At 72.4% G+C, this 114165-nt stretch carries 98 protein-coding genes, 1 tRNA gene and 1 riboswitch (2 of these 100 cut by a window edge); of the genes, 46 read left to right on the top strand and 53 right to left on the bottom strand.

Annotated elements, in window-relative coordinates:
• A protein-coding gene (locus ACYVK5_RS05205) for a molybdopterin molybdotransferase MoeA (RefSeq protein WP_460702483.1) crosses the window boundary here: on the bottom strand, positions 1-1103 show its 5' portion. Its footprint begins 280 nt before the window's first position; 1103 of the gene's 1383 nt are visible here — the first part of the coding sequence; the start codon lies at positions 1101-1103; the stop codon falls past the left edge of the window.
• A 132-nt stretch (positions 1104-1235) separates the two neighbouring features.
• Here ACYVK5_RS05205 and ACYVK5_RS05200 point away from each other — a divergent pair, with 132 nt between their 5' ends.
• On the top strand, positions 1236-2297 hold the full coding sequence (locus ACYVK5_RS05200; RefSeq protein WP_460702980.1) for a glycosyltransferase family 4 protein: 1062 nt from the start codon (positions 1236-1238) through the stop codon (positions 2295-2297).
• 16 nt (positions 2298-2313) lie between these two features.
• Here the strand turns inward: ACYVK5_RS05200 and ACYVK5_RS05195 are convergent, their stop codons facing one another.
• The 3 genes from ACYVK5_RS05195 to ACYVK5_RS05185 all read right to left on the bottom strand — a co-directional run bounded on the left by ACYVK5_RS05195 (position 2314) and on the right by ACYVK5_RS05185 (position 5211).
• The gene (locus ACYVK5_RS05195; RefSeq protein WP_460702481.1) at positions 2314-2811 is read right to left on the bottom strand and encodes a dsRBD fold-containing protein; all 498 of its coding nucleotides are present in this window, start codon (positions 2809-2811) and stop codon (positions 2314-2316) included.
• 134 nt (positions 2812-2945) lie between these two features.
• Positions 2946-4142 (bottom strand): glycosyltransferase, encoded by a 1197-nt coding sequence (locus tag ACYVK5_RS05190; protein ID WP_460702978.1) that lies wholly within the window; start codon positions 4140-4142, stop codon positions 2946-2948.
• Positions 4143-4251: 109 nt separating this feature from the next.
• Positions 4252-5211 (bottom strand): hypothetical protein, encoded by a 960-nt coding sequence (locus ACYVK5_RS05185; protein WP_460702479.1) that lies wholly within the window; start codon positions 5209-5211, stop codon positions 4252-4254.
• A 138-nt stretch (positions 5212-5349) separates the two neighbouring features.
• Here ACYVK5_RS05185 and ACYVK5_RS05180 point away from each other — a divergent pair, with 138 nt between their 5' ends.
• A complete protein-coding gene (locus ACYVK5_RS05180) occupies positions 5350-6447 on the top strand; it encodes an alpha/beta fold hydrolase (RefSeq protein ID WP_460702477.1) in 1098 nt (365 codons plus the stop codon).
• Between the two features lie 95 nt (positions 6448-6542).
• Here the strand turns inward: ACYVK5_RS05180 and ACYVK5_RS05175 are convergent, their stop codons facing one another.
• Genes ACYVK5_RS05175 through ACYVK5_RS05165 form a run of 3 tightly spaced genes read right to left on the bottom strand, consistent with a single transcriptional unit; the run spans position 6543 to position 10260 of the window.
• Positions 6543-7988, bottom strand: coding sequence for a dihydrolipoamide acetyltransferase family protein (locus tag ACYVK5_RS05175; RefSeq protein WP_460702475.1), 1446 nt, complete (start codon positions 7986-7988; stop codon positions 6543-6545).
• Complete coding sequence (locus ACYVK5_RS05170; protein WP_460702472.1) at positions 7985-9043, bottom strand: alpha-ketoacid dehydrogenase subunit beta; 1059 nt, start codon at positions 9041-9043, stop codon at positions 7985-7987. Before ACYVK5_RS05170 ends, ACYVK5_RS05175 begins: the two co-directional genes overlap by 4 nt.
• Positions 9040-10260, bottom strand: a complete 1221-nt coding sequence (locus ACYVK5_RS05165; RefSeq protein WP_460702470.1) for a thiamine pyrophosphate-dependent enzyme — start codon at positions 10258-10260, stop codon at positions 9040-9042. Before ACYVK5_RS05165 ends, ACYVK5_RS05170 begins: the two co-directional genes overlap by 4 nt.
• A 132-nt stretch (positions 10261-10392) precedes the next feature.
• Between ACYVK5_RS05165 and ACYVK5_RS05160 the strand changes: the two genes are divergently transcribed.
• Positions 10393-10851: an Lrp/AsnC family transcriptional regulator gene (locus ACYVK5_RS05160; protein ID WP_460702468.1), complete on the top strand. Its 459-nt coding sequence runs from the start codon at positions 10393-10395 to the stop codon at positions 10849-10851.
• A 142-nt stretch (positions 10852-10993) separates the two neighbouring features.
• Positions 10994-11869 (top strand): alpha/beta fold hydrolase, encoded by an 876-nt coding sequence (locus ACYVK5_RS05155; protein WP_460702466.1) that lies wholly within the window; start codon positions 10994-10996, stop codon positions 11867-11869.
• 7 nt (positions 11870-11876) lie between these two features.
• On the opposite strand, the gene ACYVK5_RS05150 is transcribed toward ACYVK5_RS05155, so the two are convergent.
• Positions 11877-12773 (bottom strand): phosphotransferase, encoded by an 897-nt coding sequence (locus ACYVK5_RS05150; protein ID WP_460702464.1) that lies wholly within the window; start codon positions 12771-12773, stop codon positions 11877-11879.
• Between the two features lie 119 nt (positions 12774-12892).
• Between ACYVK5_RS05150 and ACYVK5_RS05145 the strand changes: the two genes are divergently transcribed.
• The 3 genes from ACYVK5_RS05145 (at position 12893) to ACYVK5_RS05135 (ending at position 15225) form a co-directional block, all read left to right on the top strand.
• On the top strand, positions 12893-13222 hold the full coding sequence (locus ACYVK5_RS05145; RefSeq protein ID WP_460702462.1) for a helix-turn-helix domain-containing protein: 330 nt from the start codon (positions 12893-12895) through the stop codon (positions 13220-13222).
• A 73-nt stretch (positions 13223-13295) separates the two neighbouring features.
• Positions 13296-13472, top strand: coding sequence for a hypothetical protein (locus ACYVK5_RS05140; protein WP_460702460.1), 177 nt, complete (start codon positions 13296-13298; stop codon positions 13470-13472).
• A 154-nt stretch (positions 13473-13626) separates the two neighbouring features.
• Entirely contained in the window at positions 13627-15225 is a 1599-nt protein-coding gene (locus ACYVK5_RS05135; protein ID WP_460702458.1) for a hypothetical protein, read from the top strand.
• 145 nt (positions 15226-15370) lie between these two features.
• Here ACYVK5_RS05135 and ACYVK5_RS05130 read toward each other — a convergent pair whose 3' ends face one another.
• The 3 genes from ACYVK5_RS05130 to ACYVK5_RS05120 form a co-directional block, all read right to left on the bottom strand.
• Complete coding sequence (locus tag ACYVK5_RS05130; protein ID WP_460702456.1) at positions 15371-16660, bottom strand: MFS transporter; 1290 nt, start codon at positions 16658-16660, stop codon at positions 15371-15373.
• Between the two features lie 194 nt (positions 16661-16854).
• Positions 16855-18510 (bottom strand): peptide chain release factor 3, encoded by a 1656-nt coding sequence (locus tag ACYVK5_RS05125; RefSeq protein ID WP_460702454.1) that lies wholly within the window; start codon positions 18508-18510, stop codon positions 16855-16857.
• Positions 18507-18974, bottom strand: coding sequence for a MerR family transcriptional regulator (locus ACYVK5_RS05120; RefSeq protein WP_460702452.1), 468 nt, complete (start codon positions 18972-18974; stop codon positions 18507-18509). The genes ACYVK5_RS05125 and ACYVK5_RS05120 overlap by 4 nt, the downstream gene beginning before the upstream one ends.
• Positions 18975-19127: 153 nt before the next feature.
• Between ACYVK5_RS05120 and ACYVK5_RS05115 the strand changes: the two genes are divergently transcribed.
• The gene (locus tag ACYVK5_RS05115) at positions 19128-19766 is read left to right on the top strand and encodes a LysE family translocator (RefSeq protein WP_460702450.1); all 639 of its coding nucleotides are present in this window, start codon (positions 19128-19130) and stop codon (positions 19764-19766) included.
• A 26-nt stretch (positions 19767-19792) separates the two neighbouring features.
• Here the strand turns inward: ACYVK5_RS05115 and ACYVK5_RS05110 are convergent, their stop codons facing one another.
• Entirely contained in the window at positions 19793-19921 is a 129-nt protein-coding gene (locus ACYVK5_RS05110) for a hypothetical protein (protein WP_460702448.1), read from the bottom strand.
• Positions 19922-19981: 60 nt separating this feature from the next.
• Between ACYVK5_RS05110 and ACYVK5_RS05105 the strand changes: the two genes are divergently transcribed.
• On the top strand, positions 19982-21403 hold the full coding sequence (locus ACYVK5_RS05105; RefSeq protein WP_460702446.1) for a vWA domain-containing protein: 1422 nt from the start codon (positions 19982-19984) through the stop codon (positions 21401-21403).
• Between the two features lie 125 nt (positions 21404-21528).
• Positions 21529-22053, top strand: a complete 525-nt coding sequence (locus tag ACYVK5_RS05100) for a P-loop NTPase family protein (protein ID WP_460702444.1) — start codon at positions 21529-21531, stop codon at positions 22051-22053.
• A gap of 38 nt (positions 22054-22091) precedes the next feature.
• Here ACYVK5_RS05100 and ACYVK5_RS05095 read toward each other — a convergent pair whose 3' ends face one another.
• Positions 22092-22649 (bottom strand): TetR/AcrR family transcriptional regulator, encoded by a 558-nt coding sequence (locus ACYVK5_RS05095; RefSeq protein WP_460702442.1) that lies wholly within the window; start codon positions 22647-22649, stop codon positions 22092-22094.
• A gap of 134 nt (positions 22650-22783) precedes the next feature.
• On the opposite strand from ACYVK5_RS05095, the gene ACYVK5_RS05090 reads away from it, so the two are divergent.
• Positions 22784-23626 (top strand): alpha/beta fold hydrolase, encoded by an 843-nt coding sequence (locus tag ACYVK5_RS05090; protein WP_460702440.1) that lies wholly within the window; start codon positions 22784-22786, stop codon positions 23624-23626.
• A 145-nt stretch (positions 23627-23771) separates the two neighbouring features.
• Here the strand turns inward: ACYVK5_RS05090 and ACYVK5_RS05085 are convergent, their stop codons facing one another.
• On the bottom strand, positions 23772-24821 hold the full coding sequence (locus ACYVK5_RS05085) for a DMT family transporter (RefSeq protein WP_460702438.1): 1050 nt from the start codon (positions 24819-24821) through the stop codon (positions 23772-23774).
• 110 nt (positions 24822-24931) lie between these two features.
• On the opposite strand from ACYVK5_RS05085, the gene ACYVK5_RS05080 reads away from it, so the two are divergent.
• A complete protein-coding gene (locus tag ACYVK5_RS05080; RefSeq protein ID WP_460702436.1) occupies positions 24932-25546 on the top strand; it encodes a TetR/AcrR family transcriptional regulator in 615 nt (204 codons plus the stop codon).
• Between the two features lie 202 nt (positions 25547-25748).
• Here ACYVK5_RS05080 and ACYVK5_RS05075 read toward each other — a convergent pair whose 3' ends face one another.
• Positions 25749-26507 (bottom strand): hypothetical protein, encoded by a 759-nt coding sequence (locus ACYVK5_RS05075; RefSeq protein WP_460702434.1) that lies wholly within the window; start codon positions 26505-26507, stop codon positions 25749-25751.
• The gene (locus ACYVK5_RS05070; protein WP_460702432.1) at positions 26504-27091 is read right to left on the bottom strand and encodes a SigE family RNA polymerase sigma factor; all 588 of its coding nucleotides are present in this window, start codon (positions 27089-27091) and stop codon (positions 26504-26506) included. The genes ACYVK5_RS05075 and ACYVK5_RS05070 overlap by 4 nt, the downstream gene beginning before the upstream one ends.
• Positions 27092-27195: 104 nt before the next feature.
• Between ACYVK5_RS05070 and ACYVK5_RS05065 the strand changes: the two genes are divergently transcribed.
• The 4 genes from ACYVK5_RS05065 to ACYVK5_RS05050 all read left to right on the top strand — a co-directional run bounded on the left by ACYVK5_RS05065 (position 27196) and on the right by ACYVK5_RS05050 (position 32696).
• The gene (locus ACYVK5_RS05065; RefSeq protein WP_460702431.1) at positions 27196-27633 is read left to right on the top strand and encodes a CoA-binding protein; all 438 of its coding nucleotides are present in this window, start codon (positions 27196-27198) and stop codon (positions 27631-27633) included.
• 143 nt (positions 27634-27776) lie between these two features.
• Positions 27777-29252, top strand: coding sequence for a plasmid pRiA4b ORF-3 family protein (locus ACYVK5_RS05060; protein WP_460702428.1), 1476 nt, complete (start codon positions 27777-27779; stop codon positions 29250-29252).
• A gap of 155 nt (positions 29253-29407) precedes the next feature.
• Complete coding sequence (locus tag ACYVK5_RS05055; RefSeq protein WP_460702426.1) at positions 29408-29827, top strand: RbsD/FucU family protein; 420 nt, start codon at positions 29408-29410, stop codon at positions 29825-29827.
• Positions 29828-30023: 196 nt separating this feature from the next.
• Positions 30024-32696 (top strand): sigma-70 family RNA polymerase sigma factor, encoded by a 2673-nt coding sequence (locus tag ACYVK5_RS05050; protein ID WP_460702424.1) that lies wholly within the window; start codon positions 30024-30026, stop codon positions 32694-32696.
• Between the two features lie 62 nt (positions 32697-32758).
• Here ACYVK5_RS05050 and ACYVK5_RS05045 read toward each other — a convergent pair whose 3' ends face one another.
• The 6 genes from ACYVK5_RS05045 to ACYVK5_RS05020 all read right to left on the bottom strand — a co-directional run bounded on the left by ACYVK5_RS05045 (position 32759) and on the right by ACYVK5_RS05020 (position 39816).
• Positions 32759-34084, bottom strand: a complete 1326-nt coding sequence (locus ACYVK5_RS05045; RefSeq protein WP_460702422.1) for a glycoside hydrolase domain-containing protein — start codon at positions 34082-34084, stop codon at positions 32759-32761.
• 106 nt (positions 34085-34190) lie between these two features.
• Positions 34191-35129, bottom strand: coding sequence for a carbohydrate ABC transporter permease (locus tag ACYVK5_RS05040; RefSeq protein ID WP_460702420.1), 939 nt, complete (start codon positions 35127-35129; stop codon positions 34191-34193).
• Positions 35116-36078, bottom strand: coding sequence for a carbohydrate ABC transporter permease (locus ACYVK5_RS05035; RefSeq protein ID WP_460702418.1), 963 nt, complete (start codon positions 36076-36078; stop codon positions 35116-35118). The genes ACYVK5_RS05040 and ACYVK5_RS05035 overlap by 14 nt, the downstream gene beginning before the upstream one ends.
• Positions 36078-37451 (bottom strand): ABC transporter substrate-binding protein, encoded by a 1374-nt coding sequence (locus ACYVK5_RS05030; RefSeq protein ID WP_460702416.1) that lies wholly within the window; start codon positions 37449-37451, stop codon positions 36078-36080. Before ACYVK5_RS05030 ends, ACYVK5_RS05035 begins: the two co-directional genes overlap by 1 nt.
• A gap of 282 nt (positions 37452-37733) precedes the next feature.
• Entirely contained in the window at positions 37734-38909 is a 1176-nt protein-coding gene (locus ACYVK5_RS05025; RefSeq protein ID WP_460702414.1) for a mandelate racemase/muconate lactonizing enzyme family protein, read from the bottom strand.
• Positions 38910-39075: 166 nt separating this feature from the next.
• Entirely contained in the window at positions 39076-39816 is a 741-nt protein-coding gene (locus ACYVK5_RS05020; protein WP_460702412.1) for a FadR/GntR family transcriptional regulator, read from the bottom strand.
• 219 nt (positions 39817-40035) lie between these two features.
• Between ACYVK5_RS05020 and ACYVK5_RS05015 the strand changes: the two genes are divergently transcribed.
• The 3 genes from ACYVK5_RS05015 to ACYVK5_RS05005 all read left to right on the top strand — a co-directional run bounded on the left by ACYVK5_RS05015 (position 40036) and on the right by ACYVK5_RS05005 (position 44905).
• Positions 40036-42666: a right-handed parallel beta-helix repeat-containing protein gene (locus tag ACYVK5_RS05015; RefSeq protein WP_460702410.1), complete on the top strand. Its 2631-nt coding sequence runs from the start codon at positions 40036-40038 to the stop codon at positions 42664-42666.
• A gap of 273 nt (positions 42667-42939) precedes the next feature.
• Entirely contained in the window at positions 42940-43752 is an 813-nt protein-coding gene (locus ACYVK5_RS05010) for a hypothetical protein (protein WP_460702408.1), read from the top strand.
• A 217-nt stretch (positions 43753-43969) separates the two neighbouring features.
• Entirely contained in the window at positions 43970-44905 is a 936-nt protein-coding gene (locus tag ACYVK5_RS05005) for a hypothetical protein (RefSeq protein WP_460702406.1), read from the top strand.
• Between the two features lie 135 nt (positions 44906-45040).
• On the opposite strand, the gene ACYVK5_RS05000 is transcribed toward ACYVK5_RS05005, so the two are convergent.
• Positions 45041-45117: transfer RNA gene (locus ACYVK5_RS05000), tRNA-Met, on the bottom strand.
• Positions 45118-45224: 107 nt separating this feature from the next.
• Between ACYVK5_RS05000 and ACYVK5_RS04995 the strand changes: the two genes are divergently transcribed.
• The gene (locus ACYVK5_RS04995; protein ID WP_460702403.1) at positions 45225-46181 is read left to right on the top strand and encodes a nicotianamine synthase family protein; all 957 of its coding nucleotides are present in this window, start codon (positions 45225-45227) and stop codon (positions 46179-46181) included.
• A gap of 22 nt (positions 46182-46203) precedes the next feature.
• On the opposite strand, the gene ACYVK5_RS04990 is transcribed toward ACYVK5_RS04995, so the two are convergent.
• A complete protein-coding gene (locus tag ACYVK5_RS04990; RefSeq protein ID WP_460702401.1) occupies positions 46204-49215 on the bottom strand; it encodes a UPF0182 family membrane protein in 3012 nt (1003 codons plus the stop codon).
• Between the two features lie 82 nt (positions 49216-49297).
• Positions 49298-50494 (bottom strand): YlbL family protein, encoded by a 1197-nt coding sequence (locus ACYVK5_RS04985; protein ID WP_460702399.1) that lies wholly within the window; start codon positions 50492-50494, stop codon positions 49298-49300.
• Positions 50495-50702: 208 nt separating this feature from the next.
• Between ACYVK5_RS04985 and ACYVK5_RS04980 the strand changes: the two genes are divergently transcribed.
• Positions 50703-52091: a zinc-dependent metalloprotease gene (locus ACYVK5_RS04980; protein WP_460702397.1), complete on the top strand. Its 1389-nt coding sequence runs from the start codon at positions 50703-50705 to the stop codon at positions 52089-52091.
• A gap of 31 nt (positions 52092-52122) precedes the next feature.
• Here the strand turns inward: ACYVK5_RS04980 and ACYVK5_RS04975 are convergent, their stop codons facing one another.
• Both ACYVK5_RS04975 and ACYVK5_RS04970 read right to left on the bottom strand, forming a co-directional pair.
• Positions 52123-52545 (bottom strand): pyridoxamine 5'-phosphate oxidase family protein, encoded by a 423-nt coding sequence (locus ACYVK5_RS04975; protein ID WP_460702396.1) that lies wholly within the window; start codon positions 52543-52545, stop codon positions 52123-52125.
• A gap of 164 nt (positions 52546-52709) precedes the next feature.
• Positions 52710-53249 (bottom strand): YgjP-like metallopeptidase domain-containing protein, encoded by a 540-nt coding sequence (locus ACYVK5_RS04970; RefSeq protein ID WP_460702394.1) that lies wholly within the window; start codon positions 53247-53249, stop codon positions 52710-52712.
• Between the two features lie 170 nt (positions 53250-53419).
• Between ACYVK5_RS04970 and ACYVK5_RS04965 the strand changes: the two genes are divergently transcribed.
• The gene (locus ACYVK5_RS04965) at positions 53420-54484 is read left to right on the top strand and encodes a ThiF family adenylyltransferase (RefSeq protein ID WP_460702392.1); all 1065 of its coding nucleotides are present in this window, start codon (positions 53420-53422) and stop codon (positions 54482-54484) included.
• Positions 54485-54494: 10 nt separating this feature from the next.
• On the opposite strand, the gene ACYVK5_RS04960 is transcribed toward ACYVK5_RS04965, so the two are convergent.
• The 3 genes from ACYVK5_RS04960 to ACYVK5_RS04950 form a co-directional block, all read right to left on the bottom strand.
• Positions 54495-54884 (bottom strand): WhiB family transcriptional regulator, encoded by a 390-nt coding sequence (locus ACYVK5_RS04960; RefSeq protein WP_460702390.1) that lies wholly within the window; start codon positions 54882-54884, stop codon positions 54495-54497.
• A gap of 167 nt (positions 54885-55051) precedes the next feature.
• Complete coding sequence (locus ACYVK5_RS04955) at positions 55052-55243, bottom strand: hypothetical protein (protein ID WP_460702388.1); 192 nt, start codon at positions 55241-55243, stop codon at positions 55052-55054.
• Between the two features lie 190 nt (positions 55244-55433).
• Positions 55434-57491 (bottom strand): ATP-dependent helicase, encoded by a 2058-nt coding sequence (locus ACYVK5_RS04950; RefSeq protein ID WP_460702386.1) that lies wholly within the window; start codon positions 57489-57491, stop codon positions 55434-55436.
• A 128-nt stretch (positions 57492-57619) separates the two neighbouring features.
• On the opposite strand from ACYVK5_RS04950, the gene ACYVK5_RS04945 reads away from it, so the two are divergent.
• A complete protein-coding gene (locus ACYVK5_RS04945; RefSeq protein ID WP_460702384.1) occupies positions 57620-57889 on the top strand; it encodes a mycoredoxin in 270 nt (89 codons plus the stop codon).
• A gap of 85 nt (positions 57890-57974) precedes the next feature.
• Here the strand turns inward: ACYVK5_RS04945 and ACYVK5_RS04940 are convergent, their stop codons facing one another.
• Positions 57975-58355 (bottom strand): DUF6463 family protein, encoded by a 381-nt coding sequence (locus tag ACYVK5_RS04940; RefSeq protein WP_460702382.1) that lies wholly within the window; start codon positions 58353-58355, stop codon positions 57975-57977.
• Positions 58356-58414: 59 nt separating this feature from the next.
• On the opposite strand from ACYVK5_RS04940, the gene ACYVK5_RS04935 reads away from it, so the two are divergent.
• The gene (locus ACYVK5_RS04935; protein ID WP_460702380.1) at positions 58415-58978 is read left to right on the top strand and encodes a TetR/AcrR family transcriptional regulator; all 564 of its coding nucleotides are present in this window, start codon (positions 58415-58417) and stop codon (positions 58976-58978) included.
• Between the two features lie 55 nt (positions 58979-59033).
• Here the strand turns inward: ACYVK5_RS04935 and nudC are convergent, their stop codons facing one another.
• Positions 59034-59984, bottom strand: coding sequence for an NAD(+) diphosphatase (gene nudC / locus ACYVK5_RS04930; protein ID WP_460702378.1), 951 nt, complete (start codon positions 59982-59984; stop codon positions 59034-59036).
• A 663-nt stretch (positions 59985-60647) separates the two neighbouring features.
• Here nudC and ACYVK5_RS04925 point away from each other — a divergent pair.
• Entirely contained in the window at positions 60648-61565 is a 918-nt protein-coding gene (locus ACYVK5_RS04925) for a phosphotransferase (protein WP_460702376.1), read from the top strand.
• Positions 61566-61569: 4 nt separating this feature from the next.
• On the opposite strand, the gene ACYVK5_RS04920 is transcribed toward ACYVK5_RS04925, so the two are convergent.
• The 3 genes from ACYVK5_RS04920 to ACYVK5_RS04910 all read right to left on the bottom strand — a co-directional run bounded on the left by ACYVK5_RS04920 (position 61570) and on the right by ACYVK5_RS04910 (position 69628).
• Positions 61570-65286 (bottom strand): UvrD-helicase domain-containing protein, encoded by a 3717-nt coding sequence (locus ACYVK5_RS04920; protein ID WP_460702374.1) that lies wholly within the window; start codon positions 65284-65286, stop codon positions 61570-61572.
• On the bottom strand, positions 65283-68639 hold the full coding sequence (locus ACYVK5_RS04915; protein ID WP_460702372.1) for an ATP-dependent helicase: 3357 nt from the start codon (positions 68637-68639) through the stop codon (positions 65283-65285). The genes ACYVK5_RS04920 and ACYVK5_RS04915 overlap by 4 nt, the downstream gene beginning before the upstream one ends.
• 83 nt (positions 68640-68722) lie before the next feature.
• Entirely contained in the window at positions 68723-69628 is a 906-nt protein-coding gene (locus tag ACYVK5_RS04910) for a DUF3152 domain-containing protein (protein ID WP_460702370.1), read from the bottom strand.
• A gap of 189 nt (positions 69629-69817) precedes the next feature.
• On the opposite strand from ACYVK5_RS04910, the gene ACYVK5_RS04905 reads away from it, so the two are divergent.
• The 3 genes from ACYVK5_RS04905 to ACYVK5_RS04895 all read left to right on the top strand — a co-directional run bounded on the left by ACYVK5_RS04905 (position 69818) and on the right by ACYVK5_RS04895 (position 72671).
• The gene (locus tag ACYVK5_RS04905) at positions 69818-70039 is read left to right on the top strand and encodes a DUF3107 domain-containing protein (RefSeq protein ID WP_460702368.1); all 222 of its coding nucleotides are present in this window, start codon (positions 69818-69820) and stop codon (positions 70037-70039) included.
• A 549-nt stretch (positions 70040-70588) separates the two neighbouring features.
• Positions 70589-72247 carry a DEAD/DEAH box helicase gene (locus ACYVK5_RS04900; RefSeq protein ID WP_460702366.1) on the top strand — a complete coding sequence of 553 codons (1659 nt, stop codon included), beginning with the start codon at positions 70589-70591 and terminating at the stop codon, positions 72245-72247.
• Between the two features lie 127 nt (positions 72248-72374).
• Positions 72375-72671 (top strand): DUF1905 domain-containing protein, encoded by a 297-nt coding sequence (locus ACYVK5_RS04895; protein WP_460702364.1) that lies wholly within the window; start codon positions 72375-72377, stop codon positions 72669-72671.
• 36 nt (positions 72672-72707) lie between these two features.
• Here ACYVK5_RS04895 and ACYVK5_RS04890 read toward each other — a convergent pair whose 3' ends face one another.
• Both ACYVK5_RS04890 and ACYVK5_RS04885 read right to left on the bottom strand, forming a co-directional pair.
• Complete coding sequence (locus tag ACYVK5_RS04890) at positions 72708-73334, bottom strand: MarC family protein (RefSeq protein ID WP_460702362.1); 627 nt, start codon at positions 73332-73334, stop codon at positions 72708-72710.
• On the bottom strand, positions 73331-74266 hold the full coding sequence (locus ACYVK5_RS04885; protein WP_460702360.1) for a PHP domain-containing protein: 936 nt from the start codon (positions 74264-74266) through the stop codon (positions 73331-73333). The genes ACYVK5_RS04890 and ACYVK5_RS04885 overlap by 4 nt, the downstream gene beginning before the upstream one ends.
• A 149-nt stretch (positions 74267-74415) precedes the next feature.
• Here ACYVK5_RS04885 and ACYVK5_RS04880 point away from each other — a divergent pair, with 149 nt between their 5' ends.
• Positions 74416-76014 (top strand): aminopeptidase P family protein, encoded by a 1599-nt coding sequence (locus tag ACYVK5_RS04880; protein ID WP_460702358.1) that lies wholly within the window; start codon positions 74416-74418, stop codon positions 76012-76014.
• A 191-nt stretch (positions 76015-76205) separates the two neighbouring features.
• On the opposite strand, the gene ACYVK5_RS04875 is transcribed toward ACYVK5_RS04880, so the two are convergent.
• Both ACYVK5_RS04875 and ACYVK5_RS04870 read right to left on the bottom strand, forming a co-directional pair.
• Positions 76206-77054: a hypothetical protein gene (locus tag ACYVK5_RS04875; RefSeq protein WP_460702356.1), complete on the bottom strand. Its 849-nt coding sequence runs from the start codon at positions 77052-77054 to the stop codon at positions 76206-76208.
• 384 nt (positions 77055-77438) lie between these two features.
• Positions 77439-78233 carry a YflT domain-containing protein gene (locus ACYVK5_RS04870; RefSeq protein ID WP_460702354.1) on the bottom strand — a complete coding sequence of 265 codons (795 nt, stop codon included), beginning with the start codon at positions 78231-78233 and terminating at the stop codon, positions 77439-77441.
• Between the two features lie 198 nt (positions 78234-78431).
• Here ACYVK5_RS04870 and ACYVK5_RS04865 point away from each other — a divergent pair, with 198 nt between their 5' ends.
• The 3 genes from ACYVK5_RS04865 to ACYVK5_RS04855 all read left to right on the top strand — a co-directional run bounded on the left by ACYVK5_RS04865 (position 78432) and on the right by ACYVK5_RS04855 (position 80833).
• Complete coding sequence (locus ACYVK5_RS04865) at positions 78432-79805, top strand: magnesium transporter MgtE N-terminal domain-containing protein (RefSeq protein ID WP_460702352.1); 1374 nt, start codon at positions 78432-78434, stop codon at positions 79803-79805.
• On the top strand, positions 79798-80286 hold the full coding sequence (locus ACYVK5_RS04860) for a DUF1003 domain-containing protein (protein WP_460702350.1): 489 nt from the start codon (positions 79798-79800) through the stop codon (positions 80284-80286). Before ACYVK5_RS04865 ends, ACYVK5_RS04860 begins: the two co-directional genes overlap by 8 nt.
• Positions 80287-80395: 109 nt before the next feature.
• Positions 80396-80833 (top strand): hypothetical protein, encoded by a 438-nt coding sequence (locus ACYVK5_RS04855; RefSeq protein WP_460702348.1) that lies wholly within the window; start codon positions 80396-80398, stop codon positions 80831-80833.
• Between the two features lie 101 nt (positions 80834-80934).
• Here the strand turns inward: ACYVK5_RS04855 and ACYVK5_RS04850 are convergent, their stop codons facing one another.
• Genes ACYVK5_RS04850 through ACYVK5_RS04840 form a run of 3 tightly spaced genes read right to left on the bottom strand, consistent with a single transcriptional unit; the run spans position 80935 to position 84008 of the window.
• The gene (locus ACYVK5_RS04850) at positions 80935-82026 is read right to left on the bottom strand and encodes an LOG family protein (RefSeq protein WP_460702347.1); all 1092 of its coding nucleotides are present in this window, start codon (positions 82024-82026) and stop codon (positions 80935-80937) included.
• Between the two features lie 18 nt (positions 82027-82044).
• Positions 82045-82728, bottom strand: a complete 684-nt coding sequence (locus tag ACYVK5_RS04845; protein WP_460702345.1) for a response regulator — start codon at positions 82726-82728, stop codon at positions 82045-82047.
• Positions 82704-84008 (bottom strand): sensor histidine kinase, encoded by a 1305-nt coding sequence (locus ACYVK5_RS04840; protein WP_460702343.1) that lies wholly within the window; start codon positions 84006-84008, stop codon positions 82704-82706. The genes ACYVK5_RS04845 and ACYVK5_RS04840 overlap by 25 nt, the downstream gene beginning before the upstream one ends.
• 251 nt (positions 84009-84259) lie before the next feature.
• Here ACYVK5_RS04840 and ACYVK5_RS04835 point away from each other — a divergent pair, with 251 nt between their 5' ends.
• The gene (locus ACYVK5_RS04835; protein ID WP_460702341.1) at positions 84260-85039 is read left to right on the top strand and encodes an ABC transporter ATP-binding protein; all 780 of its coding nucleotides are present in this window, start codon (positions 84260-84262) and stop codon (positions 85037-85039) included.
• Positions 85036-85791: an ABC transporter permease gene (locus ACYVK5_RS04830; protein WP_460702340.1), complete on the top strand. Its 756-nt coding sequence runs from the start codon at positions 85036-85038 to the stop codon at positions 85789-85791. Before ACYVK5_RS04835 ends, ACYVK5_RS04830 begins: the two co-directional genes overlap by 4 nt.
• Positions 85792-85832: 41 nt before the next feature.
• On the opposite strand, the gene ACYVK5_RS04825 is transcribed toward ACYVK5_RS04830, so the two are convergent.
• Positions 85833-87776: a hypothetical protein gene (locus ACYVK5_RS04825; RefSeq protein ID WP_460702339.1), complete on the bottom strand. Its 1944-nt coding sequence runs from the start codon at positions 87774-87776 to the stop codon at positions 85833-85835.
• 149 nt (positions 87777-87925) lie between these two features.
• Here ACYVK5_RS04825 and ACYVK5_RS04820 point away from each other — a divergent pair, with 149 nt between their 5' ends.
• The 6 genes from ACYVK5_RS04820 to ACYVK5_RS04795 all read left to right on the top strand — a co-directional run bounded on the left by ACYVK5_RS04820 (position 87926) and on the right by ACYVK5_RS04795 (position 96224).
• On the top strand, positions 87926-89077 hold the full coding sequence (locus ACYVK5_RS04820; RefSeq protein ID WP_460702338.1) for an Mrp/NBP35 family ATP-binding protein: 1152 nt from the start codon (positions 87926-87928) through the stop codon (positions 89075-89077).
• A gap of 66 nt (positions 89078-89143) precedes the next feature.
• Positions 89144-91261: a choline BCCT transporter BetT gene (gene betT, locus ACYVK5_RS04815; protein ID WP_460702337.1), complete on the top strand. Its 2118-nt coding sequence runs from the start codon at positions 89144-89146 to the stop codon at positions 91259-91261.
• 11 nt (positions 91262-91272) lie between these two features.
• Positions 91273-92763, top strand: coding sequence for an aldehyde dehydrogenase family protein (locus tag ACYVK5_RS04810; RefSeq protein ID WP_460702336.1), 1491 nt, complete (start codon positions 91273-91275; stop codon positions 92761-92763).
• Positions 92764-92774: 11 nt separating this feature from the next.
• Entirely contained in the window at positions 92775-94358 is a 1584-nt protein-coding gene (locus tag ACYVK5_RS04805; protein ID WP_460702335.1) for a GMC family oxidoreductase, read from the top strand.
• Positions 94359-94389: 31 nt separating this feature from the next.
• Positions 94390-95625, top strand: a complete 1236-nt coding sequence (galK, locus tag ACYVK5_RS04800) for a galactokinase (protein WP_460702334.1) — start codon at positions 94390-94392, stop codon at positions 95623-95625.
• 137 nt (positions 95626-95762) lie between these two features.
• Complete coding sequence (locus tag ACYVK5_RS04795; protein ID WP_460702333.1) at positions 95763-96224, top strand: hypothetical protein; 462 nt, start codon at positions 95763-95765, stop codon at positions 96222-96224.
• Between the two features lie 62 nt (positions 96225-96286).
• Here the strand turns inward: ACYVK5_RS04795 and ACYVK5_RS04790 are convergent, their stop codons facing one another.
• The gene (locus ACYVK5_RS04790) at positions 96287-97108 is read right to left on the bottom strand and encodes an exodeoxyribonuclease III (protein ID WP_460702332.1); all 822 of its coding nucleotides are present in this window, start codon (positions 97106-97108) and stop codon (positions 96287-96289) included.
• A 241-nt stretch (positions 97109-97349) separates the two neighbouring features.
• On the opposite strand from ACYVK5_RS04790, the gene ACYVK5_RS04785 reads away from it, so the two are divergent.
• Both ACYVK5_RS04785 and ACYVK5_RS04780 read left to right on the top strand, forming a co-directional pair.
• On the top strand, positions 97350-97553 hold the full coding sequence (locus ACYVK5_RS04785; RefSeq protein WP_460702331.1) for a hypothetical protein: 204 nt from the start codon (positions 97350-97352) through the stop codon (positions 97551-97553).
• Positions 97550-100681: a helix-turn-helix transcriptional regulator gene (locus ACYVK5_RS04780; RefSeq protein WP_460702329.1), complete on the top strand. Its 3132-nt coding sequence runs from the start codon at positions 97550-97552 to the stop codon at positions 100679-100681. Before ACYVK5_RS04785 ends, ACYVK5_RS04780 begins: the two co-directional genes overlap by 4 nt.
• A 64-nt stretch (positions 100682-100745) precedes the next feature.
• Here ACYVK5_RS04780 and ACYVK5_RS04775 read toward each other — a convergent pair whose 3' ends face one another.
• The gene (locus ACYVK5_RS04775) at positions 100746-101252 is read right to left on the bottom strand and encodes a VOC family protein (protein ID WP_460702327.1); all 507 of its coding nucleotides are present in this window, start codon (positions 101250-101252) and stop codon (positions 100746-100748) included.
• 113 nt (positions 101253-101365) lie between these two features.
• Entirely contained in the window at positions 101366-102217 is an 852-nt protein-coding gene (locus ACYVK5_RS04770; RefSeq protein WP_460702325.1) for a helix-turn-helix transcriptional regulator, read from the bottom strand.
• A gap of 101 nt (positions 102218-102318) precedes the next feature.
• Between ACYVK5_RS04770 and ACYVK5_RS04765 the strand changes: the two genes are divergently transcribed.
• The gene (locus ACYVK5_RS04765; RefSeq protein WP_460702323.1) at positions 102319-103098 is read left to right on the top strand and encodes an SDR family oxidoreductase; all 780 of its coding nucleotides are present in this window, start codon (positions 102319-102321) and stop codon (positions 103096-103098) included.
• A 36-nt stretch (positions 103099-103134) separates the two neighbouring features.
• Here the strand turns inward: ACYVK5_RS04765 and ACYVK5_RS04760 are convergent, their stop codons facing one another.
• Positions 103135-104124 (bottom strand): NAD-dependent epimerase/dehydratase family protein, encoded by a 990-nt coding sequence (locus tag ACYVK5_RS04760; RefSeq protein WP_460702321.1) that lies wholly within the window; start codon positions 104122-104124, stop codon positions 103135-103137.
• 122 nt (positions 104125-104246) lie between these two features.
• Positions 104247-104369: riboswitch (ZMP/ZTP riboswitch) on the top strand.
• A 103-nt stretch (positions 104370-104472) separates the two neighbouring features.
• Here ACYVK5_RS04760 and glyA point away from each other — a divergent pair.
• Positions 104473-105765, top strand: a complete 1293-nt coding sequence (gene glyA, locus ACYVK5_RS04755; RefSeq protein WP_460702319.1) for a serine hydroxymethyltransferase — start codon at positions 104473-104475, stop codon at positions 105763-105765.
• 79 nt (positions 105766-105844) lie between these two features.
• Complete coding sequence (locus tag ACYVK5_RS04750; protein WP_460702317.1) at positions 105845-106738, top strand: bifunctional methylenetetrahydrofolate dehydrogenase/methenyltetrahydrofolate cyclohydrolase; 894 nt, start codon at positions 105845-105847, stop codon at positions 106736-106738.
• Between the two features lie 115 nt (positions 106739-106853).
• Here ACYVK5_RS04750 and ACYVK5_RS04745 read toward each other — a convergent pair whose 3' ends face one another.
• The 6 genes from ACYVK5_RS04745 to ACYVK5_RS04720 form a co-directional block, all read right to left on the bottom strand.
• Positions 106854-107552 (bottom strand): YesL family protein, encoded by a 699-nt coding sequence (locus ACYVK5_RS04745; protein ID WP_460702315.1) that lies wholly within the window; start codon positions 107550-107552, stop codon positions 106854-106856.
• A gap of 5 nt (positions 107553-107557) precedes the next feature.
• Positions 107558-108397 carry a carbohydrate ABC transporter permease gene (locus tag ACYVK5_RS04740; RefSeq protein WP_460702313.1) on the bottom strand — a complete coding sequence of 280 codons (840 nt, stop codon included), beginning with the start codon at positions 108395-108397 and terminating at the stop codon, positions 107558-107560.
• A complete protein-coding gene (locus tag ACYVK5_RS04735; RefSeq protein WP_460702311.1) occupies positions 108397-109347 on the bottom strand; it encodes a carbohydrate ABC transporter permease in 951 nt (316 codons plus the stop codon). The genes ACYVK5_RS04740 and ACYVK5_RS04735 overlap by 1 nt, the downstream gene beginning before the upstream one ends.
• An 89-nt stretch (positions 109348-109436) precedes the next feature.
• Entirely contained in the window at positions 109437-110744 is a 1308-nt protein-coding gene (locus tag ACYVK5_RS04730) for an extracellular solute-binding protein (RefSeq protein WP_460702309.1), read from the bottom strand.
• A 55-nt stretch (positions 110745-110799) separates the two neighbouring features.
• Positions 110800-112836, bottom strand: coding sequence for a DUF2264 domain-containing protein (locus tag ACYVK5_RS04725; protein WP_460702306.1), 2037 nt, complete (start codon positions 112834-112836; stop codon positions 110800-110802).
• Positions 112833-113840, bottom strand: a complete 1008-nt coding sequence (locus ACYVK5_RS04720; RefSeq protein WP_460702304.1) for a hydroxyacid dehydrogenase — start codon at positions 113838-113840, stop codon at positions 112833-112835. Before ACYVK5_RS04720 ends, ACYVK5_RS04725 begins: the two co-directional genes overlap by 4 nt.
• Positions 113841-114050: 210 nt before the next feature.
• Between ACYVK5_RS04720 and ACYVK5_RS04715 the strand changes: the two genes are divergently transcribed.
• A protein-coding gene (locus tag ACYVK5_RS04715) for a LacI family DNA-binding transcriptional regulator (RefSeq protein WP_460702302.1) crosses the window boundary here: on the top strand, positions 114051-114165 show its start. It continues 1073 nt past the right edge of the window; 115 of the gene's 1188 nt are visible here — the first part of the coding sequence; the start codon lies at positions 114051-114053; its stop codon lies beyond the right edge, outside the window.

Raw genomic sequence — 114165 nt, 5'->3', positions numbered from 1 at the left:
GACGCGAGACCGCCGTCGGGCAGCCCCTCCGGTGCGAGGACCGCGCGCAGTTCCCCGATCGGCGGAAGTCCGCCGGCGCGGCGCAGCAGGTCGCGCAGGAACACGACGAACGACACCTGCGTGCTCACCGGGTTCCCCGGGAACGTCAGCACGGGCGTCCCGTCCAGCCGCCCGAATCCCTGCGGCCCGCCCGGCTGCATCGCGACCGGCCGGAAGACGACGTCGGCCAGCACGTCCTTGATCACCTCGTGCGCCCCCTGGCTCACGCCGCCCGAGGTGATCACCACGTCCGCCGACGACGCCGCCCGGCGCAGCGTCTCGCGCGCGGCGTCCTCGTCGTCACCCACCCGGTCGGTGCGCGCGACCACGCCGCCCGCCGCCCGCACCGCCGCCGCGAGCGCCACGGCGTTCGCGTCCCAGATCTGCCCGGGTCCCGCGGGCTCGCCGGGCGCGACGAGCTCGCTCCCTGTCGACACGATCGCCACGCTGACCCGCCGTCGTACGGGGAGCTGCCCGATCCCGCAGGCCGCCGCGGCGGCGAGGTGATGCGGCGCGAGGACGGTGCCGGCGGGCAGCACGAGGTCGCCCGCGCGAACGTCGGACCCGGCCTCCCGCACGAAGTCGTCGGCCACGCGCGGGACGCGAACCTGCACGGTGTCCGACGACGGCCGGGGTGCCTCGCGGTTGAAGGTGCCGACGTCGGTGTCCTCCACGGGCACGATGGCGTCCGCCCCGTCCGGTACGGGGGCGCCGGTCATGATCCGCACCGCGGAGCCGGGCGCGAGCGGTTCGGGCTGTCCCGGCCGGGCGGCGATCTCGCCGGCCACGGGCAGCACGACGGGAGCATCGGCCGACGCTCCCGCGACGTCCGAGGCCCGCACGGCGAACCCGTCCATCTGGGAGTTCCGGAACCGGGGCAGGGGCTCGGGTGCGACGACGTCCGCGGCAAGGACACGGCCGAGCGCGTCGCCGACGTGCAGTCGCTCCACGGACCGCTCGCGTAGGGGACCACCGCCCGCGATGTTCCCCGGTCCTGCTGCCGGCTCCGCCAGAAGCGCCTCGACGTCGGCCCGATGCTGCTGAACACTCACGCGGCTGCCCACCCGATGAACCTACCTGACCGGGGTTCTCCCCTGAACTTCACCAGGGGTTCCCCGGGGATGCCGCCGTACTCGGCCGTTCACCGCCGGGGAATCGCTAGGCTCGCGGCAATGGCTAGCCAACAGGAAGACCGGATGCGGGTGTTCGTCGACTGCCGCTACGTGCGGATCGGGAGGCACGACGGCATCAGCCGGTACACCGTGGGGATCGTGCGCGAGCTGGCGCGCCTCATGCCGCTGGAGCTGCTCGTCCACGACGAGCGGCAGCTCGCCCACCTGCCCGACCTGCCGTGGCACCGCATCAGCGCGCCGACGAGCTGGCGCGAGCCGTTCGTCGCGCTGCAGGTGCGGCGGCTGCGGCCCGACGTCGTGTTCAGCCCCATGCAGACCATGGGGTCCTGGGGGCGGAACTACCGGCTGGTGCTCACCCTGCACGACCTCATCTACTACCGGCACCCGACCCCGCCCCACGACCTGCCCCTGCCGGTGCGGGTCCTGTGGCGGCTGTTCCACCTGGCGTGGTGGCCGCAGCGGATGCTGCTGAACGGGGCGGACGCCGTCGTCACGGTGTCGGGGACGACGGCGGGGCTCATCGCCGGGAGGCGCCTCACGCGACGGCCGGTCACGGTGGTGCCGAACGCCGCGGAGCCGGTGCCCGAGCGCGAGGCGGACCTGGCGCGCGAGCCGCGGACGGGCGCGCTCGTGTACATGGGCTCGTTCATGCCCTACAAGAACGTGGAGACGCTGGCGCGGGCGACGGCCCTGCTGCCCGGCTACGAGCTGCACCTGCTGTCCCGGGCCCCGGACGACGCCCGTGAGCGACTGACCGCCCTGGCGGGTGCCGGGCGGCTCGTGTTCCATGACGGCGTGTCCGACGAGGAGTACCGGCGGCTGCTGCGGGGCGCGACGGCGCTCGTGTCGGCGTCGCGGGACGAGGGTTTCGGGATCCCGCTGGTCGAGGCGATGCTGCTCGGCACTCCCGTGGTGGTGAGCGACATCCCGGTGTTCCGGGAGGTCGGCGGGGAGGCCGGCGAGTTCGTCGCGCCGGACGACGCCGAGGGGTTCGCCGCCGCGGTCCGGGCGCTGGAGGAGCCGGGCGTCTGGGACAAGCGCTCGGACGCGGCCCGCGAGCGGGCGGCCCACTTCGGCTGGCCACTCTCGGCCGCCACGCTCGCGGCGCTTCTCCGCAGTCTGTAGTCCGGCCCGTCGTCGGTCAGGCGTGCACGTGCGCCTTGTGGCCCACCGCCGCCGAGACGTCCTGCTCCGCCACCGCGAGCATGCGGTCCGCGAGTCGCCGTAGCGCGCGGGCCGCCGCGATCTCGTCACCGATCTGGGGTACCTCGGGGTCCTCCGGCGCCTTGCGGGCGTGCCCGACGGCGCGTACCTCCGGCAGGCCGCGGACGGTCGCCTCCGCGGTCGTGCTCCCGGAGGACTCGCTGAGCGTGATCTCCACCTGCCACGTGAGCGTGCGGGTGCTGACGCCGCCGCCGGTCCCGCCGGCTTCGTCGTCGGCCACGAACACCGGCTCGGAATGATCGACGAACGTGTCGGGGCCGGGGAAGACGAGCGTCTCCTCGCCGTTGTCGGACCAGCGCACGCGGTACGGGGGCGATCCGTCACCATGCGGGCATTCGACGACGATGCCGTCCCGCGTGGGGCCCCCGACCACGCCCGAGGCCGTCACGATCCGGTCTCCCACTGCTGCCTTCATGGTTGCCTCCTCGTCGAGCGGTCCTCGTCTCCATCATGCGCCCGACGGGGCGGTCCTCGCACCCCCTCCGTGCCGTCGTGACGTCTCGTGGGGAGCCGTTTCCGGGTGGGAGCCGTGCGCGCCCTGCGCCGATGTCAGGCCGCGACCGGGACCGCGCCCATGACCTTCTCGTAGAGGGCCTCGAAGACGCCGAGGGTGGCGCCCATCGTGTGCGCCTGGATCAGCTCGCGGCTCGCGTCGCCGTAGCGCTCGCGCAGGGCCGTGTCGGTGAGCAGCGTCCGCAGGTGGCCGGCCAGCTCGTCGATGTTCCCCGGCCGGAACAGCTCGCCGTTGGAACCGGGGCGGACCAGGTGCGGGAGCGCCATGGCGTCGGCGGCGACGACTGGCAGCCGGGCCGCCATGGCCTCCATCGTGACGATGCTCTGCAGCTCGGCCACGCCCGGCATGCAGAACACGTCTGCCGAGGCGTAGGCGGCCAGCAGCTCGTCGTCGGACAGGAAGCCGCGGAACCGCACGCGACCGGCCACGCCGAGCTCGTCGGCGAGCGCCTCCCAGGTGGCGCGGCGTTCGCCCTCGCCCACCACGTCGAGGCGCCCGGGCACGTCGGACGCGATGCGCGCGAACGCGCGGATCAGCTCGTCGACCCGCTTCTCCTGGTCGAGCCGGCCGACGAACAGCACGGTGGGCTCGTACATCGCGGTGGGGCCGGTGGGCGCTCCGCGTCGCGCGGCGACGGCGTCGCGCGCCCGCTCGTAGGCGTCGGCGTCGATGCCGTTGGACACCGGGAACGCGCTGGTCAGGCCCGCGCGGCGGGTGATGAGGTCGACGGCGCTCGGGGTGGGCGCGGTGACGACGTCGGCCCGCGAGTAGACGCGGCCGAGGTCGCGGTACATCCACCCGGCGAACGCCTCGTGCATCGAGGCCGGGATGGGCAGGTAGCCCACGATGTTCTCGGGCATGAGGTGGTTGGTCGCCACCAGAGGGACGCCGGTGCGCTTCGCGTGGTGCACGACGGCGCGGCCGAGCGACAGGTGCCCGTTGGTGTGGACGACGTCGGGCCGCACGCGCTCGTACACGTCACGCACCTCCGTCGTCGCCTCCCACGGCGCGCAGACCCGCATCGCCTCGAACCCCGGCAACCGCCGGGACGTCACCCGGTGCACGACGACGCCGTCGCGCATCTCGGTGCCGGGCGCGCCTTCCGGCGACGGGGCGACGACGTGGACTTCGTGACCACGTGCCGCGAGCCCGGCGGAGAGTCGGTCGGCGAAGCGGGCGGCACCGTTGACGTCGGGGGCGAACGTCTCGGCACCGACGAGGATCCGGAGCATGTTCACTGTAGGTTCTCCTGTGGTACAGCCCCGTGCGGGGCGTTGACCTGCTGTCACCTGCACCCGTCTAAGACGGACAGGACTGGCATTTGGTTGTGGACGATTCGTTTCAAAGTCTGGCCGCCACCACCGGCTCCTGCTCGGCGCGAGCCGCGACGGCGTCAGGATGGTGATGAGCGAGGGTGAAGACGCCGGCGGCCGCGGTCAGCGCCGCGGCGCCGAGCAGCACCCAGGCGCCGATCGGCGTCGTCGACCCTTCACCGAGCAGGACCCCGCCCAGGACGACGGCGACCAGCGGGTCGCCGACGGTCAGGCAGGCGATCACGATCTCCGGCGCCCCGGCGTGGAAGGCATGCTGCACGAGCCAGGCGCCGACGACGAACGCGACGAACGCCCCGGCCACGCAGCCGAGCACGAACGGGGACAGGAGCCCTTCGCTCGCGGCCGCCTGGGCGGCGACCCGGACGAGGGCGGACACCAGGCCGTAGGCCGCCGCCACCGCGCCGGCGAGGGCGAGGCAGCGCAGCGGGCCGCGGCCCCGCCGCGCCATCCCGGCGAAGCCGAGCAGCGCGACGATCCCGCCGATCACGATTCCCGCCGTGAGCGTCGCCGTGGACGACGGCGTGCCGGTGGTCGCCGATCCCGCGGACGCGACGACGAACACCACGACGCCGCCGACGGTCAGCGCCGTACCGCCGAGCACGCCCCAGGAGGGCGCGCTGCGCGACTTCCACGCCGACATCAGCACCGCCAGGGGCACGGCGAGAACGCCGATCGGCTGCACCACCCGCAGCGGGGCGAGCAGCAGCGCCACCGCGTGCACGAGCGAACCGGCCGCCGCGAGGCCCGCGCCCTGGAGCCAGCGCCGGCGTCGGACGATGGCCAGCAGGTGGCGGACGTTCATGTGCTGGGCCGGACCACCCGCCGGAATCGAGGCCGGTTCCGAGGCGTCGTCGCTCTCCGGTGCGTCCGGGTGCTCGGTGGTGGTCACCGCGTGGTGCTGGAGCACCGACGCCGCGGCGAAGCACACGGCGCCGAGCAGCGTCAGGCCGACGGCGATCAATGTCATGCGCCCATACTGTATGCCCCCTGGGTGTCCCAACCATGGGGGTCTCCCCCTATTCATCGGGGGTTCACCCCCAACTTGGTCTGGGGTTTCCCGCAGGTCCCACAGAACCCGCCCGTGCAGTGGCTAGGCTTCGGCACGATGGCACACGAACCGCTCCCCTCCCCCTACGCGGCGCTGATCGCCGGGACGCCCGTCGCGCGTTCCGCTCTCACGGTCCGCGGCGGCAGGACGCACCTGTGGCGCTACGGGCCCGACGACGCGCGCGAGCACCTGGTGCTGCTGCACGGCTTCCGGGGCGACCACCACGGACTCGAGCCGATCGTGGCTCATCTCCTCCGGGTTTGCCCTGATCTCCGGGTAACCGTCCCCGACCTGCCGGGCTTCGGTGCCTCGCCACCCCTACCGGGCGCGCGGCACGACGTCGTCGGCTACGCCTCCTGGGCCCGCGCCCTGCTGCGGAAGCTCGCACCCGAGGGCGACATCGTGCTGGCGGGCCATTCCTTCGGCTCGGTGATCGCGGCGGCGACGATGGCGACGTCTTCCGCCGCGCCCGCGTCCGCGTCGCCAGGTCCGCGGACGGACGCGGGCCCGGCGGGGGCCGGCGAGCCGGACGCCGGGCAGGCGGGAGCCGGCGAGCCGGACGTAGAGCCGGTGAGGAACGCCGTGACGGACGCGGGGCATACCGGCTCCGACGGCCCGGCGGCTTCGTTGGCCCGGCAGCTCGTGCTGATCAACCCGATCCCGCGGCGGCCGCTGAGCGGGCGGGACACGTTCTCCGTGGGCGCCACCGCCGTGCTGCACGCGGTGGCCGGGATCCTCCCGGAGGAGACCGGGACCTCGCTCCTGCGCCATCGGCTGCTCACGCGGGTGGCGAGCATCGCCATGGTACGGACGCCGGACCGGGCGCTGCGCCGCTGGATCCACGAGGAGCACGACCGGTACTTCGCCCGGTTCGCGACGCGGGCGTCCCTCCTGGAGTCGTTCCGCGCGTCGATCACGGCGAGCGTCCGGGACTCCGCGGCCGCCGTCGACGTCCCGACGCTGCTGGTCGGAGGCGCGAAGGACGACCTGGCGCGCGTCCCGGACCAGCAGGCCCTGGCGGCAGGGTTCCGGGACGCCCGCCTGACCCTGATCCCGGGTGTGGGCCACCTGACCCACTACGAGACCCCGGCCGAGGTCGCCACGGAGATCGCGGTGTTCCTCGCGGAGAAGCGCACCCCGGCTGCGGCGGTCTGAGGACTGCCGGTCGGCTGGATGTCGGGACCGGTCGGTCGGATGTCGGATGGTCGGCAGCCCGGGCTGCCGACCATCCGACATCCGACCGACCGCGCTCAGAGGCGTTCGATGACCGACAGCGGGTCCTCCACCGCGCTCGTCACCGCCCGGAGGAACGCCGCCGCCTCGACGCCGTCGCAGACCCGGTGGTCGAAGACGAAGGTCACCTGCGCGATCTTGCGCGGATCCACCATCCCCTCCACCACCCACGGCCGGTCGATGATCCGCCCGACACCCAGCATCGCCACCTGGGGATGGTTGATGATCGGCGCGCTGCCGTCGACCCCCAGGCCGCCGTAGTTGTTCAGCGTGAACGTGCCCGCCGCGAGCTCCTCGTTCGTGGCCCTGCCCGCGCGGGTCCGCGCGACGAGGTCCCGGATCGCGGCGTCGAGGCGTGCGGTCGTCATCCGCTCCGCGCCGAGCACCGCCGGGGCGACCAGCCCGCGACTGCCCTGCACCGCCAGGCCGAGGTTCACCCGGTCGAGCTGCACGATCTCGTCCCGCTCCGCGTCGACGCGCGCGTTCAGCACCGGATGCTCGGCGAGCGCCGCGGTGACGAAGCGGGCCAGGTACGCGAGCAGTCCGGGCCCGTCGGGCCGCGCGGCGCGCAGTTCGGTGAGGGCGGTGAAGTCGACGTCGACCCAGATCGTCGCCTCGGGGATCTCGGTCCGGCTGCGCGACATCGCCGTCGCCGCCGCCTTCTGGAACCCGGTCAGCGGGACCCGGACCTCCCCGTCCGTCCGCGTCGCGCCGGGGCCGGCCACTTCGGCCGGGGACGCACCCGTTTCGGCGACACCGGTTCCGATCACACCGGTTCTGGGCGCCCCGAAACCGGGGTCGCCGGACCCGGACACCGCGGAGTCGGACCCTCGAGGGCTGAACACCCCGGAACCGGACGCCCCGGAACGGGAACCCTCGGAGCTGAACGCCTCGGAGTCAGACCCCTCGGAACCCGACATCCCAGACACCTGCGGCTGCGACCGGCCACGTCCCGATCCGCGCACGTCGTGGGCGAGCCGGCCGGGATCCCGGGGACGACGGCGGCGCCGCGGTCCCGTCTGCTCCGGCGCACCGCCCCGCGTCCCGTATCCGACCAGGACGTTGCCGGACCCGGCACGTTCCTCCTCCCGGTAGGCCTCGTCCCCGGCCTCGGGCCCGGGGTTCACGGCACTCGCGGGTTCCCCCGCAGCCGCCGTCGTCGGCCGGGGATCCTGCGCCGACGTGCCGTCCGGCGTCGCCGGGTTCGCGCCGGCCGGGGCCGGGGCCGGCTCGCCGACCTCCAGGAGCGGCAGCCCGACCTCGAGCATCTCGCCCTCGCCCGCGCACAGCCGCTCCACCACGCCCGCGTACGGCGTCGGCACCTCCACGACGGACTTCGCGGTCTCCACCTCGGCGACCGCCTGGTCGACGACGACGATGTCCCCCTCCGCGACCAGCCAGGTCACGATCTCGGCCTCGGTCAGTCCCTCACCCAGGTCGGGCAGGGGGAACGTCCTGGTCATGCGGTCTCCTCCGGCTTTCGGGACGTCCCCGCGCGATGGGCCGCCAGGATCGGGTGTCCGCCGTCGCCGTGTCCGCCGTCCTCCCAGCGGAGGTCGTCGACGGCGTCGAGGACCCGGTCCACGTCGGGCAGGTGCAGGTGTTCGAGCTTGGGCGGCGGGTACGGGATGTCGAGCCCGGTCACGCGCCCGACCGGCGCGGCGAGCGCGTCCCAGCAGCGTTCGGTCACGCGCGCCGCGATCTCGGAGGCCACGCTGACGAATCCCGGCGCCTCCGCCACCACGACGGCCCGCCCGGTGGAGCGCACGGCCCGGCACACCGTCTCGTCGTCGAACGGCTGGAGCGAGCGCACGTCCACCACCTGCAGGCTCCGTCCCTCGGCGGCCGCCGCGGCGGCCGCGTCCAGTGCGACGGGCACGCTCGGCCCGTACGCGATCAGCGTCGCATCGGTCCCGGGGCGGCGCACCACCGCCCGCCCGACGGGGGCGACCGGCAGGTCGAGGTCCACCTCGTCGGCGCCGAAGTACAGTTTCTTCGGCTCCAGGAACACGACCGGGTCGTCGGACGCGATCGCCGCCCGCAGCAGCCCGTAGGCGTCGGCCGGGTCCGACGGCGTCACCACGTGCAGCCCTGGCGTGTGCGCGAAGTACGCCTCCGACGAGTCGCTGTGGTGCTCCACCCCGCCGATCCCGCCGGCGTACGGCACGCGGATCACCATCGGCAGCGCCACCTGCCCGCGCGTGCGGTTGCGCATCTTCGCGACGTGGCTCGTGATCTGCTCGAACGCCGGGTAGGCGAACGCGTCGAACTGCATCTCGACCACCGGCCGCATGCCGTTCATCGCCATACCGACCGCGACGCCGACGATCCCCGCCTCGGCCAGCGGCGTGTCGAAGCAGCGCTCCTCGCCGAACTCGGCGGTGAGGCCGTCGGTGACACGGAAGACGCCGCCCAGCCGGCCGACGTCCTCCCCGAACACGCACACGCTCTCGTCCGCGGCCATCGCGTCGCGCAGCGCGCGGTTCAGCGCCTGGGCCATCGTGAGCTTCTCATTCATCGGGCACCTCCGGTGGCGGGCGCGCGTCCGGTGGCGGGCGCGGTCGGCACATCGCGCGCGGCCTCGTCCGCGAGCATGGCTCGTTGCTCGTCCAGCTGCGGCGTCGGGGTCGTGTAGACGTGCTCGAACAGCTCGGACGGGTCGTGGCCGACGTCGGTCCCGAGTTCCTCGCGCAGGCGGGCGGCCATGCGCTCGGCGTCGTCGGCGAACGCGGCCAGGCGCGCCTCGTCGACGTCGCCGCGGTCGGTGAGGAAGGTCCGCAGCCGGTCGATGGGATCCCGGCGGGACCAGGCGGCGACCTCGTCGGCGTCCCGGTAGCGGGTGGCGTCGTCGGCGTTGGTGTGGGCCTGCATGCGGTAGGTGTGCGCCTCGACGAGCTGGGGTCCGCCGCCCGCGCGGGCGGCGTCGACCGCGGCCCGGAGCACGGCGAGCAGCGCGGCGACGTCGTTCCCGTCGACGCGCTCGCCGGGGATGCCGTACCCGGCGCCCTTGTGCGCGAGGGACGGCGCGGCGGTCTGCCGGGACAGCGGCACGGAGATGGCGAACGTGTTGTTCTGCACCAGGAACACGACGGGCGCGTGCAGCACGGCCGCGAAGTTGAGCGCCTCGTGGAAGTCACCCTCGCTGGTGCCGCCGTCGCCGCACAGAGCGAGCACGACGGTGTCCTCACCGCGCAGCCGGGCGGCGTGCGCGACGCCGACCGCGTGCGGGAGCTGGGTGGCCAGCGGCGTCGTCAGCGGCGCGACGTGGTGTGCGGCCACGTCCCAGCCGTGGTGCCATTCGCCGGACAGCAGGGTCAGGGTCTGGCCCGGATCGACCCCGCGGGCCACCACGGCGGCGGTGTCACGGTAGGTGGGGAAGAGCCAGTCGCCGTCGGACAGTACCTGCGCGGCCGCGACCTGGCACGCCTCCTGCCCGTGGGAGGACGGGTAGACGGCGAGCCGGCCCTGGCGGACCAGGGCGTAGGCCTGGTCGTTGAACCGGCGGGCGCTGATCATCGCGCCGAGGGCGGCGACCAGGTCCTCTCCGGGCGGGAGCTGCCAGCGCCCGGGACGGTCGGACGCGTCGAGCGCCTGGGTCTCAGGGCCGACGACGGTGGGCGGGGAAGCTGCTTCTGCTGACGCGGCGGCGCGCGCGGGGGTGACCGGAGCGCCGTCGCTGTCGATCAGGGTCACCGGCTCCGTCGCCGGCAGCAGACCCTCAGGATCAGGTCTCATGGTCCGATTGTCGGACTGAGGGCCATCTGGTTGCCATGACCTGGCAAAGGTCGAGAAGATGTGTCGTAACGCGGGCCTTTTCGAAGCCGATCGTCCGGCCCGCGCCCACGCAACGAGGCGGAGGCAAGACAGGTGGCACTCGACAGCACGGACGAACGCATCCTGGACGCCCTGCGCCACGACGGGCGCATGTCGATGCGCGCGCTGGCCGAGACGCTCCACATCTCCCGGGCGAACGCCTACGCCCGCACCCGGAGGCTGCGCAGCGAGGGCGTGATCCGCGGGTTCCACGCCGACATCGACCCGGTCGCCGCCGGGCTGGCGACGTCGGCCTACGTGACCCTCAACCTGGTGCAGACCAAGTGGCGCAGCATCCGGGCCCGGCTCGAGGAGATGCCCGGCGTGGCGCACTTCGCGCTGGTGGGCGGGGAGTTCGACGTCGTCATGCTCGTGCGGGCACGCGACAACGCGGACCTGCGGCGCATCGTGCTGGACGAGATCCAGGGCATGGACGGCGTGCTCAGCACAAGAACCCTCCTGGTCTTCGAGGAAACGGAACCCCAGTACGGGGAGCCGGGGACGCTGGGGTGAGGGTGAGGTGTTCGGCCTGCCTCGGCAGCAGACCCACCACAGGACACCCAATCTCGACATCACTCACGAGGTCGAGGAAAGCCGGGCAGATCGGTCAGGCCCCCGACCGATGAGCCGACCGGCCCGCCGTCGTCCACCCTGCATGGACGACGAACGGATGCTCCCCCTGCCCGACGGCGCCGCGCTGTGCGCACAGACCTTCGGCGATCCCGCCGACCCGGCGATCTTGCTGGTCAGCGGGCTGGCCGCGAGCATGGACTGGTGGGACGAACGGTTCTGCGCGGCCCTCGCCCGGGGCGACGCGCGCGGCCGGTACGTGATCCGGTACGACCACCGCGACACCGGACGGTCGACGACGGACCCGCCCGGGGCGCCGTCGTACACGAGCCGCAACCTGACCGACGACGCCGTGCACCTGCTCGACGCCCTCGGCATCGCGCGGGCTCACCTGGCTGGAGTCTCGGCCGGCGGGGCGATCGCGCAGGAGGTGGCGCTCGTGTGGCCGGAGCGGGTGAGCGCGCTGACGCTGATGTCGACGACGTTCGCGGTCGACAGGCCCGACGGGCTGCCCGGGATGACGCCGGACCTGAGTGCGGTCTTCGAGAACCCGGCGCCCGACCCGGACTGGTCCGACGCCGACGCCGTGGCGGAGTACCTGGTCGAGGCCGAGCGGCCGTTCGCAGGTCCGGGTTTCGACGAGGAGTGGGCGCGGTCGGTGGCGCGGCGTGTGGTCGCGCGGTCGTCGAATCCGGCCAGCGCGGCCAATCACTGGGCGCTGCCCGAGGGCGAGCCCGTCGTCCCGGCGGGCCGGACCGCGGGCGACATCGCAGCCCCGGCACTCGTGCTGCACGGCGAGGCGGACCCGCTGTTCCCGCCGGAGCACGGGCGGGCGCTGGCGGCGGCGATCCCGGGGGCACGGCTGCTGGTGGTGGAACGGATGGGGCACCAGTTCCCGGGGCCGGGGCCGGGGTTGTGGGATCGGGTCGTGGCCGAGATCCTGCGACTCGGTGCCCCGTGAGCCTCGCTCAGAGGGTCTCGACGAGCCCGGCCACCCGCTGCTGGCTCGCCCGCGCGAACTCCGGAAACCTCTCCCAGTAGTACGGCACCGCCTCGACACCCATGACGAGCACCCAGCCACGGGAGCGGCGCCATGCCTGGTCCGGGTCGGGCAGCCCCGCGGTCGCGACATCGCGGAAGGCGGACCGCGCCGCGTCGCCCCAGCCGTGGGTCCATGCGGGCCACAGGTCGACCGCCGGGTCGCCCACGCCGACCGCGCCCCAGTCGATCACCCCCGTAAGCTTCCCGTCGGCGACCAGCATGTTGCCGGGCAGGAGGTCGCCGTGGATCCAGGTGGTCGTGGCAGGCGGCGCAGCGGCGACCGCGTCCGCCCAGACGCGCAGCGCCCCCGCCTGGTCGATCCGGTCACCGCACTCGGCGATCGCCCGCACGACGTCGTCGTCGCGCACCCCGAGGAGACCGCCGCGCGCTCCCGGCGCCTTCTCCGGGCCGCCCGCCGGATCGACGTCGCGCAGCGCGGTCACGAAGGCACCGAGCTGCGCGGCGACCGACACCGGGTCGGCGTTCGACGCCGTCGGCGGCTCGCCGGGCAGCCACGGCACCACCGACCAGCGGTACGGGTAGCCGAGGCCCGGCTCTCCGAGCGCGACCGGCACCGGTAGCGGGACGGGCACGTGCGGCGCGAGGTGCGGAAGCCAGCGGGCATCGGTCAGGGCGTGTTCCGCCGCCCAGGCGGCCTTCGGCATGCGCACCAGGAGGTCGTCGCCGAGTCGGTAGAGCAGATGGTCCGTCCCTCCGGGCGGGCCGTCCGTGACCGGCAGGTGCGCGAGGTGCGGAAGCTGCCGCACCACGAGCTCACGGACGAGCGCGACGTCGGAGGAGGCTTCGTCGTCGTGCATCGGCATCCCGTCACGGTAGCGAGGCCTGAGGCGACACCGCCATCGCATTTCCGCGGGGCGGCGAACCTGGTCGCCGACCCGGCAGTGCGGGGTGCGACGTGATCACAACTCGATATCACGAGTCCGTGAGCAGCAACGGCGATGATGTCCGGGAACGGCGGCGGCGCGCGGGTATGACCCAGCGCGATCTCGCCGCGCGATCCGGCGTCTCCCAGCCGGCGATCGCGGCGATCGAGTCGGGCATCCTGATCCTGCCCGACGGTCGCTGGGCCGCGATCGAGGTCAAGCTGTCCGACTCCCCCGAGGCTGTCAGCTCCGCGATCAAGACCCTGAACGCCATGACGGACCAGGTCGCCGACAGCCGCTGCGCCTTCAAGGCCGTCATCACCAACGGCGGCACCATCCGCACCAAGGGGGACATCCACATCATCCCCATCACCCACCTCGGCCCCTGATCGGGGAAGTGATCGCGATCACTCCCGGAGTGCCTGTCCCCCACGGAAGTCGCCGGGGCGCGGGCCGGAGGCGATGGCTTCGAGGATGGTGGCCGCGCCGTGCTGCTCCGGCGTACGGAACCGGCTCGGCGTGCCGTACGACCGCGCGCTGGCCGCGCCGGGGGCGCTGCAGGACGACCGGGCCTCGGACGAGGTGCGGGCCGTGGTCCAGCAGGCCGCTCACGAGGTGCTGCGCCGGGCCGAGCACTGAGAACCCGTTCCCTTCCGGGGATACTCAATCTCGACATTTCAACCGAGGTTCGGGAAACCCGGTCACATCCGCACAGGACTACGGCTTCAGGATTCATGGACAACCGTCCAACTCCGGTACTCTCGCCCGCAGCAGCCTGCGGAGGAGTGAAGTCTTGCCGAACGAAAACAATGGGCCCAGAGGCTCCGAGCCGTCCGGTCGCTCGCTCACGGAGCGGCTCGCCGGCGCGCTGGCGGAGCTGTCCGACGACGAGTACTACGTGCTGCGCGGCCGTGCCCTCGCCCGGAGACCGACGTCGTACACGAACCTCGCCGGCGAGCTCGGTGTCGGCGACGACGTCGTCGCCGACCTCGAACGACGCGCCATCACGTGTATCGCGCGCGCGTCCCACGGATCGGACCACGACGCCCTCGCGGACGCGATGAGCCAGCAGAACAGCGCCGTCGCGCTCGCCACGCTCCTGCCGCGGCACCCCGTGCTCACCGAGACCGTGCCGCGCACGAACCTACCCGTGTGGGCGTTCCTGGTGCAGACCCTCGGCCTCGACGGCGCGGCGGGCGGAGCGGCAGCAGGCGGAGCGGCAGCAGGCGGAGCGACGGCGGACGGAACGGCGCAGGACGGGCCGGTACAGGGTGGGGGGACGCAAGGCGGAGCGACGACGCGCGGACCTGCGCACGGCGGCCCCGCGCAGGGCGGGTCGGCGCAGGGCGGGTCGGCGCAGGGCGGGTCGGCGCAGGGCGGACCGACGACGGGCCGGTCGGCACGGAACGGCGACGCGCGCGCGGCCGCCGCCACGAGCACTCGCCCCCCGGCGAGGGCCCCCGGCCGCATGACGATCCCCCGCCCGGCGTCCTCGGTGGCGGCTCGGGGATCGGCCGGCGTCGTCCGGCCCGCGTGGACCGCCTGGTTCCCGTGGCTGATCACGCTCGGCCTCGCGGGCGACGGGCGCAAGACCTCCTCGTGGGACTTCGAGCCGCAGGTCCGCGGCCGGCTGCGGCACCAGGTCCACGCGCTGACCTCGATCGTCATCGAGCAGCTGCCCGCGGCGCCGGTCGGCGTCATGTTCCCGGCGATCGCGCCCACGGACACCATGGCGGACCTCGACATCCCCACCAGCCACGCGGACCGCTTCCACGAGAAGGGCATCGCCACCTTCGGGGACCTCACCGACCGCACGATCGCCGAGCTCCGCTTCCTCCCGCACTACGGCGCCAAGACGCTCAGCGCACTCGTGCAGCGGATGGTGTACCGCTCGCTCCAGCATCCCGCGCCCGCGGGCTCGCCCGCGCCGCCCGGCCTCGACGAGCTCGAGCGCCCGCTCGACGAGCGCATCAGCTCCACGATCAGCTACCTCGACGAGCGGGCCCGGACGATCCTCGTCGCACGCAGGTTCGCCGAGCCGCAGGTCAAGCTGCCCGAGCTCGCGGAACGGTTCGAGATCTCGAACATGCACGCGCAGCAGATCGACAGCCGCTCCGCGTCGCTGGTGCGCAGCACGCTGATCAGCCCGTCGCTCCTGGCCACCGTCGACGAGCACCTTCCGGCCCCGGACGGGGAGATGCGCATCGACGACCTCGTCGCGCGGATCCCCGTCCTCGGCACCGTGGTCCCGGCCGCGGCGAACCAGCCGGCGTGGCGCGTGCTCGACGGCCTGGGCGGCCTCTTCGAGGTCACCGACGGCGAGGCTCGCCGCGCCTCCTCGAACCGCAAGCGCTCGGCCAACCCGCCGATCCCGGGCCGCCGGACGGCGTAGCAGAGCACGCGGCCGGGCCTGCCCGTGCGTGTGTGGTCGGGGGATTCGCGTGTGGTCGGTCAATCACTTGACCGACCACACGCGAATCCCCCGACCACGCGGAGAACCCCCGACCACACGCGGCGCGGTACGGTCCCGCCGCCGCTCACTCGCGGGCGAGTGACGCTTCCTGTCCGACGTCGTCCACCCTCACCGGACCCCGCGGCTCGCGGGCGATCGCCGCCCACACGCCGATGGCCACCGGGATCGCGGCGCTGCCCAGCAGCACGGGTCCGTAGCCGCCCGTCGTGTCGTAGACGGCGGCGAACAGCAGCGGCCCGACGGCGGACGCGGCCACGATCACCGACGCGACCACGCCGCGGATCGCACCGACGTGCCGGATCCCGAACCAGTTCGGCAGGCCCGTGTTCTCCGCCGCGCGCGAGATGTTCATCCCGAGTCCCAGCGCCGCACCGAACCCGACCGCCGACCAGCCGGGCGTCACCACCGCGCCCCACACCATCGCCCCGGCGAGCGCCGCCATCGAGGTCACGAGCAGCGCCCGTCCGCCGACGCGGTCCATGAGCCAGCCACCGGCCAGTGTGGCCAGGAGGCCCGCGACGGTCTGTGGCAGGAAGTTCGCGGCCGCCTCCGTGGCGGTGAGGCCGCGTGCGGTCAGCAGGCTGATCTGGTGGAACCCGACGGCCGTGCCGAGCATCGCGTTGGCCGCGAGCACGCTCGCGACCAGCCAGAAGTACGGCTGCCGCAACGCCTGCGCCCGGGTCAGACCGTGCGCGGCGTGGTGGGCGGAATCGGCGGCGGGCGGTGCGCCGTCCGGCAACTGGCCGAGGTCCGCGGGCCGGTTCCGGATCGCGAACAACGCGAGCGGCAGGACGATCAGCCACACGGCCGCGCCCTCGATGAGCCAGGCGTTGCGCCAGCCCACCCCCGCGATGAGCCGTTCCACACCGAGCGGCGCCAGCGAGATCCCCATGGCGCCGAACGCGGCGGCGATTCCGCCGGCCAGCCCGCGCCGCTTGGCGAACCAGTGCGCCACCACCGTCGTCGCGGTGAGGCCGAGCGCGCCCTGGCCGGCCATCCGGACGCCCACGAATCCCGCGGTCAGTCCCACGATTCCGCTGACGAGGGACATCAGCATGAGGATCGCGCCGAAGGCGAGGCCGATGCACGCCATGGTCCGCCGCGTGCCGTACCTGTCGAGCGCACGCCCGATCCAGGGCAGCGCGAACGCGCCCGCCACGGTACCGATGAGGTAGCCCGTGGAGATCACGGAGCGGCTGACGTCGAGGTCCTCGATGAAGTGGTCGATGAACAGCGAGATCCCGGCCGTCTGGCCGGGCGCGGACATCGCCAGCGCGATCGCGGCGTAGACGACGATGTGCCAGCCGTAGAAGCCGTCGGGGGTCAGGGCGCGGGGACGGCGGGGAAGCGGCACGCAAACGATTCAACCGCACCTGACGGACGCGGCGCGCCCGCCCCCGACGTGAGATCACCAACACCGGGCCGGGTCGTGGCTGTGGTCGGGGGTTTTCCGTGTGGTCGGTCAATCACTCGACCGACCACACGGAAAACCCCCGACCACGCGAGGCGGCTCCCGTGGGCTCCCGGCGACTCCCGCCTGCTCCCCGCTTACTCCCCGCCGGCGACCAGCGGGGCGAGCTCGAGCGAGTACTCGCGCTGGAGGGAGCGCAGGCGCCAGATGTCGCGGAACAGGGCCAGCAGCGTGCCGTCGGCGCGGCGCACGACCTCCGTGCCCGCGGCTCGGGTCACGAGTGGCACGTCCTCGGCCTTGACGATCCGCGCGACCGAGAGCTCGAGGTGGTCGAGCACCACCGGCGCGGAGAACTCGTGCTCCATCCGGTAGGTGGCCACCTCGAACTGCAGCGGGCCCACCGCCGCGAGGATCGGGTTCCCGTCGCCGCGCGCGTCGCTCACCAGGATCTGCACCACGCCCTCCTGCTGGAGCTGGGCGATGCCCCTGCGGAACTGCTTCGACCTGCCGGGGTCCTTCACGCGCGCCGCCCGGAAGTGCTCCGGTGCGAACGCGGGCATCGGCGGGTAGCGCACGGGCTTGCCGCCCGGCTCGTACAGCGAGTCGCCGACGGCGAGGGTGCTCGCGTTCACCAGCCCGACGACGTCGCCCGGGAACGCCTCCTCGACGGTCTCCCGCTCCCGCCCGAACACCTGCAGCGCGTACTTCGTGGCGAACGGGCGCCCGGTGCGTTCGTGCGTGACGACCATGCCGCGCTCGAACTTCCCCGAGCACACCCGCACGAACGCGACGTGGTCGCGGTGCTTGGGGTCCATGCCGGCCTGCATCTTGAACACGAACCCGCTGAACGGGGTGTCGACGGCACGGGTCGGCAGGTCCGCGGCTCCGTCGTCGTCGGCAATGATGTCCGACGACGCCTCCGCGCGGGCCCCGCGCACGTCCGGCCGGGCCGGCGGGGCCGGGGCGAGCTCCACGATCGTGTCGAGCAGCTGCCGCACGCCGATGTTGGCGAGCGCCGCGCCGAACAGCAGCGGCGTGGTGCGTCCCGCGAGGAACGAGTCGCGGTCCACGCCGTCCAGCAGGGCCGCCGCCTCGACGGCGTCGTCGTAGTCCGCGCCGAGCCGTTCGCGGGCGGTGTCCGGGTCCAGCCGCGTCTCGGTGGAGAGCTTCGCCCCGCCGGGGGCGCGCTCGTAGGTGCGCACATCGCCGGCGGCGACGTCGAGCAGCCCCTGGAAGCGGCCGGCCTCGCCGAGCGGCCAGGTCAGCGGGGTGGGCTTGAGGTCGATGCGCTGCTCCAGCTCGTCGCACAGCTCGAGCGGCTCGAGGCCGGGCCGGTCCCACTTGTTGATCAGGGTGATGACGGGCACGCCCCTGCGGCGGCACACCTCGAACAGCTTGAGGGTCTGCGGCTCGAGGCCCTTGGCGGCGTCGAGCAGCATGACGGCGGCGTCGACCGCGGTGAGCACGCGGTACGTGTCCTCGGAGAAGTCGGCGTGGCCGGGTGTGTCCAGCAGGTTGATCACGGTGTCGCCGTAGGCGAGCTGGAGCGCCGCGGACGTGATGGAGATCCCGCGCTTCTGCTCCATCTCCATCCAGTCGGAGACGACGCCGGACCGGTCCCCCTTGCCGTGCACGGCGCCCGCCGTCGTGATCGCCCGGGTGTGCAGGGCGAGCGCCTCGGTGAGGGTCGACTTCCCGGCGTCAGGGTGGGAGATGACGGCGATGCTCCGGCGCCGCGCGGCCTCCGCGCGGACGTCACCGGTGGTGCGGTAGTGGTGGTCGGTCACGGTCACGCGTTGTTCGCCTCCCGGTCGGTGTCGCGGCCGTGGTCCCGGCTCGCGGTGCGTCGCTGGCGGCGGGCCTCGCGGCGCAGGTTCGCCGCGAACTCCTCGGCCATCTCGAGCTGGTCGCGCAGGGCCGCGCAGCGTTCGTCCGCCGCGGCCTGGTACATGGTCAGCCTCTCCAGGAGCTCGTCGCGCTCCCGGGCGTCCGGGGCATCGGCGCCGGGCTCCTGCGCGGCGTCGAGCGCGTCCACGACGCCCAGCAGGTCCCGCGTCTCCTCCAGCGAGAAGCCGAGCGGCTTCATCCGCTTGATCAGCATCAGCCGCGCGATGTCGGACTCGGTGTACAGCCGGAACCCGCCCCGCGACCTCGCCGACGGGATGACGAGCCCGACCTCCTCGTAGTACCGGATACTGCGCAACGACAGATCGGTGCGGTCGGCGACCTCGCCGATCTGCTTGTGGTTCAGGGCCATGCTCCTCCTCGGACGACCACCACTCTAACGCGGCGGGAGGGTGAAACCCGCAGGAGGTCGCGCCGACCGCCGTCGTACACTCACGTGACGGAAGAGATCTCGGCGGCGGGAAATCGCTGTTCACACCCGGCCGGCGGCGGGCACACTGTGGCCATGCCGACGCTCGCCCAGTTCGCCGCGTTCACGATCGCCTCGATCGTGCTGATCGAGATCCCCGGCCCGAGCCTGCTGTTCGCTCTCGGGCGCGCCCTGACCGTGGGACGCCGCGACGCGGTCCTGTCGGTGATCGGCAACGCCGCCGGGGTACTGGTGCAGGGCGTGGCCGCGGCGGTCGGCCTGGGCGCGCTCGTCGCGACGTCGACGACGGCGTTCACGGTGCTCAAGCTGGTCGGCGCTGCCTACGTGGTCTACCTCGGCGTGCAGGCGATCCGGCACCGCGCCGACGCGCGGGCCGCGTTGGAGCAGGACGCCGGGGCGCGGCGGACCAGCGGGCTCGCCGCCGTCCGGACGGGATTCGTGGTCGGCGTGACCAACCCCAAGACGATCGTGTTCCTCATGGCGTTCCTGCCGCAGTTCATCGCGGCCGACGCGCCGGCCGTGCCGCAGCTCCTGCTGCTCGGCGCGCTCTTCACGGTGCTCGCCTGCGTGTCGGACGTCATCTGGGTGCTGGCCGCGAGCCACGCGAGGACGTGGTTCACCCGCCGCCCCGAACGGCTCGACGGGCTGGGCGTGACCGGGGGCGTGATGATGATCGGCGTCGGCGGGTTCCTGGCCACGAGCCACAACGCCTGACGGCACCGCGTCCGGGCCTTCCGCGTTCAGCGCCCGGCGTAGTCCGGCGTAGTCCGGCGTAGTCCGGCGTACGCCGTCCGGCGTCCGGCAGCCGGCACCAGGTCCTCCGCGGCCGGCGTTCCGCACCCGGCGTCCGAGCTGTTGCGGCGTGGCACGTCCTCCCGGCATCCTGGGGCCTCCGCAGCCGCCGACACCGGCACCACGAGGAGCCTCCGATGCCTTCACTCCCCCGGTTCGCCTGCTCCACGCCGGTCCACCGGCCGCACGGCACGGCCCGCGGGCGCCGTCGGGCCGGGCCGCTCGCCGTCGTCCTGGCCGTCGCCCTCGCCGGCTGCACCGCCGGGCCGGCCGCCTCCGGGGATGAGGCCGACGACGCGGCCGCGGCGCCGACGGCATCTCCCCCGGGGATCCCCGAACTGGTCCCCGTCGACTACGACGCCCCGCGGGACCTCACCGGGACCGAGGAACTGATGCTGTACGAGCCGGGCCCCTTCGCGGGTGACGCGTTCGACGAGGACGCCGTCGTCGACGCCGTGCTGGCGATGGAGCCGGAGACCACCGACGAGTGGCAGCGCGCGATCCTCGGCCAGGTCCACGGCGACTATGCCGAGGCGCTGTCGGGGACGGTCGAGTTCCGGTACGCGATCGACGGCCCGGAGGCCGGCCCCGACGAGGAACCGGCCGAGGACTCCGCCGTCGGCGTCAACCACTTCGCGCTCGTCCTGGACGCGAGCGGCTCGATGGCCGAGCCGTCCGGCGACGGCACCCGCATGGACGAGGCGAAGGCCGCGCTGCGGCGGTTCGTGGCGCGGCTCCCGGAGGACTCCACGGTCTCCCTGCGCGTGTACGGCGACGCGGGGGACGCCACCGCGGGCGGCAGGCGTGAGTCGTGCGCGTCCAGCGAGGTCGTGTACGACGGCGAGGCGGACGAGACCGGGTTCGCGGACGCGCTCGACGACGTCGGACCCGCCGGCTGGACCCCGCTGGCCCGCGCCGTCCGGGCGTCCGCGGACGACGTGCCCGACGACGCGACGGACGCCCTCGTCTACGTGGTCACCGACGGCCTGGAGACCTGCGGCGGCGACCCGGTCGCCGCGGCACGCGACCTCGCGGACGGCAGGGTGGAGCCGATCGTGAACGTGATCGGGTTCCAGGTGGCGGGCGCGGACCACGAGGGCCTGCGGGCGATCGCCGACGCCGGCGGCGGCTCCTACACGGACGCGAGCACCGGCACCGACCTGGAGCGCTACCTCGACGAGGAGTACTCCCGGATGATGGACGCCTGGGACGCCTGGAAGCGCGCCGAGCTGGACCGGATCGACGCGGCCGGGCGGGCCCACATGGCCGAGGCGGAGGAGAACGGCCGCGCCCTGATGGACGCGGCCGAGGCCGAGGGCCGCGCCGGCATGAACGTCGCGCGCGAGCTCGGGAACCGCGGCACCCTGGATCCCGGCACCGAGGACGCCGTCTGGCAGTACTTCTACGACCGGAAGAACGAGCTCTGGACCTACGGCTACGACACCAAGGTCGCCAACTGGGGCGACGCCTACCGCGAGAAGGTGCGCAACTGGGGCGAGGCGTACCGCACCGCCACCTCGAAGTGGAGCGAGTTCTACCGCAAGAAGTACGAGAACTGACGGCCGCGCAGGTGGGCCGATTCCGCGGCGCCGCCCCTCCACCGGCCGGTCCCGCGTCACCGTCCGGACCACGCGACAGCCCTCGCCTGCACCAGAAGCGCTCGATGCGGGTAACGTTCCGGGCTGTGGAAAGGATCGCGATCATCGGCTGCGGGGGGTCCGGCAAGACCTACCTGGCCAACCAGCTCGCAGGCGCCCTCGACCTCCCCCTCACCCACCTGGACAGCGTCTACTACGACGCCGACTGGAATCCGCTGCCGCGGGAGGAGTTCGCCGAGGTCCAGCGCACGCTGGTGGCGCGGCCACGGTGGCTGGTGGAGGGCAACTACACGGACACCCTCCTGATCCGGCTGGCCGCCGCCGACACCGTGATCTTTCTCGATCTCGACGCGGTCACCTGCCTGGCGGGCGTCTTCCAGCGCAGGTTGCGGTACCACGGGGGGCAGCACGCCGAGGACGGCGTGTACGACCGCATCAGCTGGAGCTTCGTCCGGTACATCTGGGGCTACCGGCGGACCATGCGCCCCCGCGTCCATCGGCTGCTGGCCGAGCACGGCGCGCAGGCCGAGCTGATCAGGGTCACGAGCCGCCGGCAGGCCGCCGCGCTCGTCGCCCAGCTCCGGGCCGTCCGCAGCCGGTCGGTGCGATAGCCGGTCGGCGCGACAGCCGGCGATGCGACAGCCGGCGATCAGCGCGTCGCGGCGTCGAGCAGGGTCTCGGCGGCGGCGCGCGCGTGGCGTGCGGCGTCGGGCGTGCCGGCTATCGCCGCAGTGGTCTGGGCGCCCTCGGCGAGGATCGCGAGCTGCGGTGCGAGGCCGGGCGAAGCACCCAGCTCCTCGACGAGCCGCGCGACGTAGCTCTGGAAGGTCTCCTTCTGCTCGCGGACGGCCTGCACCACGGCCGGTGAGCTCGCGCCCAGCTCGCCGTGGGTGTTGATGAAGGCGCACCCGCGGAAGTCGGGCTCCCGGAACCAGGCGTCGAGGAAGTCGAAGACGGCGAGGATGCGCTCGCGCGCCGTTGTCGCCCGCTCGGCGGCCGAGGCCAGGCCCGCGTCCCAGATCTCGGTGCGGTGCCGCAGCACGGCGACGATCAGCTCGTCCTTCGAGGCGAACAACGCGTAGATGCGCTTGAGCGACACCCCCGCCGCGGTCCGCACCGCGTCCATACCGACTGCCTGCACACCGCGCGCGTAGAACAGCTCGTCCGCGGCCCGCACGACGCGCTCACGCGCGCTCGTCTCGTCCATCCCGCCCCCTTCCGTCACGGCCCCACGGCCCTGGCTCCACTCCACTTGCGCGGAGAACGATCGTTCTCTACGATAGCAGGCATGCGGAGAACGACCGTTCTCCGCGGGTCAGGAATCCTGAAGGGAACCGGATCATGGGATACGTCAGCGTCGGCACCGAGAACAGCACCACCACCGAGATCTACTACGAGGACCACGGCACGGGGCAGCCGGTCGTCCTCATCCACGGCTACCCGCTGGACGGCAACAGCTGGGAGCTCCAGTCACGGGAGCTCATCGCGGCCGGCTACCGCGTCATCACCTACGACCGCCGGGGCTTCGGGCAGTCGAGCAAGGTCGGCACGGGATACGACTACGACACCTTCGCGGCCGACCTCAACACGCTGCTGGAGTCCCTCGACCTGCGCGACGTGATCCTGGTCGGCTTCTCCATGGGCACCGGCGAGCTGGCGCGCTACGTGAAGAACCACGGCCACGAGCGGGTCGCGAAGCTCGCGTTCCTCGCCTCCCTGGAGCCGTTCCTGCTGGCCGGCGACGACAACCCGACCGGCGTGCCGCAGTCCGTCTTCGACGACATCGCCAACGCGGCCCGCACCGACAGGTACGCGTGGTTCACGCAGTTCTTCAGCAACTTCTACAACCTCGACGAGACGCTGGGATCGCGGATCAGCCAGGAGACGGTCACCGCCAGCTGGAACACCGCCACGCGCAGCGCCCCGGTGGCCGCCTACTCGGTGGTCCCCACCTGGATCGAGGACTTCCGGGACGACGTCGCGGCCGTGCGCGCCTCGGGCAGGCCCGCCCTGATCCTGCACGGGACCAAGGACAACATCCTGCCCATCGACGCCACCGGCCGCCCGTTCCACGAGGCGCTCCCCGAGGCGGAGTACGTCGAGGTCGACGGTGCGCCCCACGGCCTGCTGTGGACCCACGCCGCCGAGGTCAACGAGGCGCTCCTGGGCTTCGTGCAGTCCTGAGGCAGTGGCGCTTCCGCCACCGCGCCGCACTCCGGCGAGGCGTGACGAAGCGCGACACCGAGCGGCCCGGCCACCCGAAGGTGGCCGGGCCGCGTCGTCTCCGGCGGCGCGACCCGAGGCGCCTCAGGACTCGGGCCGCCGTTTCTCAGGATCCAGCAGTCCGAGCTGGATCGCGTGTGCCGTGTCGATGGCCCGGGCGAAGGCCAGCAGGGCGGTCCCGATGGACCTCAGCAGGTGCAGCATGTCTCGTCCTTCCAGGAGTGATCGGTCGGTCAGGTGCGCCTCGCATGCCCGGCACCGCGCCACACATGCCCAGCACGGCCACGAGCGCCACCGCGAAACCCGCGACGGACTGCCACGGCAGCGCGTCGCCGAACATGAGCCACCCCCACGCGGCGCTGACGGCGGGGGTGAGGTACAGCCAGGCGCTCACGGTGACGGCGCCGGAGGTCCGCAGCACCCAGAGATAGGCGCCGTACCCGCCGGCGAACGAGAGCACCACGAGCCACGCGACGGCCGGCCAGAAGGCGGGGTCCGGCGGCGGGAGGGCGCGGCCGGTCGCGATCGCGACGACGGCGAACGCCGCGAGCGCGACGACACTCTGCACGGCGAGGGAGTCGAGCACGTCGCGCCGCTCGGGCTGCGGCCACCGCTCGGACAGCAACGTCGCCGCGGCGAGCGAGAGCATGCCGGAGGCCGCCCAGACGATCCCCGCGGGACCGGATCCGGTGCCGGTGCCGCCCCCGCTCACCGTCAGCACGACCCCCGCGAATCCCGCGGCCAGGGCGAGCCATCGGCGTCGTCGGACCGATCGCGCCGGGTCCTCCGGCGCGCTCCGGCGGCTGCCGCGCCGTTCCCCGGCCGGTGGCACGGCGGCCAGGACGACGGCGACCAGTGCCGGCTGGAGGGACGCGACCAGCGCCGTCGTGCCGGCCGGGAGCCCGGCGTCGGCTGCGCGGAACACGCCGTACAGGTAGCCGACCTGTCCGAGGACACCGAGCACCGCCTCGCGACGCGCGTACCGCGCGGAGTACCGCCGGCCGAGCGCTGCGACCAGCACGACCATGACGGGAGCGGCGACCGCGTACCGCCAGAGGAGCGTGGTCTCGGCGGGCGCCGAACGCGCGGCCAGTGTGGCGCCCACGAAGCCGGAGCTCCACAGGATCACGAGCAGGACGGGTGCGATGCGGGTCATGCCGCGATGTAACCATACCGGTCGGTATACTTGCAGTGCACCTCGTCCGAGGAGAGGCCCAGGGGCGAGCGCGACACGGCACAGGCAGTACGACATCGAGGGGAGACGCCATGCCACGTACCACCGCCCGCGCCCGCAGGACGCCCAACCCGGCCACGCCGGCCGGGGAGAAGGTGCTCGCCGTGGCGGGCGAGCTGTTCTACGCGCACGGGATCCGTGCCGTCGGGGTCGATCGGATCGCCGAGGAGGCGGGGGTCACCAAGAAGACCCTCTACGACCGGTTCGGCTCCAAGGACGCCCTGGTCGCCGCCTATCTCGAACGCCGGGAGGAGGTGTGGCAGAAGCACCTGCACGCGCGGCTGGCGGCGTCGGGCACCACCGGGACGGAGCGTCTCCTGACGGTGTTCGACATCGCAGGGGACTGGGCCGACCGCCACCTGCGAGGATGCGCCTTCGTCAACGCGCACGCCGAGATCGGCGGGACGGATCATCCCGGCAACGCCGTGATCCACGCGGACAAGGCGTACATGCTGCGGCTGTTCGCGGATCTGGCGCGGGACACGATGAACGGCGGCGGCCCGGGTAGCGGCGTCCCGGATCCGGAGACGATCGGCCGCCGGCTCCACCTGCTCTACGAGGGCGCCCTCACCGCGCACACCACCGGCGTCCAGCCGGAGGCGTTCGCCACGGCGCGGGCGACGGCGGCGGCGCTACTGGCTCGCTGAGCCACGGACGTCGGCGTCGGCGAAGGCCGGTCGGGCGGCGGGCGGGTGGTCGGTCCGACGTCGGATGGTCGGCAGCTCGGGCGACCGACTTCTCGACGTCGGACCGACCGCTCGACAACCGGCCGACCAGATCGCCCACCGCGCCGGGCGGTCCGGGAAGCACGCGTCGCACCCTCCGGAACGCCCCCCGCCCGTGACCGACTCAGTCGACGCGGAGGGAGTCCTGCAGGCCTTCCACCAGCTCGTCGCTGCCCTCCGCCGGCAGGTTCAGGACGATCACGTAGCGTTCGTCGCCACCGTCCGGGTGGACGATGAAACGCGCGACGCGGGGGGCATCCGGGCCGCCGTTCCCGGCAGCGTCGCCTCCACCGGCGATCCCAGCGGCCTGCCTCAGGTCGTCGGTCATGTCCTCGATGGTCGCCACCTTGGCACCCGCGACGTCGAACGCTTCGGCGTCGGTTCCCGCCGTCGACCTCAGTCCGCCGGCGTCGGTGTCGTAGAACTCGAAGTCAGGAGTGACGATCTCGACGTAGACGGACCGATGGACGTCGGGGTCGCGGTTGTCGCTCCAGGTCACGGACTCGATGCCCGGCTCGGGCGGGTTCGGACCGTCTGTCGCGAACTCCGGCGGCAGGGCGTACGACAGGTCGTGCCACTGCTCGGAGTGCCAGTCCGCCGGGGTCCTGCCGTCGGCCGGGATCGCGCTCCCGGTTTCGCTGGTGGACGCGACCCCCGCGCCGGGGAGCACCTCGGGCGTCTGGCCGGCCCCGCCCATCGCGAACGCCGTCCCCGCGACCATCGCGACGATGCCGGCGACAGAGCCGCCCGCGAGCGCGGCACGGCGCGTGCGCGTCCGCCGGACCGCCACCGCGGCCATCGCGTGAGGATCGGCCGGGGTGGGGGGATTGACTCCCGTGCCGACCTGCCGCCAGTGGGTCACCCAGTTGTCGTTGTCCGTCATGCTTCCGTTCCCTTCTCGAGGATTTCCCGCAGGCGCGCGAGTCCGCGAGCGCCCTGCGACTTCACCGTGCCGACGCTGATTCCCAGTTCGGCGGCGGTCTCTGCTTCGGACAGGTCGAGCAGGTGGCGCAGCACCACCACGCGGCGCTGGCCCGCGCCCAGCCGGCGCAGCGCCCGGACGAGCCGTTCGCGCTCGATGACCTGCGCGTCGTCCGACGGTGTGGTGCGGCCGGCCAGGTCCTGGATCTCGTGGATCGTCTCCGGGGCGCGCAGCACTTCGCGCCGTGTGCGCCGCCACCCGTCGACGCGCGCCGTGGACAGCACGCGCCGGGCGTAGCCGAAGGCGCCCCCGTCCCTGATGCGCGACCAGTGCCGGAAGGTCCGTTCGAGCGCGATCTGCGTCAGGTCGTGGGCCCGGTGGTCGTCGCCGCACATCAGGTACGCGATCCGGTGCAGGCTCGCGGTGTGTTCGACGGCGAACAGCCGGAACTGCTCGACGGCTGTCCCACCGGTACGCACCACCGTGAAGTCCGGATGCACGCGATCGGCCCGCCAGGGCGCCTCGATGTCCTCGGTCGTCGTCATACCCACTGGACGCGGGAGAGCACCGGGAAGGTTGCACGGCGGGTCGTGCGGATCTCGGCGGGATCGCGAGGAATCGGCGGCGTGTCCCAGACGTTTCCTCCGATATGACCAAGCCGTGGCTGGACCAGAAGACCATCGACCATCTCCTCGACGACACCAGGACGTGGGCCGTCGTGGGCCTGTCGGGCGACCCGCGTCGTACCGCGTACTCGATCGCCGAGGTGCTGCAGGCCAAGGGCAAGCGAGTCGTCCCGATCCACCCCGGCGCCGCGGCCGAGGGTAGGGAGATCCTGGGCGAGAAGGCCTGTGCGTCGCTCGCCGACGCGGCCGCCGCCGTCGGCGGGATCGACGTCGTCGATGTCTTCCGTCGCTCGGAGGCGGCCGGTGAGTTCGCCGACCAGGCGGTCGCGATCGGTGCCCGCGGCGTGTGGTTCCAGCTCGGCGTCGTCGACGAGGAGGCGTTCCGGCGCGCGACGGACGCCGGCGTGCCGATGGTGATGGACACCTGCCCGGCGATCGAGTGGGGAAAGCGGAGAAGCTGATCCCCAGGGATCGGTCGCCGGCCGTCGCCCCTCCGGGGGTCCGGGAGTCCGGCGCTCCGTCCCCGGGCGCGAGCCGCGAGCCGACGGCGACACGTGAGGCCGGGGACGAACGGTTCTCGCCGTCGTCTCGGTACCTTGGTCGGGTGAGCGGCAAGGACGAGGACGAGTTGCTGCGCCAGTTCGAGGCGGCGATCAAGGGCGTGCACCCGCAGGAGCTCCGCGCGCTGGCGGACGGGCTGCTGCCGGGCGATCTGCTCGACGCCGGCCCGTCGACCGCCCGGGAACCCGCTCCGCGCCCGTCGCTGCGGCGCGCGCCCCGGCCCGACGTCGTCGTATACCAGGTCCGGGCGGACCTGGACGAGGCCGGGCCGGCGATCTGGCGGCGCGCGGACCTGCGGTCGGACCTGACGCTGGACGTGGTGCACCAGGTGCTGCAGGACCTGTTCGGCTGGACGGACTCGCACCTGCACCGGTTCGCCCTGGGCGGGAGGGTGTGGGACAGGGACTCGGAGGTGTTCCTGTGCCCGCACGACGCCGAAGACCCGGACAACGACACCGACGGCACCCCCACCAAGGACGTACGCCTGGACGAGGTGCTCGCCGAGCCCGGTGACCGGCTGGCGTACGTGTACGACTACGGCGACGACTGGCAGGTCACGCTCCGCCTCGAGCAGATGCTCGACGGCAACCCGGCCTCACCGGCGGCGATCTGCACGGGCGGGCGTATGGCCGCCCCGCCCGACGACTCCCGCGGCGAGTTCCTCGACGGCGGTCTCGCCGCTGTCGTCGACGACCCGGAGCACTTCGACCCCGCGCAGGTGAACGAGGCGCTGTCCGGCCCCTGGTACATCCTCGCCGCCGATGGCATCCATCCGAGGCTGCGGGAGCTGCTGAGGCTGATCTCGGTCACTGAGGACGGGCGGCGGCTGACCGCGCGGCTCGCGGCCCTGCCCGGCCTGCCGGTGGTGCCGCTGGAGGAGGACGTGGCCGCGGGCCTGCGCGCCTACCTGTGGCTGCTCCACGAGGCGAGCCGCTCGGTCGGCGGGCTCCCCCTGACCCAGGCCGGCTACCTGCCGCCCAGCGTCGTCGTGGAGCTGTCGACCTTGCTGCCGCGTATGACCGACTGGCGCGGGACGGCGAACCGGGAAGACCTGACCCCGCCGGTCGCGCGGTTCCGCGAGGTCGTCGTGAAGAAGTTCGGCCTGCTGCGCAAGGTCAAGGGCCGGCTCACCCCCACCAGGGCCGGCAGGGCCGCCGACGGGAACCCGCACGCCCTGTTCGACCACCTCGCGGACCGCCTCGCACCGGACACCGCCCGGCGCGGCTTCGCCGCCGACGCCGACCTGCTCGTCCTCGCCTACGCCTCCGCGGGCTTCGGCCGGCCGCTGCCGGTCGAGAAGATCGCCGCGCACCTGACCCAGATCGGATACCGGACCGACGGCGACCGGCCCATCACCGGCCCGATGCTGTGGCAGTACGACCTCAACGCGCACGACATCCTGACAAACGTCGACGAGACCGCCGCCGGCCGCGGCGCGCCACGCGGACGCGACCGCAGCCACGTCAGCGTCGTCGCCGCCGCGCTCGCGCACGCGGCGCTCACCGGCGGCGCGTGGTGACGCCGACCGTGGTGCGCGCGGCACGGGAATGGACGACGACGGCGCGGGGTGAGCCCGCGCCGGTGACGCCGAGTCGCCGAGGAGCTGCGGGTACGCTCGCGACCGCCGGCTCCTCCCCGAGCCAGCCGCCCCTCGACCGTGCACAAGGAGCACCGATGCTCGAAGGAATCCACCCGCTGCTGAGCGGCGAACTGCTGCTGCACCTCGACGCCATGGGCCACTCGGACGCCGTCGTCGTCGCCGACGCCCACTTCCCCGCGGCGGCGCTCGCCCGCCACCTCGTGGTGCTGCCGGGAACGACGACGCCGGAGGTGCTCGGCGCGATCCGGACCGTGATCCCCCTGGACGACGCCCCCGGCCTGGACCTGATGCGCTCGGCCGACGGCGACGTGCTCGACGTGCAGCGCGAGCTCATGACCGCCGCGGGCACCGACGAGGCGTCGACGCGGTTCGTCGAGCGGTACGGCTACTACGACGTCGCGCGCGAGGCCTATCTGATCGTGCGCACGGGCGAGTCCCGGAAGTACGCCAACGCGCTCCTGCGCAAGGGCGTCGTCGGACATCCGCCGTCCTGACCGGACTCCGCGGGGCCGTGCCGACAGGAACGTGGATCACCCCCTGGATCACCCCGGCCGTGATGACCTTTCCGGCGTATCTGCCCGTAACATGCTGCGAAATCAGACGCACGGGTGCCCCAACGGCTGGGGTTCGGGTGCACGACGGCGGGGGCCTCCTCCGCACCCCTCCCCGCGGCGTCAGGGAGTTCCGCACATGCCCAAGACGCCCGGCTCCGTTCCGGCGCACCACCTCCCGGGGACGACGGCGACACCGGACGATCTCCTCCTGGCAGACCTGCGCGCGGGCCGGGAGCAGGCCTTCGCCGAGCTCTACGTCCGCCACCACCGCACGGCGGCCGGGGTCGCCCGGCAGATCGTGGGCAGCGGGCCGGCGGCGGAGGACGTCGTCGCCGACTCGTTCACCGCCCTCCTGTCGGCGGTGCGTCGCGGGGGCGGGCCGTCGAGCAACGTCCGGTCGTACCTGCTGACCACGGTGCGCAACACGGCCGTCGGGCACCTGCGGGCGCGGGAACGGGCGATCCCCGCCGAGGCGGAGGCGATCGACCGCCCCCACCACGACCCCGAGAGGCTGGTCGGGGCCGACGACGAGCAGCGCGTGCGCCGGGCGTTCGCCGCGCTCCCCCGCCGCTGGCGCCAGGTGCTGTGGTATGTGGACGTGCACGACCTGGCGCCGGCGCACGTCGGCCCGCTGCTGGGCATCTCGCCCAACGCCGTGTCGTCGCTCGCGCGCCGGGCACGCGAGCGGCTGCGGCGCGAGTACCTCCAGGCCCACCAGGACCGCGTGGCACCCGGCTGCGAGGACTACGCGCCGCACCTCGCCCGGTTCGTCGAGAGGACGCTGGCCGTTCCGGTGCAGCACCGCGTCGAGGTGCACGTGCTGTCATGCGAGCCGTGCACCACGGCCGTGGAGCAGATGCGGGACCTCAAGAGCCGCATGCGCGGGATCCTCCTGCCCATCGGACTCCCGGCCGCCGCCACCGCCGATCCGCACGACACCACCGCCGCCCATCTCGCCCGCGCAGGCTCCAGGGCGACCACCACAGCCGGCACGCTCGGCGCCTCCGGCGCCCTGGCGCTCGGAAGACGGTGGTGGTGGTCGCGCCCCCGGGACCCGTGGCGCGTCCTCCTGCTGACCGCCCCGTCGGTCGTGCTGGTCCTCCTCGCCGCCTCGCTGGTCAGCGCCCTGGACACCCACGACCCCGCGATCCGTGCCGATCCTCCGCCGGCCGCCGTGCCGTCCCCGGTGGCGCCGGAACGGCACGACGGCGAACCCGAGCCGGACGAACTCGACCCCCGGGAGCCCGACCCCGACGCGCCGGACGGCCCCGGCACGCCCGATCCGGAGCGACCCGGCCCCGACGTCCCTGATCGCGACCCCGACCCGACGGACCCGGGCGACACCAACACCGACCGCGCCGATCTCCGCCCCGTGGACGCCCGGCCCGACCGCGCCGACCACCCCGACGCTCCCCTGCCGGAGATCCCGGACGCCGGACATCTTCCGGGCGACGGCCCGCCTCCGCCGGGCTCGGGCCCGGGGCCGGGTCAGGGTCCGCGTCCGGGTCCAGGTCCGGACCGGGATCCGCAGGTGCTCCAGGTCGCGTACGACGATCTGGGCGACCTCGTGCCCGGGCGACCCGGCGTGCTCGGCGCCACCGTGACCAACCCGAACGCAGACGGGGTAGGCGTCGTGGCGGTCGATCTCACGCTCCCGCCGGGGATCGCGTTCGACCCGGCCGGCGCGGTGCGCGCCGCCTCCTCGTGGACCTGCGCCGAGCGCCCGGAGGCGGGCGGAGCCACCTGCACGGTCGGCACGATCGCGAGAGGAGCGGCCTCCACCCTGCTGGTGCCGGTACTCGTCGGTGCGGACGTCCCGGAGGGCACCGCCGTCGTGCGGCTCGACGTGCGCGGGGACGACGTCGTGCCGGGGGGCGAGGACCTGGCCGTCCCCGTGCGCGAGAGCCCGCTCGCCGCGCGGTACGTCGCGACCGGGGACGTCGGTGTGGCGCAGGCGGGGGCGCCGGTCCTGCACTGCGACCCGCGGGCGCCCGGCTGCGCGTCCGTGTCCGACGGGACCGCCACCGGGCCTCTGCGGAACAACAACCGGTGGAACATGGTGCCGGTGGACGCCCTCGGGACCGGGACGAACTCGTCCACGGCCGAGCTGGACGTGCCGGACGGGTCCGAGGTCGTGGCGGCCCGCCTGTACTGGGCCGGCGCGTGTGCGGGCGACGTGGAGCCGGTCCGTCTGGCCCCGCCCGGCGGTGGGCTCGCCGCCGTCGGGGACGCGGACGACCTGGTGGTCGACCGTTCCGGGCAGGGCTATCAGGCCAGTGCGGACGTGACCGCCGTCGTACGCGCCGCGGGAGCGGGAACCTGGGCCGTGGCCGGCGTGTGCGCCACCGCGGGTGACGGCGCGTGGGCGGGCTGGGCCCTCGTCGTCGTGCACCGGAGCGTCGGCGCGAGCGCCACGGCCGGTCTCGCGATCGTCTACGACGGGCTGATGCGCGTGACACCCACCGAGGGCCGGTCGTTCGCCGTCGCCGGCCGGCCGGGCACGTCCGCTCACGTGAGCGCCGTGGCGTGGGACGGGGACCGCAACGCCGACGGCAACCAGGTCCTGCTCGACGGCACGCCGCTCGTGCCGCTGCGCTGGGACGGGACGGCGCCCGCCGGCCCGGGCTCGCCACGGGGCGCGTTCGACTCGACGGCGTGGGGCTCGGGCTACGCCAACGCGCTCGGCGTGGACGCCCGGCCCTTCGCCCCCGCCGTGCTGGAGGCCCCTCGGGCGGAGGTGACGACGGTCGCTCCGGCCGACCACTACCTGCTCGGTGCCGTCGCGATCGTGACCGGAGGCCCGCCGTGACCCGTCGCCCCCGTCACCTGGCCGCGTGAGCGGGGCCGCCTGGGCCGGCGGGACCCGCGTCCTCAGCGGCAGCGGGGTACCGGCGCGCTCCAGGTGGTGTTCGAGCGGTTCGAGACGTAGTAGTCGGTGACCCAGCGGCCGTCGCGCAACTTGTTCCACACCGACGTCGTCCCGACCTTGCTGCCCGACTTCTGGCACATCACGTGGGCCAGGGCGCCGCGGCGCAGCGGGCTGCCGGTGGTCGGGTGCGAGGTACCCGGGCCGGTTCGGGTGTTGAGCGAGTTCGTGGTGACCTGCCCCGGGTAGATGCACCGCGGCACCGCCGAGGTGAAACCGGTGCTCGACGGGGTCGAGACGTAGTAGTCGGTGACCCAGGCTCCGTTGGTCAGCCGGTTCCAGACCGTCGTCGTACCGATCTTCTGCCCGGTGGACTGGCACACCACGGGTAGCGAGGCGCCCGGCGCATAGGTGCGCACAACCGGGGAGGAGGTCGACGGCTGGGTGCGGGCGTTCAGCGACGTCGAGCTCGTCACCTTGTAGGTGCGCGCGACCGTGGCCACGGGCGCCCTGAGGACGTCGGAGTCGATGTTGATCGTCACCCCGCCCCAGGTCTCGTTGTGATCGCCGCGGTACTGCTTCGCGCGCTGGAAGGCGGACCAGTGCGAGTTCGGCGCGGTCGGCCAGTTGGTCAGGGAGGCCGAGCCGTCCCAGCGGGCCATCCACACCGCGTCCGGACGGGCGTACGTCGTGGAGTTGTAGGAGTCGGACAGGTCCCGCAGTCCCGAGTTCTGGTGGACGTACACGCCGGCCAGGTACCCGGCGGCGTGCAGCCTCTTCGTCCACGCCGAGACGTACCGGCGCACCGCGGTCCGGCACGTCGAATCGGCGCGGTCGTAGTGCTCGACGTCCGCGTACAGGGCGCTTCCCGGCAGCATGCCCAGCGCCTTGGCCCGCGTGATCGCGTCCGTCGCGTCCGAGGTTCCCCGGGTCGTGGCGTTGCTCGCGGTGTAGCGGTTCGGCTTGGTGCCGAACACGCAGTACGGCTGGTACCCGAAGTAGGTGGGCAGGAGCCTCCACCCCGCGACGGTCGCGTCGCGCACCCACCCCGTGGTCAGGTTCGGCTGCGAGCAGCCGCGGTTGTTCCCGCCGAAGTAGATGTTCACCGCCGTGTACGGCGAGGTGCCCTTCCAGGCCCGCAGCGCCGACAGCGACGGCGCGGTACAGGTGTCGAAGCCGAGACGATCGGCCCGGGTCACCGTCGAGCCGGACGGATACGCCACGGGGGTCTCGGGCTCGGCCGCCGCCGGCGGGGCGAGTCCGACGACGAGGACCGCCAGGCTGCTGAGGAGTACTGCCAGCCGCCGGATGGCCTGATATTTGGCGACCATCGCACACCTCCGGAAACGAATTCAGTCGTCTGCTACGGAGTATCCGCCTTTCTAGCGCTGAGCGACAGTGGCGATAACGCCGAGATTCCCGACGTCGTCGACGTTATTACCCTTTCGTTCCGCCGGCGGTCATGCCGGCCACCAGGAATCGTTGCGAGAAAAGGAAGATCAGCAGCACCGGGGCTACCGACAACAGCGTGGCCAGCGCCAGCGCGGGCAGCTCGATCGTCGTCACGCCGGCGGCCGTGGGGTTGAACTGCGGGACGTTCGCGAGCATCTCGGCCAGCCCTACCTGGATGGGCGCCTTCGGTCCGGGCACCACCAGGAACGGGAGGAAGTAGTTGTTCCAGTTCGCCACGAAGCTGAAGAATCCGACGAGCGCCACCACCGGCTTGGCGAGAGGGAGCGCGATCCGGGTGAACACCGCCATTTCACCGCAGCCGTCGATACGAGCGGCGGCCAGGAGGTCGGCCGGCATGCTCGACGAGAAGTAGATGTAGGTCAGGTAGACGCCGAACGGGAAGAACGAGAACGGCAGAATCACGGAGGCCGCCGTGCCCACCAGCTGCAGCGCCGAGAGCTCCAGGAAGATCGGCAGCACGAGCGCGGTGTTCGGGATGAGCATGACGACGAGGGTGGTCGTCAGGAGTGCCTTGCGGCCCCGGAACGTGCCGAGCGCCATCGCGTAGCCGGCCGGGATGCTCGTCAGGAGTGTCAGGACCAGCGCGACGCCGGAGTACAACCCCGCGTTGCCGAGCCACTGGAACACGATGCCGTCCTGGAAGCTCACGAGGGCGTCCCAGTTCGACGCCAGGTCGCCGGGGGTACCGGGGGCGAACGGCGCGGTGGTGAGGAGATCGCGCGGCGACTTCGCGGTCGCGTTCAGGAGCCAGAGGATCGGCACGGCGAAGAACAGGGCGAAGAACGAGAGCACGACCGCGACGAAGGCGCGTCCCAACCAGGTGGCGGGGTTGCTCCCGGCCCGGCGCGGGCCGCCGGAGCGGGGCGCGGCCAGCGCCGCGGATCCCGGGTCAGTCGCGCTCAAAGAGTCCTCCCTTGATGACGAAGAACATGCTCAGGCCGAGTGAGACCACGAGCAGGAGGATCGCGATCGCGGCCGACCCGTTGTGGTCGGTCTGCTTGAACGCGTAGAGGTAGGCCAGCTGGTTGAGCGAGTGGTCGACGGGCACCACACCCTTGCTGGCCTGGGACAGGATGCGCGGCTCGACGAACAGCTGCGTACCGGCGGCGAGCGACATGACGGCCATGTACGAGATCCACTTGCGCATCATCGGCAGCTGGATGCTCATCGCCGTCCGCAGCCTGCCCGCGCCGTCGATCCGCGCCGCTTCCATGACCTCACCGGGGATGTTGTTGAGCGCCCCGTACAGCACGACGATCCAGCCGCCGGCGCCGGTCCAGAACGCGATGATCGCGAAGATCACCGGGAGGTTCCCGGGCGAGACCGTCTGCACGAAGGTCTCCATCCCGAACCCGTGCAGCACCCAGGAGACGGGGCTCACGGTGGGGTCGAGGACGAACAGCCAGAGCATCACGCTCGACGCACCCGCCAGCGCGCCCGGGATGTAGTAGACGAACCGCAGCCCGGTGCTCAGCCCGCGGCCGGCGAGCCCGTGGACGATCAGGGACAGCACGACGACGAAGAGGAGCAGCCCGACCAGCCAGAACAGGACGAAGAGCGCCACGTGGAGCACGGCCGGCCAGAACCGGAAGTCCTGGATCACGTGTGCGAAGTTGTCGACGCCGACGAACCGGCCTTCCTTCGTCAGCGACAGGTACGCCGCGTAGAGCGTCGGCGCCAGTCCGAACACGAGCAGGAGGACCGCGTAGCCGGAGACGAAGAGGTAGGACATCCGGCTGCGGCTCCGGGCCAGGGTCCCGCGCCGGGAGGTGCGGGAATCGGGTGCCGACGACGGCGCCGCTCCCGCAACTCCCGGCGCGGCAGCGACGCCCGACTGCTGTGCCGTGGTCATCACTCGACCGTGTAGCCGTTCACCTGGGCCTCGTTCTCCAGGGCGGTCTGCCAGTCGGGCAGCAGGTCGACGAGGTTCTTGCCCGCGGCGAGCTCGGGGGTGACGGTCTTGGCGAAAACGGCTTCCTGGCTGAAGCGCGGATAGCCCCACCCGTCCCAGACCTGGCCGGACGCCGTGGTGACGTTCCCGGCGAAGTCCCCCGCGAAGTAGCCGGACCCTGCCTGGTTCGCGAGCCACTCGCCGGCCGCGGACGCGTACGCGGGGAGGCCGGGCGCGAGGTCCACCTGGTACTCGTCGGCGCTGGTCACGAACTCGAGGAAGGTCTTGGCCGCCTCGAGGTTCGTGGAGTGCCGGGAGACGAACCAGGTTCCGCCACCGACGTTCCCGGTGACGGCTTCCTCGCCGTCCCAGGCCAGGGGCAGGCCCGCGGCGATCGTGCCCTCGGGCGCGTCGAGCGAGTCCTCGTTCTGGAAGAGGGCGCCGCTGAACCAGACCGGGCCGGGCAGCATGAGCACCTTCCCCGTGTACTTCTGCACGAACCCGGCGTCGAAGACGCTGTCCTGCACCACCGATCCCGAGTCGATCAGGTTGTCGAGGATCTCGGCCATCCTCACGGTGCCGGGGTCAGACATGTCCGCGCTGAAGGAGTCCGTACCGGTGATGGTGTTGATCGGCGCCTTCGCTCCCCAGAAGTACACCTCGGGCGTCCAGGCGTCACCGGCGGACCCCACGATGTAGCCGGGGTGCTCCTCGGCGACCAGCTCCCCGAGCGCCTCGTACTCCTCCCACGTCGTGGGGACCTCGTACCCGAACTCGTCGAACAGGCTCTGGTCGTACCAGGTCACGGCGGCCGCGAGGTCGTTGCGCAGCCCGTACACGGTGCCGTCGACGGTCGTGGGGTTCAGGGCGCCGGGGGTGAATCCGTCCAGGAACTCCTGGTCGAAGTACCCCTGGTCGAGCGGCGCGGCGAACGGTGTCTGGCCGACGGCCGCCCACGCGGCGTCGTTGTTCTGCGTGGAGAAGACGACGTCGGGCCAGCCGGATCCGGCCTGGTCGAACGCGGTGATCTTGGTCTGGAAACTGCCCGAGCCGTTGGCGCCGCCGTCGTAGGTCTCGACGTCGACCGGGACATCCGGGTGGGCCTCGATGAACGCCTCGACGGCGGGCTCGCGCGACGCGTCGACCCACACCGTGATCGGGCTGTCGGCATCCTGCTCCTCGGCATCGAAACCGTAGGGCGAGTCGGCGCCCGAACCGGATCCACCGCCACCGCCGCCGCACGCGGTGAGCGCCAGCGCGGGGGCGACGAAGGCCGCCGCAAGAGTGAGCCGCCCGTATCGGGTGCGGCCGGCTGAACGAGTACGCAAGGACATCGTTGTTCCTATCTCATCAGCAACAGTGCGTGACTGGAGGCAGGACCGTGCCCCTGTGCCTCGCGGCAACCCTACCAGATATCATATGTATGCCAAGTGTCATGGGTTATCACCTGCGCGAGTGCCGGTCGGTCCTCGGCGGGCGCCGTCGTCGGCGACAGGCACGCGCCGGCCGTCGACGGCGGCCGGCCGGCGCGCTGACCCGACGGCGCCGCGGATACGCGCCGCGGGGGCCACCCGACACGGCCGGGTGGCCCCCGCGGTGCGCACGGGAGAGGAGCGTCAGCCCACCGACGCCACCCTGAGCGGGGCGGCCGGGTCACGCCGCATCGCCAGCCGCAGCCCGGCCTCGCGCGGACGGACGTGCGGACCGGAGGGCGTCGCCCACGACCCGGTGGCGGTGTCCGCCGCGATCTCCGCCTCGTCCACGACGATGCCGAGGCCCGGCTGGTCCCCCAGGACGATCCCGCCGTCCTCGAAGGACTGGTCCACGGCCAGGCCGACGGGGAACGACAGGTCCTGCACCTCGCTCACCAGGTGGTTGGGCACCGCCGCCGCCGCGTGCACCAGGGGATTGCAGTTGTAGGCAACCGGGCTGACCGGCAGGTCGTGCGCGTGGGCGAAGGCGGCCACCCGCAGGAAGTGCGTCGGGCCCCAGACGCTCCCGGTCTGCACCACGTCGACCGCACCGGCCTGGACGAGCGGCCGGAACTGCTCGAGTCCGGTGAGGTTCTCGCCGGTGGCGAGCGCGGTCGAGGTCGATCTCGCTACGGCGAGATGTCCCTCGACGTCCCAGCGGCGCACCGGCTCCTCGACCCAGGTGAGATCGACCTGCGCCTCGACCTGTGCCAGCAGTCGCCGCGCCTGGTGCCTGCCCCAGCTCTCGTTGACGTCGTACATCAGCGCCGGGTCGTCGCTGTTGCGGCTCATCACCTCACGCACCGCCCGGAGACGCGCCACGTCACGGCGCAGGTCGAGACCTCCCTTGAGCTTGGCGCCGGTGAACCCGCGCTCGGCGAACCGCGAGTACAGCTCGACGAGGTCGCCCTCGTCCAGGCCGTACTCGAGGCCCGACGCGTACCCCGCCACGAATCGGTCCCTCGCCCCCAGCAGGCGCCACAGCGGCTCCCCCGCCATCTTCGCCTTGAGGTCCCACAGCGCCATGTCCAGCGCCCCGATCGTGGCGAAGGTCGACCCGGTGTGACCAGCCTTGAAGACCCAGGAGAGCATCCGGTCGTACAGCGCCGAGACGGCACGGGGATCCTCCCCCTCGATCGCCGGGAAGACTCGCTCGATCGCATCGTGCGCACCGAGGCCGACGCCTGTCAGCCCGCCGTCGGTCTCGACCAGGACGACCGGAACCTCGGTCACGCCGCTCCGCACCACGCCGTTGACGTCCCCGACGGGCCGGCCCCACCGATGCACGGTGAGCAGGCTCCGATACCCCGTGATCTTCATTGACGACTCCCTCGTTGACCTGAGACCGACCCGCCGGCCCGGGGACCACGGGGCGGGCTCACCGAGCCCGCTCTTCAGCACGCTTCGTGGGCAGTCGGTCCACAGGTCGGATCGCCGTGACACCAACACCACCGGCACTGGTGGTAACTTATCATACGAATGATATCTAAGCCTTGGGGCGGCGGCGCGCCCAGCTCCGCGAGATGTGCGCGCGCATCAGGTCCGCGGACGCCTCCGTGTCCCCGCCCATCACGGCCTCGAAGATGTGGCGGTGCTCCTCGTGCGTCAGCTCGTTGTGCCCCTTCGGCGGCGCGCCGGTGTACTCGGCCACGAGACGGGCCTTGCCCTGGATGCTGGAGATGATCGCCCGCGCGAACTCGTTGCCCGAGATGCGGTGCACGAGGGAGTGGAAGGCGATGTCCTCCTCGGCATACCTGTCGGGGTCGTCGAGCGCGGCCTCGAGGACGTCGAACTGGTGAGACAGTGCCGCGCGGGCCTCGTCCGTGATCTGCCGGGCCGCCGACGAGGCCATCAGCCCCTCCAGCACCGTCCGGATACCGATGAGCTGGTCCATGAAGAGCAGGCTGTCCTCGCGCCGGAAGATCGCCTCCAGGACCATGGGGTCGAGCAGCCGCCAGGACTCCCGGTCGAGCACCACGGTGCCCCATCCCTGACGGGCGGCGACCAGCCCTTTCTCCGCCAGCGCCGTGAGCGCCTCGCGGATCACGGTGCGACTCACCGTGAACGTCTCGCACAGCGCTGCGGTGGTGGGCAGTGCGGTACCGGGCGCGTACTTCTCCGTCACGACGTCCTGCACCAGCTCCCGGATGACCGCCTCGGCGAGCGCCGGCCTGTTGCGGGTCACCTGAGTGCTGGTCGGCGTGCTCGTCGGTACCTGCTGGACCACGTGTCTCTCCTCCTCCGACGCGGGATCTCGAGGGGCCGCACGGGTGCCCATCGTATCTCTCGCACCCTGTTGGGCATTGCGCATACATCATATGTATGACTACGCTCGCGGGGCGGGCAAGGTCGCCCGATCGCCTCTGAAGAAAGCGATGGCACGATGACACCGAAGTCACGAGCACGAGTTCCCAGGTCCCGGAATCGATCGAGGAGAGCCGGCGCTATGGCTGCCCTGAGCATCGCAGCAGTGATCGTCTCGACGCCGGCTTCCGTTCCTGCGGCGCAGGCCGCGTCGGAGAGCCACGACCGCACGTACTTCGCCGCAGCCGACGGCCGGGAGATCGGCCGGTGCCAGGTGACGCACCCCTGCTCGCTCGAGCACATCCAGCAGGTGGCCCGGCACGAGGCCCGCAAGGGCAGGGACGTCACCGTCCTGCTCGAGGACGGCACCCACCGGATCTCCAAGCCGCTCGAGTTCGGCCCGCAGGACAGTGGCCGGGAGGGGCGCACCGTGAAGTGGGTGGCCGCGCCCGGCGCCCAGCCCGTGATCTCCGGCTCCGCCGAGATCTCCGGCTGGTCGGTCCACGACGAGCAGGCCGGCATCTACGTCGCGGACACTCCCCAAGGGGTCGACAGCCGCCAGCTCTACGTGAACGGGATCATCGCGCAGCGCGCTTCCCTTCAGCTGGCCAACTCCGACGTCACGCCCACCCCGACCGGGCTGACGATCAACAATCCGAACCTCGGCTACCTCGGCGGCCTGCCGGACCAGGGACGGATCGAGTTCCAGTCGCTCGGCGACTTCAGCGATCGATACTCCCCCGTCGAGTCGATCGACGGCTCCACGATCACCATGGCGCAGCCCGCCTGGGACAACAACACCTGGGGCTGGGACACCGTCCAGCACTCGTTCCTGGCCGCCCCCACGTGGTACCTGGAGAACTCGCTGGCGTTCCTCGACGAGGTCGGCGAGTGGTACCTCGACCCGGCCGGCGGCAAGCTGTACTACAAGCCCGGTGACGGCGTCGACCCGAACGAGCTGGACGTCGAGCTCCCGCAGGTGGAGTCGCTCATCAGCATCAGCGGCACCTACGACCAGCCGGTGACGGGCCTCACGTTCGACGGCATCGAGTTCACCGGAACCTCGTGGCTGGGCCCGTCCACGCACGGCTACGCGAACCAGCAGAACGGCGCGTTCATCAAGGACTACTACGACTACCGTCCCGACGACGCCTTCAGCAGCTGCTCGCGCGGATGCGAGATGTTCGAACGTGCCCGGGGCAACACCTGGTACCAGGAGCCGGCGGCGGTGCAGATCTCCGCGGCCCGCAACATCACCCTGACGAACAACCGCTTCACGAACCTCGGGCAGACCGCCCTCGGCATCGGCAACGACGCCAACGCGCACCTCTCGGGCGTCGGCCTGGGCACCAGCGGGATCGACGTGCTCGGGAACATCTTCACCGAGGTCGGTGGCCACGGGATCGCGGTCGGCGGTGTGCGCCCGGACGCGCACCACCCGAGCGATCCGCGGATGATCAACCGGGACATCCACATCGAGAACAACACGATCAACCGGGTCGCGGTCGAGTACAAGGACAACTCGGGCATCCTCAGCACGTACGCGACGAACGTCCGGATCGTGCACAACGAGGTCGCCAACGTCGCGTACGACGGCATCGACACCGGCTACGGCTGGGGCGCCAACGACGCCGGCGGCTCGGCGGAATACGTCCGCCGCGGCTACTACAACTGGAACACCCTGTACTCGACCCCGACGACGCTCAAGGACAACCTCGTCGCGGGCAACCTCGTGCACCACACCAAGGCGAGGTTCGCGGACGGCGGAACGCTGTACAACCTCGCGGCCAGCCCCGGCACCGTGGTCGAGCGCAACTACCTGTTCAACAACTCCGGCGTCGGCCTGTACCTCGACGAGGGCACGCGGTACACGACCTACCGGCACAACGTGCTCCAGGGCACCAACCCGTGGATCTTCACCAACGCCTACAGCGACGGCAACAACACCGCCGACAACATGATCCGCGAGAACTGGTACAACTCCGGCGGGGCCCAGATCCCGAACGCGGAGGAGCGGAACAACCAGCTCATCGACAACGTCTCGGTCTCGGGCACGAACTGGCCGGACGAGGCGCTCGAGGTCATGTGCGACGCCGGCGTCGCGCCCGAGTACCGCACGGCGCTGAACGCCAACCTGTTCGGCCTCGCGCAGTGTCCCGTGGACGCGACGGTCGACGACTCGTACGGGACGACGGCGATCTCGGTGGACCAGAGCTACTTCGGGCAGCAGGGAACCGCCTTCGGCATCGCGGCCGCGGGCGCGGACGTGTGGGGCGCGGGCGGGCAGCGCGACGACGAGTACGGTGCGATCTACCGGGCCGGATCCTTCTCGTCCGGGTCGAGCGTGTCCGTCCGCGTGGACACGCTCAACGACACCCACGCCTGGGCCAAGAGCGGCGTCATGGTCCGCAACGACATCACCGGACCCGGAGCGTCCGCCGGGTACGCGATCGCAGCGGTGACGCCGGGCAACGGCGTCGCCTTCCAGTGGGACTCGGACGGCGACGGCTACCTGGACAGCTCCGCACAGGCGAGCATCGACACGCACCGCGCCGTCTGGGTCAGGCTCGACCGTGCGGGCGACCAGGTGTCGGCGTCCTACTCCTACGACGGCGTCAACTACCGGCCGATCGGATCCGCGGTGACGCTTCCGGGCGCGGCCGGGGTGCAGGACGGGGGTGTGTTCACTACGTCGCACGATGCGTCTACGGCGGCGGTGAATGTGTTCAGCGGGTTCGATGTGGCGGGGCTTGGCGGGGTGGGGCGGCCGTAGGGCGGCGTTGCCACGGAGAAAGATGAGGCCCTCACCGACGTTTTTGCTGGTGGGGGCCTCGTCGACCGGAGACCACCCAAAGGGACTAGCGGAAGTAGTCATCCCCGCCAGCTCCGGGTACGGCCTTGAGCAGTCGCGATCCGGCCAGCCGCCGAAAGGCCGGCGAGCCTGGACGTCCGAACGGCCGCAACTGCTCCGGCCAGCGTTTTCATCCTCGTGCACGGCGGCAGGCCGGCCCTATCCTTCCCGTAACGCCGATGCCAGGAGGCTCGCATGGCCCATTCGGTACTGCACACCTCGACGATGGAACCCGGTGCCGCCCATGCCATGGCACGCAGTCTCGCGGCGCTGGTCGACCAACGGCCCGACGGCCCGGCCCCGCTGCCACCGCTGGAATCGTTCGACCACCCGCTGCGCAAGGTCCTGCCCGCATTCGACCTGATGCGCCGGGAGAAGCTCGAGCCGCGGCTCGTGTTCTTCCCAGCCATCGGTCACGCCGCCCTCGGCGCGATGCTGAGCCGGGCCTACGAGAGCGGGCCGCTCGCCGGACGCTTTGGCGTCTCCTCGATGCGTGACATCGCCTGGTGGTGCGACGACGAGCACTTCGTGCCGGTCCCGGCACTGTGGAACGTCGCCGTGGTGAGCGCACGGAGCGTGGGCAAGGGCCCGGCACCTGTCATGGCGATGCTGCGGTCGCTGGTGGGCGATGGCGCGCCCGCGCGCATGGACCCGCCGCTGAGCTTGTACCTGTGCCTTCAGGCCGGCCTGGTCCTGGCTGGGAAGGAGCCCGTTGACACGCGTCGTCCGCCGGTCTGGACCCGCCTGGCCGACACCGGACTCGAGTCGCGCAACACCATCTGGCCGATCCGGCCCCTGATCAACGAACTGGGCGGACATCTGCCGCTGCAGGCCTCATGGGACACGGGCTGGTTCATCGACACCGAGGTGGTGGGCGACCCGTCATCGGGCAGACGCAACGAACGCACCTCTGGCCACCGCGGAGAACGAGTGGTGGTGCGCTACAAGGCCAACCCGCTGGCCAACGGCAAGACTCGGCCCACCGTCCTCGCATCCTGGTTCCGCTGATCGTCCCCGCTGGTGCGATCGTGATCCCTGTCTCGCAGGCGCCTTTCGGTCTATATTGGCGTTTCGGGCGCGACCGGAACATGACTGTCAGGGCCAGGGAGTATGAAGGGCAGGCGGCCGGCATGCACACAGGAACGCAAGGAAACCGGCGCAAGGAGCTGAACCCGAGCACGTGCTTGCTCGTCCGACACGGCGCCGGATGTCAGGAGCAGGGCTGATGGCCCGCTCACGCGTCGGCCGGAGCAGCCGGATCGGGCCGCAGGATCTGCCCGAGGTGCGCGCCGAACTGGTCGAGGCGTTCGGCAAGAAGATCGCGCGGCTGGACAGGCTCATCGCCGAGGCCGAGGACACCGGCGAGTCTGTGATGCCCCCCAGGCAGTTGCGCGAGATCCGGGCCGAGGCCATCACGTGGCGGGCGGCCCTGGAGGACGGCGCGCTGTGGTGGGTGGCGGAGCCGATGACCGAGGTCGCCGCCACAGCCGCACGGACCGTGCCGGACGAAGAGGCCACCCAGCTGGACGAGCACGCCGACCCCTCCGGGTTGATCTACTGGGCCGGCTCGACAGGCCTGACGCTCCCCTGGCGCAACGCCCCGGCCGAGCACCAGACCGCCTCCGCGTTCGGCACGCTCGTACCTCCGCAACTACCCGTGGCAGCAATGGTGTGGCGCACCACCGACACGATCGTTCAGATGGCCATGCTGACCGACGACGCTCGCGCGGTGCGGGTGTCCCCGAACCCGCGCAGAAAGCTCGTCGAGATCGATCCCGAGGTGGCCTCCGAGGAAGACAAGGCCCTGCAGCTCGACATGCTGCTGCGCGCCACCCACGCCCTGGCCCTCCAGCCCGGCCTGGGAGAGCGCCGCCAGGAGACCGCCCACACCGTCGGCCACGGCACGCCGCGCCGCAGGGAGCCACAGCAGGTCACCGTCGTGTCCCTGCGCCGCCCCGCCTCCCCGTCCCGCCAGGACGACGACGCCGGAGCCCCGTCCCGCCACTGGACCCACCAATGGGTCGTGGGCGGACACTGGCGACGCCAGCCGGTCGGCAAGGACCGCAAGGAACGGCGCCTGACCTGGATCGCGCCTCACATCAAGGGCCCCGAGGGAGCGCCTCTGATCCTCAAGGAACACGTCAAGGTCTGGAACCACTGACCCCGGGACGACGCCGAATGCTCCTACCGGGCACGCCGGCGGTCGTCACACTTGCTGCCGCCAACCCGAAGGGAACACGCGCCCACGCAAAAAACGAAGATCCCCATCAACATTTCTGCTGATGGGGATCTTCTCTGGTAGCGGGGGGAGGATTTGAACCTCCGACCTCTGGGTTATGAGCCCAGCGAGCTACCGAGCTGCTCCACCCCGCGTCGGTGATGCCAACATTACGCGACCGTAGACCCGAGTGCAACCTGATCCGGTCGTGGAGACGCAGGTCACAGTGATCGAACCGTTCCGACGTGTCAGGCTCCTGCCCATGCCCACCTGGGACGACAGCCGTGACCTGGTCTACCTCCCGACCGTCGGCGCCACCGGCGCCACCGACGCCACCGACGCCACCGACGCCACCGACGCCGCCGCTGGCCCCGACGCCGCCGCTGGCCCCGACGCCGCCGCTGGCCCCGATGCCGCGGACGCCGACTCCGTCGCCAGGCGGCTCGCCCGCCTCGCCGACGAACTCGCCGCCCTCGAGTCGCTCACGCCCGGGCCCGACGTGAACCGTCTGTTCTCCGCCGTGGTCCGGACCGTGACCACGACGCTCGGGACGGTCGCGCACCAGGTCGGCTCCCACCCCGAGGTTTCCGCGCGCGCCGCCCGGCTCCGGGACCTGAGCGCACGTGGCGAGTGCGAGCTGGAGGCGCACTGGTCGGAACGTGTCGCCGGCGCGGCCGACCCGGTCGGCGAGCTCGGCCGCTTCCCCTACCGGGACAACTACCGCGACCTCGTCGCCATGGAACTGCGCCTGCTCCGCCGCCATCTGGGCGAGCGGGCGCCGCGCTCCCTCGTCGTCCTCGGTTGTGGTCCTCTGCCGCTCACCGCGACCGGGTACGCCCAGGGCCTCGGCGCCCGGGCCGTCGCCGTCGACCGCGATCCCGCCGCTGTCGTCGCCGCACGCAGGTTCCTCGAGGCGACGCGCGACCCCGGCACCGTCGTCGTGCACGACGACGCCGCCAGCGTCTCCCTGCACGAGCACGACGTCGTCGTCCTGGCGGCGCTCGTCGGGACGACGACGGCGGCCAAGGCCGCGATGCTGCGCTCGCTCGCCGGCCGGATGCGACCGGGCGCGCTGCTGCTCGCCCGCAGCGCACACGGGCTGCGCACGCTGCTGTACCCGGAGATCGACCCGGCCACGATGACGGGGTTCGACGTCCTGGACGTGAAACACCCGGCGGGCGACGTCATCAACTCGATGATCGTCGCCCGCCGGGTGTGAGGGATCACGCCGGCCGGTGGCCCTACTCGGCCGCTTCCTCCGCCGCGAGCGCGTCCTCGATGGCCTGCTGGAGCTCGTCCTGGGCCTCGCCGTAGGCCGTCCAGTCGCCGTCCTGCTGCGCCTGCCGGGCATCCTCCATGGCGTCGGAGGCGCGCTGCAGGGCTTCCGCGAGGTCGCCGCTGGGCTCGGCGGGCTCCTCGACAGGCTCCTCGGTGGCCGGGTCGTCGGTGGCCGGGTCCTCGGCCTCGGGATCGACGGGCTCCTCGCCCTCGACCGGAGCGTCCGGCGCCTCACTCTCCGCGGCTCCCTCGGCGTCACCGCCCTCGGCCCCGGCGTCACCACCGAACACCTGGTCGAGCGCCTCGGTGAGGGTGTCGGCGTAGCCGACCTCGTCGCCGAAGGCCACCATCACCTTGTGCAGCAGCGGGATGCTCGTGCCCGCGGCCGACTGGATGTACACCGGCTGCACGTACACGAGACCGCCACCGACCGGCAGGGTGAGCTGGTTGCCGAGCAGCACGTTCGAGCGTCCCTGTTCCAGGATGCGTAGCTGCTCGCCGGCCACCGGGTCGGAGTTGAAGATGTTCTGCACCTGGCCGGGGCCCGGCACGGTGGTGTCGCGTGGCAGCTCGAGCAGTCGCAGCGTGCCGTAGTCCTCGTCCTTCTGCCCCGCCGTCGACCCCGCGTCGGCGTCCGCCGCCAGGAAGCCGGTCAGCACCTGGCGGGGGGTGGTACCGCCCGGGATGAACGTCGAGGTGAGTGAGAACGCCGGCTCCTCCTGCCCCGGCATCTGCAGCGTGAGGTAGTACGGCGGCTGCAGGGGGCTCACCGTCGCGTCCGACGTCGGGTCCTCCGGGTTGTTCCAGAAGTCGTTCCCCGAGAAGAAGTCGCTCGCGTCTGTGACGTGGTACTCGGTGAGCAGGCTCCGCTGCACCTTGAACATGTCCTCCGGGTAGCGCATGTGGCTCATGAGCTCGCCGGACATCTCGTCGAGGGGCTGCACCGAGCCGGGGAACACCTTCTCCCATGCCTTGAGCACCGGGTCCTCCGGTTCCCAGGCGTACAGGTCCACGGAGCCGTCGTGGGCGTCGACCGTGGCCTTGACCGAGTTGCGGATGTAGTTCACCTCGGCCGGCAGGTTCACGGGCGCCCCCTCCTGCTGCAGGGTGAGCGTGTCCGTGGTGACCTCCTGCATCTGGGTGAAGGCCGAGTACGGGTACTGGTTCGTCGTCGTGTAGGCGTCAACGATCCACTTCACGCGGCCGTCGACGACCGCCGGGTACACCCGGTTGTCGAGCGTCAGCCACGGAGCGACCTTGGCCACGCGCTGCTGCGGGTCACGGTCGTACAGGACCTGCGACTCCTCGGTCACGCGGTCCGAGAGCAGCAGCTGTTCCTCCCCGAACTTCAGCGCGTAGAGCAGTTTGCTGCCGAACGATCCGATGCTCGGCCCGCCGTCGCCCTCGAACGTCGTCTTGACCTGGTCGCCACCGTCGGCGTCGTCGGCCGGGAAGTCGAGCTCCCAGGGCTCGCGCTCGTCGTCCGGCTTGCCCACCACCGAATAGGTCTCGGTGTTCGGGGAGAAGTAGATGCGCGGCTCGTAGTCGCCCTCGAGGTCGGTGATCGCGCCCTCCGACGGGATCCCGCCCTCGAAGAAGGCCGGCTGACCGCCCGCGCCGAGCTGGTTGCCGTAGGCGGCCACCACGCCGTAGCCGTGCGTGTACACGGTGTGGTCGTTCACCCAGTTGCGCTGGTCGGCGCCCAGGCCGTCCTGGTTGAGCTCGCGCACGGCGATGACGGTGTCCCGGCTCTCCCCGTCGATCTCGTACCGGTCCACGGAGAGCGAGTCGCTGAAGTTGTAGTACTGCTTGTTCTGCTGCAGCTGCCGGAACGACGGCGACACGATCTCGGGGTCGAGCAGGCGGATCGACGCCGTCGTGTTGGCGTCGGCGCGCAGGGCGCCCGCCTCGGCCTCGGTCGTCGCGTTGTAGTTCTGGGTCTCGACGTCCTCGATGTCGAAGGCGGTGAGTGTCGCGTCGATGTTGCGCTGGATGAACGGCTGCTCCAGCTCCTGCGCGTTCGGGGTGACCTGGAACCGCTGCACGACGGCCGGGTAGATCCCGCCGATCACGATCGCGGACACCACCATGAGCCCGACGCCGATCGCCGGCAGCTGCCAGTTGCCGCGGAACGCGGCCGCCAGGAACAGGACGGCGACCAGCAGGGCCACGACCGCGAGAATCCCCTTGGCGGGGATCACCGAGTGCACGTCGGCGTAGGACGCGCCGTCGAACCGGGCGCCGGTGCTGTTCAGGATCGAGTAGCGGTCGAGCCAGTAGTTCGCCGCGAACAGCAGCATGAGCACGGTGCCGACGACGGCGATGTGGATGCGCGCGGCGTTCGTGGTGCGCGGGAGGTTGCCCTGCGCCGGCCCGATCCGCAGCCCGCCGTACAGGTAGTGGGTCACGACGCCGGCGATGCTGGCGATGATCACCACGGCCATGAGGAAGCCGATGATGCTGCGCAGCGCCGGGAGCAGGAACACGTAGAAGGAGAGATCCAGCCCGAACTGCGGGTCGGTCTCGCCGAACGTCTCGGAGTTCATGGCCAGCAGCACCCTCTGCCACTGGGCGGACGCCGCGATGCCGGCGAAGAACCCGACGAGCACGGGGGCGGCGAACGTCACGACCCGGCGCAGCGGCTCGATCGCCTCGCGGTACTGCTCCAGCGTGGCCTGCTCGGCGCTGGGGACATACATGGGGCGCGACCTGTACGCGACGGCGAACGACGCGAACACCGCGCCACCCATCACGAGGAAGCCCGTCACGAACAGCAGGCCTCGGGTGATCCACTCGGTCCAGATCACCCGGGAGAACCCGATCTGATCGAACCAGAGGATCTCGGTCCAGAACTGAGCCAGCAGCAGGAGTGCGACCACGACGACAGCGACCGCGACGATCGCCGCCCCGAGCGGACTCCGTCGGCGAGCGGGGGGAGCGCCACCCTGCCGGGGACGCGGTACGGCGAAGGACACGGCGTTGTTACCTCACTGCTCTCGTCGGACTGTCAGTGCCTACCCAGGGGAAACGGGCAGGACGATCACAAGGTTCCCACATCTACGACGACGCCGGGCAGGTGGCGAGACCGGCCCCGTCACCGGCTCCGATCGCCTCCATCGCCTCGCGCGCGTCGTGCAGCGTCTCGACCCGGACCACGCGGAGCCCGTCGGGCTCGTTGCCCACCACGTCGGCGCAGTTCGCCGCGGGTGCGAGGAACCAGGTGGCGCCGTCGCGCCGCGCTCCGTACAGCTTCTGCTCGATGCCACCGATGGGGCCGACGATCCCCTCCGGGCTCACCGTTCCCGTGCCCGCGATGATCTCGCCGTTGGCCTCGTCCTCGGGGGTGAGCTTGTCGATGATGCCGAGAGCGAACATCATCCCGGCGCTCGGGCCGCCGATGTCCTCGATCTGGATCGACACGTCGACCGGGAAGTCGTACCGCGGGTCGATGTACACCCCCATCACGGCGCGCGTCTCCCCCTCGACGCCGCCCGTCGTGATGGTGAGGTCGCGTACGCCGCCGTCGCGCCGCACGCCGAGGACGACGTCGGCCCCCGGCTCGGTCTCCGCGAGGCCGTCGATGAGCTGCGCGTACGTCTCCACCGGCTCCCCCTGGAAGGACACGACGACGTCGCCCTCGGCGACCACGCCGTCCGCGCCGGTCCCGGGCTCGGCACCCGCGACCTCGAGCGTCGCCGGGACGTCCTCGCCGAGCTCGGTGAGCGCCGCCGCGGTGGCCGACTCCTGCGAGCTGACCATCTCCGCCTGGCTCACCTCCTGCTGCTCCTCGGCGCTGGTCTCCTCGGGGAAGATCGCCTCGACCGGCACCACCGAGCGTGTCCGGTCCAGCCACGCCTGCACGACCTGGCCGGCGCTCACCGGATACCCCGGCCCGCCGGAGACGGAGACCGTCGTCAGCAGCAGCTCCCCCGTCGACTCGTACGTCCGGTCACCGTCGATCGCGATGAGCGGCGCCTCGTCCTGCTCCCCCAGCGTGTTCTCGGTGGGGCCGGGCGCACGCACCGCGTAGGGCACGGGCAGCACGAGGGCGACGGCGGCCAGGGCCGCCGTCAGCAGCAACGTGATGCCCAGCGTGATGGTCCGGCGCGTGACCGGAGGCGCGTCGAGCTGCCCGACGGCGTACCGGTCGCCCTCCCCGTCCACGGCATCGCCCCCCGGGGAGATCACTGGGCCGGCACCGGGCGCGGACGACCGCCCGCCCGGCGTGGAGTTCTCGAGATCGCTCGACGTCACCGGCTCATCATCCCCCATTCGCCTGGAGGATCGCTGCGAGCCGGCACTCGGGCGAGCCCGATCTGCGTGCTTGTGCGCCGAGAGCGAAGCCGGGAACCGGGCCTGTGGTCCCCGGAGTTGGTCACACGTGGATACGGTGGCTACCGGGGGTCGTCCCCAGCGGCCCAGGGAGGCCCGCGGGCGTCCCGCCGAACGAGCGAGGAGCAACATGACCGAGAACCCCAGTCACGGCGAGCAGCCGTGGGAGGAGATGCTCCGTTCCATGCTCGGTGACGGCGCCGACGAGGTGCTTGCCGAGATGCGTGCGCGCGGCTTCGACCCGTCGACGATGTCCGGCGCCCAGGACCCGATGATGATGCAGTTCGCGCTCTCCCAGGTGCAGCGGATGCTCGCGGAGCCCGGCACCGGCCCGGTCAACTCCGACGTCGCGCACGACGTGGCCCGCCAGGTCGCCGTCGCCGAGGGCGACCCGTCCCTCACCGGCGGCCAGGCCAAGGCTGCCACCGACGCCCTGTCCGTCGCCGAGCTCTGGCTGGACGCCGTCACCGACCTGCCGCCGTCGGTCGGGACGGCTCGCGCGTGGTCCCGTTCGGAGTGGGTGGAGGCGACGCTCCCCGCGTGGAACAAGCTCGCCGCGCCCGTCGCGGCGTCGGTCGCCGACGCCCTCGCCACCGTGCTCGCGGACCAGCTCCCGGACGGCGTGGACGACGGCGTCGCGATGCCCGGCATGCCCGCCGGCGCCCTGGCCGGTCTCGGCATGGACCCCGCACAGATGATGCGCCGGCTCGGCTCGGCCGTGTTCGGCATGCAGGTGGGCCAGGCGGCCGGGACGCTGTCGCGGGAGGTGTTCGGCGCCACCGACATCGGCCTCCCGCTGCTCGGCGACGCGCACACCGTGCTGCTGCCGACCAACGTCGACAAGTTCGCCGAGGGCCTCGACGCCCCGCCGGACGAGGTCCGGTACTTCCTCGCCCTGCGCGAGGCCGCGCACACCCGCCTGTTCACGCATGTCACGTGGCTGCGCGGACATCTGCTGGGGATCGTGGAGCAGTACGCGCGCGGCATCACCATCGACCTGGACGTGCTCGAGTCCCAGGTGCGCGACATCGACATGTCCGACCCGGACGCCCTGCGCGGCGCGCTGTCCGGCGGCGTGTTCGGCCTGCAGAACACCGACGAGCAGAAGGCGGTGCTCCTCCGGCTGGAGACGACGCTCGCGCTCGTGGAGGGCTGGGTCGACGAGGTGACGGCGGCCGCGGCGCTCCCCCACCTGCCGCACTCGGTGGCGCTGCGCGAGATGATCCGCCGGCGCCGCGCCGCCGGCGGCCCCGCCGAGCACACGTTCGCCACGCTCGTCGGGCTGGAGCTCCGCCCGCGCCGCTCGCGCGACGCGGCCAGGCTGTTCACGGTCCTGATGGACGACGGCGGCCGTGCGGCTCGCGACAGCGTCTGGGACCACCCGGATCTCCTGCCGCTCACGGGCGACCTGGACGACCCGGCGGGCTACCCCGCGCGGCGCGCCTCCTCGGCCGAGGAGCATGCCGACGTCGATGCCGCACTCCGCGAGATCTTCGGCGACGAGACCGGCAAGGCCTGACCCCCGGGACCGCGCCGACCCGGCGTGTCCCTCACTCGCCGGGCAGGGGGCGGACGAATCGGCGGCCGGTGATCTCCGTCGGGCTGATCCGGAGCCACTCGGTCTTCTCCGTGGTCGTGTACGAGACGAGTCCTGTCGCCTCGGCGACGGCCAGCTCCGCTTCGGTGTCCAGGATCTTCACCACGCCCTTGACCACCACGGAGTGCGCGAAGTCCGGGTCCCACTGGTCCACCTCGAACGCGACCCGGGGATTGACCGCGGCTTCCACGAGCTTGCTGCCCGGTGTGGTGTTGATGTAGATCTCGCGATCCGCCACCGCGAAGTTGACCGGGAAGATGTCGGGTTCGCCTGCCGCGGCCGTCGCCAGGCGGCCGACCGAGATCCTGGACAGCAGCTCCCAGATCTCCTCGTCCTCGAGTGGGGTGATCGTGTCCGACGACGTCCATTGCGTCATGTCATCCTCCAAGATGCGGTGGCGGACTCACCGGCCCGGGTGCCGCCGGCCTGATTCCCTCATCCTGGCCCCCCGCCACGCAAGGCGCAGATGATGCGAGCAGTCTCCTCCGCCCGGCCCCGCGTCGGGAAGCCCCACGGGCCATGCACTCTCCGTCGGGCAGGTCAGTCTTCTTCGTCCGACGTGGGGGACCCCGCGTCGTCCTGCGCGAAGGACGCGCCCTCCAGGAAACCGCGGGCTCGCTCCGTCTTCGGGTAGGCCTCGAGGATCTTCCAGAAGGTAGGGCCGTGACCCGCGTGCAGCAGATGGGCCAGCTCGTGCAGCAGGACGTAGTCGAGCACCCAGCCGGGCATGCCCTGCACGCGGGTGGAGATCCGGATCGACCCGTCCAGCAGCGTGCACGAGCCCCAGCGCCGGCCCTGGTTCGACGCCCAGCGGACGCTGGAGGGCGTGGCCCGCCCGTCGAGGTACTTCGTGGACAGGAACTCCGCCCGGGACAGCAGTTCGTCGTCGGACGGCTTGCGGCGCCGTTCCTTGTCCTCGAGCCGGGCGAGCATCTTGGCCACCCACTCCCGCTCCTGAGCCCGCGAGAAGCGCGCCGGAATCGCGACGATGGTTCGCTCACCGTCGCGATACGCGCTCACCGTGGCGGTACGACGGCGGCTCCGGCGTACCTCCACGGACGTCGGATCGTCGTGGGCCACACCAAGACGGTAGCGGTTATCGGCGTGGAGTAGTCAAGAACACGCCCTGCGACGGAAAAATCCGCCCGCGCGACGCGGGGCGGTGGACAGCCTGTGGACAGACGGCGCGGCCGCGGATGCCCTGGCACGGTGGAGTCCCTCCCCTTCGCACCGCCCCCAGGAGTATGCCCATGAGCGCGCCCGGCGCCAGCCGTTCCCCCGCGATCGCGACGCCGCGCGCCGCGCTGCGCCTTCGCCCCGGCACCCCGGTGGTCATGCGCTCGGGTGACGCGGTGCAGTGCGGCACGGATCCCCGCTGGGCGCTCGTCCTCGACGGGCTCACCCGCGCCGAGGCGTCGTGGCTGCGCGACCTCACCGATCGCCGCCACGTGACGCCCGAGCAGTCCGCGGCGCGCCGGGGCGTGCACCCGGACCGCCGGGACCTCATCCTGGACGCCCTGGCCAGGGCGGGAATGCTGGTGCCGTCGCCCGCGGCCGTCCGGAACGTCGTCGCCCCGGGTCACGGAGCGGCGGACGCCCGGACCCTCGGCATGCTGCGGGTCGACGGTGCAGGCCTGGCCACTCTCGCCGACCGGGCGGCCGCGACGGTGGCGCTGGCCGGGCTCGGGCGCATCGGCGCGGCGATCGCCCTGCTCCTCACCGGCGCCGGGGTGGGCCGTCTGGTGCTGCACGACCCGCAGCCCGTGCAGACGACCGACATCGGACTCGGTGCGCACACCGAGCGCGACGTGGGCGATCCCCGGGACGTCGCCCTCGCGCGCCTGCTGGCCCGCCGGTCGGCGGCGCTCGACCTCCAGGTGAACGGCGACGCCGAGCCCGACGTCGCCGTCGTGGTGGAGTCCCGCGCGGCTCTGCCCGCGCGCTTCACCCGTCTGATGAGCGCGGGCATACCGCACCTGTCCGTGGTGGCGCGCGAGGCGGACGTCGCCGTCGGGCCGCTCGTGCTGCCGGGTCGCAGCGCCTGCGTCGCCTGCCTCGACGCGGACCGCGCCGATCAGGACCGGGACTGGCACCTGATCGCGGCGCAGCTGCGGCAAGGCCCGGAGCAGCCGCACGAGGCCGCGCTCACGGCCCTGGCAGCGGCGACGGCCGCCGGCCAGGTGCTCGCCCAGCTGGACGGGCACCGGCCGACGGCCGTCGGCTCCTGCCTGGAGATCGCACTCCCGGACTGCCTGCCTCGCGTCCGGAGGTTCGATCCGCACCCACGGTGCGGGTGTCTCACCCTCGCCCCTTGAGGCCGGCGGGTCATGCGGCTGCCGGAGCCCCGGCGGCCGCAGCGGTCTCCGACTTCCGCGGCCGGCCACGACCACGCTTGCGCGCGACGATGGCGCCGTCGACGAAGACCTCGCCGCCCCAGACGCCCCAGGGCTCACGCCGCTCGAGGGCACCGGCGAGGCAGCCGTCGATCAGCGGGCACTCGCGGCAGAGCGTCTTCGCACGCTCCACGTCGGCGGAGTGCTCGGCGAACCAGAGCTCAGGGTCGTTGGTACGGCACGGGAGCAGCGAGTCCATGATCCGGTTGAACTCGCGGGCGTCAGCGCCGCTCGTGGCAGTGCTGACGGGAATACCGGTCGAAGGGTTCCAGGGGCCGGATCCGCCCTGGGGGAGGGTGTCGAGGAGCGCAGTGAGGCGCACGGTTGTCTCCTGTGATCCTGTTACGTGAACGTCGTCGGTGAACGTCGGGTGATACAGGACCCAGGTCTGGTTCTTCTCCAGCCGGCCGGGTAAGGCCGGGATCTGCCTGGAAAAGACTCAGGCCGCGGGTCCCTGGTGGACTCCGCGGCCTGGATGCGCCGGTCTGTCTAGACCGGATGCGCTCCTGGAGCGGAGTCGGGGGCGAGGATGGCGTTCGGGAAGCTTCCGCCTTCGCCGCGGAGACGCGGCGTGTGGACAGAGATATCCGCGCGCGCAGAGACGGGCCGATTCGCGTACGACGGCACACCCGTGCCGCACAGCGTCTCGGTCCACATCTGGATCTGCTTCATGATCTCCATCAGGCTTTCCCACCTCCTCACGCACTCGGGGCCCGGCCTCTCGGCCACGCCCGCTCACTTTCAAGGACAACATGCACACTATGCCGCCCGCCTGGCGGACTCCAACTTTTTTCCAACTTTTTTTGCTGACAGTTTCCCGGCATTCGTCACGGCCTGGTGAAAGCGCTGTCCGGGCTCGGATTCCAGGGCTTCAGGCGCCCGGTGCGCTGCTCACGATCGACAGGATCGTCGGCCCGTAGCGGTCGATCTTTCCCGGGCCGACCCCGTTGACCCGCGCCAGTTCGGCGACCGACCCGGGACGCATCTCGGCGATCTCGGCGAGGCTCGCGTCGGTGAGGATCGTGTAGGCGGGCTTGTCCGCCTCCTGCGCCACCTCCAGCCGCCACTCGCGCAGCGCGTCGAAGAGGACGACGTCGTGCTCGTCGCCCAGCACCGCCCGCGCCTTCCCCTGGCCGCCGCGGGGACGTCGCGGGCCGCGCGATCCGCCGTCGGGCCAGATGCCGTCGAGGAAGCGGGTGCGCTTCCGGGTCGCGCGCCCGCCCGGGTTGCGGCTGCGCGCGAACGACACGTCCAGCCGCTCCCGCGCCCGCGTGATCCCCACGTAGAGCAGGCGGCGCTCCTCGTGCACGGCCTCGTCGGTCTCCGCCAGGGAGATCGGCATCAGGCCCTCGCTCATCCCGGCCAGGAACACCGCGTCCCACTCCAGCCCCTTCGCCGCGTGCAACGACGCCAGCGTCACGCCCTCGACCGTGGGCGCGTGCTGTGCCTTGGCGCGCTCGGTGAGCTCGTCCACGAGGGTCGCGATCGTCGCGGGCGCGTCCGCGTCCGCCGCCGCGGCCAGGTCGTCCGCGAGCGCCACGAGTGCCTGCATGGAGTCCCAGCGTTCGCGTGCCGCGCCGCGGGCGGCGGGGGGTTCGGTGGCCCATCCGGCGGCGGCGAGGACGTCCCGCACCTGGTCGGGCATGGTTCGTTCGGGGTCGGCGGAGCGGGCGGCGCCGCGGAGCAGGACGATGGCGTCGCGGACTTCCTTGCGCTGGAAGAAGCGTTCGCCGCCGCGGACGAGGTAGCCGACGCCGGCGTCGGCGAGCGCGGACTCGAAGGCTTCGGACTGGGCGTTGGTGCGGTACAGGACGGCGATCTCGCTGGCGGGGGTGCCGGATTCGATGAGGCGGGCGGCGCGGGTGGCGATGGCGGTGGCCTCGGCCTCGTCGTCGTCGTGGGTGGTGAAGGTGACGGGTGGGCCGGGGTCGCGTTGGGCGACGAGTTCGAGGGCCTGGGCGGCGCCGCGGCCGGCGCGGCGCAGGAGGTCGTTGGCGAGGCCGACGACCTGTGGTGTCGAGCGGTAGTCGCGGACGAGCCGGATCTCGGTGGCGTTCCGGAAGCGGCGGCGGAAGTCGAGCAGGTAGCGCGGGCTGGCGCCGGTGAAGGAGTAGATGGTCTGGGACGGGTCGCCGACGACGCAGAGTTCTTCGCGTCCGCCGAGCCACTGGTCCAGGAGTTTCTGTTGAAGCCGTGAGACATCTTGGTACTCGTCGACGACGAAGTGCCGGTACTGGCCACGCACCTCGTCGGCGACGGCTTTGTGCTCGATCAGCATGGCGGTGAGATTGAGGAGGACGTCCTCGAAGTCCATGGCTTGGCGCTCGGTCTTGACGTCCTCGTACATCGTCATGAGGCGCGCGATCTCCTGGCGGTTGTAGCCGGAGGGAGCCTCGCGGCCACGGGCGACGGCGACCCGCTCGTAGTCGTCTGCGGCGAGTACCTGAGCCTTGGCCCACTCGATCTCCGAGGAGAGGTCGCGCACGGCGACGCGGTCGACGGACAGGCCGAGACGTCGCGCCGACTCGGCGACGAACTGGGCCTTGTGCTCGACCAGGCGGGGCGGGGCACCGCCGACGACGCGCGGCCAGAAGTAGGCCATCTGGCGCAGCGCGGCGGCGTGGAAGGTGCGCGCCTGCACGCCCTGCACGCCGAGGCCGCGCAGGCGGGTGCGCATCTCCCCTGCGGCGCGTGCCGTGAAGGTGACGGCGAGGACGCTGTTCGGCTTGTAGATGCCGGTGCGCACGCCGTAGGCGATGCGGTGGGTGAGGGCGCGGGTCTTGCCGGTGCCGGCTCCGGCGAGCACGCACACGGGTCCGCGGAGGGCGAGTGCCACCTCGCGCTGCTCGGGGTCGAGCGCGTCGAGGATCGAGTCGGGATGAACCGGACCCGTCGCGGAGTTGGACAGTGCAGGCGCGTGCGTCACCATGGCACGGATTCTGTCAGGAGACGCTGACATTCTTCGGGCGGACGCCGGCCGGCGTTCCGCCCGGGCATGCCGACCAGCGCGGAGACCGTGACCGGCGACCGCCGTCGTACACCGTGAAGGAGACGAAGATGACCGAGACCGCCATGCCGGTTCCCGCCTCGGGGACCGTCCTCATGTACTCGACCGCGTGGTGCGGGTACTGCCGGCGGCTGCGCACGCAGCTCGACTCGGAGGGCATCGGCTACGAGGTGATCGACATCGAGGAACGCCCGGAGACGGCGGCGTTCGTGGAGCAGGTCAACGGCGGTAACCGCACGGTGCCGACGGTGGTGTACCCGAACGGGTCGGCGGCGACGAATCCGTCGCTGGCGGAGGTGAAGGCGGCGCTGGCGAACTGACCGGCGGACGATGCCGGGGTGCCGGGACCGCGCGGTCCCGGCACCCCGGCGTCTGTTCACGGTCGTCGCGCGCCGTCGCGCGTCGTCATGCCGGACGTGCCGCTCGCGCCTCGCGGATCAGCAGCACCGCCGGGATGAGCCCCAGCAGCATCGGCGTCGGCTCCAGCACCACCGCCGCCACCGCGCACCACGCCGCCAGCCCCCAGCCGATGGAGGCGGGCGCAACGATGCCCCGCCGGGCGAGGTCGGACACGAGCGCTCCCAGCAGCAGCATCGGCACGGCGAAGCTGCCGATCGAGATCCAGAACGCGCCGGCCGCGCCACTCGGGTGGAGGAACTCGTCGGGCGGCAGCCCCCAGAGCGCCCCGGTGAACCACTCGCCGGCGTACTCGAGGTTCAGCGCTCCCAGCAAGATGAGGTGTACCGCTCCCAGGATCATCAGGATCCGCCCTGCCCAGCGTCCCATCACCACTCCTTTTTTCGAGACCGTCAGTTTCGGAACCGACGGTACCGTAACATGGACGCATGGGACGACCTCGAGACGGCCGGGTCGGCGAAGCGATCCTCACCACCACCCGCGCACTCCTGGCGGAGAGCGGATACGACGGGCTCACCGTGGACGCCGTGGCCAGGCACGCACGGATCGGCAAGGCGGCGATCTACCGGCGCTACGCGACGAAGCAGGAGATGGTGTTCGCGGCAGCCGTCCACAGCCCGGACCTGCCCCCGCCTCCCGATACCGGGAGCCTGCTCGGGGACCTGACGGCGCTCGTCCAGGAGATCGTGGACCGCGTCACCAACCCGGCGGCGGCCGCCGCGATCCCGGGACTGCTCGCCGACATCCGCAGCTCGCCGGAGCTCGCCACCCGCTTCCACGACGCCTTCGTCACCGTGCAGCAGGCCGGCCTCGCCGAACTGCTCGGCCGGGCGGTCGCCCGCGGCGAGCTCCGGTCGCCCCAGGACATCGACCTCGTCCACGCCCTGGCGGCCGGCCCGGTCTTCGCCACGGTCTACCTCCAGAACCGCTCCACGGACGGCCTGGCCGAACAGCTGGGCCGGATCATCGCCTCCGCACTCACCGGGGCCTGACTCACCCGAGCCCGGCCCCCTCCACGACCAGGGGGTGCCGGCACCCCGGTGTTGTTCAGCGTGTCGGGTCGTCGATCGGGCCGCCGTACCATTCCTCGATCAATGCCCGGTGGATCAGGGCATGGCCGGAGAATCGGATGTCACCGTCGGCAAGGGCACCCGCCAGCTCGGCACGAGTGAACCAGCGCAAGTCGGTCACTTCGTCGCCGTCGGGCCGTAGCTCGGTCGTCTCGGCGCGGGCGCGGAAGCCGAGCATGAAGGACCGGGGCATCGGCCACGGCTGGCTGGTCCGGTAATCGACCTGTCCGACGACGACACCAGCCTCCTCCATCGCCTCACGAACCACCGCGTGCTCGGCGCTCTCCCCCGGCTCCACGAACCCGGCCAGGACCGACATGCGATCGGGCGGCCAGGACCGATCGCGGCCGAGAAGGATCCGGTCGTCGTGATCGACGATCGCCATGATCACGGCAGGATCCGTGCGTGGGTAGTGGAGCAAATCCTCGCTCGGGCATCGGCGGATCCAGCCGGCCTCGCCGATCTCGGTCGGCCCCCCGCAGCGCGGACAGTACATGGCATCGACGTGCCAGTTGGCGAGACCGGCCGCCTCGACGGCGAGGCCGATAGCAAGCATGGCGGCGGGACTGGCAAGCGATGTGGTGTCGGCGTCGGCGAGGTCGCGTGGAGTGGTCCAGGCGAGACCGTCGGGAAGTCTGAAGTCGTCCGCGGCCGTCGCGGTCAGGGCACACGCCACGTACGCGACGTCGTCGGACTCACCGAGGAAGTAGTGCTCTGCGCTGGGGAGCGCTGTACCGGTGTGTCCGACGACGACGGCCTCCCCGGCGGACAGCAGCGCCGGGATCCGCCCGGCCGTCGCCACCCGTCCGGAGCTCACCAGCAGCACCCGGGTCTCGGGCCGGGCGAGGAGTTCGTCGAGAAGGCCCGGCTTGGCGCGCCGGTGGGCGGCACGGTCGTGGGCGACGTACGCGAGGGGAAGATCGAGCATGATCCGACGGTATCTGCTGACACGACGGCCGGTTTCGCCACCCCCTCCCATCCGCATCAGGGTGAGCTTCACACCGGCCGACGGCGGAGGGCTGGGCCTGGCCGGCGTCGGCGCGTCACCACTCCTCACCTGGCCCGACCCACATCGCGAACCGGGCGAGCGGTTCGTTGCTGCGGCGGTGGGCCCGTACCAGGAGGCCAGTCACTTCGCGCGTCGTGGGGTGATGCCTTGTCTGCTGCGGCGCCGCCTTCCGGGCCGCCATGAGGCTGTTGAGCGCCTCATTGCGGTTCCCTTGCCAGAAATGTGCGCGCGCGAGGTCTATGTGATGGTGTGCGACTCTGGTCGGGAGCCAGGTGTTCATGTGTGGGGATAGGTGCAGGCGGTCGGCGAGATCCAGGGCCAGAGGGATGTCTTGCGACTCGACGGCGACGGCACGATCTAACCGACCCGCACGGATCACACCACGCGCAGCTACCGGCTCACGCCCTCGACAGGTCCCCGACCGGCACGCTGAACTCTCGCTGCCGGAAGCCGGTGGTGAGCTCGCCGGATGTCCGTCACGATGCCCTCCGCACCACGCCCGGCGGCAACTTCCTCCCGGTACCTCAACGTCGCGCGGCGCGGATGGCACACGGCGGGCTCCGCGCGGAATATTGTGAGGCCGTGCCACGTACTCCCCTCGCGCTCGCCGCCCTGTCCACGGCGGCCGTACCCGGTCTGGAGGCCGCGTCGGTCCGGACCGACACCATGCCCGGCGACTACGACACCGCCATCGTGACCAGCCAGGACGACCAGGAGTGGGTGGTCCGCGCGCCACGGACCACCGTCGCCGGAGCGGCCCTCGAGGCGGAGATGGAGCTGCTCGAATCGCTGAAGCTGTACGTGGACACGGGAGTGCTGCCGTTCGTCGTGCCGCAGATCGCCGGGTACGCGCTGCTGCCCGAGGGCGGGCGCGCAGTGGTGCACCGGCGGATCGTCGGCGAGTGGCTCGACGTCGAGGCCCTCGCCCCGGGCCCCGGGCTCGCCGCGGACCTCGGCCGGGCGATCGGCGCGATCCACGAACTGCCCGCTTCCGTGGTGGAGGGCTGCGGCCTGCCGAGCTACGCCGCCGCCGAGTACCGCGACCGCCGCATGTCGGAGATCGACGAGGCCGCGAAGACCCGGCGCATCCCGCCGAGCCTGCTGCACCGCTGGGAGGCCGCCCTCGAGGACGTGTCCCTGTGGAAGTTCCAGCCCGTGGTGGTGCACGGCGACCTGGCCGCCGACCAGATGCTGGTGGACCGCGGCCGCGTGGTGGCGATCTCCGGATGGTCCGAGGCGAAGGTCGCCGACCCCGCCGACGACCTCGCCTGGCTGCTCGTGGCGGCACCCGTCGAGGCCGCGGACTCGATCATGGAGGCCTACCAGCTCCGCCGCACCGAACTGAGCGACCCGCGCCTCCAGGACCGCGCGCTGCTGGTGGGTGAGCTCGCGCTCGCGCGCTGGCTGCTGCACGGCGTGCGGCACAAGCTGCCCGAGGTGGTCGAGGACGCCACCGCGATGCTCCACGACCTGGACGAGGCGACCCGCGACGAGGGGTGAGCCCTCACCCGCGGATCAGCGCCTCCAGTTCCGCCTCCGTGAGCAGGCGTTCCGGGCGGACCGTCGTGTCAGAGCCCAGGTAGCAGAACGCCGCGCCGACCTTCTCCAGCGGCAGGCCCGTCCAGCGCGACCACGCCAGCCGGTACACCGCCAGCTGCACCTCGCGCGCCGCACGGGCGGCTCCGTCGTCCGGCTCGCGGCCCGTCTTCCAGTCCACGACGACGACGCTGCCCGGTTCCCCGTCGGGATCCGGGAAGACCGCGTCCATGCGGCAGCGCAGCATGACCCCGGCCACCGGCGTCTCGACGTCGGCCTCCACCGCGATCGGCGTGCGCGACGCCCACTCCGAGCGCAGGAACGTCTCCCGGAGCTTCGCCAGGTCGGTGTCCACGAGCAGGTCGTCGCTCTCCGCGCCGGGCAGGTCGTCGACGTCGAGCAGCGAGGCCGAACGGTAGAACTGCTCCACCCACGCGTGCAGCTGGGTGCCACGCCGCGCGTGCACCGTGGGCTGCGTCGGCACGGGCCGCCGCAGCTGGATCGTGAAGTCGTCACGGTCGGCCGCGAGACGGACCAGGCCCGACGCCGACACGTGCGCCGGGAACTCGACGAGCCCCTCGTCCCGTTCGGCGCGCTCGGCCAGCAGCATGGCCGTGAGCTCGACGAGGTCGTGCCCGGCGCCGTCGCGCAGCACCCCGGCCGGGGCCGTGAGGGTGGTCGACGACGGTTGCCCGGTGTCCGACGACGGCCGCTGGGTAGCCGACGACGCCTCACCGGACAGCGCGTCCGCCTCCTCGTCGACCAGCGCGGCTGTGATACGCAGCACCTCGCGCGCCGACAGCGCGGCGGCGGAGGTCGCCGTCGCTCGCGTGCCCGGTCGCGCGATCTCGCCGGACGAGACGCCGGAGTCGGCGCGAGCGTCCCCAGCCGGCCAGACGGCCGTCTCGGTGACCAGGTCACGCGGGTTCTCGGCGTCCGGATCGGGCGGGGTGACCCAGCCGTCCGTGGACACGAGCCCGGCCCCTGCCAGCTCCTCCAGGAACACCGACATCGTGCGCGGACGCGTCGCCGTGCCCCACCAGGAACCGGTCACCAGCAGGTCGCGGCGCGCCCGCGTGAACGCGACGTACGCGAGCCGCCGTTCCTCGGCCAGCCGGTGGGCGCCGCAGTCCTCCCGGAACTCCTCGCGCAGAGCCACGAGGTCCTTCGTGTCCGACGCCGTCTCCCACCGGAACGCCGGCAGATCCTCGGCATCGCCGCGCAGGTGGTAGGGAAGCTCCCCGAGACCGCTCAGCCAGCCGCTCGACTTCTCACCGGATCGCGAACCGCGGTCCCACGCCGGGAAGACTCCCCCGACCAGGCCGGGCACCGCCACGACGTCCCACTCCAGGCCCTTGGCCGCGTGCGCCGTGATGATCTGGACCGCGTCGGGATCCGGCTCCCGCACCGGCATGTCGAGCCCGTTCTCCCGGCTGCTCGCCACACCCAGCCACGCGAGGAACGCCCCGAGCGTCGCCACGTCCGCCGACTGCGCGAACGACGCGGCGACGTCGCGGAACGCGTCCAGGTGCTCGCGCCCCCGGTCGCTCACCGCTCCCGCCGCGCCCGTGCCGGTGAGCGCGGCCGCGGTGACCGCCTCCACGTCCAGCCCCAGCGCCCGCTCGGCCTGCACCACCAGCTCCGGCAGCGACAGGTAGGTCAGGCCGCGCATCCCGCGCAGCACGCCCGCGAGCGCCGTGAGCCGTGCGTGCCCCTCGCGCGTGAGCGTTCGCCCGTCGCGTGCGGGCTGCCCGGGTTCGGGGAGATCGTCGAGGGCGTCGATGATCGAGCGGTGGTCGACGACGTCGCCTTCGACGACGGTCACGTCGTCGGGGGCGGGGGCGCCCGGGTGGTCGCCCGTGCCGCTGGGCGTCGCGGTCCCGCCGGGCGTCGTCGGCCCGGCCTCGGCCGACAGGGCGTTTCCGCCGGACGCGCCGGTCGGCGGGCCGTCGTCGGACGCTCGGGCGCCGGCCCGGCGGGGGTCGTCCTCGCGTGCGATGTCCGCTGCCCACGATCCCAGGGCGTGCAGGTCCGCGGCGCCGAGGTGGACGCGTGGTCCGGTGAGGAGGCGCAGCAGCGAGTCGCCGCGCGACGGGTCGTGCGCGGCCTCCAGGAGCGCCACGACGTCGACCACCTCGGGCGTGGTGAGGAGCCCGCCGAGGCCGACCACCTCGACGGGCAGGCCGGCCGAGCGCAGTGCGACCTCGACCGCGGTGAACTGTGACCGAGCCCGGCACAGGACGGCGGCCGTGACCCGGCCGCCGGGGGTGCTCCCGGGGCGCCAGCGCTCGGCCACCCATTCGGCGACGGCTGCAGCCTCCTCCTCGGCGGTGGCGGCGACGTGCGCGTCGACCCGGCCGTGGCCGGCGCCGGGGCGCAGGTCGAGCGGCGGGACGTGCACGCCGGGTCCGCGTGCGCCGCGCGTCGTCGTCGCGAATCCGCTCGTCCCGGGTCCGCTCGCCTCGCGCAGCGGGGCCGCCACGACGTTCGCCGCGGCGAGTACCGCGGCGTCGTTGCGCCACGAGGTGGAGAGGTAGTGGACGCGCGCGGCGACGCCGTCGTCCCGCCGGAACCGGTCGGGGAACCGGGCGAGGCCGGAGGCCGACGCGCCGCGCCAGCCGTAGATGGACTGGTGGGGGTCACCGACGGCGATCACCGGGTGGCCGTCGCCGAACAGGCCGGCGAGCAGCTCGACCTGCGCGTACGAGGTGTCCTGGTACTCGTCGAGCAGGACGACGGCGAACCGGGAGCGCTCCGCCGAGCCGACGACGGGGACCGAGCGGGCGAGCTCGGCGGCGAACGCGACCTGGTCGCCGAAGTCCAGGGTCTCGGTGATCCGCTTGCGGCGGCGGTACTCCACGACGAAGTCGACCAGGCGGGAGCGCTCGGCAACCGAGCCGATGAGCTCCTCGACGTCCTTGGTGCGCTTCCTCTGCTTCTCGCCGAGAGGGACGGAGTCGAGGTGTTCCGACATGGCGTCGAGGCGCGCGCGGGCGTCGGCGGGGTCGAGCAGGTGCTCGCCCAGCGCCCCGGACAGCGCGACGACCGCCGCGGTCACGGTGCTGACGGCCTTGTCGGTGCCCAGGTCCTCGTCCCACGACTCGACGACCTGCGACGCGAGCTGCCACTGTTCGGCCTCGCCGAGCAGGCGCGCGCTGGGTTCGACGCCGAGCCGCAGTCCGTGGTCGCCGACGAGGCCGGCGGCGTACGCGTTGTAGGTGGCGATGGTGGGACGGTCGATCGCCAGGTCCGCCGCGCCGGGCAGTGCCTCGCCCGACTCCTCGGAGAGCGCGCGGGCGAGCTGCGCCAGGCGGGTCTGGACGCGCTGGGAGAGTTCCCCGGCGGCCTTGCGGGTGAAGGTCAGGCCGAGCACCTCCTCGGGCGCGACCAGCCGGTTCGTGATGAGCCAGACGACGCGTGCCGCCATCGTCTCCGTCTTGCCGGATCCGGCGCCGGCGACCACGAGGGCGGGCTCCAGCGGCGCCTCGATCACGGCGGTCTGCTCGTCGGTGGGCTCGGGCCTGCCGAGCAGCCGGGCGATGGCGCGCGCGGAGAGCCGGGGGTGTCCCGCCTCCGACAGTGCCTGGTCCTGGGTCCGCCGCAGGTCACCGGCCGGGTCGTCGCCGCTCGTCAGGTAGTCGTCGTCGATGGAGAAGTCGTCACCGAACAGTGCGTCCTGGCTCACTCGACCACCTTGCGCCCTTCGGGCTGCAGCGGGCAGGAGCGACGCACCGCGCACATGTCACACAGTTTGTTGCGCTGCGCCGCGAAGCTGTCCGACGCCATGGTGTCCGCCGCCTGTTCGACGACGTCCCGCGCCCACGAGTCGCCCTCCGGTCCGGGTGCGAGCGCAGGCTGGTCCCGAACGGTCGCGCCGGCCGTCGGCGTGCCGACGTACACGAGGCTCGCGCCCTTGCTGACCGTGCCCTCGGGCAGGTCGAGCGCGTCCTGCTCCACGGCGAGCTGGTAGGCGCCGAGCTGCGGGTTCTCGGCGGTCTCCGCCTTGGACTGTGCCGACTTGCCGGTCTTCAGGTCGGCGACCCGTACCGCGCCGTCGCCGGCGTCCTCGACGCGGTCGACCTGGCCGCGCAGCCGTGCCCGCCCCACGCGCAGGTCGAAGTCCGCCTCGACGAGCAGCGGCTCGCCGGAGCCCGCCAGGTACGCGGCGAGCCGCTCGACCATCTGCTCGGCCCGCCCGCGAAGCTGCCGGGACGGCCAGCCCTCGGGCAGGGCGAGTTCCGGCCAGCGCCGGTCCAGCTCGGCCTTCAGCTCGTGCAGGGAGCCCTGCGGCATGTCCTGCGCGATGGAGTGCAGCAGCGTGCCGAGGCTCTGGTGGGTGGCGTCCGGTGCGGTGCCCCCGGCCGCCTCGAACACCCAGCGCAGGGCGCAGGTCGTGACCGTCTCCACCTTCGACGGCGACACCGTCACCGTCTGCTCCGGGCCCCACAGCGGCGTGTCGCTCGACGCCCCGGCCACGCCGTACCACGTGGTCGGGTCCGCCTCCGCGATTCCCGCGGCCGCCAGGTCCGCCAGCAACCGGGCTGCGACGCGCGCGGCGTCGTGGGCAGGGTCGCCCGACGCGACCGCCCGCACCAGTTCCGCGCGCGCGGCGGAGACGACCCCACGCAAATCGAGCGGCGGACCGACGACGGCCCTGCGGGGATCGGGCCCCTCACCGTCGTCGTCCCGCGGGGAGATCAGGTCGCAGAAGACGCTCGGTGCGTCCTCGGTGTCTTCGACGGCGGTCACCAGCAGCCGCCGCCGGGCACGGGACGTGGCGACGGCGAACGCGCGCAGTTCGTCCGCCAGCACCTGACGGCGGGCCTCCGCGCCGTGCACCCGGGCGTCGTCGGCGCGCCCGGCGTGCAGTTCCACCAGCGCCTGCGAGCCGAGCAGCGAGTCACGCAGGCGCAGATCGGGCCAGACGCCGTCCTGCACTCCGGCCACCACCACGACGTCCCACTCCCGTCCGGCCGCGCCCGCGGGGGTGAGCGCCTCGACCGCGCCCGCTCCGGAGCCGGACGCCGCGAGCGAGTCGGCCGGCAGGTCCTGCGACTCCAGGTAGTCCACGAACGCCGACACCGGTGCCCCCGGCATCCGGTCCACGAACGTCTCCGCGGCACGAAACAGCGCGAGCACGGCGTCCAGGTCCCGGTCGGCACGCAGCGCGCCAGGCCCGCCGCCGAGCGCGTACTTGCGCCAGCGTTCGGCGAGTCCGGTCGCGGCCCACACCGCCCAGAGCACCGTCTGAGCCGTCGCACCGGGCTCGGCCGCAGCCGTCCGGCCGGCCGCCAGCACGCTCGCCACCCGCACCGGCGCCTGCCGCACCGGTTCGGGAAGCAGCCCGGCCCGGGCCGGATCCCCGAGCACCTCCACCAGCAGCGCGTCCGAGGTACGCCCGCCGCCGTCGGCCAGTTCCTCCGACCGCAGCGCGCGCCGCAGCCGGCGCAGCGCCACGGCGTCGAGCCCGCCGACGGGAGACGTGAGCAGGAGGGCCGCCGTGTCCGGGTCGAGCGAACCGGGCTCCGCGCCGTCGATCTCGGACGCGATGAGTGCTTCCAGGCTGCCGCGCGGCGCGCCCGCGGCCACGCGGGCGGCCGCGAGCAGCGGCGCCACCGCCGGCTCGTCCCGCAGCGGCAGGTCCGAGCCGAGCAACGCCACGGGCACCGAGGCCGACGCCAGCTCCCGGCGCAGCGCGGACAGCCGGGTGCCGCTCCGCGCGATCACCGCCATGCGCTCCCAGGGCGTGCCGTGCAGGAGGTGCTCCGCCCGCAGCTCGCGCGCGATCCACGCGGCCTCCTGCGCCGCGCCCGGCAGCACGGCCACCCGTACCGCCTCGGGCGGAGCGTCCCGCGCACCGGACTGCCGGGAACCCGTCCCGGCCGTGTCGCCGTCGCCCGCCCCCGCTGCACGGCCGGCGTCGTCGTCCGGCCCGTCCTCCGGACGCGCCGCGGCGCGGCGGTGCAGCACGCTCGCGAGCACGGGGATCCGTCCCGTCACGGCCCGCGTCACCTCGCGCAGCTCGGCCCCCTGTCTCCACGCGGTGCCGAGCACGACCGTCGCGGCGTCGAACGCCCCCACGGGCCCCCGACTCGCGGCGGCACGCCCCACCAGCCCGGGTGCGGCACCGCGGAAGCCCTGCACGGCGCTGTCCGGATCGCCGAGGAGCACGAGGCGTGCCCCGTCGTCGTGCAGCACGTGCAGGAACCGGGCCGTGGCCGCCGTCGCCTCCTGGTAGTCGTCCACCACGACCAGGTCCCAGGTGAGGCGTGGCAGCCCGGGCAGGTCCTGCTCCCAGGACAGCAGGGCGTGCGTGGCCTCGTCCACGACGACCGCGGGATCATACCGGGCGCCCGCGTCCGGGGTGCCCGACCGCAGCGTCATGACGTCCAGATACTCCTCGTACAGCTTGGCCGCCATCACCCACTCCGGCCGGTCGTGCGTGCGGCCCAGGCGGTGCAGCTCCACCGGGCCGAGACCGCGCTCTGCGGCACGCATCAGCAGGTCACGCAGCTCCTGGCGCAGGCCCCGCAGCGACAGGGAGTCCGCCGGCAGGCCGGGCGGCAGCTCCAGCCCCGTCCCCTCACCGGCGGCATGCCCGGCCAGCAGCTCGGCCAGGATGAGATCCTGCTCCGGCCCCGAGACCAGGGTGGGCGGCGGCGCGTCGAGCGCGAGCTCCCGCGTGCGCAGGATCGAGAACGCCGCCGACGCGACCGTGCGCACCATCGGTGCCCCGACCGTCCGGCCGGCCCGTGCGGCGACCTCGTCCCGCATCCGCGCCGCCGACCGCCGCGACGCCGCCAGCACCAGCACCCGCTCCGGCGACGCACCGGCCCGCAGCGCCTCGACCGTCATCTGCGCCGCCACCGTCGTCTTCCCCGTCCCCGGCGCGCCCGCGACCAGGGTGACCGGCCGGGACAGGGCGACCTCGACCGCCTCGGCCTGTGTCGGGTCGAGCGCGCGGGCACCGGCGCCGCGCGGATCCTGCCCGGGCGGCACCAGCCGGAGTCTCGGTAGCGCTGTCGTCACGCGGAGCATCCCATCACGAGACACTGACACGGCAGGCGCACCGCAGCCTGCGCGGCGTGTACGTGCCCGCCGGGAGCGCCGTCGTCGGACCGTCAGCCCTCGCCGGGCACCGGCCACGGTTCCGGCTTGCATCCCTGGGTCGACAACGTCTGCTGGAGCATCACGGTGGCGCGCTCGCCCTTGCCCGCGCACTCGTCGTGCCCGTGCCCGAGAACGTGCCCCACCTCGTGGTTCACCAGGTACTGCCGGTACCGCGCGTCGTTCTCCCAGGCGTCCGAGCCGTGCACCCAGCGCCGGAAGTTCAGCACGGCCGTCCCGATGACCCCGCACGACAGCGTCCCGCCCGTGTCCAGTGGATGGCACAGCTCGTCGGTGGTCCGCGGGCCCGCGAGCACGACGCGGAAGTCGTAGTCCTCGGTGTCCGTGCGCGCGAACGTCACACCGTCCACCGACGACCAGCCGCGCGGATCGTTCAGCGTCTTTATGACGGCGTCCGCGAAGACGGCCTGGTCGACGGGGAGCCCTCGCTCCACGGCGACCCGCACCCGCAGGACCTCGCCGTCGCCGGGCGCGCGTTCCCGGCCCGGAACGGTCCGGAGCTTCCCGGTCGCCTGCTTCGGCACCTCGGCGTCGTCGAGCAGCCCGGAGCCCTCGTCCGGCGTGGGGCTCGGGGCGGGCGCCCGGCGTGCCATCCGTTCCGGTGCCGGGCTCTGCGGCGCGTCCGCGCCCGGTTCCGGGCCCGAGGGCTCGGTACCCGACGACGGCGTGCCCGAGGACGCGGTGCCCGACGACGGAGCTTCCGCGGCGTCGACGAGCGTGCTCTCCTCGTGGGTGACCCCGAGGTCCTGTCCGGCGACACGATCGAAGATCCCTTGGACCGCGGCGCGGGACTCCGCGGGGCGCTGGTACGCCGTCGCTGCCGCGCCCGCGCTCACACCGACCACCAGCACGAGCAGCAGTGACAGGGTGGACCGGCCGGGACGCGGAGCCTTCTGCACGAGGAACATCGTGCCACGGGGTCACGAATCGGTCACGTGCGGTGGGTCCCCGCCGTCTTGTCGCGAGATTGTTCCCGCATCGGCCCTCGGCGAAACCGCACGGCTCGCGGCGCCCGCCGTGGTTAGGATCGCGACGAGCCGGGATTCCCCGGACACCCGCCGCCCGTCCGGGCACGTGAAGGAGTGAACGTGGAAGTCACCATCGGTGTGCAGCACCTGACGCGCGAGGTCGTCATCGAGACCGAGGAGGCGGCCGATGCGATCGCCGCCGCGGTGCGGAAGGCGCTGCCCGACGGCGTCCTGGAGCTCACCGACACACGCGGCCGCCGCCTCGTGATCCCCGCACAGCACGTCGGCTACGTCGAGATCGGCTCCGAGGAGCAGCGCAAGGTCGGCTTCGGCTCGCTCTGACGGGGTGGGCCCGGACACTGGGCACCACCCGGCACGGACCAGGGGACCTATATGACTCCGCTGGGCACGTCCCAGGCCGGTTGGGCCAGGTCCTCGGCCAGGCCAACCGGTCCCGGGCCGCCGGACACGGCAGGAAGGTACCGAGCCCAGCGTTCTGCCACGTCCCAGCCCAACGCAACCGGTCCCGGGCCGCCGGAAAGGTTGCGAAGACCGAGGACGCGACGCAGGAGCGCCCGCAGGGGTGAGCCCGGCGGCTCCGGACGACACGGTGAGCCCGGCGGCTCCGGACGACACGGTGAGCCCGGCGGCTCCGGAGAACACGGAGAACACCGCGGAAACCTCGACCGCGTACCATGAGTCACGTAATCGGTTGCCCGGTCGTCCTGTTCACGACTTCCGACTCCGCGCTCCGGCCATGCGGCCGCTCCGCGGGACTCGCAGCCCGCAGCGCCACGACGGCGCCGGGCGCGACGAATATTCACGATCGGCTGCCGCACGAACGGCGCGTGCCGATCGCCCACAGGGGGCCAGCTGCCGCGCCGACGAGAGATGAAGGCGCCAGTGACCACCACCGACAGCCCGGCCGCAAGCGCGGCCGAGACCGTTTCCGATTCCGAAACCCCCGACTACAGCTCCTCCTCCGCGATCCAGGCGCAGAACGTCACGTTCGCGGACTTCGGAGTCCGCGAGGAGATCGTCGATGCCCTGCGCGACTCGGGCATCACGCACCCGTTCCCCATCCAGGCGATGACGCTCCCGGTCGCGATGAGCGGCCACGACATCATCGGCCAGGCGAAGACGGGAACCGGCAAGACGCTGGGCTTCGGCGTTCCGCTGCTGCACCGCATCATCGCCCCCGGCGAGCAGGGCTACGACCAGCTCGTCGCGCCGGGCAAGCCGCAGGCGGTCGTCGTCGTCCCGACCCGTGAGCTCGCGGTCCAGGTCGCGAACGACCTGGACACGGCCTCGTCGAAGCGCTCGGTGCGCATCGTGCAGGTGTACGGCGGTCGCGCGTACGAGCCGCAGATCGAGTCCCTGAGGAAGGGCGTGGATGTCGTCGTCGGCACACCGGGCCGCATGATCGACCTGATGAACCAGGGGCATCTGACCCTGCTGCGGGCTGGCACCGTGGTCCTGGACGAGGCCGACGAGATGCTCGACCTGGGCTTCCTGCCCGACGTCGAGAAGATCCTCTCCCGCACGCCCGCCCAGCGGCACACCATGCTGTTCAGCGCCACGATGCCGGGCGCCGTGGTGAGCATGGCCCGCCGGTACATGAAGCAGCCCACGCACATCCGTGCCGCGGACCCGGACGAGGGCTTCACGGTCAAGAACATCGCACAGGTCGTGTACCGGGCGCACGCGCTGGACAAGGTGGAGGTCCTGGCGCGCATCCTCCAGGCCGAGAGCCGCGGCCGCACCATCGTGTTCGCCCGCACCAAGCGCACCGCCGCCAAGGTCGCCGACGATCTCCGTGAGCGCGGGTTCGCCGCCGGCGCGATCCACGGAGACCTCGGCCAGGGAGCGCGCGAGCAGGCACTGCGTGCGTTCCGCAACGAGAAGATCGACGTGCTCGTCGCCACGGACGTCGCCGCCCGCGGCATCGACGTCGACGACGTGACCCACGTGGTCAACTACCAGTGCCCGGAGGACGAGCGCACCTACCTGCACCGCACGGGCCGCACGGGCCGCGCGGGCAACAAGGGCACGGCCGTCACGTTCGTGGACTGGGACGACGTCCCTCGCTGGAGGCTGATCGACAAGGCCCTGGAACTCGACATCCCGGAGCCGGTCGAGACGTACTCGACGTCTCCGCACCTGTTCGCCGACCTCGGTATCCCCGAGGGCACGAAGGGCCGCCTCCCCCGGGAGAAGCGCGTGCTCGAGGGGCTCGACGGCGAGAAGCTCGAGGATCTCGGCGAGACCGGCAAGCGCACCAGCTCGGGCGGCCGCGGCCAGGGCGGCTCGCCGTCCGGCACGGGGCACGGCCGGGGTGGTCGCTCGGGCGGCGGTTCGGGGGGCCGTGGCCGGGGCGGTTCGTCGTCCGACGGCGGCCGGAGCCGGAGCAGTGCGACGTCCGACGGCGGCCACACTCCGGACCAGTCGACGAGCGGGACATCTGCTGAGGGTGACGGCGCCCGCCGTCGTACCCGGAGCCGCCGCCGCACCCGCGGTGGCCGCCCGGCCACCCCGCCGTCGGAGGCCTGACACCCGGCCCGGCACCTCGCACGGGCGTGTGGTCGGGGGTTCTCCGTGTGGTCGGTCAATCACTTGACCGACCACACGGAAAACCCCCGACCACGGCGGCGGCCGCCGGAGGCATATCATCCATCTCGTGCGTGCATCCTTCAGTGCTCCGCTGTGGCAGTGGGAGGCCCGGACCGAGGCATGGTGGTTCGTCTCGGTCCCGGCTGACGTCTCCGACGATCTGGCCGACCTTCCCCTGCCGCCGCGCGGGTTCGGGTCGATCCGAGTCAAGGTCACCGTGGGGTCGACCACCTGGCGGACGTCAGTCTTCCCGTCGGACCGGGAGGGCGGGTACGTACTGCCGATGAAGAAGTCGGTCCGCACCAAGGAGTCGCTGACGGAGGACTCACCGGTCGCCGTCACGCTGGAGACTGTGGACCACTAGGGCGACGGCGACCCGGCACGACCGGCCGTCGACCGGTCAGTGCCCCGTCAGCACCTGCGGGTCCGTGACGAACTGGGTCACCGCCGTCGCGATCATCTGCACCGCGATCGCGGCCAGCAGGACGCCAGCGATACGGGTCACCAGGGTGACGCCGTCGTCCCGGAGGACGCGCTGGATGATGTTCGCGAACCGCATCGACAGCCACACGCACAGGTGCACCGCGACGACGCCGGCGCCGATCACGGCCCAGGACGCGAGGTCCGCGTGCTCCTCGACGAACACCATGGTGGCGACGATGGTGCCCGGTCCGGCCAGCAACGGGGTGCCGAGCGGGACCATCGCGACGTTCGTGTTCGCCGACGCCGACGGCTCTTCCGCCTTGCCGGTCAGCAGCTCCATCGCCACGAACAGCAGCAGCAGACCGCCCGCCGCGCGCAGTGCGGGCAGCGAGATGCCCATGTAGGCCAGCACGTACTTGCCGAACACCGCGAAGATCACGACCACCAGGAACGACACCAGGATCGCCTGGCGCGCGGCCCGGTTGCGCCGCTTGTGGTCCATGCTGCTGGTCAGGCCGAGGAACACGGGCACGGTGCCCGGCGGGTCCATGATGACGAACAGCGTCACGAAGACGGTCGCGAACAGCGCGAGCAACTCGTTCATGCGCGTTCTCCCCCGCCCGGCGCCGCCTCGCCGTTCCGCACGGGCGCCCCGGCGCCAGCCACCCCGGTACCAGCACCGGCACCCGGCCGCAGCACGGCGAGCGCGCCCTGCTTCTCGATCTCGGCCAGCGCCTCCGGTGCGGTCGTGTTCTCCCCGATGAGGTTCGTCTTCCCGCGCCCGTGGTAGTCGCTCGAGCCGGTCACCAGCAGACCCAGTGCGTCCGCCAGAGAGGCGAGCCGACGTCGCGCGACGGCGTCGTGGTCGCGGTGATCCACCTCGAGCCCCGCGAGGCCCGCGTGGGCGAGTTCGACGATCGTCTCGTCGGGCACGATCTGTCCCCGGCCGTCCGCCCCCGGGTGGGCGAACACGGGGACACCGCCGGCGTCGCGCACGAGGCGGACGACGTCGACCGCGTCCGGAGCGTAGTGCGGTGCGTAGTACCGGCTTCCGGTGCGCAGCATCGTGGCGAACGCCTCGTCCCGGTCGGCGACGACACCCGCGACGACGAGGGCGTCGGCGAGGTGCGGACGGCCGATGGTGGTCCCCGGTTCCGTCTGCTCCAGCACGTCCTCCCAGGTGATCGGGTAGTCCTCGGCGAGCAGTCCCACCATCCGCTCCGCGCGCGTCGCGCGGGACTCACGGGTCTTGTCGAGTTCCGCGCGCAGTCCGGCGTGGTCGGGGTCGTGCAGGTAGGCGAGGACGTGCACACCCACGGGACGCACGCCCACGGGCGCGTGCGCCGAGATCTCGATACCGCGCACGAGCGCCACGCCCTCGGCGGCCGCGGAGGCGGCCGCCTCGTCCCAGCCGGAGGTGGTGTCGTGGTCGGTCAGCGCGACGACGGTGAGACCCGCGGCGGCAGCGACCTTCATCACCTGTGCCGGGGTGTCGGTGCCGTCCGACGCCGTGGAGTGGGTGTGGAGGTCGATCACAGATCGAGTCTAGAGATATCCCGAACGCCACGGGCCGCCGTGTCAGGTGACGTTCGGCACCAGCCCGCGGCCGCACGAGTCGTTCTCCGCACGCCCGGCCTGAGACGGCCGGGTACCAGGAGCAAGGGCGCGGGTGCGAGACTGATCGCATGAGCGAGAACACCACCTCGTCCGACCAGTCCATCGAGGAGCGGGGAACCAACCGTTCGCAGCGCCCGGCCTCGCGCGCCTTCAAGAAGTTCGTGATGTCGCAGTGGGCGCCGCGTGCCGAGCTGGGCGTCACGGCGTCGCGCGCGGTGCCGTTCACGGCCACCCGCCGCGCCGCGCTGTCCGCCCGGCTGCCCGGAGCCCGGCTGGTGATCCCGGCCGGCCCGCTGCGCACCCGGTCCAACGACACGGACTACCGGTTCCGTCCGCACTCGGCATTCGCCCACCTCACCGGACTCGGTACGGACCAGGAGCCCGACGCCGTGCTCGTGCTGCACCCCGTCGAGGAGGGCACGGGCGATCCCGGGGCCGACGGGACGCCATCGAACCATCACGCCGTGCTCTACGTGCGGCCGCTGGCCCCGCGCGACAACGAGGAGTTCTTCGCCGACGCCCGCTACGGCGAGTTCTGGGTGGGGGCCCGCCCGACCTTGGCCGACGTCGAGACGCTGACGGGCATCGAGGCCCGGCACGTCGACGAGCTGAAGGACGCCCTGGCCAAGGACGTCGGGGAGGGCGGCGTGGTGCTGCTGGTCGTGACCGGGGCCGACGAGGAGGTCGAGACGCTGGTCGAGGCGATCCGGGCCGAGGTGGGCCTGGACCTGGCGGAGCGCGCCGAGGAGGAGACGTCGGCCGAGGCCGCCGAGGTCGCGTCCACCCACGGGGTGGACGACGCCGCGCTGGTCGAGGCCGCCTCCGAGATCCGGCTGCTCAAGGACGAGCTGGAGATCGAGCACTTGCGCGAGGCCGTGGCCCGCACGATCGAGGGCTTCGAGGCCGTGGTGCGTGCGCTGCCCCGCGCGGTGGCACACCGACGCGGCGAGCGGGTGATCGAGACGACGTTCGACGCGAACGCCCGGCTCGAAGGCAACGCGGTGGGCTACGAGACGATCGCGGCCGCCGGCGACCACGCGACGACGCTGCACTGGATCCGCAACGACGGCGAGGTGCGCGAGGGCGACATGGTGCTGCTCGACGGCGGCGTCGAGGTGGACTCCCTGTACACAGCGGACGTGACGCGCACGCTGCCGGTGTCCGGCGAGTACAGCGACGTGCAGCGGCGCATCTACCAGGCAGTGCTGGACGCCGCCGACGCGGCGTTCGCGGTGGCGAAGCCCGGCGCGAAGTTCCGCGACGTGCACACGGCGGCGATGGAGGTCATCGCGGCGCGTCTCGAGGAGTGGGGGCTGCTGCCCGACGGCGTGACCGCCGTGGACGCGCTCGGCGAGGACGGCCAGCAGCACCGGCGCTGGATGGTGCACGGCACGAGCCACCACCTGGGTCTGGACGTGCACGACTGCGCGCAGGCCCGGCGCGAGATGTACCTGGACGGCGAGCTGACGCCCGGCATGGTGTTCACCATCGAGCCCGGCCTGTACTTCAAGGCGGACGACCTCGCGGTGCCGGAGGAGTACCGGGGCATCGGCGTCCGCATCGAGGACGACGTGCTGATCACCGCGGACGGCAACGAGAACCTGTCGGCGGCTCTGCCCCGCACCCCGGACGCGGTCGAGGCCTGGATGGCACAGCTCCGCGGCTGAGCCTGCGACGCGCGGCGGTCATGACCGCCCAGTCAGAGCGGCCAAGGCCCCCGGTCGCACCCTCCCGGACCGGGTAGGCAAGCACCTGGTCGGGGGTTTGGCGTGTGGTCGGTCAATCACTTGACCGACCACACGCCAAACCCCCGACCACACGCAACTCCCCCGACCAGCTCGGCCATCACTCACATCACTCACGCGAGCGGCGGGAGGAGCGGGTCAGGACGGACCGTTCTGCCGACGTTCGCCGGTAGCAGGCGGAGCACCCGGGTGACGATGGCGCCAGGATCGCGCCTGTCATGCTTGGTGACCCGCACCATGCGCATTCCGGTCTCGACGATCGCGTCGCCACGGCGCTTCTCACGCATCAGCTCCCGCGCCCCGGAGTGATCCGGGGCGAGGACCCCGTCCTGGTACTTCACCATCCCGTCGAACTCGACCATGACCCGCCATTCCGGCCAGCCCATGTCGCACCGCGAGGACCCCAGCCGAGTGAGCACGACCACCTGCGTCGTCGGAGATGGCAGCCCGGCCTGGACAATCACGTATCGCACCCACGACTCCCAGTGCGACTCCGCACCGCCGTCGGAAATCTCGATGACTCGACGTGCCCTCCGCGTCCCCCGCTTGTCCTTGCGTGACTCAAGGTCACTCAGCAGCTCTTCCCGCGTGAGGCCGTCCGAAAGCGCACTGTCCAGTACCACGAGCGCTTCGAAAGGACGCATGGTGAGCGCGCAGTCGACCGCAGCGCGCACCTTGGACGTCACCGGGATTCCCAGGTGCTCCGTCCTGTGTTCGGCCGGGAGGTTGCGGTGGTGGACGATGTCCGCAGCCGCGTGGCCCGATGCCCGGTACTCCTGATAGATGTGCGTCTCATCAGGCATGTCCCAGACGCGCCAGCCCCAGAGGATGGCCGCACTGACGTGGCTGACGGCATGCTCCGCGCGGGTCCGGCGGTGCACAGCCATCAGCCTGGCCAGCGCGAGGGTCTCGCCCCGGGGAGCCGCCACCCGTTCCTGGCCCACGGCTTCCGGCACTTCCATGTAGGCACCCTGGCGCACCCGCGTGATCGTTCCCGCACGTAACCCCCGGGCAATCCGGTTTCGATCGTTGTGCCGAGTCTCGATGATCTGGGGAAGCTGCCGCGTCGTGGTCCTCACGCACCGCAGCCTCGCAATCTGCTACGGACGCCGCAGCGCTCTCCGACGCACCCTGTGCACAAACCGGCCCATCCACAAGCGCCGGTCTGGCTCAGGAGGCACTACCCGGTCAGGAGGGGCGCCATCGGCCGGCTTGCCGGGGCCCGCGCACGGCCGGTGCGGTCGCTGCCGCCGCAGGGATCACACAGGAAGCGACTGGTCGGGGGTTTGGCGTGTGGTCGGTCAATCACTTGACCGACCACACGCCAAACCCCCGACCACACGTCGCTACGAGCCCGATGAGCTGCCCGTCGAGCCGCCGCCCGCACCATCCTCGGAAGCGTCGCCCGTCGGCGTGTCGTCCTCCGGGCGCATCGCGCCGTAGCGGGGCTTGCCCTCCGGGGTGACGAAACGCGGGTCCGGCTTCCGGGGCGGGGGCGGCGTCTCACCCTGCGCGTCCTGGCCGGCGGGCGCGGGGCCGGGTCCCGGGACCGCACCCGCACCGCCGTCGGACATCCCCTGGCCGGCAGGGGCCTGGCCGGCTGCGCCGAATCCAGGGCGCCCGCCCCCCGGGAGCACGGTCGCCGACGGCCGCCCCACGCCGCTCGGGGAGCTCAGCAGCATCGTCCGCGCCTCAGCGGCGTGGTCGTGCGCGCAGAGGATCGCGTACGTCGCGGCCACGATCTGGGACGACGACGTGAAGTCCCGCCGCCCGCCCGTGAACGCGTAGGACAGCACACTGAACAGCAGTCCGAATCCGGCGCCGAGCCCGATGCCCACGAACAGCACCCCACCCCCGCCGTCGCCGGCGAAGAGAGTGAGCAGCAGCCCGACGAAGAGGCCGAACCACGCCCCGGACAGCACGCCGGCGAGCGCCACGCGGCCGTAGGTGAGGCGTCCGGTGACGCGTTCGACCATGCGCAGGTCGGTGCCGACGATGGTGACGTTCTCGACGGGGAACTTGTTGTCGGACAGGTAGTCGACGGCCTGCTGTGCCTGGAGGTAGGTCGGGTATGCGGCGACCTCGTCTCCGGCGGGGAGGGTGGGCACCTTGGGGATCGCGCCGGGGCGGGACATGCTCATCTGCACAGTTTCCCGTACTTCCCTGAGTAACGCGAGAAACCTGGGCCCTCGTCCGCCGCCGGCGCAACTCCGGCCCTCCCCTACCGCCGCGGAACTTCGACCCGCCCCGCCGGCAGAACTCCGGCCCGCCCTCCCCGCCGGCGCAACTCCGGCCCATCCCCCCGGCGAGGGCCGGACCCGCGGCGTAGCCTGACCCCCATGAGCTCCACTTCCCCGGTGTTCGTGGCGCGCCTGGCCGGTACGTCGGTCTTCGACCCGATCGGGGACCAGGTGGGGCGGGTGCGCGACGTCGTCGTGCTGATGCGCACCAACCGCCCGCCGCGCGCGGTCGGCCTGGTCGTGGAGGTTCCGGGACGACGGCGGGTCTTTCTCCCGCTCACCCGTGTGACGAGCATCAGTCCTGGTCAGGTGATCAGCACCGGCCTGGTGAACATGCGCCGGTTCGAGCAGCGGGCGATGGAGTCGCTGGTGCTGGGTGAGCTGCTCGACCGCCGGGTGAGGTTCACGGACGGGTCGGGCGAGGCGACGGTCGAGGACGTGGCGATCACCAGGCAGCGTACGGGCGACTGGCTGGTGGACCAGCTGTTCGTGCGGCGCCGGCCGGAGCGGGTGCCGCCGTTGTCGCTGCGTCGCCGCGGATCGACGCTGACGGTTCCGGTCGACGACGTGACCGGCCTGGCGCGGACCGACGTCGACCAGGGCGCGGCGCGTCTGCTGGAGGCGTACGAGAACATGCGTGCCGCCGATCTCGCCGACGCGCTGCACGAGCTCGCGCCGGCCCGGCGTGTCGAGGTGGCGCGCGCGCTCGACGACGAGCGCCTGGCCGACGTGCTGGAGGAGATGCCGGAGGACGATCAGGCGGCGATCCTCACCTCGCTGGACGCGGACCGCGCCGCGGACGTGCTGGAGGCGATGGAGCCCGACGACGCGGCCGACCTCCTGAGCGAGCTGCCGGACGCGCAGGCGGACGACCTGCTGGCCCTCATGGAGCCTGAGGAGGCGGCGGACGTCCGCCGCCTGCTGGAGTACGGCGAGGACACGGCGGGCGGTCTGATGACGACGGAGCCGGTCGTTCTCGGCGCGGACGACACCATTGCGATGGCGCTGGCGCAGCTCCGGCGGAAGGAGCTGCCGCCCGCGCTGGCCGCGATGGTGTTCGTGGTGCGGCCGCCGATGGAGACGCCGACGGGCCGGTTCCTCGGGGTGGCGCACTTCCAGCGGCTGCTGCGGGAGCCGCCGCACGCGTCGGTCGCGTCGGTGCTGGACGCGGACTCGCAGTGGTGGCTGACGCCGGAGGCGCCGCTGGGGCGGGTGACGCGGCTGATGGCGGCCTACGACTTCCTCGCGCTGCCGGTGCTGGACCCGGAGCGCCGGCTGCTGGGCGTGGTCACGGTGGACGACGTGCTCGATCACATGCTGCCCGACGACTGGCGCGAGTCCGACGACGAGGGGCTGGGCGGAGAGCCCGGCGACACGTCCCGGGCGGATGCGGAAGCCGGGCGTGCCGGGCCGGGACGAGGCGCGATGACGAGGTCCAGGGAAGGCGACGACGGACGGGCGTCCCATGGCTGACCGTCTCGACCGGCCCAAGGCCGCCGGATTCCGTCGCCCCCGCTTCGACCCGGACCTCATCGGCAAGGGCGCGGAGGCGTTCGCGCGGTTCATGGGGACGGGCCAGTTCCTCATGTGGATGACGTTGTTCGTCATCCTCTGGGTGACGCTCAACGTGGTCGCGTTGTGGGGCCTGCGGTGGGACCCCTACCCGTTCATCCTGCTCAACCTGTTCTTCTCGGTGCAGGCGTCGTACGCGGCGCCGTTGATCCTGCTCGCGCAGAACCGCCAGGACGACCGCGACCGCGTCCTCGCGGAGCAGGACCGCCGGCGCGGCGAACGCAACCTCGCGGACACGGAGTACCTGGCGCGCGAGATGGCGTCCCTCCGCATGCTCCTCAGCGAGGTGGCGACCCGCGACTACGTCCGCTCGGAACTCCGCGGGCTGCTGGAGGAACTGGAGGAGCGCAGGGTGCGTGAGCCGGACACGGACGCGCCGTAGGCGGTCGGCGTGCCTGCCGATGTCCGACGGCGGTCGAGACGCCGACTACCCGGAGCCCGGACAGCCACACCCCCTGGTCACGCGCACGTCGCTCCTCTACGCTCGCGGCGTGGATCAGAACGGTAACGCCCAGTACGGGCAGCTCTCGCCCCAACGCGCCTTCAGTCCGGATGCGACCCTGCGCTTCACCGTGCAGGGGAACGTCATGACCTCCAACATGGTGCCGCCCATGCTCACCATCGACGGGCACAAGGCACCGTCGAGGATGAGCGGGAGCGTGGACATCCCGATCGAGTCGGGGCGGCACCATCTCGAGGCGTCGTCGCAGTGGCTGCGGAGGTACGGGCAGGCCGCGTTCGACGTCCACGTCGCGCCCGAGCAGACGCTCGAGGTGTTCTACGCGCCGCCGTTCCACCAGTTCACGAGCGGCGCGATGGGCCTGACCCGGCAGAAGCGCAAGGGCGCCGGGCTGATGTGGGGCGTCTTCGGCGCGCTCGGCCTCTTCATCGTGCTGGTCGTGCTGGTGCCGGTCGTCGCGTCCCTGTGACGGGTTTCAGTGCGCCGCCTGGGCCGCTCGCCGTCTGTCGAGCCGTCATGATCCGGTCGCGGAGCAAGGCCACGGTGTCGTCGCAGTCGTCGATATCGCCGTCACGCCGCGAGCAGCGGGACCACCTCGTCGATCGTGTCGACCAGGTGGAGGCTCGCGGACATGTCGCGGTCGGCCGCCAGGGTGCTCAGCAGGTCCCAGGCCGGCAGTTCGCGCGTCCAGAAGTCCTTGCCGACCAGGACCATCGGGGCCACTGACGACGCGTCGGCGTAGTAGTTCTCGCAGGCGTCCTGGAAGACCTCCTGCACCGTGCCCGCGGCGCCGGGGAGGAACACGATGCCGCCGTTCGCGCACTCCAGGAGCACCGCCTCCCGGATCGCGTTGCTGAAGTACTTCGCGATCCGCGTGGCGAAGGGGTTCGGCGGCTCGTGGCCGTAGTGCCAGGTGGGGATGCCGAAGCTGTCGGCGCCGTCGGGCCACGTGTCGAGCACCTGCAGAGCGGCACCCACCCAGTGCCGGACCGACGGCGTGAACGACGGCGCCCGGGCCACCATCGTCAGCGCCTTCTCCAGGTCCGCCGGCGTGTGCGGCGCCAGGTAGGCACCCAGGTTCGCCGCCTCCATCGCGCCGGGTCCGCCACCCGTCGCGACGGTGAGGTCCGCGCGGGTGAGCTCGTACGCCAGGCGGGCGGCGTCGGCGTAGGCGTCCGAGCCGCGGGCGAGCGAGTGGCCGCCCATGATCCCGACGACTCGGCTGCCGGTGTGCGCGGCGGCGAGCGCGTCGTCGACGGCGTGGTCGTGCAGCGCCTGCGCGAGGGTCAGGTCCCGGGATCGCGGTTGCCGGGACCACGCGTAGGCGCGCGCGTCCAGGGTGGTCTCGTACCCGTCGTCGATCCCGTCGTACAGTTCGCGCGCGGTGTACAGCCCGGGCCGGTAGGAGTCCACCGGGCTGCCGGGCACCTGCGGGAACACGAGTGCCCCGCGTTCCCGGACGGACTCCTCGTCCGGCTTGTTCAGCGTGCAGCCGAGGAACAGCGCGCCGGCGACGGCGACCGAGCGGATCGCGGCGGTCTGGCCGGTCAGGTCGAGGGACTGCAGGTGCCACCCGGACATGGACCGGGCTCCGGCGGCGAGGCGGGCGGTGAAGTCGTCGAGGGACTCGACGTCGACGATCTGACCATGGTGCGGGCGCATGTCCGGCACGCTACCCGGTCACGCCAGGTCGGCGTCGTGGACCATGATCGCGACCTGGACGCGGTTCTCGGCGGCGAGCTTCGTCAGGATGCGGCCCACGTGGGTCTTCACGGTGGACTCGCTCATGTACAGGTTCGCGGCGATCTGTGCGTTGGACAGCCCTCGCCCGATCGCGACCGCGACGTCCCGTTCACGTCCGGTGAGCGTCGCGAGGCGGGTGGCGGCCTGGTCCGCGCGGTCGTCCCGGGGCCGTGCGACCGACGCGATGAGCTGTGCGGTGACGCTCGGCGACAACGTCGGCTGTCCCGCGGCGGCGGCCCGCACCGCCTCGACGAGCTTCTCGGGCGGCGTGTCCTTGAGGAGAAACCCTGCCGCGCCCGCCCGGAGCGCCTCCAGCACCAGTTCGTCGGTGTCGAACGTGGTGAGCACGATGACGCGGGCTTCCGCATCCTCCGCGACGAGCGCCCGCGTCGCCGTCAGCCCGTCCGTGCGGGGCATCCGGATGTCCATGAGCACCACGTCGGGCCGCAGCCGGTGGACGAGGGCCAGCCCGGCGGCGCCGTCGGACGCCTCGCCGACGACCTCGATGTCGGGTGCTCCGCCGAGGATCAGCTTGAGTCCGGCGCGGACCAGGGTTTCGTCGTCGACGAGCACGACCGTGATCGGGGTGTCGCTGTTCATGATGCCGCCCAGGGTAGCCATGCCCGCACCACGAAGCGGCCGCCCTCCGTGCCGTAGCGGAGCCGGCCGCCGCCGAGCTCGGCCCGCTCGGTCAGGCCCATGAGTCCCAGCCCTGATGCGGGCAGTTCCCCAGGCGCCTCGCCGTGTGCGAGCGGGTTCGCGACCGTGACGTCGACGCCGTCCCCCGGAGCGCCCGCGAGCGTCACGACCACCGGGTTTCCCGGAGCGTGCTTCCGCGCGTTGGTCAGCCCTTCCTGCACGATCCGGTACGCCGTGCGGGAGACTGCTTCGGTCAGGCCGTCGTTCGCGGCCCTGCCGCCGGCCGCCTGGTCTTCGTCCCTCGCCCGGTCGTCGTGGAACGTCACCTCGACACCCGCCGACCGGCACTCGTCCACGAGCGCCGGCAGCGCCTCCAGCGTGGGCTGGGGCCGGTGCACGTCGTCCCCCTCCGTGCCGAGCACCGCGCCGCCTCCGGGCAGGTCGCGGAGCACACCGAGGATCTCCCGCAGTTCCTTCATCGCGGCGTGCGCGGAGTCGCGGATGGTCTCGGCGGTGCTCGTGACCTCCTCGCGCGGCAGGTCCTTGCGGTAGGCGAGCACGCCGGCATGCATCGCGACCAGGGAGATGCGGTGGGCGAGGACGTCGTGCATCTCGCGGGCGATCCGCGCCCGCTCGTTCGCGCGCGCCCGCGCCACCCGGCCCGACTGCTCGCGCTCCGCGGTCTCCGCGCGCAGCACCAGCGATCGCACGTGGTCCCGGCGCAGGCCGATGTAGGCGCCGATGGCGACCAGGAGGACGTAGTACATGACGCCGAACACGACGTCGAACACTCCGTTGAACCCCGGATCCAGGAGGTACGGACGCACGAGGAGGTAGACGACGTAGGCCACGGCGTGCGTCACACCGACGACGACGATCGATATCCACCGCCGGCTCGTCGCGAGCGAGACGACCACGATCGCCGCCGCACCCGTCGCGAAGTTCGACACCGCGCTGAACGCGGTCAGGACCAGGGCGATCGTGGCGGGCAGGCGCCGGCGCAGGTGCAGGAGCACGAGCGCGACGATCCCGAGGAGCATGTCCAGCGCGACGACGCTGTCCGGCTGCACGGCGCGCTCGCCCAGCTCCTCCTGCCACGCGCTGACGGCCACCGCCATGAAGCCGAAGGAGCCGGCCACCAGCGTGCGCCAGATGCCGCCCCAGACCCGCCGCGGAGTGCTCTGGTCCGCCGGCGCGCCAGGTCGTACGGGCGTGCGTGTGCGGATGTCGCCCGACGACGGCGACCGCAGGGCAGCCGTCACTGCAGGCGCCCGAACGCGTCCGCGGCGAGGTACGCCGGCATCGGCCCGGCAAACGTCAGTCCTTCCATCGTGCCTTCCCGCCTCTCTCGTCCGCGTGCCTCACGAAACTACCCGCCGGGCCGTCGTCGGACATCGTCCTTCGGACCGACATGTCCCGGACGATCGGACTAGCCGGTCCGAGCCTTCCTGCCGATCACGTCGCGGGCCTTCGGCCGATGTGCCGGCGGGGGCCGCCGGGAGAGCGTGGGGCCATGATCACCGCGAACCACCTCACCAGGAGATACGGCGACTTCACCGCCGTCGGCAACGTGACCTTCGAGGCCCGCCCGGGACTCGTCACCGGCTTCCTCGGGCCCAACGGCGCCGGGAAGTCCACCACGATGCGCATGCTGTGCGGCCTGACGCCCGTCACCTCCGGCACCGCGCACGTGCTCGGCATGCCGTTCCGCGAACTGACCAACCCGGGACGCCGCGTGGGCGTGCTGCTGGACGCCTCGGCGCAGCACGCCGGCCGCACCGGCCGCGAGGCGCTGACGGTGTCGGCGATGCTCATGGGGATCGGCCGACGGCGCGTCGGCGAGGTCCTCGACCTCGTGGGCCTCACCCCCAAGGAGGCCGACCGCCGCGTCAAGGGCTACTCGCTCGGGATGCGACAGCGCCTCGGCATCGCGAACGCGCTGCTCGGCGATCCCGAGGTGCTCATCCTCGACGAGCCCGCGAACGGCCTCGACCCCGCCGGCATCCGCTGGATGCGCGACCTGCTGGCCGACTTCGCGCGGTCCGGCGGGACCGTCCTGCTCTCCTCGCACCTGCTGCACGAGGTGGAGAAGGTCGCCGACGAGATCGTCGTGATCGGCAACGGGCGCATCGTCGCCCAGGGCTCGACCGAACTCCTGCTGTCCCACTCCCAGCGCAGCCTCGAGGACCTCTTCCTCGACCTGACCGCCGACGTCTCCCGCGACGGGACTGCCCGTCCGGAGCCGACGACGGTCCCCGCCACCACCGAGACCGATCGGGAGAACTCACGATGACCGCCATCTCCGCCGTCCCCTTCACCCGCCTGACTCTCGTCGAGTGGCGCAAGCAGCTCGACACGCGCGCCGGGCTCTGGCTGCTGATCTCGATCGCCCTGATCACCGCCGCCGTGCTCGCCGTGATGGCGTTCATCGGGGAGGGTGCCACGAGCTTCGAGGCGTTCTACTTCGGCACCTCCATCCCGATGGGCCTCCTCCTGCCCGTAGTCGGGATCCTTGCCGCCACCTCGGAGTGGTCCCAGCGCACCGGCCTGATCACGTTCACGCTCGAGCCGCGGCGCACGCGCGTCGGGCTGGCGAAGCTCGTCGCCGCGCTCGGCTCGGGTGTCGCCTTCTTCGCGGTGGCGGTCGGCCTGGCCGCCGTCTTCCACCTCGCGGTGGTCGCGTTCACCGACGCGGACGCCGCCTGGACCATCCCGGCGGGCGCCGTCTGGGGCGGCCTGCTGCTCACCGTCCTCTCCATGGCGCAGGGCGTGGCGTTCGGCGCCCTCATCCAGAACACGGCGGGTGCGATCGTGGCGTTCTTCGCCCTGCCCACCGCGTTCGGCCTGATCGGCTCCTTGATCGCGGCGGTCCGCGACGCCATGCCGTGGATCGACCTGGCCACAGCGGGGGAACCCGTCCTGTACGGGGACGCCATGACCGGCCAGCAGTGGGCCCAGCTCGCCACGGCGTCGGCCATCTGGATCGTGGCGCCCCTGGTGCTGGGCCTGATCAGGGTCGCGCGCCGGGAGATCAACTCGACCTGAGCACGTCCGCCCGGGCAGGCCGGTTTCCGTCGTCCGTCCCGTCACGGCTCCATGTCGTCGTGGAGCACCACGCGGGACAGCTCGTAGCCGCCGCCCGGGAGGCGCCAGAAGTGCATCCGTCGGGCCGACGGCGTGTTGACCTGCAGCGATACGCGCCAGCAGGCCGCGCCGTCGTCCCTGACGCGCTGGGGGTCGTCGCCGCCGAGCCCGGAGCGCAGCGGGTGCACCTGGAGTCCGTTCATCTCCGGGGCCCGCCCCGTGACCACGTGCACGACGGTCCGCAGCACCTTGTCCCGCGAGATCCCCTCGACGGTCTCCAGCGACTCGAGGAACCGCGAACCGAGCACGTACTCCCCGAGCGGCCAGCGCTCCTTCTCCCCCGCCGGGACGATCTGCGCCCACGTCTGCGTGACCTCGAACCGGAACTGCTCGGCCGGGTCGGTGAAGTACCGCTCCGTCGTGACCTCGACGTCCCGCCCGAGCTCGCGCCGGTAGGCCGCCGACTTCGACTTCTCCGCCCGCAGCTGCGCTCGTGACCGTTCGAGCTGGTGGTCACGGCGATCCACCTGATCGCGCAGGTCGGCCACGTACTGGCGCAGCTCGTCGAGTTCCACCTCCGCCCGGCGCTTCTCGACCTTGACGTCGATCAGCTCCTTCTCCAGCCGCTTGACCTGGGCCTTCTGCGCGTCGAGCGCGAGGCTGAGGTCCCGGACGGCACCCTTGCTCCCGGACGGCGACGCCGGCCCGCCCGTGCCCGCCACGGCGGACCTGCTGTCCTCGGGCGGTGCGGGCAACGGGGCGGCGGCGTCCCCCGCGATCCGCGCGGCGATGTCCCCGGGCGTGGGCCGGCGCCTCGTCCCGCCGCCCGGGCGGTCGTGCTCCGGCGGGGCGCTCCGGACGGGGGACGGGGCGCTCCGGCCGCTCACCACCTCCGCGGGGGTGGGGATCCGGATCGGCCCGCTGCCCGTCTCCGGCTCCTGGAGTGACGGGTCCGGCGGGATCAGCCACGGCGGCCCGCCGTCCAGCAGCGACAGGGCGGACATCGGCTCGTCGGACTCGTCCACGTCGTCGAGCCGCAGCATGATGCCGTCGCCGGGCGCCTGCACGACGCGGCCGAGCACCACCTCGCCGGGGGTGAAGAGGTCGTCGAGGGCGTCGAGCCCGTTGCCCGTCACCCGCTCGCGCGGCACCCTGACCTGTACGGCGGGTACGACGGCGATCGTCACGGCCGCCTCGGTCACGGACTCCACCCTGCCGAGCACGACTTTGCCCACTCTATAGGCGTTCTTGACCGCACGACGCTGCGCGGCGTCGTCGGGCAGCATGCCGCGTGCATCGAGCGTGCCCCGTCCGGCGTCGTGCCTCCCGCGGACCTTCATGCCTCGCCGGAAGATGCTCTGCAACGGCACGCCGGGGAGGGTGAGCTCCTCCGCGATGGACGCCTGGCCGCCGTCGTCCAGTTCGATGAGGGCGCGGGAGCCGAGCACGCCCTGCACCGTCCCGCGCACCTCGGAACCGGCCGCGCCCGATCCGCCGGCGCCGGACCCGGCGGCGCCCGTGAGCCCGGCCCGCACCGCGGCCGACAGGGCGTCGCTGACGAGGCGGTCACGCACCTTGGGGCCGTCGGCCAGGGAGTACGCGAAGTGCAGCGGGGAGCGGCGCAGGTCGTGGATCCAGTCGAGCCCGGTGGGGTACACGCGGGACGCGCCGCCGTACACCTGCGTGTACTCGGGCATGCCGCGCGAGAAGGCCCAGGACACGTCGCCGGTCGGGATGACGACGACCTCGGCGAGCCCGGCGACGTCGTCGAGCACGCGCTGCGGGTCGACGTAGGGAGTGGTGCGGCCGGCGGGCGTGGAGACGACCACCACGGGCCAGGCCCGGTTCGGGACCTGAAGGAAGCGGGCGAACTCGCGCGCCTCGTCTTCGCTGGCGATCCTGTGCAGGCCGGTGGGTACCGAGATGTTCACCGCCCCGTTCGCCATGCCACACCTCCCTGTCTGCGTGACTTCACCCTATCGGTCCTTACTGAGTATTTGCCTGACGCACGCCAGATCCGCACTGTGTCGCGGTGATCCGCGTCGCGGACCGGCCCCTGCGGACCGTCCGCCCGGACGACCTCTACGATCGAAGGGTGACTCCGACCAGCACCACGACCATCGAGAACCGTGTCCGCGAGGCGCTCACGCGCGTCCTCGACCCCGAGATCCGCCGGCCCCTCACGGAGCTGGACATGGTGCGGTCCGTCACCGCGTCGGACGAGGGGGGCCCGGGGGTGCACGTCGTCGTCGGTATCGACCTCACGGTCGCCGGGTGTCCCATGAAGTCGACGCTGGTCAGGGACGTGACGGCCGCCGCGAGCGCCGTCGAGGGCGTGGCGGCCGTGGACGTGGACCTGGGGGTGATGACGCCCGACCAGCGCGCGGCGCTGCGGACCAGGCTGCGCGGGGGCACGGGTGAGCCGGTGATCCCGTTCGCGCAGCCGGGCTCGCTGACGAAGGTGTACGCGGTCGCGTCGGGCAAGGGCGGGGTCGGGAAGTCGTCGGTGACGGCGAACCTGGCAGTGGCGATGGCGGCGGACGGGCTGAGCGTGGGCGTGATCGACGCGGACATCTACGGGTTCTCGATCCCGCGGATGCTGGGGGTGGACCGGCAGCCGACGCGGGTGGACAACATGCTGCTGCCGCCGATCGCGCACGGGGTGAAGGTGGTGTCGATCGGCATGTTCGTGCCGGCCGGGCAGCCGGTGGTGTGGCGGGGGCCGATGCTGCACCGGGCGCTGGAGCAGTTCCTGTCGGACGTGTACTGGGGCGACCTGGACGTGCTGCTGCTGGACCTGCCGCCGGGGACGGGGGACATCGCGATCTCGGTGGCGCAGCTGCTGCCGCGCTCGGAGGTGCTGGTGGTGACGACGCCGCAGGCGGCCGCTGCTGAGGTGGCCGAGCGGGCCGGGTCGGTGGCGACGCAGACGTCGCAGAACGTGGTCGGCGTGGTGGAGAACATGTCGTGGCTCACCCAGCCCGACGGGTCTCGCCTGCACCTGTTCGGCGAGGGCGGGGGTGCGCAGGTCTCGGCCCGGCTGGGTGAGGTCCTGGGCACGGAGGTGCCGCTGCTGGGGCAGGTTCCGCTGGATGTCGCGGTCCGGGAGGGCGGGGATTCCGGGACGCCGGTCGCGCTGTCGGACCCGGATTCGCCGGGCGCCGTCGTGCTGCGTGAGGTTGCGCGCGGGCTGGCGGCGCGCAAGCGCGGGCTGGCGGGGATGCAGCTCGGTGTGACACCTGCCTAGCCTGCAGGCGCCGGGACACCGTCTACACTGGCGCACCGTCCCCTTTCCCCGTCCCCCTGAGGATTCATGAGCACCGCCGACGGCACCGCCGTGTCCACCGACCGACCGTCCGAGAGCCCGCCGACGAAAGTCCGGCGAAGAGTGGTGAACCGGACGGTCTTCCTCGGCTCGGCGGCGATCATCCTCGCCGTGGCCCTGTGGGCGATCTTCGCCCCGACGCAGGCCGAGGAGTCGATCGGGGTCGTCGTCGGCTGGATCTCCGACGGCTTCGGCTGGTACTACTTCCTGGTCGCTGCCGTGTTCCTGGTGTTCGTCATCCTGGTGGGTGTCTCCCGGATGGGGAAGATCCGCCTGGGGCCGGAGCAGTCGAAGCCGCAGTTCAACCTCTTCACGTGGGCGGCGATGCTGTTCGCGGCCGGTATCGGCACCGACCTGATGTTCTACTCGGTGGCCGAGCCGGCCTCGCAGTACTACTTCCCGCCCGCCGGCAGCGGTGAGGGCATCGAGGCCGCCCGCCAGGCCGTGGTGTGGACGCTGTTCCACTACGGGATCATCGGCTGGGGCATGTACGCGCTGATGGGTATGGCGCTGGCCTACTTCGCCTACCGCCGCAACATGCCGCTGAGCATCCGGTCGGTCCTGCACCCGCTGTTCGGCGACCGCGTGTGGGGCAAGCTGGGTGACGCGGTCGACATCGCGGCAGTGATCGGCACGATCTTCGGCCTGGCCACCACGCTCGGTATCGGTGTCGAGATGCTCAACCGCGGCCTGTTCGAGCTGTGGGGCGTTCCCGAGGGCACCGGCGCCCAGATCGGGCTGCTCGTGCTGGCCGTGGTCGTCGCGACGCTGTCCGTGGTCTCCGGTGTGGCGCGCGGTCTGCGCCGCCTGTCCGAGCTGAACGTGGTGCTGGCGATCGTGCTGATCGTGTGGATCCTGGCCTCCGGCAAGACGTCGTTCCTGCTCAACGGCCTGGTCATGAACCTCGGCGACTACGTGTCCCGCCTGCCCGGCATGACGCTGGACACCTACGCGTTCGAGGCCCCCGCCGAGTGGATGGGCTGGTGGACGCTGTTCTTCTGGGCCTGGTGGGTGGCCTGGGCGCCGTTCGTGGGCCTGTTCCTCGCGCGCATCTCGCGTGGCCGCACCATCCGTCAGTTCGTGATCGGCACACTGACCATCCCGTTCGTGTTCGTGCTGCTGTGGGTGTCGGTGTTCGGCAACAGCGCGCTCGACCTCATGCTGAACGGGGGCGCCGCCGGCGCGGAGTTCGGCGAGAACGCCGTCAACGACCCTGCCAGCGGCATCTACGCCCTGCTGCAGCAGTTCCCGGCCGCGCCGCTCACGATCGGCATCGCCGTGATCACGGGCCTGCTGTTCTATGTCACGTCCGCCGACTCCGGCGCGCTCGTGCTGTCCAACTTCACGTCCCGCCTGCACAAGGCCGGCGACGACGGTCCCGCGTGGCTCCGCATCTTCTGGGCCGCCGCGACCGGTCTGCTCACCATGGCCATGCTCCTGGCGGGCGGCATCACGACCCTGCAGTCCGGCACCATCATCATGGGCCTGCCGTTCTCGTTCGTCATGGTCGCCGTGATGCTCGGGCTGTACAAGGTGCTGCGCACCGAGGGCCACAAGACCGACACGCTGCGCACCTCACTGCCCGCGAGCCTGTCGGACCGCACGCACGCCGACGGCGTCGCCGGCCATTCCTGGAAGCTCCGGCTCCGGCGCATGCTGAGCTTCCCGACGAGGGCGCAGTCGCGCCGGTTCGTCGAGAACGTGTGCCGGCCGGCCCTGACCGAGGTGGTCACGGAGCTGACGGAGCAGGACGCCACGGCCTCGGTCGCCGAGTCCGGTGAGGTCGCCGGCGTCCCGTGCCTCACCCTCACGGTGGAGCACGGCGACGACGAGCCGTTCACCTACCGGCTGTGCCCCGTCGAGGCGCCCACCCCCGTGTTCGCCTCGGGCCGCCCGGTCGGCGAGGACTACTACGTGCGTATCGAGGTGTACCTCACCGAGGGCACCCAGGGGTACGACGTCACGGGCTATACCAAGGAGCAGCTCATCGCCGACGTGCTCGACCAGTACGAACGGCATCTCATCTACCTGCAGACCGTCCAGCAGGCCGCCGACGGCGCCGCCGAGCCCGTCGTCGCACCGAACCACGTGCCCGGCGCATCCTGAGAGGCACCACCATGAGCGCATCCTCCCTGTACATCGACGGCGCGTGGCAGGCCGCGGCCGACGGGGCCACCCGCGACATCGTGTGCCCCGCCGACGGCTCCGACGCCGGAACGGTGTCGGAGGCGTCCGCCGCCGACACGGAGCGCGCGATCGCCGCCGCCCGGCGCGCGTTCGACGCCGGCCCGTGGCGCGCCACCACCGCGCCGGAGCGCGGCGACCTGCTGCTGCGGGTCGCGGACGCCCTGACGGAACGCAAGGCGGAGTTCGCCCGCGCGGAGTCGCGGGACACCGGCAAGCGGCGGGTCGAGGCCGAGATCGACATGGACGACTGCATCGCCTGCTTCCGCTACTTCGGCAAGCTCGCTGGCCTCGACGCCGGGCGCATGGTCGACGCGGGCAGCCACGACGTCGTCAGCCGCGTCCAGTACGAGCCGGTGGGCGTGTGCGGGCTCATCTCCCCGTGGAACTACCCGCTGCTGCAGGCCGTGTGGAAGGTGGCGCCGGCGCTGGCCGCAGGCAACACGTTCGTGCTCAAGCCCAGCGAGCTCACCCCGCACACCGCGATGCTGCTCATGGAGGTGCTGTCCGACGCCGGCGTCCCGGCCGGGGTGGCCAACCTCGTTACGGGCGCCGGCCCGACGGCGGGCGGGCCGCTGAGCACGCACCCGGACATCGACATGGTGTCGTTCACCGGCGGGCTCGTCACCGGGCGCCTCATCGCCGCGAACGCGGCGGCCACGGTGAAGAAGGTGGCGCTGGAGCTCGGCGGGAAGAACCCGAACGTGGTGTTCGCGGACGTCGCGGCGACGGACGAGGGCTTCGACGCGGCCGTGGACAACGCGCTGAACGCCGCCTTCGTCCACTCCGGCCAGGTCTGCTCGGCGGGCGCCCGGCTGCTCGTCGAGGAGTCGCTCCACGACCGTTTCGTCGATGAGCTCGTGCGCCGCACCGAGTTGATCCGGCTCGGCGGCCCCGACGATCCGGACGCGGAGACCGGCCCGCTGATCTCCGCCGCGCACCGCGACAAGGTCACCGCGTACGTCGACCGGGCCGTGGCCGACGGCGCCGTGCTGCGCTGCGGCGGCGCGTGGGGCGAGGGCGAGCTGACGAAGGGCTTCTACTACCTGCCCACGGTGCTCGACGGCGTCGCGCGCGGTGCGGCCGCCGTCGTCGACGAGGCGTTCGGGCCGGTCGTCACCGTCGAGACGTTCCGCACCGAGGACGAGGCCGTCGAGATCGCGAACGACACGCACTACGGCCTGGCCGGCGCCGTCTGGACGGCCGATGCGGGCAGGGCGCAGCGCGTCGCCAACCGGCTGCGGCACGGCACGATCTGGATCAACGACTACCACCCCTACCTGCCGCAGGCGGAGTGGGGCGGGTTCAAGCAGTCCGGCTTCGGCCGTGAACTCGGACCCACGGGCCTGGCCGAGTACCAGGAGGCCAAGCACGTCTACCAGAACCTGCGCCCGGCCGTGACCGGCTGGTTCGCACAGCGGTGAGGGGAGAAAGCATGTCCCGGGAGTACGACTACGTCGTGGTCGGCGGCGGGTCCGCCGGGGCCGCCGTCGCGGCCCGCCTGTCGGAGGATCCCGACGTCACGGTCGCCCTGCTGGAGGCCGGCCCGTCCGACGTGGACGACGACGCCGTCCTGCGCCTCGACCGGTGGATGCACCTGCTCGAGTCCGGCTACGACTGGGACTACCTCGTCGAGCCGCAGGAGAGGGGCAACTCCTTCATGCGGCAGGCGCGCGCCCGCGTGCTCGGCGGCTGCTCGTCGCACAACTCCTGCATCGCGTTCCACCCGCCGGCCGAGGACCTCGACCGCTGGGCCGAACTCGGCGCGACCGGGTGGGAGGCGTCGGAGTCGCTGCCGTTCGTGCGCAAGCTGGAGAACAACGACCAGCCCGGCGAGCACCACGGCCACGACGGCCCCGTGCGGCTGCGCCAGGTCCCCGCCGCGGACCCGTGCGGCGTCGCACTGCTCGATGCCTGCGAGCAGGCCGGTATCCCGCGCGTGCGGTTCAACGACGGGACGACCGTCACCAGCGGCGCGAACTTCTTCCAGATCAACGCCCGTGAGGACGGCGTGCGCTCGTCGTCATCGGTCTCCTACCTGCACCCCGTGCTGGACCGGAAGAACCTGACGATCCTCACGGAGCACTGGGTGAAGCGGATCGTGTTCGACTCCCCGGACGGCCCCGGTACGGGGATGCCCCGCGCGACCGGCGTCGAGGTGCAGGCCCCGGACCTGATCCACACGGTGCGCGTCACGGCACGCCGCGAGGTGGTGCTGTCGGCGGGCGCCATCGACTCGCCGAAGCTGCTCATGCTGTCCGGCATCGGTCCCGCCGAGCACCTGCGCGAGGTCGGCGTCGAGGTGCTGGTGGACTCCCCCGGCGTCGGCTCCCACACGCAGGACCACCCGGAGGGCGTGATCTCCTGGGAGGCGAAGCAGCCCATGGTGACCGAGTCCACCCAGTGGTGGGAGATCGGGATCTTCACGCGGACCCCCGAGGCCGAGGCCCGCGGCGACGCCGTGCCCGACCTGATGATGCACTACGGCTCCGTCCCGTTCGACATGCACACCGTGCGCCACGGCTACCCGAGCGCCGAGAACGTCTTCTGCCTCACGCCGAACGTGACGCACGCGCGGTCGCGGGGCACGGTACGGCTGCGGTCGCGCGACTTCCGCGACAAGCCGAAGGTGGATCCGCGCTACTTCACCGACGAAAGCGATCTGCGCGTCATGGTCGAGGGCGTCAAGCTCGCCCGGACGATCGCGGCGCAGCCGGCGATGGCGGAATGGACCGGGCGGGAGCTGTTCCCGGGGCCCGACGTGCGGACGGACGAGGAGATCGCCGACTACCTCTCCCGCACCCACAACACCGTCTACCACCCCACGGGCTCGGTCCGGATGGGCGCCGAGGACGACGACTCCTCGCCGCTCGACCCGCGGCTGCGGGTCAAGGGCGTCACCGGGCTGCGGGTCGCGGACGCCTCGGTGATGCCGGAGATCACCACGGTCAACCCGAACATCACGGTGATGATGATCGGCGAGCGCTGCGCGGACTTCATCACGCGAGACAGGGCCTGACGGCGCGCGCCCGCCACATAGGATCTGGGCCATGCCTTCCACGCCGCAGTGGCTCGAGTCCTGGACGCCCGCCGGGGGCGCCGGACGTGTCCGTACCGTGTTCTCCGACGCCTTCGACGGCGGCGCGCCCGACGGCGTCTGGTTCGCCCCGGGCCGCGTCAACCTGATCGGCGAGCACACCGACTACAACGCCGGTCTCTGCCTGCCCACCGCGTTGCCCCACCGGACGTACGTGGCGCTCCGGGCGCGCGAGGACGACGTCGTGCGGATCGTCTCCGCGCAGACACCGGACGAGCCGTGGGAGGCACGGCTGTCCGACGTCGGCCCCGGGTCTGTCAGCGGCTGGGGCGCCTACGTGGCGGGCGTGGCCTGGGCGCTCGCCGAGGCGGGACACAAGGTCGGTGGATTCGACGCCGCCGTCGACTCCTGCGTGCCGTTCGGGGCCGGGCTGAGCTCGTCGGCGTCGCTCGAGGCCGCCTTCGCGGTGGCGATCGACGACGTGGACGCGCTCGGGCTGGCGGCCACCGACGCCGGCCGCACCGAGCTGGTGGACGCCTGCCGCCGCGCCGAGAACGAGATCGCCGGGGCACCCACCGGGGGCCTCGACCAGTCCGCCTCCCTGCGCTGCGCCGAGGGGCGTGCCCTGCTGCTGGACTTCCGGCCGGGGCTGTCGGCCCTCGAGTCGGGCCGGCCGGTCCGGTTCGAACCGGCCGCGGCGGGCCTGGAGCTGCTGGTCGTCGACACGCGCGCCCCGCACGCCCTGGTCGACGGCCAGTACGGCGCCCGCCGCGCGGCCTGCGAGGAGGCCGCCGGACTGCTCGGGCTGGCGAACCTGCGCGAGATCGCGCCGGACGGGCTGGAGACCGCCCTGGCCGAGCTCGCCCCGCACGACGAGGACGGGGTCCTCGCGCGCCGCGTCCGCCATGTCGTGACCGAGACCGACCGCACCGCCCGGTTCGTGGATCTCGTGTCGCGGGGCCTGGTCGCGGAGGTGGGCCCGCTCATGACGGCGTCGCACGCCTCGCTCCGGGACGACTACGAGGTGTCCTGCCGCGAGCTCGACCTGGTGGTCGACACGGCGATGGCGGCGGGCGCCGTGGGCGCGCGCATGACCGGGGGCGGTTTCGGCGGCTCGGCGATCGCACTGGTCCCCCGGGAACACGTCGAGCACGCGGCCACCGCCGTGAACAGGGCCTTTGCCGACGCCGGGCTGACCGCCCCGGCATTCCTGGCGGCGCCTCCGTCGGCCGGCGCGGGCGCCGTGTGACCTGAGAATTTCAGCCTTCCGCGCGAGTTCCGCTATTTTGTGGGCCACGCGGTGTCGCGGGGGCACCGCGAGTGCACGTCGGTGCACGACACGAGGGGACGGAACCAGTGCCACGCAGCGCACCGGTCACAGAAGGCATGTTGAGGCCCGCCGTCGTCGCCACGATCCTGGCGGTGCTCGCCGCCGTCGTCCTGGCCGGATGCGGGATCGGCGGGACGGGCTCGGGCGACGGGTTCGCCACGGGCGACGACTTCTCCTACATGGCGGAGGTCACGGACTCCGACGGCGGTGCGACGCGGTTCGGCCTGATCGAGGGCATCATCTCGTCCGACGGCCAGATCACGGGCGAGCGCCGGATCGTCGACGTCGAGGACAGCATGATCAGCACCGACACGACCGAGTTCACGGGCGAGCTGGACGAGGACGGCACGGCGACCTTCCGGGGCATCGGCCCGGACGGCGGCGACGTGACCGCGACGCTCGAGGACTCCAAGTCGATGATGGTCACCGATCAGGAGCCGGGGTTCGCGGCCACGTCATGGCATCGCGCGTCCCTCCCGGCGTTCAACAACGCGATCCAGGACGCCGCGCGGAGTTAGGCGGTGCCGGTCAGGCCGTGCCACGCGGAGTCGGACGCCGTGCGGAGTCAGAGGCCGCAGAGTCAGAAGTCGTAGACGGCGACCACCGCGGCGTGGTCGCTCCAGCGTTCCGCGTACGACGGCGCCCGGTCGACCTCGACCTTCCGGCACGCCGGTGCGAGGGCCGGGTTGGCGTACTGGTAGTCGATGCGCCATCCGGCGTCGTTGTCGAACGCCTTGCCGCGCCACGACCACCACGTGTACGGCCCGGGGCCGTCGCCGCCGTGCGCGCGGCCGAGGTCGGTCCAGCCGAGCTCGGCCCAGCGGTCGAGGTGGGCGCGCTCGGCCGGGAGGAAGCCGGCGCTGTTCAGGTTGCCCTTCCAGTTCTTGATGTCCGACTGCGTGTGGGCGATGTTGATGTCGCCGGCGACGACGACGGGGGTGCCGGTGACGGCGAGCTCCGCCAGGCGGGCCGTGGTGCGCTCCAGGTAGGCGTACTTCGCCTCCATCGTCGCCTCCTCGCCGGGCTTGGTGGACCCGGAGTGCTGGTAGGTCGAGACGGCGGTGAGCGTGCCGGCGTCGTGGGGCAGGGCGATGTCGGCCTCGATCCAGCGGCCGGTGTCCACGGCGGACTCCGCGCCGTCGCCGGGTGCCGGCAACCCGGGTCGGACGTCCACGAGGGGGTGGCGCGAGGCGACGAGCACGCCGGCCCTGCCCTTGATCTCGCTGCCGAGATTCGCCACGTGCCAGCCGTCGAGGTACTCCTCGACGACGGCGGCCGGGGCGCGGACCTCCTGCAGGAGCAGGACGTCCGGCGTGCGGGCGGCGATCCAGGCGTCCATCCCGCGGCGGAAGGCGGCGCGGATCCCGTTGACGTTGGCGGTGGCGACGATCAGCTCAGGCACGCGGGCAACTCTACGTCGGCGGCCGGCGGGCCGGGGCGGGCGCAGGTGGTCTGAGGTGGGCTGAGGCGTTCTGAGGTACCTCAGGCGAGGTCTGAGGTGGGTGCGGGGGTTCGTCTGAGGTGGGGTCGTGCCGCAGGACTGGGCGGTCGGCCGATGTGGCGGGGGCTGGCTCACGACGAATGTTCTCGGTATCGCACCGGACGGGCAGCAGGGCCCGCCGGACAGGATCACCGGAGGAATCATGTCGCTGTGGGGAACCGCCATCGACGCGGAAGTGAAGTACCGCCGGGAGGAGCTGGAGAAGGCCTGGGGCGGCCGGCAGAGGAAGGCGCCGAAGGACAAGAAGCGTGCCGCACGCAAGCCGGCCGAGAAGCGGACCTCGCAGATCCGCCGGGGCCTGGCGGGCATGGCACCCGAGCCCGCGCACCGCGGTCTGTTCGCATGACGGGCGGCCGGGAATCCGGCACCTCGGTCGTCAGCGGGACGGTGGCCGCCACACCCGACGGTGTGGCGACGGCCGCCCCGCTGACGGCCGTGCGCCGGAACACCGGCGGGAATGTCAGTGACTGGTGGGACGATGTCCCCGTGCGGCGCTCCACGGCAATTCCCCTGGTCTCCCGGCAGGAGCCGGTCGGCTCACTCCTTCGCGCGGTCGAACGCGCCTCGGCGGGTCGCCCGGGCCTCGTGCTCGTCGGGGGCGACGCCGGGGTGGGCAAGACCCGGCTGATCAGCCATGTCGCGCAGGCGGCGGAGCGTGCGGGGGCCAGCGCCGTCGTCGTGCACTGCGTCGACCTGGGGCAGGTGGGGATCCCCTACCTGCCGTTCACGGACGCCCTGGCCCAGCTCCAGGCCGGGGCGGCGGGGTCGGAGGCCGCCGAGCGGGTCGCCGGCCTCGTGGCCGAACGGCCCGCGCTGTGGCGCCTGCTGGAGCCCGGCGGGGGCGCCGGCGCCGACCACGACGAGCGCCTCCAGCTCTTCGAGGGCATCGCGCGCAGTCTCGGCGAGGCCGGCGAGCCGGACCGGCCGGTCCTGCTGATCGTCGAGGACGTGCACTGGGCCGACGCCTCGACCCGCGACGTGCTGCGGTTCCTCGCAGCCCGCGCGCGGTCGGAGAATCTCCTCGTGGTGGTGACCTACCGGTCCGACGACGTCGACCGGCGCCACCCGCTGCGCCCCGTGCTCGCCGAGCTGTCCCGGCTGGAGCACGTGGAGCGCATCGACCTCAAGCCGTTCGACGAGGCCGAGCTGCGCGAGTTCACGACGGCGCTGGCGGGCGGCCCGCTGAGCGCCGGCGAGTTCGCGAGCGTGCTGGACCGCTCCGAGGGCAACGCGTTCTTCGCGGAGGAGCTGCTGGACGCCGGGCCCGGACCCGGGGTCCTGCCCTGGACCCTGACCGAGGTGCTGCGGACGCGGCTCGAACGGCTCGACCCGGAGGTGCAGCAGGTCGTGCGCCTCGCGTCCGTGGCGGGCCGTCGCGTGCGCGAGGACCTCCTGCGCGCGGCGGCCGCCCAGCGGGGCCGGTCGGCCGGGATCGACGCCGCACTGCGCGAGGCGGTGACCCAGCAGGTCCTGATGGTGTCGGGCGGGCACCTCGAGTTCCGGCACGCGCTGCTGGCCGAGGTCCTGTACTCCGATCTGCTCCCCGGCGAGCGGTCCGAGATGCACCGCGCGTACCTCGCCGCGCTGGCGCAGGAGCGTCCGGACGGGACGCCCCTGGGCGGCGCCGCCGAGCGCGCGCACCATGCCGTCGAGGCGCACGACCTGCCCGCGGCCGTGCTCGCCTCTCACGAGGCGGCCCTCGCCGCGCGCGGCCTGCTGGCCCCCGAGGAGGAGCTGCGGCACCGCGAGCAGGTGCTCGCCCTGTGGGAGTCGGTCCCGGAGGCGGAGTCGCTGCTCGGCATGGACAGGGTCGCGGTCGCCGTCGCCGCCGGCGAGGCCGCCTCCAAGGCGGGCGACCCGGCGCGCGCGGTCCGGCTCACCAGCCGCGCGATCGACGACCTGACGGACGACCCGGCGCGCCGTGCGGCACTGCGGCACGTCCTCGTACGGCGCCAGCTCGAGCTGCCCGACTGGGGCGAGCACGCCGAGGACGACGGCCGGGAGCTGCGGGCGGCGCTGGACGTCCTGCCGGCCGCGAGTGCCGACCGGGTGTGGAGCGACGCCCTGCTGGCGCGGATCGCGATGGAGATGGACCTCGACGACGAGGCCCGCGAGCAGGCGGAGCGCGCCGCGGAGGGCGCGCGGGCGCTCGGCGAGCACGGCGCCCTGGCCGATGCTCTCGCGACGCTCGCGGTGCTCGATGTCGGTGACGCCGACAAGGCGGCGCGCCTCCTCGACGAGGCGTGCGCCGCGGCGGTCCGGGCCGGGGACGTCCTCGCGGAGATGCGCTGCCTCCACAACGTGGCGGCCAACCGCTTCTACGCCGGCCACCTCGCCGACGCAGAGCAGAAGGTGGCCCACGGGCTCGCCCGCGCGGAGGAGCTGGGCCTCGCCTGGAGCACCTACCCGGTGAACCTGCGGATCCTGCAGGAAGTCATGCTGTACTTCCGCGGTGACCTCGCACCGCGGCCGTTCGGGGACGTGCCCCCGACGTCGGTGCAGGTCCTGAACGCGGTCGGGATGTACGCGGCCGTCGCGCGCGGGGACGACGACGTCCTCACGCGGGGCGAGGCGCTGCTTGCGCACTGGCACGACGACGGGATGATCGCGCTCATCGGCGGTGGCACCCTCGTGGACGCGCTCACCTGGGCGGGCCGGCACGACGAGGCGTTCGCGCTCGCCGAGCAGGTCACGGACCACCTGGTGAGCGTGTGGAACGAGCTGTTCCTCGGCGGGATCTGGCTGTCCGCGCTGGCGATCGCCGCGCTGGCCGACGCGGCGGAGGCGGACCGGTCGTCCGGCCGTGCGGGCAGCCCCGCGGGCACGACCCGGGAGATGGTCGCGGCGGAGCGGCTGGAACGGGGTGACGCGCTCCTCGACCTCGCCCGGAACACGGCGGAGCGGGGGCGGCCGCGCGGCGGTGTCCTCGGGCCGGAGGGAAGCGCCTGGCTGCAGCGGGCCGCGGCGGAGAACACCCGGCTGCACGCCGCGGTCGGGGACGGTGAGGCGGCGCCCGCGTTGTGGCGCGAGACGGCGGACGCCTGGCAGGAGACCGTCAAGGCCTTCGACTTCGGGTACCGCTACGAGGTGGCGCGCTCACGCTACCGGTGGGCCGAGGCCCTGCTCGGCGCGGGCGAGAAGGAGTCCGCCGCGACAGCCGCGGCGGAGGCCCTGGCCGAGGCGACCGCCATGGGCGCCGTCCCGCTCGCCGAGGCGGTGCGCGCGCTCGGCAGGCGCGCCCGGCTGGACCTGCCCGGCGTGCGCCGGGCGACGGCGTCGACCCTCACCGACCGCGAGGAGGAGGTCCTGACCCTGGTGGCGCAGGGCCTGTCGAACCGGCAGATCGGCGAGCGTCTCTACATCTCGACCAAGACGGTGAGCGTGCACGTGTCGAACGTCATGGCGAAGCTCGGGGCCTCGGGACGGGCGGAGGCGGTGAGCCTGGCACACCGTCGCGGCCTGCTGGAGGTCTGACGGATGGCGACGATCACCGCCTCGCGCGCTCGAACACCTTCGCGCCGGGTCTCGGGGTCACCTCTCAGGACGACGCCGGAGCCGGGGTCTCCTCTCCCGCGTAGGCCGCCTCCAGGCCGGCGACGTCGATCTTGCTCATCTTGAGCATCGCGTTCATGGTGCGCAGGTTCGCCGCGGTCGTGTAGTCGCCGCAGAGTTCGGCGAGCTGCTTCGGCACGACCTGCCACGAGACCCCGAACTTGTCCTTGCACCAGCCGCAGGGGCCGGGCTCGCCGCCGTCGCTCGCGAGGACGTCCCAGAGGGTGTCGACCTCGTCCTGGGTGTCCACCTCGACGAGGATGGAGAACGCCTCGTCCAGGTGGAACTCCGGGCCGGCGTTCAGCCCGGTGTACTGCTGACCGGCCACGGTGAACTCGACGATGAACGGCTTGCCGGCCTCCGCGCCCGGGACGCCGTCGGGGGCGACGAGGACCCGGTCGACGCTGCTGCCGGGGATGTGCTCCGCGTAGAACTCGGCGGCCTCGTGGGCCTGGTTGTTTCCGAACCACAGGTGGGAACGCACGGTCGTCATGATCATCTCCTCGAACGGTGGACCCTCCCTGCGAGGGTCCGCACGCTAGGTACGACGACGCCCGCCGGCACAACTCATCGGTCGGGAACCCGCGGCCGCGGGACGACGGGTACCTATCTCCCCGGTGCCGCGCTGAACTTCTCCTGCCCGAGCACGGCCAGCAGGCGGATCTTCTCCTCGGCCTCGCTGCCGGGCGCGGGTGTCAGTACGAGCAGCGCCTGTGACTGATCCTCGGTGAAGAGGGCCTGGCAGTCGACCTCGATCCGGCCGACCTCGGGATGGACGACGGTCTTGTGATCCCAGAAGCGCCGGGCCACCTCGTGCCGCTCCCACAGCACGCGGAACTCGTCCGACTCCGCCAGGAGGACCCGCACCAGCTCACCCGCCCGGGACCGCTCCCCCGACGCCCCGTGGGCGGCGCGCAACGACGACACCAGGCTGTGCGCGTGGCGGTCGTGGTCCTCGGGCGGGTACACACCGCGCCACGAGGAGTCGGTGAACCATCGGTACGCCTCACTGCGTGACCATCCGGTCGCCGCCGACGGGTCCCCGAAGATCGCCGTCGCGAGACGGTTCGCCACCAGCACCTCGCTCAGCGTGTTCAGGATCAGGGCGGGCGTGTCCTCCAGCCGGTCCAGCACGCGCAGCAGCGCGGGCGCGACGTGCGTGTCGGCGGGGGTGCGCCGGGGGACGTTGTGCCCGGCGAGGCGGTACAGGTGGTCGCGCTCGTCCGCGGTCAGGCGCAGCGCCCGGGCCAGCGCGGCGAGCATCTGCTCGGACGGCTGCGGTCCCCGCTGCTGCTCCAGGCGCACGTAGTAGTCCACGGACATCCCGGTCAGGGCGGCGACCTCCTCGCGGCGCAGGCCCGGGGTGCGGCGCCGCGGCCCGGGCACCAGCCCGACGTCGGACGGGCGCAGGGCCTCGCGCCTGCGACGCAGGAAGTCGGCGAGAGCAGGTCGGTTCATGCCCCCATGGTGCGCCGCGCACGCCGCCGCAGCCAGGGATCGCCGGTCCCCCGATCGCCAGGTCTCTCCCGCCCGCGGTCCGGCCCGCGCAGGGTGGGGGCATGAACACAACGGGCAACACCATCTTCATCCCCGGCGCGACGTCCGGCATCGGGCTCGCTCTCGCCCAGCGCCTCCAGGCCGCGGGCAACACGGTGATCATCGGCGGCCGCCGCACCGAGCTCCTCGACCGGCTCGCCGCCGAGCACGGCTTCGGCACCGTCCGCATCGACATCGCCGACCCGGCGTCCATCACCGAGGCCACGGCCGACGTCGTGGCCCGCTACCCCGACCTCGACGTGCTGGTCGCCATGGCCGGGATCATGCGGATCGAGGACTGGACCACCCCGGACTTCCTGGCTGATGCCGAGGCCGTGGTCACCACGAACGTGCTCGGCCCGATCCGGCTGATCGCCGCGCTCACCGAGCACCTCCGGACCCGGCCCGGGGCCACCATCGTCACCGTGTCGTCCGGCCTGGCGCACGTCCCGCTGCGGCACACGCCCACGTACAACGCGACCAAGGCCGCGATCCACCGGCTCAGCGAGTCGGTCCGGCTCCAGCTCGAACCGCACGGCGTGCGGGTGGTCGAACTGGTCCCGCCGGCGGTCCGCACCACGCTGCTGCCCGGTCAGGAGACCGCGGACTTCGCCATGCCGCTCGACGAGTACGCCGACGAGGTCATGGAGCTCTTGGCGCAGCAGCCCGAGGCGCACGAGATCCTCGTCGAGCAGGTCGGCTTCCTGCGCCACGCCGAGACCCGCGGCGACTACGACCAGGTGGTCGCCACGCTCAACGCCATCGACCGGCTCGACGCCGAGCCCGAGCCGAGCCGGAGCTGAGGCGGAGCCGACCGGGAACGGGGCCGACACCGGCGCTCACCGCCGGACCGCGTCCATCAGCTCCAGCTCCTCCGCGCGGGTCAGGCCCGTGACGTTCGCGTCGGGCTCCGCACGGAGCCAGGCGAGGGTGTCACGGGCCGTCTCGCTGATGGGCCGGGTCCGGAGGCCGGCGTCGTACGACGGCGTGACGTCGTGGGCGAGCATGCCGGACCAGTCCGGGTCGCCGATCCACAGCGGCAGCGACCGGGCGCCGGACCACGGGGCGACGTCGTGCGCCCTGAGCGTGCCGGGACCGACCGGTACGAGATCCGGTGCCGCGCCGACGCCGTCGGCCACCTGCGCCAGGACCTCGGACCTCGGCGTGGGATGCCCGATGGCGTCGAAGATGCCCGTGGTCCCCGCCTCGGCCCCGTCGACGATCCACCGGGCGAGGTCGCGCACGTCGATGAGCTGGACGAGCTCGTCGACGGGCTCCGGGACCAGGACGGGACCGCCGTCGGCGGCGGCCTCGGCGAACCGGGCGGGCCAGTAGGTGAACCGGCCGCTCGGGTCGCCCGGCCCCGCGATGAGGCCGGGGCGGACGACCATCGAGGCCGCCCTTCCGGTCCGGACGATGTTCTCGCAGGCCACCTTCATCGCCCCGTAGACCTCGGGGCCGGAGGCCGGGTCCTCGTCGGTCTCGATCGGGTCGAGCAGGGGCAGGGTCGCCGGTGTGCCGCCCGGGGTGGCGACGTCGTCGTACACGTTGACCGTCGAGACGAACGTCCAGTGCGCCGCGCCGAAACCGGCGACGGCGCGGCGCACGTGGGAAGGAATCCGCGACACGTCGACGACGGCATCGGGGGCCACGCGGGTCAGTTCCTCGGGGACCGGGTCGCCGCGGTCCCAGCGGATCAGCGGCACGCCGCCGGGCGCGGAACCGCTCACGCCGCGCGCCGAGCACAGCACGTCGTGACCGCGCGCGGCCGCCTCGGCGGCGACGGCGCGGGACAGGAACACGGTTCCGCCCAGGACGAGGATCTTCATGGCGAGGAGTCCATCAGGCGGGCCCGCACGGCGCGAGTCCTTCTGCCGCGGGCAGAAGAACCGTCCGAACGGGCCGGTCCGTCCACGACGGCCGCACCGGGCACCGCGGGGCGCTGTTAGGCTCTTCCCGTCGCGACTGGCGCCATCCCGCAGGGCCTCCGAGCAGGCACGGTGGGACGAGGTGGAGCAACCACCGGGGAGCGACGTACTGTGCCGACGACGGGTCGTTCGCCTGGGCCCGGGGTCACCTCGTGAGAAGGTGCGCACCCCGCCGGGCTGCCGTTCGCGGTGAGGCGGACCCGACACGAGACCGTCGATGTCAGTCCAGCCAGATTCGAGGAGACGCAAATGAGCGCTCAGACTCCCGACCTTCCCGCCGACGTGATGAACGCACCGCTCGCGCAGGTGGACCCCGAGATCGCCGCCGTGCTCGACGGCGAGCTCGCCCGCCAGCGCGACACGCTCGAGATGATCGCGTCGGAGAACTTCGTCCCCGCCGCCGTGCTCGAGGCGCAGGGGTCGGTCCTGACGAACAAGTACGCCGAGGGCTACCCCGGCAAGCGCTACTACGGCGGCTGCGAGCAGGTCGACATCGCCGAGAACCTCGCGAAGGACCGCGCCCAGACGCTGTTCGGCGCCGAGCACGTCAACGTCCAGCCGCACTCGGGGGCACAGGCCAACGCGGCCGTGCTGCACGCGCTGATCCGCCCGGGCGACAGGATCCTGGGCCTCGAACTGGCGCACGGCGGCCACCTCACGCACGGCATGAAGATCAACTTCTCCGGCCGGCTGTACGACGTCGCCGGGTACGGCGTCGACCCCACCACCTACCGCATCGACATGGACGCGGTCCGCAAGGCGGCCCTGGAGCACCGGCCGGACGTCATCATCGCCGGCTGGTCGGCCTACCCCCGTCAGCTCGACTTCCCTGCCTTCCGCGAGATCGCGGACGAGGTGGGCGCGAAGCTCTGGGTCGACATGGCGCACTTCGCCGGCCTCGTGGCCGCCGGCCTGCACCCGTCGCCCGTGCCGTACGCGGACGTGACGTCGTCGACCGTGCACAAGACCATCGGCGGCCCGCGCTCCGGCTTCATCCTCACGCGCGAGGAGTACGCCAAGAAGATCGACTCGGCGGTGTTCCCGGGTCAGCAGGGCGGCCCGCTCATGCACGTCATCGCGGCCAAGGCCGTGGCGTTCAAGATCGCCGCCTCCGAGGGCTTCAGGGAGCGCCAGGAGCGCACCGTGCGGGGCGCGCAGATCATCGCGGACCGGCTCGCGCAGCCCGACGTCCACGAAGCCGGTGTCTCCGTACTGACCGGCGGCACCGACGTGCACCTCACGCTGGTGGACCTGCGCAACTCCCAGCTCGACGGCCAGCAGGCCGAGGACCTCCTGCACGACGCCGGGATCACCGTGAACCGCAATGCCGTGCCGTTCGACCCGCGCCCGCCGCGCGTCACCTCCGGCCTGCGGATCGGCACGCCGGCGCTGGCCACGCGCGGGTTCGGGGACGCCGAGTTCACCGAGGTGGCAGACATCATCGCCACGGCACTCAAGGACGGCGCGACGGCCGACGTCGACGCGCTCGCCACTCGCGTCGCGAAGCTCACGGCGGACTTCCCGCTCTACCCGACCCTCTGACATCGACGAACACCTGACATCCGATGGCCGGGCTCGCCGGGTCCCGGCGAGCCCGGCCACGCTGCTTCCTGGAGCACAGATGAACGCACAGATTCTCGACGGCAAGGCGACCGCCGCCACCATCAAGGCGGAGCTGACCGAGCGAGTCGCCGCGCTGGCCGCGCGGGGCGTGACGCCCGGGCTGGGGACGCTGCTCGTCGGCGACGACCCCGGCTCGCAGTGGTACGTGAACGGCAAGCACAAGGACTGCACGGAGGTGGGTATCGCGTCGATCCGCGAGAACCTGTCCGCCGACGCGACGCAGGAAGAGATCGAGGAGGCCGTCCGCCGGCTGAACGAGGACCCGGCCTGCACCGGGTACATCGTGCAGCTCCCGCTGCCGAAGGGCATCGACACCAACCGGATCCTGGAACTCGTCGATCCGGAGAAGGACGCCGACGGCCTGCACCCCACCAACCTGGGGCGCCTCGTGCTGCGCGTCAACGAGGAGATCACCTCGCCGCTGCCGTGCACACCCCGCGGGATCATCGACCTGATGCTGCGGCACGACGTCGACCTCAAGGGCAAGGAGGTCGTGGTGCTGGGCCGCGGGGTGACGGTGGGCCGCCCGATGGGGCTGCTGCTCACACGACGCTCGGTCAACGCGACGGTGACGCTGACCCACACGGGGACGCATGACCTCGAGGGCCTGGTGCGGCGGGCGGACGTCGTCGTCGCGGCAGCGGGGGTCAAGGACATCGTGTCGGCCGACATGGTCAAGCCGGGCGCAGTGCTGATCGACGTCGGCGTCTCCCGCGAGACCGACCCCGCGACGGGCAGGTCCAGGGTGGTGGGCGACGTCTCGGCCGAGGCCCGCGAGAAGGCCTCGTGGTACTCCCCCAACCCGGGCGGTGTCGGCCCGATGACCCGCGCGATGCTCCTGGCGAATGTTGTCGAGATGGCGGAGCGGGCGACAAGCCGACCCGACGGCTGAAGAGAACAGTCGGGATGGCGGAGCGCACGGCGGGCTGACCCGCAGGGTCACACGACGCGAGGCGCCCCGGGCGACGACAGCGATCGTCACCCGGGGCGCCTCGTGTCCCGCTGGGCTAAGACGTGGACGTGCTCGGGGTACGCAGCGCGAAGCGCGCCGCGCCCCAGGCCGCGAAGAGCAGCGGTGCCGCGGCGAAGCCGACGCCGACGGCCGGACGTGCGGCGATGATCGAGGCCAGGAGGGTGAGCACCAGGACGATGCCCGCGCTCAGGTACCAGCGCCGAGCGCCGAGGAAGAGCCCCGCGCGCAGCAGGTCCCGCAGGCGCGCCGTGGGCTGCTCGGGGAGCAGGGTCAGCGCCAGGAAGGCGGTCACCACGGTTCCGGCCGTGAGCGTCGCGAACACCGGGATGACAACGGCACCGGCGGTCCGGCCCCAGAAGAACGCGATGTCCACCGCGAGGACGAGGACGGCGCCGGTGGCCAGCGCGCCGATGGCCAGGCCGGGACGGAGGTGGCGACGCCATGCCCGGGCGAACGTGCGCACGGGTGTCGTCGTCCCACCGGCGCTGAACTCGCCGAAGACCGCGAAGGTCGCCGCCAGCGCCGGGCCCGCAAGCGGCGCGGCTGCCACCAGCAGCAGCCACGTCGCCGCGAGATCGGTCGCCACCAGCAGGAGCACCATGGGCAGGCACGCGACTGCGAGCAGCACGTTGGTCGCCAGCCCGGTGTAGACCGTGCCGAAGACCATCTCGTACGTCTCCGGCCCGATCAGCCGGCGCCGGCGAGCCGTCGTTGTCCCCGACATCGCGCTCACGGCACTCACCCCTTGACGCCGGTGGTCGCGATGCCCTGGATGAAGTACCGCTGGCCGAGCAGGAACACGAGGGCGATCGGCAGCACCGACAGCACCGAGCCGGTCATGATCAGCGCGTGCTCGGCGTTGTAGTCGCCGACGAAGCGCTGGAGGCCGAGCTGGATGGTCCACAACTCGCGGTCGCGCAGGTAGATCAGCGGGCCGAGATAGTCGTTCCAGGTCGTGACGAACGTGATGATCGTCAGCGACGCGAGGGCCGGCACGGACAGCGGCAGCATGATGCGCCACCAGATGCCGTACTCGGACAGCCCGTCGATGCGGGCCGCCTCGCACAGCGAGTCAGGGATCGACTCGTAGTACTGCTTCATGAGGAACACGCCGAAGGCGCCGAACGCCTGGAGCAACATGATCGAGTAGAGGGTGTTCGCGAGGCCCCAGCTCGAGAGCATCTGGAACTGCGGGATCATGTACGACGCCCAGGGAACCGCGATCGTGCCGATGTACAGCAGGAACAACGCGTCGCGCCCCGGGAAGCGCGTCTTGGCGAAGCCGTATGCCGCGAAGCTCCCGGTCACCACCTGGAGCAGGGTCACCACGACGGAGACCGTCATGGTGTTGCGCACCCAGGTGACCATGTCGCCCTTGATCCAGATGTCGATGTAGTTGCGCCACCGGAACGGGTCGGGGATCCACTCGATCGGGGCCGTGAAGACCTGGTTGTTCGTCTTGAGCGAGGAGATGACCATCCAGGTGAAGGGCAGCAGGATGCCTGCCGCAGCGGCGATCATCCCGAGGTACAGCAGGACGCGGCCGGTCTTCCGGAGCGCGGTCGGACGGGTGGCCATCACGCATCCCTCCGCTTGTTGTACAGGAACTGCACCACGGTCACGCTGATGCAGATGAGGAACAGGACCACGGCGACGGACGAGGCGTACCCGAGCTCGAACTGCTCGAAGCCCTTCTGCCAGATGTACTGGCTCAGCACGAGGGTGGCCTGGCCCGGCCCGCCGTCGGTCATGACGAGGATCAGGTCGAAGACCTTGAAGCTCTCGATCGTCACCATGACCGTCACGAAGAACATCGTGGGCCGCAGGCAGGGCAGCGTCACGTTCCAGAACCGCTGCCACACGCCGGCGCCGTCGATCCGGGCGGCCTCGTGCAGTTCGGTCGGCACGGTCTGCAGGCCGGCGAGGAACAGCAGCATGTAGTAGCCCATGTAGCGCCACGTGCCCACGATGATGACCGCGGGCATGGCCCAGTCCTTGGACACCGTCCAGCCCGGCAGCTCCCCGCCGACGAACATGCCGATGAACTGGTTGATCGGCCCGAACTCCGGGCTGAACAGCATGTTCCACACCACGGCGACCGCCACGATCGACGTGACGTACGGGAAGAACGCCACCGTGCGGAAGAACGCCGCGCCACGCAGCTTCTGGTTGAGCAGCAGCGCCAGGCCCAGGGAGGCCGCGATGGTCAACGGGATGTGGAACGCGGCGTAGTAGAAGGTGTTGCCGAGCGCGATGTGGAAGCTCTTGTCACCGATCAGCCGCGCATAGTTCTCGATGCCCACCCACTCCGCGTTGCCGAAGATGTTCCAGTTCGTCAACGAGTAGTAGAACAGCAGGAACACGGGGATCAGGGTGAGCACCGCGAACCCGGCAAAGTTCGGCAGGACGAACGTCCAGCCGACCAGGGCGTTGCGGAGCTTCAGCGACGTCCTGGGCGCCCGCCGCCGCGGGGGGGCGGGGTACGGCAGCCCGAGGGCTCCCGGTTCGTCGACGACAGGTGTCGCCATGGGTCGTTCTCCTCGTCGAGGTGCTGGTGGGTCATGCCCGCCGCGTGACGGCGCGAACCGTCACGCGGCGGGCGATCGACGGTCGGCGGTCAGCCGACCTCGTTGGCTGCGCGCTCCTGCGCGTCCGCGATGGCGTCGTCGACCGAATCCGACTCGGACATGACCGCCGAGTGGAGGTCGCCCAGGATCGTCTGGATCGCCGCGGTGTCGGCGCCGACCGGGTTCTCCGGCAGCGTCTCGTGCGTCGTGTAGGCGAACCGCGACAGGTCGTCCTGCGGAACGCCGTCGAGCGCGAAGACCGTGTCGGCGACGGCGTCGTCGATCAGGGCGGGCGTGATGCCGATCTCGGCCAGCGCGGCCGCGCCCTCGGGACCTGCCGCGAACTTCAGGAAGTCCTTCGCGGCGTCGATCTTCGCCTCGTCGATGCCGGCGTTGAGGCCCATCGTCGTCGGGTCACCGAAGGTGACCGGCGTGTTGTCGGTGCCGGTGGTGGACTCGTCGAACTGCGGGGCGGGGGCAATGCCCCACTCGAAGTCCTCCGCGTCGCCCGAGGCCTGCTCCGCCACCAGCGTGCCGATGTACCACGAACCCATCCCGACCATCGCCGACTTCTGGGTACCGAACTGCGACTGGTAGGCGAGCTCGTTGGTGGTGACGGTGGCGTAGGAGGGCTGCGAACCCGCGTCCTGCATCGCCAGCTGACGCTCGTAGTAGGGCGCGAGGAAGCTGAAGTCGCCGCTGTCCAGCGAGGCGCCCTCGGTCTGCGCGAGGGCGAAGCCCTGCACCGTGGACTGCCAGCTGTGCAGGTAGGCGCCCGTCACGTCGTCCTCACCGATTCCCTCGGTGAGCTCGGCCGCGGCGTCGGCGTAGTCGTCCCACGTCCACGAGCCGTCGGGGTGGTCCACCCCGGCCTGATCGAACAGCTCCTTGTTGTAGTAGAGCAGCCACGAGTCCTGACGGTACGGCACGGCGTACGTCGCGCCGTCGACCGCCATCGGCGCGAGGCCACCGGTCGCCGGGTCGAGCTCGGCGGCCACGTCGGAGATGTCGAGCAGCGTGCCACCCTCCTGGAAGGTGACGTAGTTCTTCAGGTTCTTGACGATGAAGACGTCCGGCGCGGTGCCGGCCGCCAGGTCCGCGGTGAGGGCGGTGTCGTACTCCTCACCGGCGGGGTACTCCTTGAGCTCCACCGTGACGTCCGGGTTCTGCGCCTCGTAGGCCGTGGCCAGGGTCTCGAACTCCGGCGTGGAGGCGAAGTCCCATCCGGCCAGGCTGATGGTGGCCGGACCGTCCGCCGGTTCCTCGGCGTCGGACGGCGTGCCGCCCCCGCCGCAGGCGGTCAGGGCGAGCGCCGCCGCGGCGGCGGTGCCCACTGTTGTCATGATCTTGCGGTTCATTACGTACTCTCCTTCGAGTAGGGATCGCCTCCGCATCGGCGGGAGACGACGGTCTTCAGGTCGCGTCGGACCGTGGTTCCTGTGGTGGTGGGAGGACGACGGCGGTCCGGACGCCGTCCGGCCAGTGCACGACGGCGTCGTCTCCGGCGCCGTCGTGGGATTCGATCCGGGGAGCGGACAGGGCTCCCTCGGTGCCCTCCGGGCCCGTGGCCCCGGCGAGCTCGACCGCGACCGCGAGCCAGGTCCCGACGGGCACCCCGGACCGCACGTACCCGTACGGCACCGCGGACCGCGGGCCGAGCGGTGTCGCGTCCGGCAGTTCCCGCACCTCGGTCCGCAGGGCATCGTCCAACGGGATCACCCGGGAGCGCATCCCGCCCGCGATCGCCTCGCCGGAGGTGCCGAGCTCGACGTCCTCCCCGCTCACGGCCCAGCCGCTGATCTCCAGCGATCGGGCACGCACCGCGCCGTCGGCGCCGGGCATGAGCGCGTCGACACGGACGAAGCGTACCTCCCAGGCCCCGCGCACCACCGAGGCGGTGGTGATCGTGCCCGCCGGCGTCGTCGTGCCGGGTCGCCCGGAGCCATGATCGGGCGCGTCGGGATCGGCGTCGAGCCAGTGGGTTTCGGCGACGGAGGCGAGCACTGCGGCCTGACCGAGCCGCTGTTCGTCGCCCCCGGTGCCGGCAGCCTCGGTGGCGGGCACGATCTCGGCGCGCAGCGTCCGGAAGCCGGTGCGGTGGGTCGCGCGGCCGGTGTCGTCGAGCAGCACCACCGACTGGTCCGCGGGCCGTGTCCAGGCGTCCTGGTCGAGCAGCGGTGACGTCGCGGTCGAGTACCCGAGGCGCGCGTACAGCGGCGAGTCGCCCGCGTCGTCGCCCTCGACGGCGTGGTCCGTGCCGTGGTTGACCACCCGCACCACGCCGTCGCGGGCCGTGCCGGACACCGCCCAGCCGGGCGCGGCCAGGACCGTCACCGCGTCCTCCCGTTCGACGGGCAGCAGCGGCTCGGCGGGTGCCGTCCACGCCGGGTGGTCCGCGGGAAGCGCGAGCCCGAGCAGGCCCTTCGCGGCCCAGTAGGGCGACCCGGTGCCGCTGTACCGCTGCGCGACGGGCCGCCACGCGTCGTGCCAGCCGAGCGTGAGCAGCCCGTCCGGGCCGGGCACGCCGTGGTCCGCGAAGTGCCCGACCACGCGGGTGGCGGCCTGCCGCAGCAGCCCGGGCGACGTGCTCGGCACGTTCGCGACGGCGCCTGCCCAGAACGGCGCGGCGGCCGCGAACCGGTAGGTCAGCGACCGGCCCTGGATGAGCGGACCGCCGTCGGCGCCGATCAGGCCGACCGCGTCGCGCAGGTACCGGTCCAGGTGCGCGACGTCGTGCTCCCGGCGAGGCACCGCCTCTGCCGCACCGGACATCCGCGCCCACAGCACGGGGTACAGGTGGAGTGCCCAGCCCGCGTAGTGGTCGTAGGACCGCTCGTCGCCGTCCGAGAACCAGCCGTCGGCCCGGCGGAACGAGTCGTGCGCGGCGAGGTCCGCCGCGATGTCGTCGGCCGACCACGGCCCGCCCACCGACCGGAGGAACGTCTCCACGACGATCCGGAACCACACCCAGTTGCAGTGCGGGTACGTGTCGTCCCCCACCACGGCCCTCAGGTAGTCGACCACCTGCTCCTGCACCACGGGGGCGAGGCGGTCCCAGATCCAGGGCCGCGTCATGTCCAGGATCAGGGCGATCGAGGCGGCCTCGACCTTCGCCTGCGCGTGCTCGACGGGCGTCACCCAGCGCTCCGGGTGCCCCGGGTCGGTGCCGGCGGCCAGCCCGGCGGCGTACCGCTCGGCCAGGTGGAGCGGATCCGCGCCATCCTCGCCGGCCAGGCGGAACCCGGCGGCCAGGAACGTGCGGGCGTATCCCTCGAGCCCGTCGACCTCGGTCCCGTACCCGCCGGGCCTGCCCGGCAGGGTGATCAGGCTGCCCGACGGCGACGCGTGCTCCAGCGCGGCGGTCAGCAGCCCGTCCGCGTACGCCGCGAGCTCCTCCCGCATCATCCCGTCGCGCCCGTAGCGGGTGCCCGACGCCGGCCGCGCGCTCATGCGCTCGTCTCCAGGCTCTCGCGGGTGACCGGCGACACCGGCGCCTCGCCGCGCACGTACCGCTCCAGCTCGTCCAGTGCCGCGGAGGTCATCCGGCGCGTCTCGGTGCCGAGCGAGCCCGCGATGTGCGGCGTGATCATGACGTTCGGCAGGTCGTAGAGCACCGACTCGGCGGGCAGCGGCTCGGGGTCGGTCACGTCGAGGATCGCGAGGAGGCGGCCGGTCGCGCACTCGGCCTCGAGTGCGGCCGTGTCCACGACCATGCCGCGTGCCGTGTTGATCAGGGTGGCGCCGTCGGGCATCAGGGCGAGCTCGCGCGCGCCGATCAGGTGGCGGGTGCTCGGCAGGGCCGGCGCGTGCAGCGATGTGATGTCGCTCGCGGCCAGCACCTCGTCGAGATCGGTGAGCCGGGCGCCTGCCGCCTTGATCTCGTCCCGGTCGGCGTAGGGGTCGGAGACCAGCACCTCGCGCGTGTCGAGCGCCGCCAGGCGTTCCACCACGCGCCGCCCGGTGCGGGAGAACCCGACGATCCCGATGGTCCGGCCCTGGTTGGACAGGTCGCCGACGTCGCCGACCGACCAGTCGTCCCGGGCCGTACGGGCGCGCGAGGCCAGGAAGGGTGCGCGCTTGCCCGCCATGATGATCGCGGCGAACGTGAACTCGGCGACGGGGACGGCGTTGGCGTCGACCGCGTTGGTGACCAGCAGGTTCCGGTCCCAGACGCCGTCGCTCAGCATGAACTTGACCGTTCCGGCGCAGTGGATGACTGCGCGCAGGCGGGGAGCCGCGTCCAGCACCTCGGCGGTGATCGGAGGAGCGCCCCAGGAGGTGAGCAGCACCTCGACGTCGGCCAGCCGCTCGCGCGCCGTCGGCTCGTCCAGGCTCGCCACCTGCACCGGCTCGCCGAGCGCTGCCAGCTCGCCGAGCCGCGCCCGCTCGGCGGGGCCGAACTGGGTGCGGTACGTAGCGGGGGACATGGCCAGCAGCACCTCGGGTCGGTTCACCTGCGCGCCCTCCATAAGCTATCTCCGTTGATCGCCGATCGGTCATGTTCGATCAGTGACGATCGATGACGGACAGTCAAGCGCATGGACGACCGGATGCGCAAGTGCAGAACGACACAGTAGGATGACAGAAATGATCACTTCCGATCATTGCTCAGGCCCCGATGATCGCGGCCCGAGCGATCCGACCACGACGATGGAGGTCAGGCGATGACCACCGAGCCCGCAGCGCTCCTGCCGGCCGAACGCCGCGCACGCCTCGTGCAGCGCCTGCAGGACGACGGGTGGGCGCGCGTCGCCGATCTGGCCGCGGCGCTCGGCGTCA

The sequence above is a fragment of the Myceligenerans halotolerans genome (assembly GCF_054782975.1).
Note: the sequence above shows the minus strand (reverse complement) of the source record. Positions and strands in the feature narration are given on the sequence as shown.

Coding starts and splice junctions, on each gene's coding strand:
- ACYVK5_RS05200 (WP_460702980.1), top strand. CDS start 1,236: ATGCGGGTGTTCGTCGACTGCCGCTACGTGCGGATCGGGAGGCACGAC.
- ACYVK5_RS05195 (WP_460702481.1), bottom strand. CDS start 2,811: ATGAAGGCAGCAGTGGGAGACCGGATCGTGACGGCCTCGGGCGTGGTC.
- ACYVK5_RS05190 (WP_460702978.1), bottom strand. CDS start 4,142: ATGCTCCGGATCCTCGTCGGTGCCGAGACGTTCGCCCCCGACGTCAAC.
- ACYVK5_RS05185 (WP_460702479.1), bottom strand. CDS start 5,211: ATGACATTGATCGCCGTCGGCCTGACGCTGCTCGGCGCCGTGTGCTTC.
- ACYVK5_RS05180 (WP_460702477.1), top strand. CDS start 5,350: ATGGCACACGAACCGCTCCCCTCCCCCTACGCGGCGCTGATCGCCGGG.
- ACYVK5_RS05175 (WP_460702475.1), bottom strand. CDS start 7,988: ATGACCAGGACGTTCCCCCTGCCCGACCTGGGTGAGGGACTGACCGAG.
- ACYVK5_RS05170 (WP_460702472.1), bottom strand. CDS start 9,043: ATGAATGAGAAGCTCACGATGGCCCAGGCGCTGAACCGCGCGCTGCGC.
- ACYVK5_RS05165 (WP_460702470.1), bottom strand. CDS start 10,260: ATGAGACCTGATCCTGAGGGTCTGCTGCCGGCGACGGAGCCGGTGACC.
- ACYVK5_RS05155 (WP_460702466.1), top strand. CDS start 10,994: ATGGACGACGAACGGATGCTCCCCCTGCCCGACGGCGCCGCGCTGTGC.
- ACYVK5_RS05150 (WP_460702464.1), bottom strand. CDS start 12,773: ATGCCGATGCACGACGACGAAGCCTCCTCCGACGTCGCGCTCGTCCGT.
- ACYVK5_RS05140 (WP_460702460.1), top strand. CDS start 13,296: ATGGCTTCGAGGATGGTGGCCGCGCCGTGCTGCTCCGGCGTACGGAAC.
- ACYVK5_RS05120 (WP_460702452.1), bottom strand. CDS start 18,974: ATGGCCCTGAACCACAAGCAGATCGGCGAGGTCGCCGACCGCACCGAT.
- ACYVK5_RS05115 (WP_460702450.1), top strand. CDS start 19,128: ATGCCGACGCTCGCCCAGTTCGCCGCGTTCACGATCGCCTCGATCGTG.
- ACYVK5_RS05105 (WP_460702446.1), top strand. CDS start 19,982: ATGCCTTCACTCCCCCGGTTCGCCTGCTCCACGCCGGTCCACCGGCCG.
- ACYVK5_RS05095 (WP_460702442.1), bottom strand. CDS start 22,649: ATGGACGAGACGAGCGCGCGTGAGCGCGTCGTGCGGGCCGCGGACGAG.
- ACYVK5_RS05090 (WP_460702440.1), top strand. CDS start 22,784: ATGGGATACGTCAGCGTCGGCACCGAGAACAGCACCACCACCGAGATC.
- ACYVK5_RS05085 (WP_460702438.1), bottom strand. CDS start 24,821: ATGACCCGCATCGCACCCGTCCTGCTCGTGATCCTGTGGAGCTCCGGC.
- ACYVK5_RS05080 (WP_460702436.1), top strand. CDS start 24,932: ATGCCACGTACCACCGCCCGCGCCCGCAGGACGCCCAACCCGGCCACG.
- ACYVK5_RS05075 (WP_460702434.1), bottom strand. CDS start 26,507: ATGACGGACAACGACAACTGGGTGACCCACTGGCGGCAGGTCGGCACG.
- ACYVK5_RS05070 (WP_460702432.1), bottom strand. CDS start 27,091: ATGACGACGACCGAGGACATCGAGGCGCCCTGGCGGGCCGATCGCGTG.
- ACYVK5_RS05065 (WP_460702431.1), top strand. CDS start 27,196: ATGACCAAGCCGTGGCTGGACCAGAAGACCATCGACCATCTCCTCGAC.
- ACYVK5_RS05055 (WP_460702426.1), top strand. CDS start 29,408: ATGCTCGAAGGAATCCACCCGCTGCTGAGCGGCGAACTGCTGCTGCAC.
- ACYVK5_RS05050 (WP_460702424.1), top strand. CDS start 30,024: ATGCCCAAGACGCCCGGCTCCGTTCCGGCGCACCACCTCCCGGGGACG.
- ACYVK5_RS05045 (WP_460702422.1), bottom strand. CDS start 34,084: ATGGTCGCCAAATATCAGGCCATCCGGCGGCTGGCAGTACTCCTCAGC.
- ACYVK5_RS05035 (WP_460702418.1), bottom strand. CDS start 36,078: ATGACCACGGCACAGCAGTCGGGCGTCGCTGCCGCGCCGGGAGTTGCG.
- ACYVK5_RS05030 (WP_460702416.1), bottom strand. CDS start 37,451: ATGTCCTTGCGTACTCGTTCAGCCGGCCGCACCCGATACGGGCGGCTC.
- ACYVK5_RS05025 (WP_460702414.1), bottom strand. CDS start 38,909: ATGAAGATCACGGGGTATCGGAGCCTGCTCACCGTGCATCGGTGGGGC.
- ACYVK5_RS05015 (WP_460702410.1), top strand. CDS start 40,036: ATGGCTGCCCTGAGCATCGCAGCAGTGATCGTCTCGACGCCGGCTTCC.
- ACYVK5_RS05010 (WP_460702408.1), top strand. CDS start 42,940: ATGGCCCATTCGGTACTGCACACCTCGACGATGGAACCCGGTGCCGCC.
- ACYVK5_RS05005 (WP_460702406.1), top strand. CDS start 43,970: ATGGCCCGCTCACGCGTCGGCCGGAGCAGCCGGATCGGGCCGCAGGAT.
- ACYVK5_RS04995 (WP_460702403.1), top strand. CDS start 45,225: ATGCCCACCTGGGACGACAGCCGTGACCTGGTCTACCTCCCGACCGTC.
- ACYVK5_RS04980 (WP_460702397.1), top strand. CDS start 50,703: ATGACCGAGAACCCCAGTCACGGCGAGCAGCCGTGGGAGGAGATGCTC.
- ACYVK5_RS04975 (WP_460702396.1), bottom strand. CDS start 52,545: ATGACGCAATGGACGTCGTCGGACACGATCACCCCACTCGAGGACGAG.
- ACYVK5_RS04965 (WP_460702392.1), top strand. CDS start 53,420: ATGAGCGCGCCCGGCGCCAGCCGTTCCCCCGCGATCGCGACGCCGCGC.
- ACYVK5_RS04955 (WP_460702388.1), bottom strand. CDS start 55,243: ATGGAGATCATGAAGCAGATCCAGATGTGGACCGAGACGCTGTGCGGC.
- ACYVK5_RS04950 (WP_460702386.1), bottom strand. CDS start 57,491: ATGGTGACGCACGCGCCTGCACTGTCCAACTCCGCGACGGGTCCGGTT.
- ACYVK5_RS04945 (WP_460702384.1), top strand. CDS start 57,620: ATGACCGAGACCGCCATGCCGGTTCCCGCCTCGGGGACCGTCCTCATG.
- ACYVK5_RS04940 (WP_460702382.1), bottom strand. CDS start 58,355: ATGGGACGCTGGGCAGGGCGGATCCTGATGATCCTGGGAGCGGTACAC.
- ACYVK5_RS04935 (WP_460702380.1), top strand. CDS start 58,415: ATGGGACGACCTCGAGACGGCCGGGTCGGCGAAGCGATCCTCACCACC.
- nudC (WP_460702378.1), bottom strand. CDS start 59,984: ATGCTCGATCTTCCCCTCGCGTACGTCGCCCACGACCGTGCCGCCCAC.
- ACYVK5_RS04915 (WP_460702372.1), bottom strand. CDS start 68,639: ATGCTCCGCGTGACGACAGCGCTACCGAGACTCCGGCTGGTGCCGCCC.
- ACYVK5_RS04900 (WP_460702366.1), top strand. CDS start 70,589: ATGAAGGCGCCAGTGACCACCACCGACAGCCCGGCCGCAAGCGCGGCC.
- ACYVK5_RS04890 (WP_460702362.1), bottom strand. CDS start 73,334: ATGAACGAGTTGCTCGCGCTGTTCGCGACCGTCTTCGTGACGCTGTTC.
- ACYVK5_RS04880 (WP_460702358.1), top strand. CDS start 74,416: ATGAGCGAGAACACCACCTCGTCCGACCAGTCCATCGAGGAGCGGGGA.
- ACYVK5_RS04875 (WP_460702356.1), bottom strand. CDS start 77,054: ATGGAAGTGCCGGAAGCCGTGGGCCAGGAACGGGTGGCGGCTCCCCGG.
- ACYVK5_RS04870 (WP_460702354.1), bottom strand. CDS start 78,233: ATGAGCATGTCCCGCCCCGGCGCGATCCCCAAGGTGCCCACCCTCCCC.
- ACYVK5_RS04865 (WP_460702352.1), top strand. CDS start 78,432: ATGAGCTCCACTTCCCCGGTGTTCGTGGCGCGCCTGGCCGGTACGTCG.
- ACYVK5_RS04860 (WP_460702350.1), top strand. CDS start 79,798: ATGGCTGACCGTCTCGACCGGCCCAAGGCCGCCGGATTCCGTCGCCCC.
- ACYVK5_RS04850 (WP_460702347.1), bottom strand. CDS start 82,026: ATGCGCCCGCACCATGGTCAGATCGTCGACGTCGAGTCCCTCGACGAC.
- ACYVK5_RS04845 (WP_460702345.1), bottom strand. CDS start 82,728: ATGGCTACCCTGGGCGGCATCATGAACAGCGACACCCCGATCACGGTC.
- ACYVK5_RS04835 (WP_460702341.1), top strand. CDS start 84,260: ATGATCACCGCGAACCACCTCACCAGGAGATACGGCGACTTCACCGCC.
- ACYVK5_RS04830 (WP_460702340.1), top strand. CDS start 85,036: ATGACCGCCATCTCCGCCGTCCCCTTCACCCGCCTGACTCTCGTCGAG.
- ACYVK5_RS04825 (WP_460702339.1), bottom strand. CDS start 87,776: ATGGCGAACGGGGCGGTGAACATCTCGGTACCCACCGGCCTGCACAGG.
- betT (WP_460702337.1), top strand. CDS start 89,144: ATGAGCACCGCCGACGGCACCGCCGTGTCCACCGACCGACCGTCCGAG.
- ACYVK5_RS04810 (WP_460702336.1), top strand. CDS start 91,273: ATGAGCGCATCCTCCCTGTACATCGACGGCGCGTGGCAGGCCGCGGCC.
- ACYVK5_RS04805 (WP_460702335.1), top strand. CDS start 92,775: ATGTCCCGGGAGTACGACTACGTCGTGGTCGGCGGCGGGTCCGCCGGG.
- galK (WP_460702334.1), top strand. CDS start 94,390: ATGCCTTCCACGCCGCAGTGGCTCGAGTCCTGGACGCCCGCCGGGGGC.
- ACYVK5_RS04795 (WP_460702333.1), top strand. CDS start 95,763: ATGTTGAGGCCCGCCGTCGTCGCCACGATCCTGGCGGTGCTCGCCGCC.
- ACYVK5_RS04785 (WP_460702331.1), top strand. CDS start 97,350: ATGTCGCTGTGGGGAACCGCCATCGACGCGGAAGTGAAGTACCGCCGG.
- ACYVK5_RS04780 (WP_460702329.1), top strand. CDS start 97,550: ATGACGGGCGGCCGGGAATCCGGCACCTCGGTCGTCAGCGGGACGGTG.
- ACYVK5_RS04775 (WP_460702327.1), bottom strand. CDS start 101,252: ATGACGACCGTGCGTTCCCACCTGTGGTTCGGAAACAACCAGGCCCAC.
- ACYVK5_RS04770 (WP_460702325.1), bottom strand. CDS start 102,217: ATGAACCGACCTGCTCTCGCCGACTTCCTGCGTCGCAGGCGCGAGGCC.
- ACYVK5_RS04765 (WP_460702323.1), top strand. CDS start 102,319: ATGAACACAACGGGCAACACCATCTTCATCCCCGGCGCGACGTCCGGC.
- ACYVK5_RS04760 (WP_460702321.1), bottom strand. CDS start 104,124: ATGAAGATCCTCGTCCTGGGCGGAACCGTGTTCCTGTCCCGCGCCGTC.
- glyA (WP_460702319.1), top strand. CDS start 104,473: ATGAGCGCTCAGACTCCCGACCTTCCCGCCGACGTGATGAACGCACCG.
- ACYVK5_RS04750 (WP_460702317.1), top strand. CDS start 105,845: ATGAACGCACAGATTCTCGACGGCAAGGCGACCGCCGCCACCATCAAG.
- ACYVK5_RS04740 (WP_460702313.1), bottom strand. CDS start 108,397: ATGGCCACCCGTCCGACCGCGCTCCGGAAGACCGGCCGCGTCCTGCTG.
- ACYVK5_RS04735 (WP_460702311.1), bottom strand. CDS start 109,347: ATGGCGACACCTGTCGTCGACGAACCGGGAGCCCTCGGGCTGCCGTAC.
- ACYVK5_RS04730 (WP_460702309.1), bottom strand. CDS start 110,744: ATGAACCGCAAGATCATGACAACAGTGGGCACCGCCGCCGCGGCGGCG.
- ACYVK5_RS04725 (WP_460702306.1), bottom strand. CDS start 112,836: ATGAGCGCGCGGCCGGCGTCGGGCACCCGCTACGGGCGCGACGGGATG.